Annotated in this window: 95 protein-coding genes and 2 pseudogenes (1 of these 97 cut by a window edge); 69 read left to right on the plus strand and 28 right to left on the minus strand. The window is 54.7% G+C overall.

Translation table 11 applies throughout. The features are described from left to right. Window positions 1–428, minus strand: partial view of a MarR family winged helix-turn-helix transcriptional regulator gene (locus tag BM258_RS04530; RefSeq protein ID WP_090069407.1) — the 5' portion only. 82 nt of this gene lie to the left of the window's left edge; only the first 428 of its 510 coding nucleotides appear in the window; its start codon is at window positions 426–428; the stop codon falls past the left edge of the window. Window positions 429–543: 115 nt separating this feature from the next. On the opposite strand from BM258_RS04530, the gene BM258_RS04535 reads away from it, so the two are divergent. The 18 genes and pseudogenes from BM258_RS04535 to BM258_RS04610 all read left to right on the plus strand — a co-directional run bounded on the left by BM258_RS04535 (window position 544) and on the right by BM258_RS04610 (window position 20,390). Then, on the plus strand, window positions 544–1,806 hold the full coding sequence (locus BM258_RS04535) for an efflux RND transporter periplasmic adaptor subunit (RefSeq protein WP_210186655.1): 1,263 nt from the start codon (window positions 544–546) through the stop codon (window positions 1,804–1,806). A 6-nt stretch (window positions 1,807–1,812) separates the two neighbouring features. Next, window positions 1,813–4,929: an efflux RND transporter permease subunit gene (locus BM258_RS04540; protein WP_090069410.1), complete on the plus strand. Its 3,117-nt coding sequence runs from the start codon at window positions 1,813–1,815 to the stop codon at window positions 4,927–4,929. Window positions 4,930–5,940: 1,011 nt separating this feature from the next. Continuing rightward, entirely contained in the window at window positions 5,941–6,597 is a 657-nt protein-coding gene (locus BM258_RS04545) for an RNA polymerase sigma factor (RefSeq protein ID WP_210186656.1), read from the plus strand. A gap of 123 nt (window positions 6,598–6,720) precedes the next feature. After that, window positions 6,721–7,935, plus strand: a complete 1,215-nt coding sequence (locus BM258_RS04550) for a flagellin N-terminal helical domain-containing protein (protein WP_175527916.1) — start codon at window positions 6,721–6,723, stop codon at window positions 7,933–7,935. 359 nt (window positions 7,936–8,294) lie between these two features. After that, window positions 8,295–8,726: pseudogene (locus BM258_RS25055) on the plus strand (flagellin); the annotation flags it as partial. A gap of 537 nt (window positions 8,727–9,263) precedes the next feature. Continuing rightward, window positions 9,264–9,512: a flagellin gene (locus BM258_RS25060; protein ID WP_407062702.1), complete on the plus strand. Its 249-nt coding sequence runs from the start codon at window positions 9,264–9,266 to the stop codon at window positions 9,510–9,512. A 512-nt stretch (window positions 9,513–10,024) separates the two neighbouring features. After that, window positions 10,025–10,447: pseudogene (locus BM258_RS25165) on the plus strand (flagellin); the annotation flags it as partial. A 543-nt stretch (window positions 10,448–10,990) separates the two neighbouring features. Beyond that, window positions 10,991–11,239 (plus strand): flagellin, encoded by a 249-nt coding sequence (locus BM258_RS25170; RefSeq protein WP_455423301.1) that lies wholly within the window; start codon window positions 10,991–10,993, stop codon window positions 11,237–11,239. 69 nt (window positions 11,240–11,308) lie between these two features. Further along, on the plus strand, window positions 11,309–13,066 hold the full coding sequence (fliD, locus tag BM258_RS04565; RefSeq protein ID WP_090069418.1) for a flagellar filament capping protein FliD: 1,758 nt from the start codon (window positions 11,309–11,311) through the stop codon (window positions 13,064–13,066). 1 nt (window position 13,067) lies between these two features. Then, window positions 13,068–13,520, plus strand: a complete 453-nt coding sequence (locus BM258_RS04570; RefSeq protein ID WP_090069419.1) for a flagellar export chaperone FliS — start codon at window positions 13,068–13,070, stop codon at window positions 13,518–13,520. A 53-nt stretch (window positions 13,521–13,573) separates the two neighbouring features. Next, window positions 13,574–13,819, plus strand: coding sequence for a hypothetical protein (locus BM258_RS04575; RefSeq protein ID WP_090069421.1), 246 nt, complete (start codon window positions 13,574–13,576; stop codon window positions 13,817–13,819). 412 nt (window positions 13,820–14,231) lie between these two features. Next, window positions 14,232–14,900, plus strand: coding sequence for a flagellar hook assembly protein FlgD (locus BM258_RS04580; protein WP_090069423.1), 669 nt, complete (start codon window positions 14,232–14,234; stop codon window positions 14,898–14,900). A 95-nt stretch (window positions 14,901–14,995) separates the two neighbouring features. Continuing rightward, window positions 14,996–16,246, plus strand: a complete 1,251-nt coding sequence (gene flgE, locus BM258_RS04585; RefSeq protein WP_090069425.1) for a flagellar hook protein FlgE — start codon at window positions 14,996–14,998, stop codon at window positions 16,244–16,246. 5 nt (window positions 16,247–16,251) lie between these two features. Next, window positions 16,252–16,509 carry a hypothetical protein gene (locus BM258_RS04590; protein ID WP_139229200.1) on the plus strand — a complete coding sequence of 86 codons (258 nt, stop codon included), beginning with the start codon at window positions 16,252–16,254 and terminating at the stop codon, window positions 16,507–16,509. Between the two features lie 9 nt (window positions 16,510–16,518). Next, on the plus strand, window positions 16,519–17,004 hold the full coding sequence (locus BM258_RS04595) for a hypothetical protein (protein ID WP_090069429.1): 486 nt from the start codon (window positions 16,519–16,521) through the stop codon (window positions 17,002–17,004). Between the two features lie 113 nt (window positions 17,005–17,117). After that, window positions 17,118–18,476: a flagellar hook-associated protein FlgK gene (gene flgK, locus BM258_RS04600; RefSeq protein ID WP_090069431.1), complete on the plus strand. Its 1,359-nt coding sequence runs from the start codon at window positions 17,118–17,120 to the stop codon at window positions 18,474–18,476. A gap of 8 nt (window positions 18,477–18,484) precedes the next feature. After that, window positions 18,485–19,381 (plus strand): flagellin, encoded by an 897-nt coding sequence (locus BM258_RS04605; RefSeq protein ID WP_090069433.1) that lies wholly within the window; start codon window positions 18,485–18,487, stop codon window positions 19,379–19,381. A gap of 169 nt (window positions 19,382–19,550) precedes the next feature. Further along, complete coding sequence (locus BM258_RS04610; protein ID WP_210186657.1) at window positions 19,551–20,390, plus strand: inositol monophosphatase family protein; 840 nt, start codon at window positions 19,551–19,553, stop codon at window positions 20,388–20,390. 86 nt (window positions 20,391–20,476) lie between these two features. On the opposite strand, the gene BM258_RS04615 is transcribed toward BM258_RS04610, so the two are convergent. Together BM258_RS04615 and BM258_RS04620 are read right to left on the minus strand one after the other, a co-directional pair. Then, complete coding sequence (locus BM258_RS04615) at window positions 20,477–21,721, minus strand: NAD(P)/FAD-dependent oxidoreductase (protein WP_175527917.1); 1,245 nt, start codon at window positions 21,719–21,721, stop codon at window positions 20,477–20,479. A gap of 131 nt (window positions 21,722–21,852) precedes the next feature. Next, window positions 21,853–23,370, minus strand: a complete 1,518-nt coding sequence (locus BM258_RS04620; RefSeq protein WP_090069439.1) for an aldehyde dehydrogenase (NADP(+)) — start codon at window positions 23,368–23,370, stop codon at window positions 21,853–21,855. A gap of 173 nt (window positions 23,371–23,543) precedes the next feature. Between BM258_RS04620 and BM258_RS04625 the strand changes: the two genes are divergently transcribed. Then, window positions 23,544–24,581 carry an Ldh family oxidoreductase gene (locus tag BM258_RS04625; RefSeq protein ID WP_090069441.1) on the plus strand — a complete coding sequence of 346 codons (1,038 nt, stop codon included), beginning with the start codon at window positions 23,544–23,546 and terminating at the stop codon, window positions 24,579–24,581. 93 nt (window positions 24,582–24,674) lie between these two features. On the opposite strand, the gene BM258_RS04630 is transcribed toward BM258_RS04625, so the two are convergent. Further along, window positions 24,675–25,637 carry a dihydrodipicolinate synthase family protein gene (locus BM258_RS04630; protein WP_090069443.1) on the minus strand — a complete coding sequence of 321 codons (963 nt, stop codon included), beginning with the start codon at window positions 25,635–25,637 and terminating at the stop codon, window positions 24,675–24,677. Between the two features lie 165 nt (window positions 25,638–25,802). Between BM258_RS04630 and BM258_RS04635 the strand changes: the two genes are divergently transcribed. Together BM258_RS04635 and BM258_RS04640 are read left to right on the plus strand one after the other, a co-directional pair. Continuing rightward, a complete protein-coding gene (locus tag BM258_RS04635) occupies window positions 25,803–26,930 on the plus strand; it encodes a M24 family metallopeptidase (protein WP_244544595.1) in 1,128 nt (375 codons plus the stop codon). Window positions 26,931–26,967: 37 nt separating this feature from the next. Beyond that, a complete protein-coding gene (locus BM258_RS04640; protein WP_090069447.1) occupies window positions 26,968–28,242 on the plus strand; it encodes an alpha/beta fold hydrolase in 1,275 nt (424 codons plus the stop codon). A 77-nt stretch (window positions 28,243–28,319) separates the two neighbouring features. On the opposite strand, the gene BM258_RS04645 is transcribed toward BM258_RS04640, so the two are convergent. Beyond that, on the minus strand, window positions 28,320–29,321 hold the full coding sequence (locus BM258_RS04645) for a 4-hydroxyproline epimerase (protein WP_090069449.1): 1,002 nt from the start codon (window positions 29,319–29,321) through the stop codon (window positions 28,320–28,322). A gap of 157 nt (window positions 29,322–29,478) precedes the next feature. Here BM258_RS04645 and BM258_RS04650 point away from each other — a divergent pair, with 157 nt between their 5' ends. Next, entirely contained in the window at window positions 29,479–30,195 is a 717-nt protein-coding gene (locus BM258_RS04650; RefSeq protein WP_090070357.1) for a GntR family transcriptional regulator, read from the plus strand. 39 nt (window positions 30,196–30,234) lie between these two features. Here BM258_RS04650 and BM258_RS04655 read toward each other — a convergent pair whose 3' ends face one another. The 3 genes from BM258_RS04655 to BM258_RS24605 form a co-directional block, all read right to left on the minus strand. Beyond that, the gene (locus tag BM258_RS04655) at window positions 30,235–31,479 is read right to left on the minus strand and encodes a GTP-binding protein (protein ID WP_090069451.1); all 1,245 of its coding nucleotides are present in this window, start codon (window positions 31,477–31,479) and stop codon (window positions 30,235–30,237) included. A 311-nt stretch (window positions 31,480–31,790) separates the two neighbouring features. Beyond that, window positions 31,791–32,213: a DoxX family protein gene (locus tag BM258_RS04660; protein ID WP_090069453.1), complete on the minus strand. Its 423-nt coding sequence runs from the start codon at window positions 32,211–32,213 to the stop codon at window positions 31,791–31,793. Window positions 32,214–32,509: 296 nt separating this feature from the next. Beyond that, on the minus strand, window positions 32,510–33,487 hold the full coding sequence (locus BM258_RS24605) for a TetR/AcrR family transcriptional regulator (protein WP_210186658.1): 978 nt from the start codon (window positions 33,485–33,487) through the stop codon (window positions 32,510–32,512). 607 nt (window positions 33,488–34,094) lie between these two features. On the opposite strand from BM258_RS24605, the gene BM258_RS04670 reads away from it, so the two are divergent. From BM258_RS04670 to BM258_RS04680, 3 genes are all read left to right on the plus strand, one after another. Next, window positions 34,095–35,081 (plus strand): TRAP transporter substrate-binding protein, encoded by a 987-nt coding sequence (locus BM258_RS04670; protein WP_090069455.1) that lies wholly within the window; start codon window positions 34,095–34,097, stop codon window positions 35,079–35,081. Between the two features lie 87 nt (window positions 35,082–35,168). Then, window positions 35,169–35,687, plus strand: a complete 519-nt coding sequence (locus tag BM258_RS04675) for a TRAP transporter small permease (RefSeq protein WP_090069457.1) — start codon at window positions 35,169–35,171, stop codon at window positions 35,685–35,687. A gap of 14 nt (window positions 35,688–35,701) precedes the next feature. Beyond that, on the plus strand, window positions 35,702–36,979 hold the full coding sequence (locus BM258_RS04680) for a TRAP transporter large permease (RefSeq protein ID WP_090069460.1): 1,278 nt from the start codon (window positions 35,702–35,704) through the stop codon (window positions 36,977–36,979). 79 nt (window positions 36,980–37,058) lie between these two features. Here BM258_RS04680 and BM258_RS04685 read toward each other — a convergent pair whose 3' ends face one another. The 3 genes from BM258_RS04685 to BM258_RS04695 are packed head-to-tail and all read right to left on the minus strand — an operon-like array spanning window position 37,059 to window position 40,780. Then, the gene (locus BM258_RS04685; RefSeq protein WP_090069462.1) at window positions 37,059–38,759 is read right to left on the minus strand and encodes an ABC transporter permease; all 1,701 of its coding nucleotides are present in this window, start codon (window positions 38,757–38,759) and stop codon (window positions 37,059–37,061) included. Then, the gene (locus tag BM258_RS04690) at window positions 38,759–39,691 is read right to left on the minus strand and encodes an ABC transporter substrate-binding protein (protein ID WP_090069465.1); all 933 of its coding nucleotides are present in this window, start codon (window positions 39,689–39,691) and stop codon (window positions 38,759–38,761) included. The genes BM258_RS04685 and BM258_RS04690 overlap by 1 nt, the downstream gene beginning before the upstream one ends. 27 nt (window positions 39,692–39,718) lie before the next feature. Continuing rightward, entirely contained in the window at window positions 39,719–40,780 is a 1,062-nt protein-coding gene (locus tag BM258_RS04695) for an ABC transporter ATP-binding protein (protein ID WP_090069468.1), read from the minus strand. A 281-nt stretch (window positions 40,781–41,061) separates the two neighbouring features. On the opposite strand from BM258_RS04695, the gene BM258_RS04700 reads away from it, so the two are divergent. Further along, window positions 41,062–41,847: a metallophosphoesterase gene (locus BM258_RS04700; RefSeq protein WP_090069470.1), complete on the plus strand. Its 786-nt coding sequence runs from the start codon at window positions 41,062–41,064 to the stop codon at window positions 41,845–41,847. 71 nt (window positions 41,848–41,918) lie between these two features. Here BM258_RS04700 and BM258_RS04705 read toward each other — a convergent pair whose 3' ends face one another. The 3 genes from BM258_RS04705 to BM258_RS04715 all read right to left on the minus strand — a co-directional run bounded on the left by BM258_RS04705 (window position 41,919) and on the right by BM258_RS04715 (window position 47,728). Next, window positions 41,919–43,256, minus strand: a complete 1,338-nt coding sequence (locus BM258_RS04705; protein WP_210186659.1) for an MFS transporter — start codon at window positions 43,254–43,256, stop codon at window positions 41,919–41,921. A gap of 200 nt (window positions 43,257–43,456) precedes the next feature. Then, a complete protein-coding gene (locus tag BM258_RS04710; RefSeq protein WP_090069473.1) occupies window positions 43,457–46,579 on the minus strand; it encodes a multidrug efflux RND transporter permease subunit in 3,123 nt (1,040 codons plus the stop codon). A 12-nt stretch (window positions 46,580–46,591) separates the two neighbouring features. Beyond that, entirely contained in the window at window positions 46,592–47,728 is a 1,137-nt protein-coding gene (locus BM258_RS04715; RefSeq protein WP_175527918.1) for an efflux RND transporter periplasmic adaptor subunit, read from the minus strand. 238 nt (window positions 47,729–47,966) lie between these two features. Here BM258_RS04715 and BM258_RS04720 point away from each other — a divergent pair, with 238 nt between their 5' ends. Both BM258_RS04720 and BM258_RS04725 read left to right on the plus strand, forming a co-directional pair. Further along, window positions 47,967–48,560 (plus strand): TetR family transcriptional regulator, encoded by a 594-nt coding sequence (locus tag BM258_RS04720; RefSeq protein WP_090069478.1) that lies wholly within the window; start codon window positions 47,967–47,969, stop codon window positions 48,558–48,560. Window positions 48,561–48,767: 207 nt separating this feature from the next. Then, a complete protein-coding gene (locus tag BM258_RS04725; RefSeq protein ID WP_090069481.1) occupies window positions 48,768–49,334 on the plus strand; it encodes a histidine phosphatase family protein in 567 nt (188 codons plus the stop codon). Window positions 49,335–49,451: 117 nt separating this feature from the next. Here BM258_RS04725 and BM258_RS04730 read toward each other — a convergent pair whose 3' ends face one another. From BM258_RS04730 to BM258_RS04750, 5 genes are all read right to left on the minus strand, one after another. Beyond that, window positions 49,452–50,912, minus strand: coding sequence for a mannitol dehydrogenase family protein (locus tag BM258_RS04730; RefSeq protein ID WP_090069483.1), 1,461 nt, complete (start codon window positions 50,910–50,912; stop codon window positions 49,452–49,454). 147 nt (window positions 50,913–51,059) lie between these two features. Next, the gene (locus BM258_RS04735) at window positions 51,060–52,340 is read right to left on the minus strand and encodes a TRAP transporter large permease (protein ID WP_090069486.1); all 1,281 of its coding nucleotides are present in this window, start codon (window positions 52,338–52,340) and stop codon (window positions 51,060–51,062) included. Between the two features lie 3 nt (window positions 52,341–52,343). Beyond that, a complete protein-coding gene (locus tag BM258_RS04740; RefSeq protein ID WP_090069489.1) occupies window positions 52,344–52,874 on the minus strand; it encodes a TRAP transporter small permease in 531 nt (176 codons plus the stop codon). Window positions 52,875–53,052: 178 nt separating this feature from the next. Beyond that, entirely contained in the window at window positions 53,053–54,033 is a 981-nt protein-coding gene (locus tag BM258_RS04745; protein ID WP_090070363.1) for a C4-dicarboxylate TRAP transporter substrate-binding protein, read from the minus strand. Window positions 54,034–54,062: 29 nt separating this feature from the next. Next, window positions 54,063–54,767, minus strand: coding sequence for a GntR family transcriptional regulator (locus tag BM258_RS04750; RefSeq protein WP_090069492.1), 705 nt, complete (start codon window positions 54,765–54,767; stop codon window positions 54,063–54,065). Between the two features lie 222 nt (window positions 54,768–54,989). Between BM258_RS04750 and uxuA the strand changes: the two genes are divergently transcribed. After that, the gene (gene uxuA, locus BM258_RS04755) at window positions 54,990–56,189 is read left to right on the plus strand and encodes a mannonate dehydratase (RefSeq protein WP_090069494.1); all 1,200 of its coding nucleotides are present in this window, start codon (window positions 54,990–54,992) and stop codon (window positions 56,187–56,189) included. Between the two features lie 209 nt (window positions 56,190–56,398). Next, window positions 56,399–57,577 (plus strand): 3-hydroxy-D-aspartate aldolase BhcC, encoded by a 1,179-nt coding sequence (gene bhcC, locus BM258_RS04760; protein ID WP_342029349.1) that lies wholly within the window; start codon window positions 56,399–56,401, stop codon window positions 57,575–57,577. A gap of 49 nt (window positions 57,578–57,626) precedes the next feature. Here the strand turns inward: bhcC and BM258_RS04765 are convergent, their stop codons facing one another. After that, window positions 57,627–59,540: a sigma 54-interacting transcriptional regulator gene (locus tag BM258_RS04765; RefSeq protein ID WP_175527919.1), complete on the minus strand. Its 1,914-nt coding sequence runs from the start codon at window positions 59,538–59,540 to the stop codon at window positions 57,627–57,629. A gap of 254 nt (window positions 59,541–59,794) precedes the next feature. Here BM258_RS04765 and BM258_RS04770 point away from each other — a divergent pair, with 254 nt between their 5' ends. The 8 genes from BM258_RS04770 (at window position 59,795) to BM258_RS04805 (ending at window position 69,046) form a co-directional block, all read left to right on the plus strand. Continuing rightward, a complete protein-coding gene (locus tag BM258_RS04770) occupies window positions 59,795–61,414 on the plus strand; it encodes an ABC transporter substrate-binding protein (protein WP_244544596.1) in 1,620 nt (539 codons plus the stop codon). A 75-nt stretch (window positions 61,415–61,489) separates the two neighbouring features. Further along, complete coding sequence (locus BM258_RS04775; RefSeq protein ID WP_090069501.1) at window positions 61,490–62,446, plus strand: ABC transporter permease; 957 nt, start codon at window positions 61,490–61,492, stop codon at window positions 62,444–62,446. Then, on the plus strand, window positions 62,446–63,399 hold the full coding sequence (locus BM258_RS04780; protein ID WP_090069504.1) for an ABC transporter permease: 954 nt from the start codon (window positions 62,446–62,448) through the stop codon (window positions 63,397–63,399). Before BM258_RS04775 ends, BM258_RS04780 begins: the two co-directional genes overlap by 1 nt. Window positions 63,400–63,430: 31 nt before the next feature. Further along, on the plus strand, window positions 63,431–64,450 hold the full coding sequence (locus BM258_RS04785) for an ABC transporter ATP-binding protein (RefSeq protein ID WP_090069506.1): 1,020 nt from the start codon (window positions 63,431–63,433) through the stop codon (window positions 64,448–64,450). Next, a complete protein-coding gene (locus BM258_RS04790; protein WP_090069509.1) occupies window positions 64,447–65,472 on the plus strand; it encodes an ABC transporter ATP-binding protein in 1,026 nt (341 codons plus the stop codon). Before BM258_RS04785 ends, BM258_RS04790 begins: the two co-directional genes overlap by 4 nt. 182 nt (window positions 65,473–65,654) lie before the next feature. Further along, on the plus strand, window positions 65,655–66,728 hold the full coding sequence (locus BM258_RS04795) for a sialidase family protein (RefSeq protein ID WP_175527920.1): 1,074 nt from the start codon (window positions 65,655–65,657) through the stop codon (window positions 66,726–66,728). 97 nt (window positions 66,729–66,825) lie between these two features. Further along, the gene (locus BM258_RS04800; RefSeq protein WP_175527921.1) at window positions 66,826–68,097 is read left to right on the plus strand and encodes a four-carbon acid sugar kinase family protein; all 1,272 of its coding nucleotides are present in this window, start codon (window positions 66,826–66,828) and stop codon (window positions 68,095–68,097) included. A gap of 1 nt (window position 68,098) precedes the next feature. After that, entirely contained in the window at window positions 68,099–69,046 is a 948-nt protein-coding gene (locus BM258_RS04805) for a dihydrodipicolinate synthase family protein (protein WP_175527922.1), read from the plus strand. A 32-nt stretch (window positions 69,047–69,078) separates the two neighbouring features. Here BM258_RS04805 and BM258_RS04810 read toward each other — a convergent pair whose 3' ends face one another. Continuing rightward, the gene (locus tag BM258_RS04810; RefSeq protein WP_090069519.1) at window positions 69,079–71,025 is read right to left on the minus strand and encodes a GNAT family N-acetyltransferase; all 1,947 of its coding nucleotides are present in this window, start codon (window positions 71,023–71,025) and stop codon (window positions 69,079–69,081) included. Window positions 71,026–71,498: 473 nt separating this feature from the next. Here BM258_RS04810 and BM258_RS04815 point away from each other — a divergent pair, with 473 nt between their 5' ends. The 3 genes from BM258_RS04815 to BM258_RS04825 are packed head-to-tail and all read left to right on the plus strand — an operon-like array spanning window position 71,499 to window position 74,710. After that, entirely contained in the window at window positions 71,499–71,963 is a 465-nt protein-coding gene (locus BM258_RS04815) for a MarR family winged helix-turn-helix transcriptional regulator (protein WP_175527923.1), read from the plus strand. Further along, window positions 71,960–73,129 (plus strand): HlyD family secretion protein, encoded by a 1,170-nt coding sequence (locus tag BM258_RS04820; protein WP_244544597.1) that lies wholly within the window; start codon window positions 71,960–71,962, stop codon window positions 73,127–73,129. Before BM258_RS04815 ends, BM258_RS04820 begins: the two co-directional genes overlap by 4 nt. Window positions 73,130–73,183: 54 nt before the next feature. Next, window positions 73,184–74,710: a DHA2 family efflux MFS transporter permease subunit gene (locus BM258_RS04825; protein WP_090070370.1), complete on the plus strand. Its 1,527-nt coding sequence runs from the start codon at window positions 73,184–73,186 to the stop codon at window positions 74,708–74,710. Window positions 74,711–74,730: 20 nt separating this feature from the next. Here BM258_RS04825 and BM258_RS04830 read toward each other — a convergent pair whose 3' ends face one another. Beyond that, a complete protein-coding gene (locus tag BM258_RS04830; protein ID WP_090069525.1) occupies window positions 74,731–75,618 on the minus strand; it encodes a LysR substrate-binding domain-containing protein in 888 nt (295 codons plus the stop codon). Window positions 75,619–75,847: 229 nt separating this feature from the next. Here BM258_RS04830 and BM258_RS04835 point away from each other — a divergent pair, with 229 nt between their 5' ends. The 11 genes from BM258_RS04835 to BM258_RS04885 all read left to right on the plus strand — a co-directional run bounded on the left by BM258_RS04835 (window position 75,848) and on the right by BM258_RS04885 (window position 86,372). Then, the gene (locus BM258_RS04835; protein ID WP_090069529.1) at window positions 75,848–76,840 is read left to right on the plus strand and encodes a hydroxyacid dehydrogenase; all 993 of its coding nucleotides are present in this window, start codon (window positions 75,848–75,850) and stop codon (window positions 76,838–76,840) included. 20 nt (window positions 76,841–76,860) lie between these two features. Beyond that, window positions 76,861–77,535: an RraA family protein gene (locus BM258_RS04840; protein WP_090069532.1), complete on the plus strand. Its 675-nt coding sequence runs from the start codon at window positions 76,861–76,863 to the stop codon at window positions 77,533–77,535. 30 nt (window positions 77,536–77,565) lie between these two features. After that, entirely contained in the window at window positions 77,566–78,519 is a 954-nt protein-coding gene (locus BM258_RS04845) for a Bug family tripartite tricarboxylate transporter substrate binding protein (RefSeq protein WP_090069534.1), read from the plus strand. Window positions 78,520–78,578: 59 nt separating this feature from the next. Then, a complete protein-coding gene (locus BM258_RS04850; RefSeq protein WP_090069537.1) occupies window positions 78,579–79,040 on the plus strand; it encodes a tripartite tricarboxylate transporter TctB family protein in 462 nt (153 codons plus the stop codon). Window positions 79,041–79,046: 6 nt separating this feature from the next. Next, entirely contained in the window at window positions 79,047–80,555 is a 1,509-nt protein-coding gene (locus BM258_RS04855; RefSeq protein WP_090069540.1) for a tripartite tricarboxylate transporter permease, read from the plus strand. 3 nt (window positions 80,556–80,558) lie between these two features. Next, the gene (locus BM258_RS04860; protein ID WP_090069544.1) at window positions 80,559–81,602 is read left to right on the plus strand and encodes an amidohydrolase family protein; all 1,044 of its coding nucleotides are present in this window, start codon (window positions 80,559–80,561) and stop codon (window positions 81,600–81,602) included. Continuing rightward, on the plus strand, window positions 81,599–82,546 hold the full coding sequence (locus tag BM258_RS04865) for a tripartite tricarboxylate transporter substrate binding protein (protein WP_090069546.1): 948 nt from the start codon (window positions 81,599–81,601) through the stop codon (window positions 82,544–82,546). Before BM258_RS04860 ends, BM258_RS04865 begins: the two co-directional genes overlap by 4 nt. A gap of 85 nt (window positions 82,547–82,631) precedes the next feature. After that, on the plus strand, window positions 82,632–83,606 hold the full coding sequence (gene dctP / locus BM258_RS04870) for a TRAP transporter substrate-binding protein DctP (RefSeq protein ID WP_090069548.1): 975 nt from the start codon (window positions 82,632–82,634) through the stop codon (window positions 83,604–83,606). A 2-nt stretch (window positions 83,607–83,608) separates the two neighbouring features. Beyond that, entirely contained in the window at window positions 83,609–84,127 is a 519-nt protein-coding gene (locus BM258_RS04875; protein ID WP_090069550.1) for a TRAP transporter small permease, read from the plus strand. Then, window positions 84,127–85,419 carry a TRAP transporter large permease gene (locus BM258_RS04880; protein WP_090069552.1) on the plus strand — a complete coding sequence of 431 codons (1,293 nt, stop codon included), beginning with the start codon at window positions 84,127–84,129 and terminating at the stop codon, window positions 85,417–85,419. The genes BM258_RS04875 and BM258_RS04880 overlap by 1 nt, the downstream gene beginning before the upstream one ends. Before the next feature lie 5 nt (window positions 85,420–85,424). Next, the gene (locus BM258_RS04885) at window positions 85,425–86,372 is read left to right on the plus strand and encodes an SMP-30/gluconolactonase/LRE family protein (RefSeq protein ID WP_090070372.1); all 948 of its coding nucleotides are present in this window, start codon (window positions 85,425–85,427) and stop codon (window positions 86,370–86,372) included. A 55-nt stretch (window positions 86,373–86,427) separates the two neighbouring features. Here BM258_RS04885 and BM258_RS04890 read toward each other — a convergent pair whose 3' ends face one another. From BM258_RS04890 to BM258_RS04900, 3 genes are all read right to left on the minus strand, one after another. Next, window positions 86,428–87,420 (minus strand): HlyD family secretion protein, encoded by a 993-nt coding sequence (locus tag BM258_RS04890; protein WP_090069555.1) that lies wholly within the window; start codon window positions 87,418–87,420, stop codon window positions 86,428–86,430. A gap of 66 nt (window positions 87,421–87,486) precedes the next feature. Continuing rightward, complete coding sequence (locus BM258_RS04895) at window positions 87,487–88,752, minus strand: glycosyltransferase family 2 protein (protein ID WP_090069557.1); 1,266 nt, start codon at window positions 88,750–88,752, stop codon at window positions 87,487–87,489. Next, on the minus strand, window positions 88,749–90,563 hold the full coding sequence (locus tag BM258_RS04900; protein ID WP_175527924.1) for a TackOD1 domain-containing metal-binding protein: 1,815 nt from the start codon (window positions 90,561–90,563) through the stop codon (window positions 88,749–88,751). The genes BM258_RS04895 and BM258_RS04900 overlap by 4 nt, the downstream gene beginning before the upstream one ends. Window positions 90,564–90,798: 235 nt before the next feature. Here BM258_RS04900 and BM258_RS04905 point away from each other — a divergent pair, with 235 nt between their 5' ends. Genes BM258_RS04905 through BM258_RS04920 form a run of 4 tightly spaced genes read left to right on the plus strand, consistent with a single transcriptional unit; the run spans window position 90,799 to window position 95,302 of the window. After that, window positions 90,799–93,147 carry an ATP-binding protein gene (locus BM258_RS04905; RefSeq protein ID WP_090069560.1) on the plus strand — a complete coding sequence of 783 codons (2,349 nt, stop codon included), beginning with the start codon at window positions 90,799–90,801 and terminating at the stop codon, window positions 93,145–93,147. Between the two features lie 51 nt (window positions 93,148–93,198). After that, window positions 93,199–93,618, plus strand: coding sequence for a response regulator (locus BM258_RS04910; protein ID WP_090069562.1), 420 nt, complete (start codon window positions 93,199–93,201; stop codon window positions 93,616–93,618). Next, window positions 93,615–94,049 carry an Hpt domain-containing protein gene (locus BM258_RS04915; RefSeq protein WP_090069565.1) on the plus strand — a complete coding sequence of 145 codons (435 nt, stop codon included), beginning with the start codon at window positions 93,615–93,617 and terminating at the stop codon, window positions 94,047–94,049. The genes BM258_RS04910 and BM258_RS04915 overlap by 4 nt, the downstream gene beginning before the upstream one ends. After that, entirely contained in the window at window positions 94,049–95,302 is a 1,254-nt protein-coding gene (locus BM258_RS04920; RefSeq protein ID WP_090069568.1) for a response regulator, read from the plus strand. Before BM258_RS04915 ends, BM258_RS04920 begins: the two co-directional genes overlap by 1 nt. Window positions 95,303–95,345: 43 nt before the next feature. Here BM258_RS04920 and BM258_RS04925 read toward each other — a convergent pair whose 3' ends face one another. Next, a complete protein-coding gene (locus BM258_RS04925; RefSeq protein ID WP_090069570.1) occupies window positions 95,346–96,560 on the minus strand; it encodes an ROK family transcriptional regulator in 1,215 nt (404 codons plus the stop codon). A gap of 535 nt (window positions 96,561–97,095) precedes the next feature. Here BM258_RS04925 and ptsP point away from each other — a divergent pair. The 5 genes from ptsP to BM258_RS04950 all read left to right on the plus strand — a co-directional run bounded on the left by ptsP (window position 97,096) and on the right by BM258_RS04950 (window position 104,695). Continuing rightward, the gene (gene ptsP, locus BM258_RS04930; protein ID WP_090070374.1) at window positions 97,096–99,573 is read left to right on the plus strand and encodes a phosphoenolpyruvate--protein phosphotransferase; all 2,478 of its coding nucleotides are present in this window, start codon (window positions 97,096–97,098) and stop codon (window positions 99,571–99,573) included. 121 nt (window positions 99,574–99,694) lie between these two features. Then, window positions 99,695–100,642, plus strand: a complete 948-nt coding sequence (gene pfkB / locus BM258_RS04935; RefSeq protein ID WP_090069572.1) for a 1-phosphofructokinase — start codon at window positions 99,695–99,697, stop codon at window positions 100,640–100,642. Window positions 100,643–100,667: 25 nt separating this feature from the next. Next, a complete protein-coding gene (locus BM258_RS04940; protein ID WP_090069575.1) occupies window positions 100,668–102,461 on the plus strand; it encodes a PTS fructose-like transporter subunit IIB in 1,794 nt (597 codons plus the stop codon). Between the two features lie 213 nt (window positions 102,462–102,674). Continuing rightward, window positions 102,675–103,535, plus strand: coding sequence for a shikimate 5-dehydrogenase (locus tag BM258_RS04945; RefSeq protein ID WP_090069577.1), 861 nt, complete (start codon window positions 102,675–102,677; stop codon window positions 103,533–103,535). 464 nt (window positions 103,536–103,999) lie between these two features. Continuing rightward, the gene (locus tag BM258_RS04950) at window positions 104,000–104,695 is read left to right on the plus strand and encodes a GntR family transcriptional regulator (protein ID WP_139229202.1); all 696 of its coding nucleotides are present in this window, start codon (window positions 104,000–104,002) and stop codon (window positions 104,693–104,695) included. 136 nt (window positions 104,696–104,831) lie between these two features. Here BM258_RS04950 and BM258_RS04955 read toward each other — a convergent pair whose 3' ends face one another. Beyond that, on the minus strand, window positions 104,832–105,611 hold the full coding sequence (locus tag BM258_RS04955; RefSeq protein WP_090069582.1) for a hypothetical protein: 780 nt from the start codon (window positions 105,609–105,611) through the stop codon (window positions 104,832–104,834). Window positions 105,612–105,719: 108 nt separating this feature from the next. Then, window positions 105,720–106,685, minus strand: coding sequence for a sugar kinase (locus tag BM258_RS04960; protein WP_090069584.1), 966 nt, complete (start codon window positions 106,683–106,685; stop codon window positions 105,720–105,722). 1,051 nt (window positions 106,686–107,736) lie between these two features. On the opposite strand from BM258_RS04960, the gene BM258_RS04965 reads away from it, so the two are divergent. The 8 genes from BM258_RS04965 to BM258_RS05000 all read left to right on the plus strand — a co-directional run bounded on the left by BM258_RS04965 (window position 107,737) and on the right by BM258_RS05000 (window position 115,314). Continuing rightward, window positions 107,737–108,558, plus strand: coding sequence for an IclR family transcriptional regulator (locus BM258_RS04965; protein WP_090069586.1), 822 nt, complete (start codon window positions 107,737–107,739; stop codon window positions 108,556–108,558). Further along, the gene (locus BM258_RS04970; RefSeq protein ID WP_090069589.1) at window positions 108,555–109,499 is read left to right on the plus strand and encodes a 2-dehydro-3-deoxygalactonokinase; all 945 of its coding nucleotides are present in this window, start codon (window positions 108,555–108,557) and stop codon (window positions 109,497–109,499) included. Before BM258_RS04965 ends, BM258_RS04970 begins: the two co-directional genes overlap by 4 nt. Before the next feature lie 79 nt (window positions 109,500–109,578). Next, window positions 109,579–110,598, plus strand: coding sequence for a zinc-dependent alcohol dehydrogenase (locus BM258_RS04975; RefSeq protein ID WP_090069591.1), 1,020 nt, complete (start codon window positions 109,579–109,581; stop codon window positions 110,596–110,598). Between the two features lie 16 nt (window positions 110,599–110,614). Continuing rightward, the gene (locus BM258_RS04980; protein WP_090070376.1) at window positions 110,615–111,373 is read left to right on the plus strand and encodes an SDR family NAD(P)-dependent oxidoreductase; all 759 of its coding nucleotides are present in this window, start codon (window positions 110,615–110,617) and stop codon (window positions 111,371–111,373) included. Window positions 111,374–111,389: 16 nt separating this feature from the next. Further along, on the plus strand, window positions 111,390–112,346 hold the full coding sequence (locus BM258_RS04985) for a C-terminal binding protein (protein WP_090069593.1): 957 nt from the start codon (window positions 111,390–111,392) through the stop codon (window positions 112,344–112,346). Between the two features lie 62 nt (window positions 112,347–112,408). Then, a complete protein-coding gene (locus tag BM258_RS04990; protein WP_090069595.1) occupies window positions 112,409–113,386 on the plus strand; it encodes a DctP family TRAP transporter solute-binding subunit in 978 nt (325 codons plus the stop codon). A gap of 146 nt (window positions 113,387–113,532) precedes the next feature. After that, on the plus strand, window positions 113,533–114,027 hold the full coding sequence (locus BM258_RS04995; RefSeq protein ID WP_090069597.1) for a TRAP transporter small permease: 495 nt from the start codon (window positions 113,533–113,535) through the stop codon (window positions 114,025–114,027). A gap of 3 nt (window positions 114,028–114,030) precedes the next feature. After that, complete coding sequence (locus BM258_RS05000; RefSeq protein ID WP_090069599.1) at window positions 114,031–115,314, plus strand: TRAP transporter large permease; 1,284 nt, start codon at window positions 114,031–114,033, stop codon at window positions 115,312–115,314. Window positions 115,315–115,343: the final 29 nt, after the last annotated feature.

A 115,343-nucleotide genomic window follows, 5' to 3' on the forward strand; every position in this document is an offset into this window, starting at 1 on the left:
GGGCTCTCAAACCCGTTCTGCAGCAGCGTCTCAGCGTTGGCGGCAATCTGAGGCATGATCTCGCTTAGCTTTGCACGCCCCTTGTCCGTTAATAGAACCAGCTTTTGTCTGGCATCTTTTTGTGAATAACTGCGGGTAATGAAACCTTTTGATTTCAATGACTTGAGAACTTTGGTCAGACCTCCTGAGGAAATCAGGAGAGCGTCATAAAGCTCGGTCGGTGTCATCGTCGCGCCGGGTTTCTGCGAGCGCAGGGCCGCCAAAGCATCAAATTCCATATAGGTCAGATCATGGAACTTAAGCAGCCGCTTCGTCGTTTCTTGCAATAGGGATGACAGACGCTGAATGAGAGCTGCACTCTGCATGTAAGGCGTAACTGCCTCCGGCCAGTTCTCGCACACCTGTTTGCTTCGCTCTTCCACATTCATGACAGAAACCTTATTTATCTTGCTAGAAAGATAAAATGCATCGTCAGCCGCGCTTTGGCAATGCTGAAATCTGAAATCAGACGGTCAGTTGAAAACCAATAAGAGACAAATAATCATGACAGCCTCAGAAACACGCATGCCTTTCAGACCCATGCTTCCACCAACTCTGGCCTTGCTTGTCGGCCTTCTGGTTCCCTCTCTTGTCTGGGCGCAGCCTGCACCAGGCGCTGCCATGGGCGGGTCGGACCAGGGGCCCTTGCCTGTCGGTGTCATCACGCTAGAACAGGCTGATGTCCCATACGAGGTGACTCTTCCCGGACGGGCTGTGGCCTATGAGCAGGTTTCCATTCGTCCTCGGGTGAATGGGGTTATCGCCCAAATCGCCTATCAACCAGGCCGACCGGTCAAGGTTGGCGACCTGCTGTTTCGTATCGACAATGAGACCTACGAAGCCTCTGTCCAGTCGGCTGAAGCTGAGGTGGCCAGCGCAAAGGCCTCTCTGGAAGGCGCACAAATCACGCTTGAGCGCTACAAGAAGATTGAAGGCACGGGCATCTCCTCTGCCGATGTGAAGGATGCCGAGGTTAGTCTGCATCAAGCAGAAGCCTCCGTGAAAACAGCTGAGGCAGCGCTGCGCACTGCCAAACTCAATCTTGAATGGACGGAAATCCGCAGCCCCATTTCGGGCATTCCCGAAGTTGCAGATGTCTCTGTCGGTTCAATCGTGACGTCCAACCAGACGACTGCCTTGACGACAGTCACGCGCCTCAACCCGATTTATGTTGATGTGCAGGAATCGAGTGTACGAATGCTGTCCATTCGCAATCTTGTCGAGAATGGCTTCATCAAGCGCGCCGACAAACTGAGCCTCAAGCTACAGCTGGAAACCGGCGAAACGCTGGATGGCGAAGGCACGCTCCGTTCGCCCGGTACATCCGTGTCTACCACGACCGGCACCGTGGCCCTGCGGATGGAGTTCGACAATCCCAAACGCATGGTCATCCCGGGGCAGTTTCTGCGCGTGGACGCCACTTTGGGCACCTCTGAAGCCATTCTGGTGCCTCAGGGCGCCACCCAGCGCGCCAGCGATGGCAGCCTGACGGTTTATGTGGCCCGCGAGGGCAAGGTCGCGGTCGCAACACTTGATGAGATCGGCTCCTATCAGAATAACTGGATTGTCACCGGCGGAGTGGAAACGGGAGACCAGATTATCGTCGACAATATCCGCAACCTTCGCGAAGGCATCGAGATCAAGACCATTCCCGTTGAATATGTCGATGGCGTCATCAAGGAAGTGACAGATGGTGATGCGGCCAAGGTGCCCAATAGCAATGCATCAGGCGAGGCCCAGCCTGCCGACGTGGCAGAAAAGGAGTAGGCCGACATGGGATCTTTCTTTATTGATCGCCCGGTTTTTGCCTGGGTGCTTGCCATTGTCACGATGCTGGCCGGGGCTTGGTCCATCACCAGTCTGCCGGTGGCCCAGTATCCGGATATTGCACCGACGACCATTCGTGTATCGGCAAGTTACAAGGGCGCTACCGCCGAGGCCGTGGAAAACTCCGTGACCAAGGTCATTGAAGACAGCCTCACCGATGTGGACGGCGTGCTCTACACCATTTCAAGCTCAAGTGCGGGGCGCGCTTCCCTTGAACTGGTTTTTGATGGTGCTGTTGATCCGGTGACGGCGCAGAATGATGTGCAGACCAAGATCGGCCAGATCGAAAGCCAGTTGCCAGATGCCGTTCAGGATGCCGGCATCAATCTCAGGCGGTCCAATGACTCCATTCTTTTGGTTGGCGCTCTTGTCTCAACAGACGGGAAACATTCCACCCTTGAGTTGGGCAACCTGCTTGAGGAAGTGGTGGAAGGCCCGATCCAGCGTACAGACGGGGTCGGCGGCATCAATTCTTTCGGATCTGGCTATGCCATGCGCATCTGGCTCGATCCGATGTCTCTTAATCGCTATCAGCTGACGCCAAGCGATGTGGTCAGTGCCGTTCAGGCTCAAAATACCACTGTTTCCGTCGGTTCTCTAGGCACGCAGCCAACACCGGAAGGACAGCAATTCACCGCAACCCTGACAGCGCAAAGCCAGCTGACCACCGTCGACCAGTTCAAGCAGATATTGTTGAAAACCAATGACGATGGTGGCTCTGTCTATCTGGGCGATGTGGCAAAGGTGGAAATCGGACAGGAAGATTACGGCTCCAACTCCATTTTCAAGGGGTTGAATGCTGCCGGGTTCGGCATCAATCTGGCCACGGGCGCCAATGCGGTGGATACGTCAGCTGCTGTCCGTGCCACCATGGACAAGCTGAAAGGCTCGCTCCCTGATGGTGTCGAAGTGCGCTATGCCTATGACACGTCACCCTTTGTGGAACTGTCGATCAGCAAGGTTTATCACACGCTGGGCGAAGCAGTTGTGCTGGTGGTGCTTGTCCTGTTGGTTTTCCTGCAGTCTTTCCGCGCCACTTTTGTTCCATTAATCGCAGTGCCGGTCGTGTTGCTTGGAACACTGGCTGTTCTGGCCGCAACGGGCTTCACCATCAATACGCTCACGATGTTTGCTATGGTGCTGGCCATCGGCCTGCTGGTGGATGATGCCATTGTGGTTGTCGAAAATGTGGATCGGCTCATGCATGACGAAGATGTCGGACCGCTGGAAGCGACGCGCCGCAGTATGGGGCAGATCACCAGCGCCCTGATCGGCATCGTGGTGGTGCTCTCGGCGGTGTTTCTGCCCATGGCCTTCTTCGGAGGATCGACCGGCGTGATCTATCGCCAGTTTTCCGTGACAATGATTGCCGCTATGGTGCTGTCTCTCTTCGTGGCTATCACGCTATCTCCGGCCCTTTGCGCGCGCTTCTTGCGCAAGAAGAAAGCTGGCAAGGAAATCGCTCCAGCGCGCTGGTTCAACGACGGATTTGATAAGCTGTCCCGCTTATATGGGGCTTCAGTGCGCTTCATTCTGAAGGCGCCCTTCACCATGTTGCTTGTCTTGGTGCTGGTAACAGGCGGGGCATGGCTGGTGTATGAGAGAATGAACTCCTCCTTCCTGCCGACGGAAGATCAGGGCATGTTGATGAGTCAGAGCAAGCTGCCGGAGGGCTCCACCTACAAGCAGACCAAAGAAGTCGTCTCCAAGGTGGAATCCTACCTGCTTAATGAAGAAGGTGATTCAATTGATGCAACCTTCGCAGCCCTTGGCTTCAGTTTCGGTGGGGCTGGTTCCAACCAGGCCATGATGTTCATCAAGCTCAAGGACTTTGATCAGCGCGAGGACACGTCGCTGGATGCGGCTTCTGTTGCCCTGCGTATCAATCAGCATTTTGCGGCCAATCGTCAGGCCGAGATTTTCGTGATGCAGCCTCCCGCCATCATGGGGCTGGGCAATTCGGGCGGTTTCTCGATGTATCTGGTTGCCCGCAACGGAGGGTCACACGCTGACCTGTCCGATGCCGCTGATCAACTCGTCGCTCTGGCAAAAGCGGATTCTCGCGTGCAGAATATCCGGTCTTCCGAAAATGAAGACGAGAGTGCCCTGCGGATTCTGATTGATCAGCCCAAGGCCGAGAGCTTCGGAGTGTCACTGAGCAGCATCAACGCCATGCTGTCGGTGATTTTCTCGGGCACAGATGTCAATGATTTCGATCTCAACGGCAATTTGCGCCCTGTCATTGTTCAAGGGGCGGCTGAATACCGCATGCAGCCGGAAGATATCGGCAAGTGGTATGTCAGCAACAGCTCAGGAGATATGGTGCCATTCAGTGCTTTCGTTACCACCAAATGGGAGCCGGTTGCCCCCAGCCTTGCGCGTTATGATGGATCGTCAGCGATCAAGATCGATGGCTCTGCCGGGCCAAACACCAGTTCCGGTCAGGCTATGGAGACAATGGAAGCGCTCGCAGAGCAGCTGCCAACAGGCTATGGCGTGGAATGGACCGGTTTGAGCTATCAGGAACGGCAATCTGGTGAACAAGCGCCAATGCTCTATGCCCTGTCGTTCCTGATTGTCTTTCTGGCGCTTGCGGCCCTCTATGAGAGCTGGTCAATTCCAATCTCGGTGATGCTTGTCGTTCCCATTGGCATTTTTGGTGCCTTGCTGTCCGCATGGCTGTTTGGCCAGTCCAACGATGTCTATTTCAAGGTTGGAATTCTGACCACGATCGGGCTTGCAGCCAGAAACGCGATTCTGATCGTTGAATTTGCCGAGACGCTGTATAAGCAGGGATATTCTTTGGTGGATGCGGCGGTTGAGGCTTCCTTGCAACGGCTGCGCCCCATCATGATGACGGCGCTGACCTTCATTCTTGGTGTGCTACCGTTGGCTGTGGCCACAGGGGCGGGGGCCAATGCCCAGAATGCGATTGGTATCGGCGTTATCGGTGGCATGGTCGCGTCCACCTTTATCGGCGTGCTCATGGTGCCGGTGCTCTATGTCATTGTTCGTCGTCTCTTTGGTGAGAGACACGACGAGGAAACCATAACCGAGGCGTAAAGCCGCGATGGTCTGATTTTGGCGAACCAGGATCTTGAGAAGAAAGTGAATTGGCGTGCTGACTTGTGCGCCAATTTTCTTTTCATGCGACAGGCACGAAAATCGCTAAATACCGCCAGCTTAAAAGCACTCGGTTTTCCATCTCAGAGCTCTATTTGACTGAGGGGTGACGTGGAAAGGGAGCGATCAAGCCAGATGAATTCACCCGAGGGAATGACGTGAAAATATGATTCGATAGGAGGTTCAATCGACTCATTTCGGTGAGCAGAGCTGGATTTAAACGGCCCGTTGTCAGTCAAATGAACTGCTTCTGCTGTTTTTTCTGTGCAGAAACAGGGGGCTTTCAGGGGTGGGAAAGATTCTATTTTGTGTAGGTACATATAAAAATATTTCTACAATTGTCCATCTCTGTCTAAATATAAATTCTCGTAAAAATTGAATGTTTTAACACTTTAGTAATGTATATTAACAAGTTCCTAATCGAATTAGGGAGAGGAAGATATTTAGATAATGATCTGGTATATTTAGAACGTAAACATAAAATAGTATTACAACTTTTTCTCAGAAATAGTGATATTTATTGAAAATCTTGTGTATCAAAAAAAATCTATGTAAAAATCCTATTTGTCGAAACTTATATATCATCAATATGTGTATTGAGTATTTTGAATATGTTTGTATATAAAAATTCAGAGCAATAATTTTTAAATTATTGCTGAATTAATTTTTTTAATCTATTTAAAAAAAATTTTATAAAGTTAAAATTATTATAATTATGGTAAAATATGCGATATTGTAATTTTATTTCGTGTATATACTGAAGAATAGATATTATCACTTTTTACTAGGCAAAAGATTCCGGGCAAAATGCAGATTTTTCCTAGAAAAGATCAGAAATAAGCTGAAAAAAAACTTATAGTTACACGCCTGAAAGAGTTCGGTACAACGTTTTATTAGTAGGAAGAAATTTGTGAGGTGACTTCTTAGCCTGAAACGTTGATGGACTGAACAATGAAGAACGCAACCATGCAATCTGTTTCACAATCGGACATACCTGAAACGGTTACGACAAAGTCGCAACTGCTGCAGGCGCGTGACCTGGTTGCTCTGAGTGATGACGAATTGCTTGGTTTGATCGCTTTGGGACAGGAAGAAGCCTTTCAGGCGCTCGTTGAACGCCATGTCGACCGTGGCTATGCGGTTGCCTATCGTATCCTGCAAGATGGCCCCGAGGCCGAAGATGTGCTGCAGGATGCGTTCCTTCAGGTTTGGACCCGTAGGGGTAACTGGAAAGCGGGGCGCGCTAAGTTCTCGACCTGGCTTTTCAAGGTCGTGACCAACCGCTGCATTGATCTTCTGCGCAAAAACAGAACGTCCGCCATGGACGAATTGCCCGATCTTAAAGATGACAGCTCGAACCAGTCTGCCATTCTTGAGATGCAGGAAGCAATCGATCTGCTTGAAGGGGCTGTTGCTCAGTTGCCGGATCAGCAACGTATCGCCATCGTCTTCTCCTATAACGAGAGTATGAGCAACAGCGAAATCGCGGAAATTATGGAAACAAGTGTGTCCGCCGTGGAATCTCTGCTCAAGCGCGGACGTCAAAAACTGCGTCAGATACTCAAGGCACATAGCTCCGATATTCTCTCGCTATTTACGCAACCTTAAGCACCTTTCGCTGCAATCTGATTTAATTTCGCCCGGTTTGGCTATTGCCTCCCGTTAGAGACAGTAGGCGCACAGCATTTTCATATGAGCAAGCGCCAACTGCCCGTAACGAGGAGTTTGAGCATGCCCATAATTTCCACGAATATTGCCGCCAACATTGCTGTGCGATATTTGAACCAGAATTCAACCCGGCTCAGTGACTCCATCTCCAAACTTTCAAGCGGATCGCGCATCGTCAAAGCCTCTGATGATCCGGCAGGGTTGGCGATAGCGACGGGCATGTCTTCTGATCTTGCCAATTTGGAGCAGGCGTCCGTGAATGCCTCCAACAGTCTGGCTCTGTTGCAAACGGCAGACGGCGGTGCAGCATCGATATCCGAAATTCTGGAGCGCATGAAAAGCCTTGCATCGCAGGCAGCTTCCGGAACGGTGACGGACGATGAGCGCAGCAATATTCAAACCGAATTTGCAGCCCTGATGGAAGAGATCGACAGCGTCAGTGCTGGCACCCGCTATAATGGCGTCAGCCTGCTGGACGGCTCAAGCAACTATTCCGATGACACCGTGGAGACCGCAGCGGTCTTTCATAGCGGCGTGTCTGCCGGCTATGGTGCTGCCGCATCTGCAAATGATGCGAGCGCCAGTTTCTCGATCAATGGCACGGTGGTGACGGTGACCAGTCACAGTGATGGAGCCAACACAGAGGCTTTGTCGTCGCAGGATCTGGCGGATGCGATCAATCACTCTCTGCAAGAACAGGGTGACTATACCGTATCGGCATCAGTGGATGCGAGCGGAGCCCTTATCTTCGCAAGCGAAGAAACTGGCGCCAACGCAACGCTCGATATTTCGGATGTGACGGGTGACAGCGGGCTGCTTGCATCCATGGGGCTCTCGGAAGGGGACAACGTGAAGGAGCGGGGCGCATCAATCGAGGCGGTGACCACCGGAGCGAATGTGGTGGTTGGTGTTTCTGGCAACGATACGATCAATCTCTCCATTCAGGCCCTGACGACAGAAGCACTCGGGCTGTCCGGATTGGATCTGTCTTCCAGAGAAGGTGCTACAAAGGCTTTCTCTTTGCTCGATCTAGCGATTGGGTCTGTTGCTGATGCGCGCGCCGAGATGGGGGCGACCATGTCCCGCTTTGAATTTCGCTCGCAGCAGATCGACACAAGCCTTGAAAATCTCGAAGCGGCCAAATCCGCGATTATGGATGTCGATATCGCCAAGGAAATGGCGAAGATGTCTTCCGAGACCGTGCGTGTAAAAGCGGCAGCCGCCGCTGTGGCGCAAGCCAACAGAGTGCCGCAATATCTGCTCAAGCTCCTTCAGTAGGCCTTTTGCTACCGCAGATATTCTTTTGGTGGATATAGTCGGCTTGTTGCTTTTTGCGAAGCTTCCCGCATTTTATGAAAATTAATTTACCAAGTAATTTTCCAAATTTAATCTTTCATTAACTATAATAAAACCCGATATTGAGCGAAAAAATGGCTGAAATCAGCTAATTTATGCTTAAAATCAAAGAGGGGCCGATAAAACCTTATAGTTAACAAAGGTTTAAAGGGTTAAAAAATAAAGTAAAATAAATCTCGCCCGGTTTGCCAACCCTGACCCGTTACAAATACAACGCGTGAAATAACGCACTTAACGGCACTGTAAAGTGGAGCCATTTTTTTCGAGTCAGGATATCTACCATGCCAGTAATCTCTACCAACACAGCTGCAAACACTGCAGTGCGTTTTTTGAACAGAAACTCCGATGATCAGTCCAACTCTCTGGCAAAGCTGGCCAGTGGGTCCAACATCAACAAAGCCTCTGATGATGCTGCCGGTCTGGCTATCGCGACCAAGATTTCGACCGACGTGGCTGCGCTGGAACAGGCTTCCACCAACGCTTCCCACGCTGTTTCGGTTTTGAACACCGCAGATGGTGGTGCTTCCAACATTGCTGATATCGTCGAGCGAATGAAAACGCTGGCCTCCCAGTCCGCTTCCGGTACGGTAACCGATGTAGAACGCGCCTACATTCAGGCTGAATTCTCGCAGCTGCAGGACGAAATCGACGGCATCACCGAATCCACCCGCTACAACGGTCAGGGCCTGTTGGATGGTTCCAGCGACTTCTCCGTGGATGATACGGAAACGGCAGCTGCTTATGCGAGCACGACGGCTGCTACAGATTATGCTGCAGCTGCGTCTGCGGTCGATGCAACAGCCACCTTCACCGTCAACAATACGAAAGTCACCATCACAAGCGCTAGTGATGGTACGAACACCACTGCAATGGATACCGACGCTCTCGTTGCTGCTATTAACACTGCCTTGGAAGATGGCGGGAACTACACGGTATCTGCTGCAAAGAATGGCGATGGTGAAATCGAGTTCACATCCCTTCAGACCGGTGATAACGCCAAGGTTAGTATCTCGAACATTTCCTCTACAGGCGACGGTGCCGCTCTGGTGACTGCTATGGGGCTGGTTGCTGGTGATGCATCGGGCACGACGACTGCTGTGGACACCACGGGGGCAGAAATCGTTGTCGGATCAACCTCTGCTGACACCATTAATCTTTCAATTGACTCGTTGACGACCGAGGCACTTGGAATTAGTGATCTGGACGTTTCCACCGGTGAAGGGGCTGCTGAAGCGCTCTCCGTTCTCGATATGGCAATTGACACCATCTCCGATGCCCGCGCCAAGCTTGGTGCAAAAATGAGCCGGTTCGAGTTCCGCTCTTCCCAGATCGACACCAGCGTTGAAAACCTTGATGCTGCCAAGTCTGCCATCGCCGACGTTGACATCGCCAAGGAACAGGCCTCCCTGTCTTCCTCCAGCGTGAAGGTTCAGGCTGCTGTTGCAGCCGCTTCTCAAGCCAACGACATGCCGCAGAACCTGCTTAGCTTGATCCAGTAATACAAGCTTCATAGATAGCTCGACATCTTAAAGCGGTCGGATGCGTCAAGGGCGCATCCGGCCGCTTTTTATGCAAGAGACAGGTGTTTTTGAAACACTGATGGACAGTTCGAAAGGTCTGGATTGCAAGAGGCTCCCCGGGCCTTTCCTTTACAAATGCTTACCGAATTCAGGTGGCTCACTTGTGTTGATTGCGCAGGGCAGGGAATATTAACTTACTATTAATTATAAAATTTGGTCGTTTGAAGTTTATTTTTTGAAAAGTCACCCAAAAAATCGGAGTTGTTATTAATATTTTTCTTTGTGAATGCTTGGAAAAGCGTAGATAAAACCTAACAAAGTGAAAATTCTGGATCGAACTCTTTATTCAACGTTAATTTTGAGGCGCATTGGGCAAAAATATTTAGCGCCCGATTTGCTCTGCTTGGCCCGTTGAATAGTCAAGACGCAAGGAAAAGCGTCATCCGCTTAGTAACAGTAGCGCGGCTATCGTTTAGTTCAGGAGTTCGACTATGCCCGTAATTTCTACCAATACCGCAGCAAACACTGCAGTTCGTTTTTTGAACAGAAACTCAAGTGATCAGACCAACTCGCTTGCCAAACTGGCCAGTGGGTCCAACATCAACAAGGCGTCTGATGACGCTGCCGGTCTGGCTATCTCCACTAAAATCGGTACCGACGTTGCCGCGCTGGAACAGGCTTCCACCAACGCTTCCCATGGTATTTCCGTTTTGCAGACCGCAGACGGTGGCGCATCCAACATTGCTGATATCGTCGAGCGTATGAAAACGCTGGCCTCCCAGTCTGCTTCCGGTACGGTAACCGATGTAGAACGCGCTTATGTGCAGGCTGAATTCTCGCAGCTGCAGGACGAAATCGACGGCATCACCGAATCCACCCGTTACAACGGTCAGAGCCTGTTGGATGGCTCTAGTCCATCAAACAATGATACGGAAACGGCAGCTGCTTATGCGAGCACGACGGCTGCTACAGATTATGCTGCAGCTGCGTCTGCGGTTGATGCAACAGCGACCTTCTCCGTCAACAATACGAAAGTCACCATCACAAGCGCTAGTGATGGTACGAACACCACTGCAATGGATACCGACGCTCTCGTTGCTGCTATTAACACTGCGTTGGAAGATGGCGGGAACTACACGGTATCTGCTGCAAAGAATGGCGATGGTGAAATCGAGTTCACATCCCTTCAGACCGGTGATAACGCCAAGGTTAGTATCTCGAACATTTCCTCTACAGGCGACGGTGCCGCTCTGGTGACTGCTATGGGGCTGGTTGCTGGTGATGCATCGGGCACGACGACTGCAGTGGACACCACGGGGGCAGAAATCGTCGTCGGATCAACCTCTGCTGACACCATCAATCTTTCAATTGATTCTCTCGATACTGAATCTTTGGGTATCGCTGATCTCGACGTTTCTACCGAAGAAGGGGCTGCTGAAGCGCTCTCCGTTCTCGATATGGCGATTGACAAGATCTCTGATGCGCGTGCTGAAATCGGTGCGACCATGTCTCGGTTCGAGTTCCGCTCTTCCCAGATCGACACCAGCGTTGAAAACCTGGAAGCTGCCAAGTCTGCCATCGCTGACGTAGACATCGCCAAGGAACAGGCTTCTCTGTCTTCCTCCAGCGTGAAGGTTCAGGCCGCTGTTGCAGCTGCTTCTCAGGCCAACCAGATGCCACAGAACCTGCTTAGCCTTATTCGGTAAAATTAATATTCAGGTAGGGCCGCCTGATCGGGTGGCCCTGTCCGTATAACTAATACAGGAGTTTGGCAAATGACGAGTGTTAGTTCTACCGATACAGGCGCGGCGACGACCACGACAACGAACACTACCACTACGTCTTCATCCAGCTCCAGCTCCGCTCATACTGCCAATGTGTCGTCCGACTCGGATATCGATTGGGATGCCCTAATCGAGGCGGCAGTGCTGCAAAAGCAGCTCCCAGCGGATCGTATCAGCAATAAAATCACGGAAAATGAAGCCAAAATTGAATCCTACAACACCATGCAGGACCTGCTTGGTGACATGCTGGATTCTGTCGAGACCATCACAGGCGTCTCTGAATCCCTGACAGAACAGGATGACATTTTTTCCTCGCGCGAAGCCTATCTGACAGGTATCGGTGGCGCGGATGCTGAAAATTCACTGGTGGTGACCGCTGAGGCGGGTGTCGCCATCCAGACCTACGAGCTCACCATCGATCAGCTCGCAACCTCCCAGAAAGTGGCCAGCGCTTCGCAGAGCAGCGGTTATGATGAACTCGGGTATACGGGTACGATCTCACTCTCCATGGAAGGAGCGGCCATTCCTGTCAATAAAGACGGGGACGAAGATCCGACCTTGCTGCAAGTTGAAGTCGACGACACCATGAGCCTCGTCGAGATCGCAGATGAGATCAATACCCGAACCGATTATACGGGCGTAACTGCCACGGTGGTCGCCGTCAATGAGAACGACTTTCGTCTCGTGCTGACGGGGGAGACCGGCACGGATATCGTCATGACCTCGGTTGAGGGGGATGACATCGGCCAGTCGCTCGGGCTGACCGACGGCAGCGGTGCCTATGTTGACGAGTTACAATCTTCGCAAATCGCCAAATTTAACGTCGATGGCGTCGAGATCTCCCGAAAAAGTAATACTGTTGATGATGTGATTGATGGCGTCACATTCTCTCTTTACCAAACCACCGACGTTGGCGAATCCATCGCGGTCGAGATTGGCCAGTCCCTGTCTTCCATCAAGGATGCCGTGGTTTCGCTGGCCGATAGCTACAATGCCTATCGTGAATGGGCCATCACCCAACAGGCGATCGACGCAAGCGGATCCGTCTCCGATGACGCGACCCTGTTTGGCGACAATATGCTGCGCAATATCAACACAGAGATCGCGCGCGGTTTGTCTAAGGTGATTGATAGCGAAGGCATGGCGCTGCTCGGGCTTTCCTATGATGAGAATAACTATCTGGAGCTGGATGAAAGCGAGCTGAACGACGCGCTGTTGAACGACATCGATCAGATCGAGGATGTGCTCAACTTCCAGTATGAAACCAGCAATTCCGATCTGGCCGTTCTGCGGCGTAACGCCAACATGCCCTCGGAGCTGACGCTTGACTTTACCGTTGATGAGGAAGGCGCTCTTGTCGGTGTTCTTGCAGACGGAGAGGCGGGGCTGTTCGAGGTGGATGGCACCCGTATCGTTGGTGTTGAGGGAACGGACTATGAGGGGATCACCTTTGTCTATACAGGCGATGAAAATGCCACGATCTCCTTCAGCACTTCTGCTGGCATGGCGGAACAGCTTTTCCAGTCACTGAACAAATATACAGATGAGGATGATGGTCTTTTGACTGAGAAGATCGCATCCCTCGAAGAACAAAACGAAGATTATGAAGCCGAATATGACGACTATATGAGCATCGTTGATGCTTATGAAATGCGTCTGACGGAGCTTTACTCATCTTACCAGGCAGCGATCGAAGAGGCCCAAAGTTCGCTGGACTATCTGGAAGCCATTCTCAATTCGGGAGACTAATATGAATTATGCGCAAAACCGCGCGGTGAACGCCTATAGGACTGCCAATACGGCTGTGCCGCCCGTCAAAGCTGTCGCTATGCTGCTCGATGAAGCGCTGAATGCGATCGTGTTGACAGCCTACTATATCAAGCGCAAGGAATTCGAGAGCGCTTTCGGGCGTGTTGTTCATGCCTCCAAGATTCTGAGTGGACTGCGGCAGAATGTGAATCTGGATGTGGACCCGCAAATGGGTCAGCAGTTCATCGACATGTATACCAGCAACATTTTTGCTTTACACAATGCTTATGGACGTGATGACGCGATCCAAAGATATGCTACGCTGGCTAGCGGTATTCTGGAATTCCGCAATGCATGGGCAGAACTCGCAAGAATGCAGCAACGAAGCATTGACACCGTCATGGGCGGGATTTTAGATCAAAAAGAAGAAGTGGTTGCCGCTGAAGCGGTATAACGCCTGGACGATCGAGACGACGGCTTAATTGTCCAGCCAATGATAGGACAATTATGGCCAAGTCCGAAGGTGATATGACGATTGAGCAGTTCGAGGAACTGTTGGATCAGCACGGTCCGGATTTGAGAAATTGGCCAGAAGAGCAAGTGGCGCCAGCCCTTGCTCTTTTAAGTATTTCCCAAGATGCACAAGATAGCTTGCGACTTGCAGCAAGCATTCCCAAGCTGGCGAAGGCCTCGCCAGCCCCGAAGGCTCCGGCCTCTCTTGTCAATCGCATCATGACGAAAGTCAAAAAATAACATCATGATGTGCTGCTGCTTTGAAAGCGCGGGCTCCGTCTGAGTATCTGCGCGTGGTGTGGCACCCAATTACAAAAGCTTTTTCGCAAGCAGTAGCGGTTCTCATATTTAATCATTTGTTTCATCGCGTCCTTTGGATAGGCGAAATCTAGATATACGAGGATTTATTAAAGTAAATATTATTATTATAGGAATTTATTACAATTAAATACTTGTAAATTGCGCGTATTTATTTAGGTAGGCAATTAATTCCTAGAGGAAATAAGTATAGGGCAATATTTTCCTAAATAAAAAATGAAAAAATACCGCCTGATTTAGCTTTTTGTCCCGTTTCAGAAATATGAGGGATGAAGGCATGAGGCGAAATCCGTGTCTTGATCTCGTGTTTTCTCAAAACGCGCGAGCTAAAGCCATGACTGTATCTGCACTGGCCTCTTCTACAGCAAGTACGACGACCACTACGACTTCAAGTCAGGGGCTGGGGTTGGATACATCGCAGTTCTTGCAGCTCATGGTCGAGCAGTTGCAGAACCAGAACCCGACCGATCCCACCGATACGACCGAATTTCTCAACCAGATGGTTCAGCTGTCGACCTACGATCAGCAAGTCGAGAATGCGAACCGCCTCGAAACAGTCGTCTCATCTCTGGATACAATGATCGCTGCGAATGGCCTCGGCTATATCGGGCAATCTGTTTCTGTCCTTGGCGATACCACGACGCTTCAGGATGGTTCCGCCCAGTGGAACTACGCGCTCGAAAGCGATGCCACAGATGTCAAAATCGAGATCTTCGATGAAGACGGCAATTCGGTCTACACAGCCGATGGTGAGACCGAAGCGGATGGGTCCCATGAATTTAAATGGGATGGCGTGACCGATGAAGGCAAGCAGCTGGACGATGGCAGCACCTACAGAATTGAGATCACCGCGACCGATCAAGAAGGCAATGACATTGAAACCAGCACCTCGGTAACGGGAAAGGTCACTGGTGTCGATGCTTCTTCTGGCCAGACATATCTGACAATGGGCGATGTCTTCTTCACGCTCGACCAAATCATCTCAGTTAGTTCTGATAGTTAATAAATTCAACAGGTTAGCGCAGCTTCCTGAACAATAAGTCAATCCTGCCACTCAAGCAATAAACATCGAACGTGGCGCATATGTAGGAGAGTAACATGAGTTTGATGGGTGCAACAAACGCCGCGATCACGGGCTTGGCCGCCCAGTCGCAGGCGCTTTCGAATGTTTCAAACAACTTGGCAAACTCGGATACGACCGCATACAAGGCGTCCAAAACGAGCTTTTCAAGCCTCGTTGCTGGGTCTGGTAACAACAAGAGTGGGGGTGTGCACGCCAGCAACACGACCAATAATACAGCTCAGGGTCTTGTGACCGACTCGGCCATCTCCACGCATCTTGCCATTCAGGGCAACGGTTACTTCGTGGTCTCCGAGGAGGGGGATACATCCTCTCGCTACTACACCCGTAATGGTGAATTCGCGGTCGACAATGACGGTTACCTGATGAATGGCGACTACTATCTGCTCGGTTGGGCAACCGATGCGGATGGCAATGTGGCCGGCGGCGCCAGCAGCGTCAATCTGGACAAGATCGATTTGAGTTCCATCCAGAGTTCGGCTCAGGCAACCTCCGAGGCTTCCATTCAGGCGACGCTGCCCGGGGATGCTGTGCTGAACTCGACCTTTGAATCCAGCTTCGAGGTCTATGACTCGCTGGGAACGGCAAGCACGATTACCGCAACCTATGAAAAAACGGCTCAAAACACTTGGACGATTACCTATTCTGATCCGGTTTCTGCGGACACATCCACGACAACAGGCTCTGTGACCAGCTCGCCAATTACCGTCCAGTTCAATAATGATGGCTCTCTGGCCAGCGTTTCTGGCACCGACCTCGATATCACCTGGAATACCGGTGCGGCGGCTTCCTCAATCAAGCTTGATTTGGGGACGGTCGGTGGTTCTGACGGCCTGACGCAATATTCTTCCAACGATGTCGAGAATGCGGATATCGATGTCAAATCCATCATCGTTGATGGCCGGGCTTACGGCACGGTGGATGATATCGAAATCGAGACCGACGGGTCTGTGGTGGCTACCTTCTCCAACGGCGAAACGCGCAATATCTACAAGATCCCGGTCGCCACATTCATCAACTCCGATGGACTGACTGAAGACAGTGATGGCATCTACGCGATTTCAACTTACTCGGGCAACGCGACCCTGCATACAGCAGGCACGGGCTCGGCAGGCAGCCTGAAGAGCAGCTCGCTGGAATCCAGCACCGTGGACACCAGCACCGAATTTGCCAGCATGTTGTCCGCCCAGCAGGCCTATTCCTCTGCGTCCCAGATCATTTCAACTGCCGGCGACATGTTTGACAGTCTCCTGCAAGCCGTGCGGTGATTTTCATGTCGGATGATCTGGCCCATTGCAAGGCTGAGCTCAGGCGCCTCAAGGCTGAAATCCGCCGCTATGAGAGAGAGCCGGACCGTGCGTCCGGCAAACTCCTGCTGTTGGTTGCCCGAAATGCTCTGAAGGACTTGATAAAGCATATGCGGGGCCAGCAGGCGAACATCAAGAATAAGCGCTCTCGCTCAACAAAAGCCAACCAGGTGGCAAACGCCTATTCTCAGTTGAACCAGTTTCGAAAAACGAACAAAGGCTAAGGGTGAACCATGCACGACGAACTCAATACCAAGATGGTCCATTCCGAGCGTGATATCGAACGCATCGAAAGCGCCATTGATGAAGCGATCACGGTGGCTGATGAACTGATCCGCATTGCCGGAGAAGAAAATCAGCGTCTCGAAAGCGGCCGCCCCACTTCATTGGACGATCTGCTTGTCAGAAAACACAAGCTGGCTGGCGAGTTTGATGCTTTCTTCAAGCGCTTCAAGGCTGAACGCGAGGTCTTTCTCTATGCCTCGGATGAGAAGTTCAACAGTTTGCAGGATCGTATTCAGATCCTTGCCCAGTCCTTTATGGAAAATGCCAACCAGTTGAACCGAGCGATGTCGGCCAATGAAAGGCGCATCAGTGCCATCATGCGGGCCATTCGCGACAATCAGGATGCTAGCGCCTTGCCATCCTACGGGGCTGCTGGGCAAAGCGCTTCCAGCACGCCACATGCTGCGTCCCTCAAGGGAGGGCGCAAGGTTTGAGGATTGCGCCTCTCTGGCTTCGGTTTCCGATGATGCAAGAGAGGCCTGGACACCAATATGGTTTTTGCGCCTTCCAGCGCAGGAGGAACAAAAGCCAATAGAGGGAATAGCCAATGACATCGCTGAATGTTGCCCGATATATCGCCTCCAGTTCGCTGGGCGCGACACAGGTTCAGGTATCCGTGACGGCAAACAATATTGCCAACGCAGACACCGAAGGCTATACGGTGAAATCTGCTTCAGCCAGTTCTCGCGCCTACGAGGGCGTTGGCGGGGGCGTGTCAGTTGATGGCGTTTCCTCTTCTGTCAGCAAATATCTCCTGACCGATCTGCTTGAGGCCACCTCGGGAGCGGCTTCGGCCACAAAGACCGCTGAATATCTGAGTGAGCTGCAGTCCTCACTTGGAACGTTGGAAGATCAAACTGGCGCGGGCACATCGCTTGGCTCGACGATTGCAGATTTCGAAGAAGCCTTGACCCAACTGGCCACAACACCCGAAAGCACGGCGCTGGCCAATAATGCGGTGACCGCTCTGGAAGACCTCACCAGCCAGATCAGGGATACGGCGTCCGATCTTCAGGGCATGGTGGACAAGGCAGATCAGGAGATTGCCGCAAGTGTGGATGATGTCAATGAAGTGCTTGAGACGATCGATGAACTCAATGATTTGATCCGCACTGAAAAGGCAGCAGGCAACAGCACAGCCAATCTGGAAGATCAGCTCAACTCGGCCCTGACGGATTTGTCGGGCACGTTGGACATCAAGACCTTTCCATCGGCAGATGGCACCACGAAGGTCTATACCACCACCGGACAAATACTCGTAGGGTCGACGGCGCATCTTCTCTCAACCGGCCTCGATGCCGAGGGGCAGACGACGATATCCGTCAATGGATCGGACATAACCAGCCGTCTTAATGGTGGCAACAGTAAGATTGGTGCCCTGCTGGAACTCAGGGACGAGACCCTGCCGGAGTATCAGGCTGCTCTTGATGAGATGGCGACGACCATGATCACGACCCTGAATGGGGTGGCGGGGCTGAGTGGTGATATTCTGACAGGCACCAGCGCCAGCGACATAGCGGTTGAAACCACGGTGAAGGATGATCCGACCACTCTGTTGGGAACCGGCAACGGCGCCACGACGGCGAACAATCTGCTTGATGCTCTTCAGGGAGATACGAGCTTTTCTGCTGCTGGCAAGCTCTCTGCGGGAGACCGGACATTCTCCGAATATGCGACGGAAATTCTATCCGCTGCGGTGTCTGATGCCCAGAGCGCCTCTACCTCCCTCAATGCAGCCGAGGCAGACATGACTGCCGCGACGGATGCAATTTCATCAGCGTATGGCGTGAATGTCGACGAAGAGACGGCGCGCTTGTCAGAGCTTGAGCAGCTTTACTCAATCGCTTCTACCATTTTGAGTACCTTGCAGGAGATGTTTGATGACCTGCAAGCGGCAGTTTCATAGGTGACGATATGGCAATGCGCGTAGCTACATTCCAGACAACCTCTGCCCTGATGCAAAAGACGATGACCACGCAGGCTAGATTAGCTGAAGTGCAAGCGCAGCAGGCCAATGGTCTGAAAAGCTCGGACTATGGCGGCTTGGGGTCAAGTGCGGGCAGGGTGGTTGATCTCAGCATTTCCGTCACCCGCGCCGAAGCGAATATTTCTGCGGCAAATACCGTCGTCTCGCGCAATGATATGGCCTCGTCGGTTCTTCAGGACATCACGGACATTCTGACCAATGCGCGCAGTGCGGTCTCGGCCACCCGGTCCGATGATGAACTGCAAAGCCTGCAAAATAATGCGGCCGAGTATCTCGAAGACCTCAAGACCATGCTCAATACGCAATATCAGGGGCGCTATCTTTTTTCCGGCAGCACCACCGATACTGCGCCCGTCGATTTCACCGCCTATGCGGTTGCGGATCTGACGACCGTCAATACGGACTATTACCAGGGTGATGGCTATACCCAGACGATCCGGTTGAACAATGGCCAGCAGATGGATTACGGCATCACCGCAACTGTGAGCGGCTTTGAAGAGGCCCTGCGGGCGCTTTCCTATGTGGCCGACGGCAACCTGACCGATACCAGTGAGCTGCAGGATGTGGATGCGCTACTGGTCAGTGCACAGGATAGCGTGATTGCTGCCACTTCCAAGGCCGGGAATACGTCAAGCCGTTTGGGAAGCTACATCGAGAATGAAGAGGATTTCATCGCCGAGGCAGAAAATCTGGCTGCCGGAGAGACCTCTATCGATGCTGCCGAGGCCACGGTACTGGCGACGTCATACGAAACCCAGCTGGAAGCCAGCTATTCCGCTCTGAGTAAAATTCTCAACCTGAATCTGTCTGACTATCTGCGTTGAGTCTGGCGCCTGAGTGCCCGGTGGCTGTTTTTCCTTCTTGGCTGTGGTAGCTTGCCATGGTCATCTCCCTGTCATGATTGAGCGCCTAAAAGGGCTGCAAGCCTGTTGGCGCATCCTTCTGCGAACAGGTGCGCGTAAAAAAGCCAATCAAAACAAAAGGAGTGCGCTTGTGAAACTCGACCCATCCAGACAACAGGCTTTGATCAATCTTGTCCGGCAAGCGGCAGAAAGCGAAATCATGCCGCGCTTTCGCCATCTCTCGCCCGAGTCCGTGCGGATCAAGACACGGCATGACGATCTGGTGACTGACGCCGATGTGGCCTCTGAAGCCAAGATCAGCAAGGGCGCACTTGAGATCCTCCCAGAGGCCCTGATCATTGGCGAAGAAGCGGTTGCCGCCGATCCTTCCATTCTGGACAAGATGAGCGATGCCGATTGGGCCGTCATCATCGATCCGGTGGATGGCACATGGAATTTCGCCAACGGCCTGACGCAGTTCGGCGTCATTCTCGCGGTAACCTACAAGGGCGAAACCTGCTTCGGTCTTCTCTATGATCCGGTAATGGATGACTGGATCATGGCCAGCCGCGGCGAGGGGGCATGGTTCTGCCGCCCCGATGGGAAGCCCATCCGCCTGGAAACCTCCGCGCCAAAGTCTTACGGCGAGTTGGAAGGAATGCTGCCGCTGTTCATTTTCCCTCAGAACCAGCGGGAACGTTTGGCAGCCCAGATGGCTGCCCAGTTTGGTCGCCTTGATTGCCTCAAATGCTCTTGCCACGAATATCGCATGCTGGCGCAGGGGCGGGCGGATTTCATCCTGAGCCCCAAGAAGAATCCATGGGACCATGCTGCTGGCGTCTTGATCACGCAGGAAGCGGGCGGCGATGCGGTTTGTCTGGATGGCCGCCCTTACAAGCCGACCGATCATACAGGGTCGTTCATTGTGGCGCATAACAAGCAAAGCCTCGAGGCCCTGCGCAAGGAGCTCGCCTGGCTGGATGCCGAGTAAGCGGCAGTCTTGCCCATCCCATAAGAAAGCCCCGCAGCAGCGACGCTGGCGGGGCTTTTGCTTTTGAGTGACGGGCAAAGCTCCGTCTAGAAGAAGCGGCGGGATGAGAAGCCGTCAACGCTGAGGCATGGCTCCTGACCGGTGACAAGGTCGGCCGTCATCTTGCCCGTGATCGGCCCAACGGCAAAGCCCATATGCCCATGGCCAAAGTTGAAATAGAGGCCCTCATGCTGGCGCGATTCTTCGATCAGCGGCAGGTTGTCCGGGAAGCAGGGGCGGAAGCCCATCCACGGTTCATCTTCAACCGGCTTGCCGATCGGATAGAGTTTCTTGGCCCATTTGGTGGCCTTTTTAATCTGAACCGGCGTCTTGCGTGTATCCCGTGCGGCAAATTCAATGCCGCTCGTCAGCCGGATGCCATCTTCCATCGGGGTTAGAAGAAAGCCGATATCTTCATCCACGACAGGACGGATCATGCTGGCGCCATTGTCACTGGCAAAATGCTGATGATATCCGCGTTTGACTTCAAGCGGGAATTTATAGCCGAAGGGTTTGAGCAGATCCATGCTCCATGCGCCAAGGGCGATGACTACCTTGGGGGCGGTGACCGGACCATCTTGAGAAGACACTATCCAACCGCCATTTTCCTGCTTCAGGCTGCGCGCGTCGCCAAGCAGCAAGGCTCCGCCACGCCCCTTGAACAGTTCGGCATAGGCCTGCGTCACGCCGCCGGGAGAGGAAACAGAAACGCAGCCTTTCCAGTGAATGGCTCTGTCCTGCTCGGTGAAATGGAAGGAGGGCTCAAGCGCCTCCAGCTCTTTCTTGCCTACAATGTCATATTCAACGCCAAACTCGTCGGCATAGCCGAGAGTGCGGGCAGTGGATTCAAAGCTTTTCGGGCTGTGATAGAGATTGATCCAGCCGGTTTCGCGGAACTTGTCCATGATGCCGGCGTCGCGCGCGAAATGGAAATGCTCTGTTGCCGAAACCTGACGCAAGGGCGTAACGCGCCGTGCATAGGAGGAAATGCCAAAGGGCGTGGAAAGCCTCCACATGGCAAACAACCAAGGCGCAAGGCGTGGCATCATCGTGGGGTGATAATGCATCGAAACCTGGGTGTTGCTGCCATATTTCATCAGCGGCACGATCTCACTGGGAATGACCAGCGGCACATGGCCGTCTTTCTCGATGATTCCGGCATTGCCGTAAGAGGCTTCAAGGCCCGGTTCCTGACGATCCAGAATGGCAACTTTCAGGCCGCGCTCCTGCAGATGCAGGGCAGTACTTACGCCAACAATGCCGGCACCCAGGACGATAACATCATATGACACAGCAATACTCCTAAAGCATTTCCCAAAAGAAAGCGGCCTCTTGTTGGGCCTCTCGTTCGGCTTCTTGGGAACAGACGAAAAATGATTGAAACAAAGAAGGGGCCGGGTCGTCCAAACCCAGCCCCCTTGACTTACATATCCTTGGCGTCCTGAGGCAGAACGTCAAGCGGAATGTCCTGATAGCAGACTGGCCGCAGGAAACGACGGATGGACATGGTGCCAACCGACGTCGCACCAAAGTTGGTGGAAGCCGGGAACGGTCCGCCATGCACCATGGAGTCGCAAACCTCAACCCCTGTCGGGAAGGCGTTGGCCAGAATGCGGCCCGCCTTGCGCTCAAGGATCGGCAACAACTTGCTGGCAAGCGGTTTGTCTGCGTCGTCCATCAGCATCGTGGCGGTCAGCTGCCCTTCAAAGCTCTTGGCGATGGTGAGCATTTCCTCTTCGTCCTTTGCCGTGACGATGATGCCCATCGGGCCGAAAACCTCTTCCTTCAACGTCTGATTGGAGAGCCAGTCCGCGCCGGAAACCATGAACAGGTTCGGCGTTGCATTGCGCATGTCGCACATGGAAGTGAGCAACTCGCGGACGCTGGTTTCAGAAGCAACTGCGGCAACGCCCTTACGGTAGGTGTCGGCCATGCTTGATGTCAGCATGACTTGCTCTCCCACTTCCTTAAGGCCTGCAACTGTTGCCTGACCAAAGGCTTCGGCCTGTTCTTTCAGAATGATGGCAAGGCCCGGGTTGGTGCAGAACTGCCCGGCTCCGATGGAAAGGGAACCAGCCCAGCCTTTGCCCAGCTCTTCGCCTTTGGCCTTTACGGCTTCGGGCAGCACGAACATCGGATTGACCGAGCCAAGCTCGCCAAAGAATGGAATGGGTTCAGGCCGCGCAACACAAAGATCATAAAGCGCCTTGCCGCCCCAGAAGGAACCGGTAAAGCCGACGGCCTTGATCAGTGGATGCTGCACAAGAGTGGTGCCCACATCGCGACCACCGCCCTGAACAAGGCTGAAGACGCCCGGATGGATGCCGCACTTTTTGACGGCAGCAACAATCGCATCCCCGACGATTTCACCCGTGCCCGGATGGGCGCTATGGCCTTTGACCACCACGGGGCAACCAGCCGCCAGAGCGGCAGCGGTGTCGCCACCGGCAACAGAAAAGGCCAATGGGAAGTTGGAGGCGCCAAACACGGCCACCGGCCCGATCGGACGCTGCATGAGCCGCAAATCAGGGCGCGGTGCTGGCTGACGATCTGGCAGGGCTTCCGTGAGACGACGGTCGAGATATTCACCATTGCGGATGTGATTGGCAAACATGCGCAGCTGGCCGGTCGTGCGGCCCCGCTCTCCCTCAAGACGTCCTGTCGGCAGGCCGGTTTCCAGATTGCCTGTCTCGGTAATCTCGGCAGCACGCGCCTCGATTTCATCGGCGATGCATTCAAGGAAAGCCGCGCGCTCTTCGCGGGAGGAATAGCCATAGGACCAGAAAGCCTCTTCCGCAGCCTCACATGCCTTTGCTACAAGGTCAGGTGTGCCTTTTGAAAAATCATGTGCTGGTCCGGAGACGGGCGCTGAGGAGAAAATCTCTTCGCTTTTGACCTTCTCACCCGCGATCAGATGGCTGCCGTGGGGGGTATAGCTCATGGATATATCCTTTTGCTGCAAGAAAGACTTGATGTTCTGACGACACAGATAATACAATTTGTATGCATTTGGCAACCGGAGGATTTCCCGTTAGGGTCGGGAACCACAATTTGTCGCAAATTTAGCTACAGTTTAGAGAACGAAATACGCTTTTTGAACGATAAGAGGACGATATGTCACAAAAAGAAACGGTCACCATCGAAGCGCTGGAAGCGCGTGTTTCCCAAATCTTTGAGAAGATTGGCGCGCTTCGGGATGTGGCGGATTGCCTTGCCCACGTCATCGTGGCTGGCGAACGCGACCATTGTGCGGCGCATGGGCTTTACCGTATCGAGGGATGTCTGCGCACCATCAAGGCTGGACAGGTAAAACCGGATGTCGAGCCTGCTCTGATGTCGAGCGACGGGGCGATCGTCAAGGTGGATGCAAAAATGGGCTTCTCCAATCCGGCTTTCGCTTTTGGGTTGCCGCTGCTGGTGGAAAAGGCCAGAGAATTCGGCCTTGCCGCAATGGTGATACAGGACTGCACACACTTCTCCGCGCTCTGGCATGAAACCGAGGCCATCGCCGCCCATGGGCTTGCTGGCCTTGCCATGTGCCCAAGCTATGCCACTGTAGCGCCATTTGGCGGCAACGCACCCTTGCTTGGCACCAACCCGCTGGCCTTCGGCTGGCCGCGCCCTAACAAAGATCCTTATGTTTTTGACTTTGCCACCAGCATGGCGGCGCGTGGTGAAATAGAGCTTTACAATCGGGCTGGCAAACCGCTGCCGCAAGGGTGGGGCATCGACAAGGATGGCAAGGAAACTACCGATCCGGCTGCCGTTCTGGAAGGCTCCATGTTGCCATTTGGCACCCACAAGGGCTCGGCTATTTCTACCATGATAGAATTGCTCGCAGGTGCCATGATCGGCGATCTGACCAGCCCCGAAGCATTGGAAGCGCTGGGCACCACAACGCTGGCCCCTCATCATGGCGAACTGATTCTGGCGCTCGACCCGATCAAATTCTCTGCCGGGCGCACGGACAACCCGTTTGAGCGCGCCGAAATGATGCTTGATGCCATCGCCGGACAGGGCGCGCGCCTGCCGTCTCAGCGACGCTTTGCCGCCCGCAAGCAAACGCTGGCTGAAGGAATCTCGCTGGATGAAAATCAGCTGGCGCTGCTGGCGAAGTTTGAGGAAAAGGGGCTGGACGGGGTTAGCCTCTGACCACTCTAGGCCCTGCCAAGGCGAAAAAAACGGAACCCTTTTGCAATAGCAGAAGGGCTCCGCAGGGGGACTGGGTAATAGAGAAAGTGTGTCTTACCCAAGATATGGAGCGAGTGAAGGCTGCTTGCTCCAATTTGCGTACCAGTCATCAAACAGCTTGAGCTGTGTGGCGATATAGCCCTTCTGGCTTTCGCTCAAGACATCCGTCTCATTGAAGTTGAGCGTATATTCGGCCTTGCCGCGCAGAACCATCATATATTTGAAGCTGAGAACCAGATCTGGCATCTCATCAAACTTGGACAGAACCGCCAGCGACGCTTCCAGCTCAAGGGCCAGTCGACGGGCTTCTGTGTTGCCTTTCACGGCATCTTTGCAAAGTGCGATCATCAACAGCACTTCTTTTGGCAGGATGTTACCGATACCGGTGATGGCCCCTTGTGCACCGCAATTGACATAGCCATGGAAAACGGCCGTATCCACACCAACCATCAAGAGCGCATCGTCACTATCGCTGCTGGTCATGTTTTCTGCTGCATAGGAGAGCGCGGCTACGCCACCAAATTCCTTGAAGCCGACCAGATTCGGATGGGTCTTGCGCAGCTCGAAGAAGAGATCCGCTTTGGTGGCAAAGCCATAATAAGGGCTGTTATAGATCACGCCGGGCAGATCAGGTGCCGCAGAAAGAACGGCTTCGAAATGGGCCTTCTGGGCGGCAGCAACAGAGGTGCGGGAAAGCTGGCGCGGGATGATCATCAGGCCCTTGGCGCCGACTTTCTGCGCATGAGCAGCGTGGGCGGCAGCCATTTTGGTATTCATGGCGCCCAGACCGGCAACGACGGGAAGGCCTGCTTCGACCAGAAGCTCAACGCCTTTCATGCGCTCCGCATCCGTCAGCAGAGGCCAGTCGCCCATGGAGCCGCAATAGACAACGGCGCCCATTCCGGCGTCGATCATTTCCTTGCCTTGTTTGACAAGAGCGTCATAGTCGGGGGTGCGGTCTTCTTTGCATGGCGTCATCAGAGCAGGCATGCAGCATGTGAAAATAGTGGAGTCCATGTGATTGTCCCAAGAATTATCCGAAAACCCGACCGGTCCCGCCTTTTCGGGGTGGATAGAAAGATCTATGTTTATGCAGAGACAATACCAGTTGTATTTTAATTGTCGACATGAAATGTTACAAAAGGCACGGCTTTTTTGCTTTCTGTTGATAGGACGTATGAAATGGAGCAGATCCTTATGAATGATTCCAAGAAAATTCTGTTTGAGAATCGCCTCTCGCGGCTCAGAGCGCGCATGGCGGAGATAGGGACGGATCTGGTCGCTGTGGGGCCGACTTCGAACATGGCCTGGTTGGCAGGCGTCTCTGCGCATGGGGATGAGCGGCCGGTGATGGTGCTGGTCACCCAGAAGGATGCCGCCTTCCTGATGCCGGCGCTCAATCAGGATAGCGTACGCCAGCATACGGATCTGCCTTTCTACTGCTGGACCGATGCCGATGGCGCTACAGGCACCTTGAACAAGATGCTGGCCGACTTCGGCCTTGCGAGGCAAGGTGTGTCGGTGGCTGTAGATGAAGCGATGCGCGCCGATTTTGCTCTGCTGCTGCTGGATGCGCTGCCGGATAACAAACGTCAGTTCCTTGGTGATACGCTTGGATATCTGCGCTGTCGCAAGGATGAAACGGAATATGCCCAGCTCAAGGAAAATGCCGTGCTGACCGATGCCTGTGTCACCGCAGCCTTTGACCATCTGCAGGTGGGCATGACGGAGCTGGATGTCATCAAATTCATCGATGACTATTTTGCAAGCCACGGCGCAACCACGGAATTTGCCAGCGTCTGCTTTGGCGGCAATGGGGCATTTCCTCATCACGACAGCGGCGAGACAAAGCTTCAAGAGGGCATGCCTCTGATGATCGATCTGGGGTGCCGCAAGGGGGGCTATCCAAGTGACATGACTCGTTCGGGCTATTTCGGGGCCAAACCGGAAGGCTATGAAGAGATCGCAGTCGTCGTGGAGGCGGCGGTCAAGGCCGCTCTTGCTGCGGCCAAGCCGGGCGTGAAAGCCAGCGCCATTGATGATGCCGCCCGCTCGACCATTGCCAAGGCTGGCTATGGTGAAAAGTTCCTGCACCGCACTGGTCATGGACTGGGTATCGACGTGCATGAGCATCCCTACATGTCGGCCAGTTCAGAGACAATCCTTGAAGAAGGCATGGTCTTTTCCATCGAACCGGGCATCTATCTGGCAGGCCAGTTCGGCGTGCGTCTGGAAGATATCGTCATCATGCGCAAGGATGGGCCGGAAATCCTGTCCGACAAAACGCGTGACCTGATTGCAGCCAAGTGATGGCTTGTCCTGAACTCTGCTCTTTAAGGAGAGTGCAATGACTTATATGACATTTCCCGGTGTCGCCTATCGCGATATCACGCTGCCGGTTCCCCTGGATTGGGCCAAACCGCAGGGAGAAGGTCTGACGCTGTTTGCCCGTGAGGTGGTGGACCCTGTGCGCAAGGAGGAAGATCTGCCGTTGCTCGTCTTCCTTCAAGGTGGCCCCGGTGGCAAGGGCCCGCGCCCACAAGGGGGCGGCCCGGCATGGCTTAAAACCGCACTCAAGACACACCGCGTCGTGCTGCTCGATCAGCGCGGCACGGGGCGGTCCTCACCGGTGGAAGGGCGCCATATGCAGCGCTTTGCCTCCGGCGAAGAGGGGGCTCGTTTCCTTGCCTGCTTCAGGGCAGACAGCATCATTCGCGATTGCGAGCATCTGCGCAAAGAGGTCTATGGTGGCCGCAAATGGTCGAGCCTTGGCCAGAGCTATGGCGGTTTTCTGACCCTGTGCTACCTCTCCATGGCCCCAGAGGCGCTGGAAGCCTGCTATGTAACGGGCGGATTGGCCGGGATTGAGGCCCGTGCGGAAGATGTCTATGAGCGCACCTTCCTGCGGGTGGCTGAAAAGAACCGGCATTATTATGCCCGCTATGAGGCCGATAGGGATGTGGTTGCCCGCATCGCTGATCGTCTGGCAAGTGACGACATTCGCCTGCCAGATGGAGACCGGTTGACTGTGCGCCGGTTGCAAACCCTCGGTATGGCCTTCGGCATGAAGCCGGGTTACGAGATGGTGCATTGGTTGATCGATGAAGCGCTCGATGGCGATGGCACCCTGACCGACAGCTTCCTTTCTTCCATTATGGTGGAAACAGGTTATGCCACCAACCCGCTTTTCTGTGTGCTGCAAGAGGCCATCTATGGCCAGCATGGCAACGCTTCCAACTGGGCGGCGCAACGGGAGCGGGAAAAGCATGCCGCTTTCGCAGAGAGCCATCGGCCCTTGCTTTTTACCGGCGAAATGATGTTCCCGTGGATGTTTGAGGAGATCAGGGCGCTCAAACCATTCCAGGCGGCAACAGAGGCACTGCATGCCATGCCGCTGGAAGAACAGCTCTATGACAAGGCGCGTCTGGCCGCCAACGAGGTGCCTGTTGCGGCTGCCGTCTATTTTGATGACATGTATGTGGATGCAGGCCTGTCACTGGAAACAGCCGGTCGGGTTGGCAATCTCAAGGCGTGGGTGACCAACGAATATGAGCATGACGGCTTGCGTCAGGACCCGCGTGTTTTGGCGCGTCTGATGGATATGGTCGCAGGCAACGAATAGCCGAGGCTTGTGCGAGATAAAAATAAAGCGCGGAGCAAGGCCCCGCGCCAGTTTGCCTTCAAGCTGTTTAGTCTGCTTTAAAGCACCGTAAAACCGTGGGCATAAGGGTCGCGATCATCAATGAAGATGGTGTTGAACCCGGTCTGGCGTGCCCAGCCGCCGATAGATGGAATGATGGCATCCTTGTCGCCGACCTTGGCGGCGGCTTCTACCCGTCCCTTGAACAGGCTGCCAATGATGCTCTCGTGAATGAAGGCATCGCCGACACCCAGCCGCCCCTTGGCGACCCAATGGGCCATGCGGGCAGAAGTGCCTGTACCGCAAGGGGAGCGATCAATGGCCTTCTCGCCATAAAAGACTGCGTTGCGGGCTGTGGCTTCCGGCGCCAGCGGCTTGCCGGTCCACAGAATATGGCTTAGGCCGTTGATGGCCGGATTCTCCGGATGCACAAAGTCGTATTTTTCATTGAGCGCCGCACGTAGCTTGGGTGAGAAGCCTACCAGCTCACCGGCTGAGAAGTCGGCCATATCCTTGTAGCAATCCTGAGGCTCGACTATGGCGTAGAAATTGCCGCCATAGGCCACATCCACATGCACTTCTCCAAGCCCGTCAATCTCGGCAGTCATGTCTTCAGCATAAAGGAAGGCGGGCACGTTGGTCAGCCGGACCTCTTCCACATAGCGGCCTTCCTGCCGATACTCTACGGTGACCAGCCCGGCGGGCGTATCCAGACGAAGCTTGCCCGGTTCCTTTGGGGTCACCAGACCGTTCTCGATGGCCATGGTCACAGTGCCAATGGTGCCGTGGCCACACATGGGCAGACAGCCTGAGGTTTCAATGAACAGGACGGCGATATCGCAATCATCCCGCGTTGGCGGATAGAGAATCGATCCGGACATCATGTCATGACCGCGCGGTTCAAACATCAGCCCTGTGCGAATCCAGTCAAATTCGGCCAGAAAATGTGCCCGTTTCTCTATCATGGTGCTGCCTTCCAGCTGCGGGGCGCCGCCCGCAACTAGTCGCACCGGATTGCCACATGTATGGCCATCAATGCATTGAAATGTATGGTTTTTCATCGGATACTCTGCTCAGGTGATGCGCTTTGTGCTCTGTGCGTTTCTTTTCTCGCATTGACACGTTAATATGTCGACAATTAAAATACAAACATTTGCTTCAGGACTTTCAAGATATTCGCTAGAAATATTCATCGCAACATCGTTGGGCAGCAAGGGCATGACCGAAACAAAAGAGAAAAAATCGACCAAGGGACCCTATAAGAGAGGCGCAGGCGTTGGCCATGTCTATCAGACCCTGCATCGTGAAATCATAGAATTGAAGATTGCGCCAGGCAGCCCGATTGATGAGCTGCAGCTGGCGGCGCGTTTTTCCATGTCGCGCACTCCCATCCGCGAAGCGCTGGTTCGTCTGGCTGCGGAAGGCCTAATCACAACGCTGCCCAACAGGGCGACCATCGTTTCCAATATCGATTTTCTCAATCTCTCGCAGTTCTTCGATGCACTGACCCTGATGTATCGCGTCACGACGCGACAGGCCGCCGCCAACTATGAAGAAGGCGATCTGGCCGATATCAATCACTGGAAGGATCTCTACGCCAAAGCGGTGGAAACGCGCGATGTCTTCGAGATGATCGCTACCAACCGCGAATTCCATCTGGCCATCGCAAAGGCAGGGCGCAACCGCTATTATGTCGAGCTGTTCACCCGTCTTCTTGATGAGGGACGGCGTATCCTGCGTCTCTATTACCAGTCCTACAATGATGATATCCCACATCTTTATGTCGATGAACATGAGAAGATGATCAAGGCCATCATGGGGCGCGATCTGGCGTTGGCAGACAAACTGGCAGCAGAACATGCAGATCAGATCGTACGCCAGATCCAGTCCTATATCGCAGCTGATACGCGGGTGAATGGCTCCCTTGCGCTTTAGCTTTACGCTGGAAAGACCGGGCTCTCAGAGCCCGGTTGCCTATTTGCTTTGCGCATATTCCCAGGCAGGGAAGGGGTCAGGCAGATGCTCATAGAGGGAAGGGTCGAATGGCCCTTCACCAACAGGAGCCGCCAGAGCCCTATCCAGCATCGAGCAGATGCGATCCTTGTTCATTTCACCCAGCATGCCGATAAAGACGATCTGCTGGCGCCGGTCTCCATAGTGAGGGTCAAGCACCGCCTTGAGCTGTTTGCGCGTCGCACGATCCTTGGGCCAGCGATCCTGAGGCACGGACGCCCACCAATAGCCCAGCGGACCTGTTCGGGCCATATTGCCTGCAAGGCTATATTCGCCGACAATGCGGTGGCGTGTGGCCAGCCAGAAATGCCCTTTGGCGCGGATCACGCCGGGCAGTGGCGTCTGGGTGAATTCGTGAAATTTCTCCGGAAGCAAGGGGCGGCGGGCCGTCCAGACAAAGCTGGTGATGCCGAATTCGGAATCCTCTGGCATGTGGTCAGCAAAGCCGTAAAGTTCCTTGTACCATTGAGGATGCTCATGGGCGCGTTGGAAATCAAACAGACCCGTATTGAAAATGGCGTCAGGCTCGACCGCTCCAAAGTCCGTTTCGATCAAGCGGGCTCCGGGGTTGAGACCATGAATGATGGAGCGGGCCGCGTCCAATTGTTCGCGGGTGGCGTCTGACACCTTGTTGAGAATGATGATATCGGCAAATTCGATCTGATCCACGAGCAGGTCAGCCAATGTCCGCTCATCATGGTCGGAAAGATCCGCCTTGAGCACTTCCCTGTCAGCCAGGAAATCCTTCGAGTCGAAATCCTTGAGCAGATGAACTGCGTCGATCACAGTTGCCATTGTGTCCAGACGGGCAACATCATTGAGGCTGCGCCCCTCTTCATCGCGAAATTCAAAGGTTGTCGCAACGGGCAACGGCTCGGATACGCCGGTACTTTCCACCAGCAGATAGTCAAAGCGCCCTTCTTCAGCCAATTGCCGCACCTTGACCAGAAGGTCATCGCGCAAGGTGCAGCAAATGCAGCCATTGCTCATTTCCACCAGCTTCTCTTCTGATTGGTTGAGCGTGGATTCTTCGCGTACCAGATCTGCGTCAATATTCACTTCGCTCATATCGTTGACGATGACGGCAACCCGCCGGCCATCCCGATTGTTGAGCACATGGTTGAGGAGGGTTGTTTTTCCGGCGCCAAGAAATCCTGAAAGCACGGTAACAGGCAGCCGCTTGTCGATTTTACGTCGTCTGAACATCTATTTACCATATGAAATGTTATAACATGGCAAATATCAGTCTCCAGAGTGGCCCGTCAAGCGTTCAAAAGGGGGGGGCGGAATGATGAGGCATAACTGCCTGTGGCAAATTGTCCTTTGAAACCAAAGACAAGGCCGTAGGCTACCCATAGACCAGACAGCCGGACAGACAAACAGCCGCCAGCCAGACAAACTGAGATAAAAAAACGGTGCGCCCCTGTCGGAGAACACCGTTTCAAGTGAGAGAGCCTTATTCTTGGTTTTATGCTCTACGTAAGATTTTGTTGCTTGCTTGGTTCCTGATAGCGGGCTTACTGAGCCCAGGCCAGCTTCTGGTTGACTACTGGCAGACGCAGAGCGAATGCACCGCTGCCCAGAAGGGCTATGGAGAGGTTGGTGATGGCCCAGAATAGCGGGAATTCCCAGCCGCCACCTTCGCTGGAGAAGACCCAGCCATTGCCCGAATGAACAAACAGGGCACCAATGATCGGTGGCAGGGTCAGGATGGCAACCGCACGGGTGGCGACACCGAGGATCAGGGCAGCGCCGCCAACCACTTCAGCGAAAATGGTCAGGTAGGCAAAGAGGCCAGGGAAGCCGAGGCTTTCAAAAAAGCCGACCGTACCTGGGATGGTGAAGATGAAGATCTTCATCAGGCCGTGGGCCAGAAGCAGGGCGCCAGAGATGACGCGGAGAAGAAAGGCTGCATAAGGAGCGGATTGATTGTCGATCATTATAGTGTTCCAACTGTGGTTGCGTGCAGTCTTTGCACTGATTTCACTGGTTCATTCGGTTTTATGAAAGGGCTCGTTCTTATTCTCGTTTTTTGCCCTGCATTTGCTGTACGCCCTATATGGACTTGTTTTTTAATCAATGAAATGAAGATTGTGTAGAATGACTATCCACAATTTATTCTCAATAAAGATGAGGCCTCCCCAAGCCGCAGATGGCGGACGCAAAAGAGCAGAAGCAGGCGTGTTCACCTGCACAACTGTCTTCATAGCAATGGAAATGTGGTGATGTCGGCTGCTTAAGGTTTTACATAGCGCAGGATCGTCTCAACGATCATGTCCCGCTGGGCGGGCACTTCAGCCTCGTCCCACAGGTCGATGTCAAACACGGCTCGCCAGGAATAGCGGTTGGAAACGCGCATGAAGCAGAAAGAGGAGATAAGAAAATGCAGGTGCCACGGATTGATATCCTTGCGGAAAACACCTGCTTTGGCACCACGCTCCAGAAGATCGCTGACGGTCTGGATGGCAATGGCGTTGCGCTCTACAAGGCTCTGCCGACCAGTGATATGGCGTCCCATCTCGATATTCTCGACAGACACCAGCCGGACATATTCGGGATGTTCAGCATGGTGGTCAAAGGTCACTTCCACGAGGCGGCGCATGGCCTCTTCAGGGGGGAGAGCATCCAGATGCAAGCCCTGCTCCTTGCTGCGCACCCCACCATAGGCTTCTTCCATTACGGCTGCATAGAGCTTTTCCTTGCTGCCAAAATGATAATAGATCATCGGCTTGGTGGTGCGGGTTCTGGCGGCGATCGCATCCACCCGGGCGCCGCTGAGCCCCTTTGCCGCGAATTCTTCCATGGCGGCATCAAGGATGTCCCGCCGGGTTATCTCCGCTTCTCTGCGTCGGGGAGCGGGGCGGCGCTCATCTTTGGAGGCATCCTCTTCGAGCTCCCTGACACCTGCGATCTCTTTATTGTCTCGAAGCTGCGGCGACGGTCGCTCTTCCTGAGGAGCAATTGAACCCAGGGGTGTCTCATGATCAATGACCGGAAGCTCTGAGCGCGCCGAGGCAAATTCCTGCTCAAGATCCTCCAGCATGGCGCGAGCGATCTTAACCCCTTCCGTCACATTGATGGCTCCGGTAGAACGCTCGATGACCTTGGAGCGATCTTTATATTGCGGATGCTCCCAAAGGTCTCTGGGTATCTTCTTGAGAATACCAACGCGACCATTTCGTCCGATACGCACATTCTTGGGGAGCTTTGTCATCTTCGCCTCAGGTCTTTGGAAAGTATGGAACTCCTTCCAAAGTATGGATTTTTCACTCTGTTGGTATGGATGATAGGCACTTCACGGCGCTTGTCAATATCCGTGATCTGGATCTGAACTGTTAGAAAAAGACCTTCGGTATTTGGTAAAAATACGGGTTAACCACCTAATATGTAGCGATATTCTGCAAAAACGAACTCTATCATGGGCAATATCATTCACAACAGTATGCGACGCGTTGTCGCAATAGTGGCAAATACAATACTTGTTTATTGACAAAATCTACCAGTAAGTAGTGTTGTGGGGATGTGCTGTTGTCGCGGTATGGATGATTGGGAGACCATTCATGCCTCACGCTCGTTCAGGCCGGAGCGCATTCCGGCTGTGTGAAAGACGCAAATGAACCCTTGGGAGGGGACAGAGCAAACAGCAGCATGCAGCCCGGCCACAACGGTTCGGGACGACTTGCTGGCGCTCAGGCTGACCAATCGAGCTTCGCGGCTCCATCAGATGATGCGCTCAAATAGGCTCTAGCGAGGAGAAGGAGGCGGTGAGGAATGCACCGCTTCGCCGCTCATAAAGGCGGTTACCAAAAGGGAGGCATTCAATGAACAAGGCATTTGCGAAACTCGCAATCATGGCCGTGGGGATCGGGCTAGCATTTCCGGTCATGGCAGCAGACTTCAATTTCAAATTCGCGCATTCTCAGCCAGACAGCTCCGTCCGGCATAAATCCATGCTCTTCTTCAAGGAAGCGCTGGAGAAGGAAAGCGAAGGGCGTATTTCCGTTGAGATCTTTTCGGGCAGCCAGCTGGGCAGCGAACCGGAAGTGATGGATATGGTCAAGATGGGCACCGTGCAGGGCACCCGTGGTGGCGCTTTCACCAAGGCCAACAAGAAATTCCTGATTTACACCCTGCCATTCCTTTATGACAGCACAGACGCCGTGCTCAAGGCCATGCGCAGCGATTTCGGCACCCATATCGCCGATGCAGCCAAAGCCAATGGCTATTATATTCCGGCAACCGGTGTGGCTGGCGGCTTCCGTGTGGTGACCAACAATAAGCACCCCATCAACACGCCAGCTGATGTGGAAGGCCTCAAGATCCGCACGCCGGGTATTGAAACCATCATCAAGACCTTCGAAGCCCTTGGCGCCAGCCCGACCTCCATTCCTTATGGCGAGGTCTATATGGCTCTGAAGATGGGTGTCGCAGACGGCCAGGAAAATCCTCCGAGCAATATCTCGGTGATGAAATTTTATGAAGCCCAGACCTATCTCTCCCTACTTAACTACCAGATCCATCCAGATCCCCTCTTTGTGAATCTGAAATGGTATGAAGGCCTGCCGGACGATCTCAAAACTGTTTTTGACAAGGTCTCCAAGGAAGCCATAGCATGGAGCGACGAGCATTGGCTCGCCTCCGAAGCTGACTATCTTAAATTCCTCAGCGATAAGCTGGAAGTGAATGAGATTTCGGCTGAAAACCGCGCCAAATTTGTCGAAAAGGTTCGCCCAGTCTGGGATTTCTACATCCAGAACGGCACTTTCTCCGAAGAGGAAGTCAATCAGGCCATCGAAGCTGGCAAGTGACAACCAATCTGAATAGAGCAGGCGCCGGAAGCGGGAAATCGATCCGGCACCTGCCAGAGACCACTCAAACCATCTGAAAGCTTTGACATGTCCGGTCCGGCTCCTGCCTATCAGGTGCATCCGGTGCTTCGCGCCGAAAAACTGCTGATGCACTTATTGACGTGGCTTTTGACAGCGCTCTTTGGCCTCATCTTCGTTCTGGTCGTCATTCTGGTGATCATGCGCTATGGCTTCAACACAACGATCATCGGCGGCAGCGAAGCAACCGTGATGCTGTTTATCTATACAACAGCGCTCGGTGCGGCGGTGGATATCGCCCGTGGCAAGCATATCCGCATCGACGCGCTGATCGACAGTTTGCCCTTGCGGATAAAAAGCTGGCTGGAGGGGATCAACCTGATCCTGATCGGCATTTTACACGCCATGCTGCTCTATTACAGCACGCAATGGATCTCGGTGGTGGGCAACAGCGAAGACCCTGTCCTGCATATTGCCGAAGGGCTCATCGAGGTGGCCATCCCCATTGGCTGTGCCTTTGCCATTCTCTTCTGCATCACGCGGCTGATTGCTCTGATCATGACGCCCCTTCCCAAACCCACAAACTAGCGGTGTGACAAACCATGCTCTTGCTCATTGGCAGTCTTGTCCTGTTCATGCTCATCGGTGTTCCCATCGCTTATTCGATGGGCCTGTCGGGGCTACTCTATTTTCTCGTCTATCAACCCGATCTCATCGCGGTGCTGCCCGCACGCGTCTATGCCGGCATGAACAGTTCGGTGATGTTGTCGCTGCCCCTCTTTATCGTCATGGGGCACCTGATGAACCATGGCGGCCTTACCGGTCGGCTGATTGACTTCTGCATGCTTTTCGTTGGTCGCCTCAGAGGGGGGCTCGGCTTGGTCTCTGTCCTAACGGCGATGGTCTTTGGCGGCATCTCGGGCTCGTCGGTGTCTGATGCCGCCTCCATCGGTCAGGTGATGATCCCGGCCATGAAGAAAAAAGGCTATCCGGTGCGCACCGCCACAGGCCTCATTGCTGCGTCCTCCACCATGGGCATGATTATTCCGCCCTCCATCCCAATGGTCATCTATGCCTTTGCCGCGTCGGAATCGGTCGGTCGGCTGTTTCTGGGCAGCCTGATCGCAGGCGTCATGGTGGGCGTCTTCATGCTGGGCATTGTGCTGATCATTGCCCACAAGAACCAGTTCCCCTGCGAAGAGGTGGATCTCGCCCCCGCAAAGGTTTTGCGCGGTACGATGGAAGGCCTGCCCGCCCTCCTGATGCCGCTCATCGTGGTTGGTTCTGTGGTGACGGGCATCGCAACGGCAACGGAATCGGCTGCTGTTGGGGCGCTCTATGCCTTGCTGGTCGGCCTGTTCGTCTATCGAGGCCTTACATTCAAAGATTTGCCCAAACTGTTTGGCGAGGCCATTCTCAGCTCGGCCAACGTGATGATCATCATTGCCTTTTCCGGCGTCTTCACTTGGATTCTTGCCCTTGAGCATGTCACGCAGATGATCGGCATGCTGTTTGTGCAGCTTCAGCTCGGCCCGACAACAGCGATGCTGGCTGTGGCGGTGGTCATTCTGCTGATCGGCTTCTTTGTCGATGTCAGTCCGGCCATTCTGCTGTTAACGCCGGTCTTTTTGCCGGCGCTCAAGATGCTGGGTGTGTCGCCGATCCAGTTTGGTGCAGTGTTGATTTCCGGTCTCGCCGTGGGCTTGGTGACGCCGCCGGTCGGCATGTGCCTCAATGTCTGCGCCAGCGTTTCGGGGGAGGGAATTCTGTCGGTCTTTCGTGGAGCGCTGCCCTTCCTTCTGGCAAACTTTCTTGTGGTGCTGCTGCTCTGCCTCTTCCCGGTTCTGAGCACTTGGCTCCCGTCCCTTCTGATGGGCTAGTGGGGCACTATCTGCTGGAAGAAGAGAAGAAACCCCGTAAGCACAGCTTGCGGGGTTTCTTGTGTGAAAACAGGCGGTGCTAGTTAAGCCCTGCCACCTGCCCTTTGGAGAGCCAGCGGAGCAGACCGATCAATCCTAGTGGAATGAGCGTGGTGATCATGATGGCACAAAAGGCCATGGCCATGCCCAGCCCAGCAGAGCCTTGGTCGAACTGGGTCCAGATATAGACGGCGATGGTCTGGAAACCGATGGGTGCGACCAGAAGAGATGCGACCAGCTCGCGCGAGGCCACTGCAAAGACAAGGATCATCGATGTGACCATGCTGGGCAGGATCAGCGGGAAGATGATCCGGATGAACGCCTTGAGCGGACCTGATCCGCTTACCCTTGCCGCCGATTCAAGATTGTCGCCCAGTTGGTGCAGAGAGGCGGTGGCATAGCGCACCGGTTGGGGCAGCAGGATGCAGATATAGGCCAACAGCAGAATGAAAGGCGTGTTATAGGGCGTAATTGGCAGCCAAGGCTGGTTCCACGCCAGAATGATGCCGACCGCGACGACGACGCCGGGCAGAGAATTCGGCGTGATGGACAGGGCATCCAGCACGAGACGGAAACGACCGCGTCCCTTGACCACGGAATAGGCGGTGATTGCGCCGAGCAGGCCAGCCAACAGCGCCGTGGAAACGCCAAGCGCCAGAGAGTTGCCCAAGGCGACAAGCCCCTCGCTGCCCTTGCCGAGCAGCTCATTGAAATTGTCCATGCCCATATTCTCTGCCGTCAGACCACCGGAGATGGTGCGCGACAAGGCCGTTGCCAGAATGGCCAGAATGGGCAGGCCCGTGGCCAGAAAAGTAATGAAGCCGAAATAGAGCGAAACCGGCACAGCCCAGAGGCCGAGCGCGCGTTTGTCCGAAGCCTGCGGTTTGCCACTGACGATGCGATAATCGCGCCGCGTCAGCAGCCAGCGCTGGATCATGAAGGCCACCAGAGCCATGCCCACGAGCACCAGAGACAGGGTCGCGGAACCGGGCAGGTCGATGGGCCATTCGGAAATCCGGTTCTCGATACCGGTCACCAGCACGTCAAAGCCGATCCTGCGGCCCAGCGCTGCGGGGGTGCCATATTCCTCGATGGACATGGCAAAAACCAGCAAGAGGCTAGCGGCAAGTCCGGGCATGGCGAGCGGAAAGGTAATGCGCCAGAATGAGCGCCACTGTCCCGCACCAAACACACGGCCTACATCGCTATAGCGCGCGCCGATGGTTTCGAAGGTGCGCGAGAGAACGAAATAGACCACCGAAAAGGTGTTGAGCCCCATGATGATCATGATGCCGGGCACCGAGAAAATCAGCCCGGCCAGATTGATGCCCGTCACCTGTTCCATATAGCCATGAGGCTGCAGCGTCATGATCCAGCCAAGGGCTGCGATATAGGGCGGGATCATGAAAGGGATCAGCAACAGCGCATCCCAAATGATCGCGCCGGGCACCTTGAAGAGGGCACGCAAAGCGGCAAGAGGAACAGCGAAGAGAGCGGCGAAAAAGACCGTGCCAACACCCAGAAGAAGGGTGTTTCCGGCCAGCCCGAACAGGTCTGGATCAGACAGGGTCCTGAAAAAGAGAGAGAAGGGAGCGGCCAGTGAGCCGCTCCCGATGTCTGGAAAGATTGCCTGAATGATGATGAACAGGCAGGGAACTGCAACGACGAGCAGCAGCCCGGAGGTGGCGATCCATCTTAAGAGCGCGCTTCCTTCTGCGCCTGTCGTCGTTGCCTTTGCCATCAGTTGAAGATCTTCTTGAAGCCAGCCAGAACCTCTTCGCGTGACGGCGCGCCTTCGGTGGAAAGCAGCTTCAGATCGCCGATCAGCGGACGGTCGACCTTGATGTCGGTGCGGGACGGCATCAGGTGAACCTTGGCCACTTCATTCTGGCCTTCAGGAGAAAGCACATAGTCGACGAATTTCTTCGCATCATCCTGATTTTGGGAGGATTTGAGGATCATGATCGGGCGTGGCGCAACCACGGTGCCGCTTTCAGGGAAGATGGCTTCAACGCTTTCGCCCTTGGCCGCAGCGCCCATAGTGATGTAGTCAACGCCTGCAAAAACGGCGGCCTTTGCGCCCTGCAGAACAGGGTTGAGCGCTGCCTTGTTGGCACCGGCAACGATCGCGCCATTGTCTTTGAGGCCTTCCAGCACATCAGTCATGCCATTGGCCGTAAAGGCTTCAACCAGCGTGTAGGTGCCACCAGAAGCGGCTGGATCAGGCAGGGTGACCAGATCTTTATACTCGGGCTTGGTGAGGTCGGACCAGTCGGTTGGCTTCGGGGTGCCGGATTTGGTGTTCCAGCCAATAACCAGACCGGCAACGCCCTGAGCGACAGCGGTATCGGTCTTCAGGAAGTCAGGAACCGTTTCGGCATTCGGGCTGGTGTAAGGCAGGAGCAGGCCTTTTTCGGCAAAGCTGGTTGCGGTGCCCCAGCTGGCAGAGACGACGACATCGGCAACAGGGTTGGCGCTTTCCGCTTCAAGGCGGGCCATCACCTTGCCGGTGGTTGCCTGAAACACATTGGCCTTTATGCCGGTTTTGGCGGTAAAGCCCTTGACGAGATTCTTAATCAGAGCGCCCGGACCGGCAGAATAAACGGTCACGTCTGCATGGGCAGCAGTGGATGCCATGAGGCCAAGGGTCAAAGCAAGAGTAAGACGACGCATGAAAATGCTCCAATAGTTTGGTCATGTCTACGCAGGGAACCAGCGCAGCTCTTCAGGTGAATAGGAAATATCGATTAAATCTCCGATCCTTGCGCGCTGGGCGCTGACAAGGCGGATGAGGTGGTTAGTCCCTTCGATACCCAAAGTAAGGGCATGTCCGGTGCTTCTTGTCTGGGCGCGCAGCACACGCGCCTTGAATTGTGCCGGGCCTTCGCTCCCCAGCCTCATGGCCCGCTCGGGCAGCAGCAAAGTGCTCTTGGCAGAGGCTACCGGACCATCGGGCAACCGCACCGATGTGCCTTCCACCTGCCAGCCATCGCCATTGCGATCCGCAGGCAGCAGGCAGCCCAGCCGCAGGAAGTCAGCCACGGCCACTGTGGCAGGATTGCTGACCAGCTCATCAGGGCAGGCCAGCTGTTCTATCTTGCCGCCGCGCATGACAGCCACATGGTCGGCTAGCGTCAGCGCTTCGCCATGGTCATGGGTCACATAAACCGCGCTGAGATTAAGGTCGGCAACGAGATCGCTGAGCTCTTCGACCATGCATTCGCGCAATTCGCGGTCAAGGTTGGAAAGGGGCTCGTCAAACAGCACGAGCGGCGGTTCGGCAACGATGGCCCGGGCAATAGCTACGCGCTGTTGCTGGCCGCCGGAGAGGTCGGATGGGCGCCGCTCTGCCATGGCGCCAAGCCCGACCCGGTCGAGCGCCTTTGCGACACGGTCCCTGCATTCAGCGCCGGAGCGCCGCTGCATTTCCAGCGGGAAGGCGACATTTTTGGCAACGGACATGTGAGGCCACAGGGCGTAATCCTGAAACACCATGCCAAGGCCGCGCTGCTCGGGCGGAAGGGCGATACCTTTGGCTGGCGCGGCAACCGCGCGCCCCGCTATTTCGATTATGCCCTCATCGGGCAAAAGCAGGCCTGAGACGAGACGCAACAGGGTTGTCTTGCCACAGCCAGAAGGGCCCAAAAGTCCAAGGACCTTGCCAGCTTCAAGGGAGACGTCAATCCCGTCGAGAACTTTGTTCGCTCCATAACTCATTGATATTGAATGGATGGAAAGAGCCGTCTGCGAGGAATTGGTCATAAAGGGAGCTTTGTAGAAATATGGGCGCACGGGACTAAACACGGGACTGAAAATGGTGTGGTGTGTGGGGCGGTCTATAGGAGCTGTATATGACAGTCGTGTGAAGCTTTGATGTCAGCCGTCACATTGGGCCTGCCAAACGGGGCTTTTGTCCGTTCTTGCCAAAAGCCTTTACGCTGACAGTCTCAGAAGGCATAGTCAGGCCAACGCAACGCAGTTTCTCGCCTTTGATACGGCGGCGCCACACGGATCGGTTCGAAAGGAAAGGACACCCATTGCCCATGGCCGCATCGATACTCTCCAAAGCCCAAAACATCATGACAGACCCGCTTGCCCGGCCCCGGCTGGTGCTGGATGAGCAACCAAGAGATGTTTATGCGATCGGTGATATTCACGGCCGGCTTGATCTGCTCAAGCTGCTTGAGGGCATGATCTTCGCGGAAGCCAAAAGCCGGGCAACGCCGAGCCTCATTGTCTCGGTCGGCGATTTGGTGGACCGAGGGCCCGATTCCAAAGGCGTGATCGAGCATTGCCTCTCATCTCCATTGCCGAACAATGTTGAGCGGCTGGTGCTGTGCGGCAACCATGATCTGACCTTCTGCGAATTTCTCATGCAGCCCACCCTCTCTAGCCCGTGGATCGGATGGGGCGGCGTGGCAACACTTGCTTCCTACGGCATTGATTTGGATGATTTTGTTAAAACCGGCATGCCCGAGGGCGCGCTTTCGGGTTGGTTAGCCGAGCGGATACCGGCCAAGCATCGCGCCTTTCTAGCCCAATTGCCAGCCGCGCTCACCATGCCCAATGCCCATATCGTGCATGCCGGTATGCGCCATCATGTGCCCATGCAAGAGCAGACCATGCGGGATCTGCTTTGGATACGTGAGCCGTTCCTAGTGGAAGAACCGGCGTCAGATCGCCGGATCATACATGGCCACACGCCTTTTGACGTCCCGGAAGTCGGGCTTGGCCGGATTGGCATCGACACCGGCGCCGTCTATGGCAACGCCCTTACCGCCGTGCATCTGCAAGGGGAACGCTATCGCTTCCTAAGCGTGCCTGCCTGACAGGCAGACAAGGCCAAAAGGGGCCTTGTTCTTCCAGAGAGATGAGCTGCACGAAAGCAAAGAGACGCGGACTATCGCTTCTCCGCTTCGGTTTCCTCGTCAGCACGGTCAGGGGTGCTTTCCAAAGGGTCACTTGCCAGACTTTCGCCCTCATAGTCATCTGACAATTCTTCTTCAGCGATTTCGCCATCAGCCAAAAGAATGGTCTGCGGCGTACGGGTACGCATTGGAGAAATAGGAACAAACTGTCCCTTGTCCTCGTCATCAACCGCGACACGCTGGGTCATACGCCAGATGGTGAAGAGCAGGATGCCGATATGGGCCATCGTTGTTGAGACAAACAGACCATTGGGGCCTTGTACGGACATCAGCACACCACCCAGCAAGGGCCCGATCATCGTTCCGCACCCCATCAGCAGCAGTAGGCCGCCACTGGTTTGCAGGCCCTCGGAAGGATCCGCATGGTCGTTCGCATGCGCCACCAGCACTGGATAGAAGGAATAGACAGCAGCGCCGAAAATGGCTGAATAGATGACGGCGATCGTTGTTGTGGTCGGGGCATGGGTAACAAACATGCTGTCCGAAGCGATGGCAACCAGTGCAATTACAATCACGACCAGACGACGATCAATCATGTCTGACAGAAAGCCGATGGGGATTTGGGCGGCCGCACCCGCAAGAATGGACGCACTGACGAACAGCGCCACACCTGAGACCGACAGGCCGATATTGTGACCATACACGGCAACCAGAGTACCGAAGCTGCCGTTCGAGATGCCGGTCAGCAACACAGCGATCACAGCGACGGGCGAGTTCTTCCATAGGCGGGGTACGTTGAGTTTGGCCCGTGCCAACGGCACTGGCGCCTGGGATTTGGTGAGAGCTGTTGGCAAAAGCGCAATAACATAGAAGATGCAGGCGACGGTAAACAGCTGGAAAGTTTCCGGTGACCCAATGGCGATGACCATCTGTCCTGCGGTGCTCGCAAACAGGTTGACCATGGTATAAGTGCCAAAGATCATGCCTCGGCTTTCAGGCTCCGAGCGTTCCACCAGCCAGCCTTCAACGATCATGGCTGCACCTGCAAAGGCAAAGCCGGCCAGCGCGCGCAGAATGATCCAGGCGTAAGGCAAGACCAGCAGGGACGACATCAAGACTGAAATACAGGCCATGGCAGCCATCACGCTGAAAGCGCGAATATGGCCTACTCTCGTTACAAGTTGAGGAACCAGCAGGCAACCAGACACATAGCCCACGGCCCAGCCCGTACCCAGAAGACCGAGGTTAAAGCTCGAAAAACCCTCGATGCCGCCTCGAACAGGCAAGAGCATACCGGTTAGTCCACCAGCAAAAAACAGGAAGGCAGAACCGAGCAGAAGCGAAGCGATGGAGAACAGGCTACGGGACACAGAAAAATCCTTTTTAAAAAAGCACTGGTTACTCAAACTGATAAAAGAAAACCACAGCTGATTCCTGCAATCAACATAACAATCATGAGGGTGCGATCAGACGTGGCGATATGTCCCTGATCCTCAGCATGAAAAAGGGGCATCACTCGGATAATGAGCGACGCCCCTCTTTGTTCCAAACAAATCGGCTTTATTGAGCCTTATGAAGCTGTCGCGGTATCATCCTTCTTTTTGCCTTTGAACAGGTTGGCAATGCCAACCACAAAGACGAAGAAGGCAGGCACGAACAAGAGGCCAAGGAATGTGGCCGTGATCATGCCGCCGAACACACCGGTGCCGATCGCATGCTGGGTTTCAGCACTGGCGCCACTGGAAAGCATCAGAGGCACTACACCAAGCGTGAAGGCAAGCGAGGTCATCAGGATCGGTCGCATACGCAGGCGGGCGGCCTCCGTCACGGCATCCAACAGACTGTTCCCTTCGTCGTAAAGTGCGCGGGCGAACTCGACGATCAGAATGGCGTTCTTGGCTGAGAGCCCGATGATGGTGATCAGACCGACTTTGAAGAACACGTCATTCTCAAGACCGCGCAGATACACCGACACGACGGCACCGATCACACCAAGCGGAATGACAAGCAACACCGAGAAGGGAATAGACCAGCTTTCGTAAAGAGCCGCCAGCACGAGGAAGACAACGAGCATGGACAAGGCCAGCAGCATTGGCGTCTGCGCGTTGGTATTCTTCTCCTGCAGAGACTGTCCGGTCCATTCGATGCCAAAGCCTTCAGGCAGCTGGCTGGCCAGACGTTCCATTTCCAGCATTGCCTCACCGGCAGAAACGCCTGGTGCGGCGCTGCCGCTGATACGCTCGGCAGGCAGGCCGTTGTAGCGAACAAGCTGCAACGGGCTCTGCTCCCAAACCGGCTTCACGACTTCTGAGAGTTCAACCATGGCTCCGGTGGAGCTTGGCAGGTTGAGCTTCAGCACGTCCTCGATCTGCATGCGGAATGGAGCATCAGCCTGTACGGTGACGCGGCGCAACTGGCCCTGATAACTATAGTCGTTGACATAGTTGGAGCCCATGGCCGAAGACAGTGTCGACGCGATGGAAGCAAACGGCACGCCAAGAAATTCGGCTTTCTGCCTGTCAATTTCAAGCCGGATGCTGGCCCCCTGTGGCAAGCCGTCCGGACGGACACCTGTCAGCAGATCACTTTGCGCGGCCATGCCGAGCAACTGGTTTCGTGCGTTGACCAATGCTTCGTTGCCAAGACCTGCACGATCCTGAAGACGCATGGCAAAGCCCGAAGAAGTGCCAAGCGATGGAATGGATGGCGGCAGGATACTGTAGATCTGCCCTTCCGGAGCTGCAAACATGGTGCGGTTGGCGACATTGGCCTCATCGGCCGCCGACGAGTCACGTTCTGCCCAGTCATCCAGCGTGGTAAAGGACAATGCGGTGTTGGCACCCATGCCGCTGAAGCTGAAGCCCACGACGGCGAACACATCCTTGGTCGCTTCACGTGTATGAGCATGTTTCTCATACATGGCAACGATTTCCTTGGTCCGCTCCTGGGTTGCCTCTGATGGCAAGCTGTAAAGGGTAATGAAAGACCCCTGGTCTTCCACCGGCAAGAACGAGGTTGGCAGTTTGATGAAGCTGTAACCAAGCCCGGAGACAATGGCCAGATAGAGCACTGCCATGATCGCAATCTTGCGGGCAAACAACGCCACGATGCGGACATAGACATTGGTGATGCCGTCCAGCCCGCGGTTGAACCAGCCAAAGAAACCGCCCTTTGATGCATGGTGATCCGGGTCGATCGGTTTGAGCAGGGTCGCACACAGCGCCGGCGTCATCGATAGGGCAAGGAAGGCGGAGAACAGGATCGACACAGCCATGGACATGGTGAACTGTCGATAGATCTCACCCACGGCGCCAGACGACATGCCCATTGGGATGAACACTGCCGTCAGAACCAGCGTGATGCCGATAACGGCGCTGGTAATCTGCTTCATGGCCTTTCGGGTTGCCTCCTTTGGAGGCAGCCCTTCGGTCGCCATGATACGCTCCACATTCTCCACCACAACGATGGCGTCATCCACGATGATACCGATGGCGAGCACCATGCCGAACATGGTGAGCACGTTGATCGAGAAGCCCGAAGCATACATGACGACAAGTGTACCCGCCAATGCAATGGGGGCAACGATCGCCGGAATGAGCGTGTAGCGGATCTTCTGCAGGAACAGCAACATCACCAGGAACACAAGGACCATGGCTTCGATCAGCGTATGGACCACCTTCTCGATGGAAATCGCAACGAATGGTGAGGTGTCATAGGGCACTGACCATTCCATTCCGTCCGGCATTGCGGTGGCCAGATCGGCCATGCGGTCCTGCACTGCCTGAGACACGCGCATGGCGTTTGCCCCAGGAGCCAGCTGGATGGCCATGGCCGCTGATGGCGAGCCATTGATCCGTGAGACAAAGGCATAGGTTTGTGCGCCGACTTCGACGCGCGCTACATCACCCAATGTCAACTTGGAACCATCCTGATTGGACTGCAGAACGATATTGTTGAATTCTTCCGGCGTACTAAGCTGTCCTTCCACTGTGAGCGGAACACCAATTCTCTGCCCTTCCACCGTTGGTTCTGCACCAACACGGCCCGGCGAGATCTGCACGTTCTGAGCCGCAATCGCGCTTGTCACGTCGGAAACAGACAGCGAGTAGGAGAGTAGCTTGTGTGGATCAATCCACACACGCATTGCCTTTTTGGAAACAAAGGACTGCACGCGCCCGACGCCAGCCACACGGTTTAGGGGCTGAACGAGATTTCGCTCCATATAGTCGCCCAGATCGAGGGCGGTCAGGGTGCCGTCAGGAGAGGTCAACGCAACGACCATCAGGAAGCCTGAAGAGGAGGATTCAATGGTCAGACCGGTTCGCTGCACCGCTTCGGGCAGGCGAGGCTCGATCGACTTGATCTTGTTCTGAACATCGACCTGCGCCAACTCGGGATCAGTGCCGGATTCAAAGGTTGCGGTAATGGTTGCCATGCCCGAAGAGTTGGCGGTAGATTCAAAATAAAGCAGATGCTTTACACCGGACAATTCGGGCTCGATGATGCTGACGACACTGTCGTTGACCACTTCGGGAGACGCGCCGGGATAGGTCGCACGAATGGATACGCTGGGAGGCGCAATATCCGGATAACGCGTGACCGGCAGCAATGACAGGGTCAACAGCCCGCCAAGCACGATAAATATCGCTATGACCCATGCAAAGACGGGTCTATCGATGAAAAAACTAGGCATCAGAAATTCCCGTTACTGTTTGGGCTGTTCTGCGGGGGTCGCATTCACTTGTGCGCCGTCCTGAGTAACCCGTGTCTGGCCGCGAATGATGACAGTCTCATTCGGTTCAAGACCTTCGGTGACGATGTAGCTTCTCTTGACCAGCTCGCCCAGAACCACATTCTTGAAATGCGCCTTGCCTTCGTCGTCAACCACAACGACGCGCGCATCTCCTGTCACTCCGCGAATAATGGCCTGCTGAGGAAGCAGCAAGGCATTCTCTACGATCTGACGGGGTACCAGAGCACGAACGAACATGCCGGGCAGCAGATCCTGATTGGGATTTTCCACCAGCACGCGCATGGTCACATCGCCAGTGGCTTCATCCACCGTGACGTCGGTAAAGATTGGCTGGCCTTTTTGCTCATAGGCCGTGCCGTCGACACCCAGAATTTCGATGGAGGAGGAATCCGGCGCCAGATTGGCCATCTTCTGCATCTTGAGCAGATCAAGGGCCGACCTGCGCAAGTCGACATACACCTTGTCAACCTGCTGCACCGTCGCCAGTGCCTGAGACTGGTTGGCCGAGACAAGAGCGCCTTCGCTCACCAGAGCCGCTCCGATGCGGCCATTGATAGGGGAGCGAACCGTGGTGTGATCAAGGTTGATCTGCTGGGCTTTCAAGGTGGCCTTGGCAGCTGCTACGCTCGCCTCGGCGCTTTTGGCTTCGGCCTGTGCGCTATCATAGGTCTGCTGACTGGCAGATTTTTTCTCGAACAGCTGTCTGGCACGATCCAGCTGGATATTGGCCAAATCGAGAGACGCTTCAGCGCTGGTCAATGCGGCGCGGGCATTGTCGACCTGCGCTTCATAGGTTTCCGAAGCGATCTTGAAAAGAGGTTGGTTTTCCTTGACGTCGGCCCCCTGTTCAAACAGGCGCTCTTCGAGAATGCCACCAACCTGCGGGCGAATAGCCGCCGTGCGAAAGGCCGAGACGCGCCCGGGCAATTCTTCGCTGATGGTTACCGTCTCGGGCTTGATCTGCATGGTGGTGACCATCGCAGGCGGGCGTCCCGCGCCCTGAGCCGAGCTGGAGGTTGGTGCAAAGGCGAGACCAATCGCAAGGCCCATCGCAACGGTTAGAATATGTTTTCTGGAAGAATGGGTCATATTGCCTTCCACTACTTTCAAAAAAGAGATCATCATCTTGCAAGAAATGCTCCTGCAAGACAAAAGACTGTTGGTGACACACGTAAAGTGGTCATAAGAGGTGGACAGTTTAGCACTTGTACATATGTCCAAATTGCACTGATGTCCAGTTTGATTTTATTTTTAAGGCGATTTATTTAACAAATGCCTTGATTCTCAAATGTGACAGGATCAGGCACGTGTCGCTTTGGAAAATAAAATGTCATATCTACCTAAAGAGCAAAGGCGCTCCGAGATTATCGAAGCGGCCATTGATGTTATTCAGCATCAGGGGCTGGCTGCTGCAACCGTGAGGAATGTCGCGAAAGCCACAGCTTCTTCGCCCGGCCAAATTCATCACCATTTTGACTCTGCCGATGCATTGCGTGCAGAAGCGCTGCTGTGCCTGTGGCAACGTATGAAGATCGAGTTTCTTAGTCAAATCAAAACTACGTCACCGCTCGAAACGCTGATCGCCAATCTTGGCGGCTGCGCCCAGAAAGAAGTCAAGGAAACCTTTGCTCAGCTTTACAAGGACTTGCTGGAAGCTTCGCGTATGAGTGAGACCATGCATGCTGTTCTCATGCAGATCATGAATAATAGTAAGGTTAAATATAGCGAGTTGCTCAAAGCCGCCCAGGAAGAAGGCGAGCTTCACCAAGACGCCGATATCGAAAAGCTTGCACTGTCCATCCTGGCTCTCGCTTTCGGTTTTGGCTTCATGAAAGACATCGCCTTCACGAACTACGAGGTACATGACGTCGTGCGCTTCCAGATTGATCTGGTCAACCGGGCCTGTGGTGGCAGCGCCTGATCTGACGGCCCCGAGTGGCCCTTTGGGCTGCGATAATATGCCAGCCTGAAAAGGGTTTCCCGCACCTGGCTCAGGCTGGACAAGCCTTGCAACGGGCGTTAAATCAGAGCCCGTCACCGCAAAAAAAGTGAAAAGACAATAAGGGTTGCCGTACCTCTTTCCGTCCTTATCGCCCGGCAACCAAGAGCCAACCGAAAGCGATTTCCCATGACACTCCCCTCTTTGCCCCAACGTACCTTCTGCATGATCCGCCATGGCCAGACGACGGCCAACCGGGATGCCATCGTCGCCGGTGCGACCGATGTGCCCCTGTCTGATCTTGGCCGGGAACAGGCCAGCAAGCTTTCCAGCCTCCACTGGCTGCAAGAAACCAGCCTGTTTGTTAGCCCCAAGACTAGAGCAATGGATACCTGCCAGCTGGCCTTTCCGGATCGCACTTTCGAGATCCATGAGGATCTGCGCGAGAGAGATTGGGGTGAGTTTGAGGGCAAACTGGTAAGCGACCTGCCCTCGCGCCATGCCGAGCCCAAGGGGGGCGATACATGGGATGAGCTGCTCGCGCGCGTGCTCAAGGCGATTTCGGAATGCTGTGCCAAGGCTGAAGACAGCTTGCCGGTCTTCGTGTGCCATGCTGGGGTCATCCGCGCAGCAATGGTTCTGGCAAGCATTGGCAATGATGTTCCCACGGCCCCTAATGCGAAGCCACTTTTTTTCCGCTGGACCGGTGAGGGGCATGAAATGACGGATCAGCTTGCAGGTGTTCTTCAGCTCTGACTTGTCTTCTGTTGGAGAGGTCTCTGCTCTCTGCAAAGAAAATGGCCCGTCAAAGCAACGGGCCATTATTGTATGGAGTGATGTTGATCGCCTTCAGTCAGTCATTCTGGCCAGCGGTCAGGCGAGCGCAGAAACCGCGTCTTTGACGCCTTTCTCCTTGATAGCTCTATAGGCCTCTTCCAGTGAAATCTTGAGCGCGGCGCTCAGCGCCAGCTCTGCAGGGAAGACGCCTGATTGCTGCATGAGGTTGGAAACGATGATTTCTATGCTGTCCCCTTGTGCCAGCTCTTTGAGCTTTTCGGAGAGCGGATCGCGCACATCAATCGGCTGTCCTTCCAGATCCACCCCGCTCACATAGATCATCCAGCCAGCCACCAGTAGGGCAAGCCGAGGGTAGGGCGTGCCAGCCTTGAGGTGATGGGCAATGGATTCCAGCGCGCGTTGGGGGAGCTTCTGGCTGCCATCCATGGCGATTTGCCATGTGCGGTGACGAATATTCGGATTGCAATAGCGCCCGATCAAGGCATCAGCATAGGCACCAAGGTCGACCCCTTGCGGCGCTTCCAGCGTCGGGGCCTGCTCCTTGATCATCAAGGCATGGGCCGCCGCCTTGTAGGCTTCATCGCCCATGGTATCGGCGATGGTCTCATACCCGCCCAGATAGCCAAGATAGGCAAGGAAAGAGTGGGAGCCGTTCAGCATCCGCAGTTTCATATTTTCATAAGGCAACACATTGCGGGTGAAGGTGGCTCCGGCCTGATCCCAGTCTGGACGCCCCGAGACGAAGTCATCCTCGATCACCCACTGACGGAAGGGCTCGCACAGGATACCGGCCGGATCAGTATAGCCGATGTAATCGGCCAGGATCTGATGGCTTTCTTCGGTCATGGCCGGCACGATGCGGTCGACCATGGTGGAGGGGAAGCGCGCTTCGGTTTCGATCCATGCTGCCAGATCTGCATCCACCGCGCGGGCAAAGTCCAGCACGGCGCGTTTGGTCATATGACCGTTGGAAGGTAGGTTGTCGCATGAGAGAATGGTGAAAGGCGGCTTGCCCGCCTCGCGACGCTTGGCAAGACCGGCAACCAGCGTGCCGACCACCGTCTTGGGTGCATGGGGGCTTTCCAGATCGGCCTTCACCATCGGATTGTCAAAATCCAGCCCGCCATTGGCCGTCAACGTGTAGCCTTTTTCCGTTACGGTGATGGAAACCAGTTCGATGCCGTCCTCGGAAATCGCGTCAACAATGCCTTCCGGCCCCACCTGCGCCATGTGGCGATGGTCAATCACGGAGCCAACGATGCGGGCGTCCTGCTCTTCGGCGCCATTTTCAACCACGGTGTAGAGATAGCCGCGCTCGGCCAGACCATCAAGCAGGTCTGTCGGTCCCATAAGTTCGATTTCGCGATAGGCCCAATCCGTTCCGCCTGCGCCGATCAATTGATCGGTATAGACGGCCTGATGGGCCCGGTGAAACGCGCCAAAGCCAATATGGCACATGCGTACCTTGAGGGCATCGCGATCATAAGCGGGGCGCCTTACGGTTTCTTTTGCTGCGTCGAAAATGTCGGAAGTCATATCAAAAACTCTTGCGTTGAGTGGCCCGGAGTAGAATGACACGGGTCAGCATAAGTGGAATTATACGGGCAAAGAGGCGAGAGCCGCTGGCAATGGCGCGGCGGCTCTCTGGCTTCTCTTTGCAGGAGCGGAAAAAGGCAATATCCGCTAACCAAATGCCCAGTTGGGCAAGAAGAGCACCAGCTCTGGTACAAACAGGAGTAACAGAACAAGGCACAGGATGGCCAGCATGAAAGGCAGACTTTCTTTCACATACTCCTCGATTGGCGTGTCCAGAAGGCTACAGACGGTGAACATGGCCACTCCGACCGGCGGCGTCATGGAACCGAAGGTCACGATCGTCATCATTAGGATGCCGAAATGCACAGGGTCTACCCCGGCGCTCTTGATGACCGGCACAAAGATCGGCGTGAGCAGCAACACCAGAATGGTGCTCTCGAAGAATAGCCCCGAGATCAGAAGAAAGATCAGGATAACCCCGACGATCAAATGCGGCTCACTGAGAGAATTGAGCAGGAAGCCCGCCACGCTCTGGGGCACCTGCATAAAGATGATGGCAAAACCGATCATGCCACTCATCAGGATGATCAGCATGATCATGCCGATATCGGAAAGCGCATGGCCGAAAGCGCGCTTGATGGAATCGAATGTCATCACCCGATGGGCAAAGCTGCCGATCAGAATGGCATAGACCACGGCGAAAGCACCCACTTCCGATGGGGTGAAGATTCCGCCGCGGATGGAGATGATCAGCAACACAGGGAACAGTAGAGCCCATTTGGCGTCCCATGCCGCCCGGCCCACTTCGCCAAGGGTCGGCTTCTCGGCCGCTTCAATCACATAATTGCGCCGCTTGGCGATGACGAAGGCGGCAACCATCAGGAACAGCATCATCAAAAGGCCCGGAACCACCCCGGCCAGAAACAACCGGCCAATGGAAACCTGCCCCACATAGCCATAGAGAATGAGCCCAATGGAGGGCGGGATGGTTGCCGTGATCAGAGAGGAAAGCGCGATGACTGACGCCGTGTAGCCCTTGGAATAGCGATTGGCCAGCATCTGCGGTCCAAGCACCCGCGCTTCCATGGCTGCATCTGCCACAGCCGAGCCGGAAACGCCCCCCATCAGTGTCGACAGGAAGATGGACACAAGAGCCAAGCCTCCGGACATCCAGCCGAGCGTTGCCTTGGAGAAGCGGAACAGGCGATCGGTTATGTCGCTTTCATTCATCAGGTGTCCGGCCAGCACGAAGAAGGGAACGGCCAGAAGCGGAAAGCTCTGAGACACCGTGGCAATCTTTTGCACGCCGATGGAGACCGGCATGATGTCTGAAGTGAGGAAGAAGACGAAGCCCGAGATCCCGATGGCAAAGGCCACCGGAGCGCCCAGAATCATGAGAATTGCAAAGATAAGTGCGATCAGTCCCATGGGTTAGCCCTCCACAGCATCTTGTTGGTTGGCCAGCTCGTCGGTGCTCTTGGGACGGGTGAAGACAAGCCGTTTTGTTTCTTCTCCCGAACGCCACGAAAGGACCGTGTTTGAAAGAATGGAGATGGTGAGCAGGATCGAACCAGCTGGCACCGAAATGGTGACCCACGCATAGGAGAGACCGGAATCGCCGAATACGCGTTGCCAGTTGAGCATCGTCAGCTTGTAGCCTTCATAGGCCAGCACCAGAAGAAAGGCGATGAAAAGGAAAGCCAGCGCTGTTTCAATCAGGCGGCGCGCTGCGAAGGGAAACAGGCGGACCAGAAAGTCTACGCCCAGATGCACGCGCTCGCGCATGGCCCGGGTTGCCCCAACAAAGCACAGCCAGATGAACAGCAGCTGCGCCAGATCCACCGACCAGATCAGCGGATGGCCAAAGAAGCGCATCACTGCCGCGATAAAGACCAGAAATGTGATCACGGCCAGCAGCACCGCGCCAACAAAAAATTCGATTTTTCCAAGAAACCCCGGCATGACAGCCTCGCTTTTTGTTCATTCCTTCAAGACGGGGGACGAAAGAATGATGCGGTTTATCGTTGAAGTGCGCAAGCCTTGGTGACCATCTCGCAGGTGAAAGTGTACGCTTGAGATTGGGCCGCGTTGGGCGAACTGCCGCAAGGGGGCTTGCGACAGTCCTGATGCATGCTATTGATTATTCGGCGGCCATGGCGCGCAGTTTGTCGCGCAGGTCGCCATAGCCCAGATCGTCATAGACCTTGGCGGTGGCTTCCTTGAAAGGCGTGACATCGACTTCGCGCACTTCGACGCCTTTTTCCTTCAGCTCTTTTTCGATGCCTTCGAAGGATTTGAGCGTGCCATAAGAGGCAATGTCACCTGCTTTGAGGGCTTCTTCGCGAAGAACGGTCTGAAGATCTGCAGGCAGGCTGTCGAACCACATGGCAGAAGTGACCATGCCGGTGATCAGGTTGATATGACCGGTCTTGGTGACATACTTGATGACCTCATCCAGCTTTGCGCCAACAATGGCGGGCAACTGGGCTTCGGCGGCATCAATCACGTTGGACGACAGAGCCGAATAGACTTCACCCCATGGCATCGGGGTTGGCGTTGCGCCCATGGCGGCAATGGTGCCGGTCCAGACAGGGGCGCCCGGCGTCCGCATGCGGATGCCGTTGAGGTCTGCGGGAACGTTGATTTCCTTGTTGGTCAGCAGATGGCGCTCGCCCTGCCACCAGTTGAAAGAAAGGATCTGATGACCGGAAGCGTCATGCAGTTTCTTGACCCATTCTTCAAACAGATCAGAGGTGACAACCTTGCGGATGCCTTCATAGCCAGACGCCAGGAAAGGAGCGCCAAGCACCCCCAGCTCTTTCTGGAAAACGGCGAGACGACCGCCGTCGACAATCACGGCCACCGGCGCACCGGCGCGGGCCTGTTCCAGCACGTCTTCATCAGGGCCGAGCTGGGAATTGGGGAACAGTTTGACTTCGATGCGGCCATCGGATGCGTCCAGAACACTGGCCTGGAAGGCTTCAAGGCCCTTATAGAGCGGATCGCTGGTGGCCAGAGCAGTATTGATGCTCAGGGTATAGTCGGCAGCCATGGCTGCGGAGCCGAGAAGGCTGGCAACCGCGCCAGCCAGAATGGTTTTGCTAATAGCCGAAAATGACATTTGTTCCTCCCAGTCATTGTCGATGGGGATCAACCGTCCCCGGGTTCAAATAGTTCAGGTTTTTCTTGAGCGATCTGCGGCAGATCCTTCAGGATGCGCCGCAAGTGGGACCGCATGGCGGCCTCTGCCGCTGTAGCGTCGTGGACAGCAATCGCCGCAACGATGGCATTGTGCTGTTCCAGCAATTTCGCGGTATTATGCTCAACCAACGAGAGATAGCGGACACGGTCCATCTGCGCCTTCTGGCTTTGAACAACGGCCCAAGCGCCCATTTTGTGGGCCACCTCGGCCAAGGTCTGATGGAACAATTCATCCAGCGCGATGAAGGCATCCGGATCATCCGTCTCCACGGCCCGTTTTTGATGTTCGATCTGGTTTGCCAGCTCGCGGTCTACTGCCGCGTCATGGGTTTCCGCCACGAGACGCACAATGTCTGCTTCGATTGCCTCGCGCACAAAGCGGGCATCCATGACGGCGTTGGGGGAGATCTTTTTCACAAAGCTGCCCCGGTTGGGCAGGATATCGAGCAGACCGTCATTGGCCAGCTTGATAAAGGCCTCCCTTACTGGCTGGCGCGAAACAGCAAAGGCAGTGGCCCATTCGGCCTCTGACATGCGGCTTCCCGGCGTCAGTTGGTTGCGGATGATTTGTTGGCGCAAAATCCCGTGAATCTGCGGTGCCACCGGCAAACGCAAATCAATTTCCTGTTGCTCCAACCCATCAAGCAGCGACATAAGCTATCCTCCAATTGCTAACCACCATACCGGCATACCACCATACTTGTCAACCGGCTTTGGCTGTGATAAAGATTGATATAACGCGGCAACAGAGCGCAGAGGCATTGGACCATATGCGCATTGCGGCCGGATAAATTGCACCGGAGGAACCGGTCATGCACCCTTGTCCTTGCGAATTCGGGCAGTCGGGCGCCAAGAACAACATACGGGAGACGGCAAATGCGTCAGACGTGGCGGTGGTTCGGTCCTCAGGATCGAGTTGGGATTAAGGACATGCTTCAGGCCGGTGTGGAAGGGGTCGTCAGCGCCCTGCATCACATTCCAACCGGCGATATCTGGAGCCCCGAAGAAATTGCAGCGCGCCAACAGCTCATCGCTTGCAAGAAGGATGGCACACCTTCCGGTCTGGCATGGGAAGTTGTCGAAAGCCTGCCTGTTTCTGAAGACATCAAGCAGCAGATGGGCAACTGGCGCACCCATATCGAGAATTACAAGCAAAGCATGCAGCATCTGGCCGACGCCGGCATCAAGATCATTTGCTATAATTTCATGCCGGTGCTGGATTGGACGCGAACGGATCTGACCTATCGTCTGCCGAGCGGCGCCACCTGCATGCGGTTCGATCTGATCGACTTCGCAGCCTTTGATCTGTTCATTCTGGAACGGGCCGGAGCGCACGAAGACTTCCCCGACGATGTGATCGAAGAAGCCAAAGGTCGCTTCGAGCGCCTTGATGATGCCGGGCGCGAGCTGTTGGTCGGATCAATCATTTATGGCCTACCCGGAGATGCCGAGGCACCTTCCATGGCAAATGTGCGGGCCAACCTTGCCCAGTATGACAATATCTCCCAGGAGCAACTACGCAGCCATTTTGTTGCCTTTCTGGAAGAAGTGGCTCCAGTGGCCCAAACCCTTGGCATGCGCCTTTGCTGCCACCCGGATGATCCTCCGTTCGGACTTCTGGGCCTGCCACGCATCATGTCCACTGAGGCGGACTACAAATATATGATGGATGCGGTCGATATTCCTGCCAATGGCATCACGCTTTGCTCCGGCTCACTGGGGGCGCGCCCGGATAATGATCTGCCCGGCATGATGAAACGCCTTGGTGATCGGGTTCATTTCCTGCATTTGCGCAACGTGGCTCTGGAAAGTGACGCGATCAAGGGCTCCTTTTATGAATCGGAACATCTGGGCGGACATGTGAACATGGTTGCCCTCATGCAAGCGGCGCTGGATGAAGAGGCAAGGCGCAAGGTGGAAGGCCGAGATGACTGGTCGATCCCCATGCGGCCTGACCATGGTCTCGATATTCTCGACGACCAGAAGCGCAAGGCCCAGCCGGGCTATCCTGCCATTGGCCGCTTGAAGGGGCTGGCCGAACTGCGCGGGATCATGGCAGCCCTTTTGTCTCTTTGACGGCAAAACAGACAAATTTATCAACACGATAAAATTGGAAAGCAAACTGGGTCGGCAAACTGCCGGCCCTTCTTTTTCGTCCCTGCTACAAGCAAGACCGCCGACGGCAAGGCGATATCCGTACTAGCCCTGTTGACACCGGCTTGTCACCTGAGGTCTGTTATTTATCATATTAATAAGCAAGGCAGCCAGCCAGAAGGAACAGTGTGGTGACACCCGTCGAAAATATTGAGCATCTCGAGATCGAGCATCTAGAGGTCGGATTTGATATTCCAGCCCGACCAGGCATGAAGGAAGCCGATATTCAAACCCCGTGTCTTGTTCTTGATCTTGATGCATTGGAACGGAATATTGCCAAGATGGGGGCCTATATCAAGGCCCATGGCATGCGCCACCGCTTGCATGGCAAGATGCATAAATCAGTCGATATTGCATTGCTGCAAATGGAAATGGGCGGCGCTTGTGGCGTCTGTTGCCAGAAGGTTTCCGAGGCGGAAGTCTTTGCCCGTGGCGGTATTTCCGATGTTCTCATCTCCAATCAGGTGCGCGATCCACACAAGATAGATCGCCTTGCCAGCTTGCCCAAACTGGGGGCGCGCACGATTGTGTGTGTTGATGCTCTGGAAAATATTGACGAGCTTTCCGAAGCCGCCCGCGCCCATGAAACAGAAATCGAATGTCTGGTCGAGGTCGATTGCGGGGCAGGGCGCTGCGGTGTCTCAACTCCTCAGGAAGTCCTGATCTTGGCCAAGGCCATTAACAAGGCTTATGGACTTAAATTCTCCGGTCTGCAAGCCTATCAGGGATCCATGCAGCATCTGCCTGCTTATGCCGACCGCAAGGCCAAGATCGATGCTGCCGTTCTTCTGGTCAAGGACTGTCTGGCGCTGCTGGACGAAGAAGGGCTGGGCTGTGATATTGTCGGTGGCGGCGGAACTGGCTCCTACTATTTCGAATCCACTTCCGGTGTCTACAACGAATTGCAATGCGGCTCCTATGCCTTCATGGATGCGGACTACGGGCGCATTCTTGATGAAGATGGCAAGCGCATCGATGAGGACGAATGGGAGAATGCCCTGTTCCTGCTGACATCCGTGATGAGCCATGTGAAGGCAGACCGTGCCATCGTGGACGCGGGCCTTAAGGTACAGTCTGTCGATAGCGGCCTACCGGTCGTTTATGGGCGGGATGATGTGACCTATCTGGAATGCTCTGATGAACATGGAACCATCGCCGACCCTGACGGTGTTCTAAAAATCAACGAAAAGCTGCGCCTTGTGCCGGGTCACTGCGATCCGACCTGCAATATTCATGACTATTATGTGGGCGTGCGCAAAGGGGTGGTCGAATGCCTCTGGCCGGTGTCTGCCCGCGGAAAGGCCTATTAGGCAAGACGAATCGGGCCACAAAATAGCAAATGGGCGAGCGGCCCCATGCCTAATGGGGCACGATGCCTTGTGGTTTGCTGTCCTTGCCAAGCCAGCGCTTGACGGTGTTGCGGTCTATCGAGAGACGCTGCGCCGTCTTGCTGATATTGTAATTCTCCTGCTTGAAAATCTGGTTCACCTTCGCGGCAATCATCTCGTCAAGGGTCGAGCCCTCCAACAGACTTTCGGATGCCGTGCCATCGCTCGATATCCGCCCCATATGATGGGTTTCCGAAGAGAGGAGCGGCGTGTCGAAATCATGCAGGCTTTGCAGCGTGGCAAACTTCTCGGCGCAATTCTCAAGCTCGCGTACATTGCCCGGCCAGCTATGGTGTCGCAATTCCTTTAGCAATTTGCCAGACAGCGGCGGCACCGGAATAGATTGCAAATGGCAGGCCTTTTCCAGAAAACGGGTGAAGAGCAGCTCCGGATCTCCCTTCCGGTCGCGTAGAGGGGGAATTTTAAGATCCAGCACATTGAGGCGATAGAACAAATCGGCCCGCAACCGCCCCGCCTTGATGGCTTCAAGCGGGTTCTTGTTGGTTGCGGCAATGATGCGCACCTTGATCGGGATGACCTTATTGTCGCCGATTCGCATGATTTCGCCCGTTTGCAAAGCGCGCAACAGCTTGGCCTGCAGAAAGACATCCATTTCGGTCAATTCATCAAGGAACAATGTGCCTTCATGGGCCAGCTCGAACAGGCCGATTTTGCCGGCACGGGACGCTCCGGTGAAGGCCCCCGGCGCATAACCGAACAACTCGCTTTCCAGCAGGTTGCCGGGCAAGGCGGCGCAGTTCACGGCAACAAAGGGGCCGTTTGAAAGCGCCCCCGCATTATGGATCGACTGGGCAAACAGCTCCTTGCCGGTCCCCGTTTCACCCACAATCATGATGTTGCTGGCTGTGCGGCTATAAAGCTGAGCCATCTCCACCAAACGCTTCATCTCCTGACAATGATAGATGATATGCTCGAAGGTATATTTGGCGTAAAAGCCGCTTTCGCTCAGTTTCTTGCGGATCAGGTTGCCTGCATCCTGAATTTTCTGCACCGGCTGGAAGAGAATGACCGAGGCATTGTCGGAAAGCTTCTCCGATGAGACGGGGATATGATCCAAAGCCAGCTTGTCGTCATGACAGGTTACGATCATGTTTCGGGCATGGGCTTTCTTGCGGAAGGCCTTGCTGAGTTCGGGCGTATTGAAGAAACCGGCAATATTGGATCCAAGCAGATCATCGCGCTCCTGTCCCAATATCGTGCAGCCCTGTCTGTTGATCTCGTCGATCTGGCCTTCACTATTGACAAGAACAGCGCCATCCCGCGTGCAGTCGAGCACGGCCTCGAGCTTCTTCTCAGCCAGAAAATAGCGGTTCAGATTTTTATAGACGAGCATGGCGCGCTCAAAGGCATCGACGATGGTTTCCATGCTGGATTCGATCAGATAGGCGTTGAGCCCCTTGGATTTGGCCCACTGGAAGGCAACGGCGTCGCCGATCACCACATCCGGATTCCAATGCACCAGCGTATCCATCCGCTCCTGAAAGCTCTCCTTCTCGCGCAATTCGAACGAGCGATAATTGCGCGATAGAATGGTGCAAATGGGGGAAACAAGATTGATGAGGGGGGCAAAGCCAACAATTCCCACCCGGCTCGTCTCTGTTGTTTCCTTATAGACAAAGGCAAGTGTGCGCTGCACCGAGGCCTCCACCTCGATCACCTCGACATCAAGCGAACGGCGAATGAGGCGCGCGGTGCCCCCGCGGCTGATGATGATCTTGGCTCCGTCATCAAGCGCGCGCTTGGCTGCTTTCACGCCCTGATGCAAATCGCCCAGATAGGCCTTGGCCGGGTAATTGGATGTATCGATGATGCTCTGCGCCTTGATGCGGATCTGCTCAAAAGGCGCGATAAACGCAATAACCATGACCTGATCTCCCCCTCTGGTCGCAAGCAAGTATGCGGGCGGAGGGGCGAAATTGCAACGAACTGCTGATGCGATATGCATCAACAATTAGTGCAAACCACCACAGCTACGCATCAGGCTATCTTCTTAGTTTCAGAAAAAAGAAACTTATTTTCAATCGGTTAGGCGAGTGGCACGCGAATTGCAAAAATTTCGTTAAGGCGCACCAAGAACGTCATTGCTTTTACGAAGTTGAAATGAGAGGAGACAACTACATGAAAAAGGATCTTTTCAAAGTCCTTTTGCTCGGGCTTACAGTGCTCGGGCTGACACCGCTACAAAGCGGCCAGGCATCGGCCGAAGATGGTCAGGTGCTCAATATTGCCCACCCCGTTTTACAGCAGAACTGGTCGCCCCTTCAGGGAGGAGGACACGCGGCACGCTGGCAATCTCTTAGCTGGGCTGCCCCAATGTATTTCGACAAGGACGGCAAGCTGACCCCTTACGTTCTTTCAAGTGTTGAGTCCGATGACAGCTATGTCAATTGGACCCTGCATGTCAATCCCGATGCAGTCTGGTCTGACGGCTCCAAGATCACGGCCGAAGATGTGGTCGGCACATGGAATCTGTCCGCCCGTCCGGCAACCAAGCACGCCCGCGTTAACCTGTTCCTTGGTGGCGTTGAAGGCTTCAACGACGTGGTCGTCGGCAAAGCAAAAGACATGACGGGATTGTCCGTCACCGATGACGCAACGGTGAGCGTCAAGCTCGCAAGCGCCGACCCGATCTTTGACCAGAAAATCGCAACGGCGCTGATCGCACCGGTGAAGATTTCTCAGGCTGAAGACGAGAATGGCAATGAAAAGTCCGATTGGTGGATGCCTCAGAATGGCGTCGTTGTCTCCGGTCCTTTCATGCCGGAAACCATGGACCTTGACCAGGGTGTTCTGACACTCGTACCGAACCCGAACTTTTTTGGTCCGAAACCAAAGCTTGAAAAAATCGTCCTGACCACTGTGGCTGATGCCAGCACAGCAACCCTGATGCTCAAACGCGGTACCATGGATGCTCATACCGAGCTCATCACGCCGACGATCATTCAGGACCTTGGACCTGACTTCCTTGGTGGCCCTGCGCTTGCCAAAGGCCAGCAGTTCTGGATCAATATCAAAAAGCCACCAATGGACGATATTAACGTCCGAAAAGCTCTGATCATGTCCATCAATCCTGATGAACTCGCTCTTGCAGCTTTCCCCGATGGCCCCTTCACCGCTGCATCCCAGATCCTTAACAAGGTTCCCGGTGTGGATCCGGACTTCAAGAAATATCCATATGATCCCGAAGCTGCCAAGGCTGCCCTTGCTGCCTCAAAATACAAAGATGCCAACCGCCTGCCAAAAATCATGTTTGTCGGTATTTCTACCCCGACCCATGAAGCCGCTGCCCAGTATATCGCTGAACAATGGCGCAAAACACTTGGCATTCAGGGCATTGAAATGAAACCTGCCATCGAAACCTATTCCGGCCCTGACCAGAAGAGCGTTCAGATCTTCCGTGACGATGTCGGCACGCGGGTTCCTGATGCGGTTTCCTACCTGATGGGCTCGATCTATTCGAAGTCCGGTAACGCCCGCAACAAGCTGGGTAGTTACAAAAACGACAAGATTGATGCCCTACTCGAAGAAGCATCCGTCAAGGGTGTGAAAGACCCGGACCGCATCAAACTTGCACAGGAAGCACAGCGTCTCTTCCGTGAAGACTGGACCTACATTCCTTACTACTACGACGTGATGTCGAAATGGGCCATGCCATGGGTCATGAATTTCGACAAGAACGATGACTGGCAGGTCATCGAGCCTTGGAATGTAACCATCGACGAAGCAAAACGTCCGTAAGGACGGCGAACCTGGACGGGTCGTGGTGGTCTCACTTCCCGTCCTTTTTTCCCGAATTCGCAAGGATGACTTGATATGGGACGCTACATCTTATTCCGACTTCTGAAGTGGATTCCCTCGGTTTTTATTCTTCTTCTGTTAATCTACGCTCTCGTGTTCTTCGGAGCAGGCGACCCGATCAAGCTTATCTTCCTGCAGGCTCCGGGGGATGTGGCGTATGATCCGGACAGAGTTGAAGCCATAAGGGATGCCGCTGGCCTGAACCGGCCGTTTCTGGTTCAGTTCATGGACTATCTGGGCAATATCGCGAACGGCAACTTTGGCAACTCGCTGGTTTCCGGTCGCTCGGTCAACTCGATGATCAGTGCAGCGCTTCCGGTGACCCTAAAAATCGGACTCACCGCGATTTTCCTGCTCTCCATCGTTGGCATCATTCTGGGCGTGATCGCCGCGCTCAATCAGAACAAGCTTCTTGATAACCTGATCGTGGGCTTTGCCCTCATCGTTTGGGGCATTCCGGTTTTTGTTGCCGGTCCGCTGATCATCGTCTTTCTCGTGCTGGTTATGGATATGGACGTGCCCTATGGCTGGAGTGGCCTGCTCAGTTTCAAAGTGATTGTCCCCCTTCTGGTTCTGGGGCTCAACCCCATGGCGCTGATCATTCGACAGGCGCGCGCCGGTGTGCTTGAGGTGCTCAGTGAAGACTATGTCCGCACAGCCCGCGCCAAGGGCATTCCGAATTATCAGGTCGTGGTCAAGCATATCATGCGCCCCGTGCTGACGCCTGTTGTCAGTCAGATCGGCCTTCTGGTGATTGCCACGCTCAACAACTCTATTCTCATCGAAAAGGTTTTCGGGCTGCCCGGCCTTGGGCGCCTCACCGAAACCGCAATCAAAACCTCGGACTATCCGGTCATTCTCGCGATCGTGTTGATCTTCTCGACGGTGGTCATGGCCTCCAACCTGCTGGTTGATATTTCCTATCCGCTGCTTGACCCCCGCGCGGCAGCCAAAAAGACAGGAGACGAATAATGACGGACAATACGCTTGAGCTGCAACAGGAAGAGAAGCAGTTCAGTCTGGCCAAGGATGCCTTTGACCGGCTGATAGCCAACAAGCTCGCCGTGATCGGCATGCTGCTGGTGGTGTTCCTGTTCTTCATCGCCATTTTCGGCCCCTATATCACGCCTTACGACTTCTTGTCGCAGGATTTGCAGGCCCGCAATCAGGCGCCAAGCTGGGCACACTGGTTCGGCACCGATGATCTGGGGCGCGACATCATGAGCCGCGTGATCTATGGTGCAAGAACTGCCGTTATCGTGGCCTTCTCAACCACCTTTCTCAGCCTGATTATCGGTATTTTCATGGGCTCGCTGGGTGGCTATTTTGGCGGCAAGGTGGATGCTTTCATCGTCTGGCTTATCGACATCACTATGTCGGTGCCCTCTCTGCTGCTGGTCATCGTCATCAACGTTTCGATGAAGCCACGGCTGGTCAACTGGATGGATGAGCAATTCCTGCTCACGGGTAACTCTTTCTATCGCAATACCATTCTGGTGGACTTCGTGCTGGTGTTCGGCTCTCTGGCCCTCATCAAATGGCCCAAGGCGGCCCGCATCATTCGCGGCCAGATCATGTCGGTGCGCAACAAGAACTATGTGCTCGCCGCCGAGGCCATCGGGGTGCCGACGCCCAAGATCGTCTGGAAATATGTCATTCCGAACTCAATCGGTCCGATCATCGTCTATATTAGTGCCGCTCTTGGGGAGGCGATGGTGTTTGAATCGTCCTTCTCCTTCCTGGGTGTTGGCGTGCGTCCTCCAATCCCCAGCTGGGGCAACATGATCTCGGATGGATTGCGCGTCTGGCAGCTCTATCCGCACATTCTCGCAGCGCCTGCCGCAGTGCTTGCGTTGGTCACCATCGCCTTCAGTTTCCTTGGCGACGGCCTCAACGATGCGCTCAACCCGCGGCAATGGAAATAGAGACACAACGAACAGCTAAAGGGAGGGCGCTTTGACCAAACTTTTGGAAGTGAACAATCTGCATACGCGCTTCAAGGTGCGCAATGGCTATCTTTACGCGGTAAACGGTGTTTCCTTCACGCTCGACAAGGGGGAAATGCTCGGTGTGGTTGGCGAATCCGGATGCGGCAAGAGCGTATCCATGATGAGCCTGATCAGACTGTTGCCACCAGCGGCCCAGATCACCCAGGGCGAAGTCTTGCTGGAAGGAAAGGATCTGGCCAAAGCCAGTGCCAGCGAAATCAACATGGTGCGCGGCTCCAAGGTCGGCATGATCTTTCAGGATCCGATGACCTCGCTCAATCCGTTTATGAAGATCGGTGCGCAGCTGTGCGAGGGCATCATCTATCACAAGAAGATGAGCCGGGCCGATGCCATGAAGCAGGCGGCCAAATATCTCGATCTGGTGGGTATTTCCAACAGCGAGCATCGCTTACATGAATATCCCCATCAGCTCTCGGGCGGCATGCGCCAGCGCGTGATGATCGCCATGGCGTTGCTGGGCGAGCCCGAGCTGGTGATTGCCGACGAGCCGACTACGGCCCTTGATGTGACCATTCAGGCCCAGATCGTGGAACTGGTCAAGGAACTGCGTGAAAAGCTCAACATGTCGATCATCTGGATCACCCATGACCTTAGCCTCTTGGCTGGCATGGTGGATCGCATCATGGTCATGTATGGCGGCAGTGTGGTGGAAGAAGCGCCTCTGGATGAAATCTACAAGAGCCCGCGTCACCCCTACACCATCGGTCTGCTCAAATCGATCCCGAGCATCAAGACCGAGGCAGGCAGTCGGCTCCCTTCCATTGCGGGGGCTCCGCCAAATCTGTTTGTGGAGCCGCAAAGTTGCCCCTTTGCCGCGCGCTGCGCCTATCGCAAGGAGCGTTGCACCAAGGAGATACCACCACTGGAGCCGGTCTCCGGCGCTGGCGCCAACCCGCACCATCGCATCGCCTGCTGGGTGGATGTAACCAAAGAGCCTGCTGAGCCCAAAGAGGGGGGGATGCTATGACGCGTGCAGCCAAGCAGCCACTGGTCAAGGTGAAAAACCTTGTCAAATATTTCCCCATCAAGATCGGCGCTTTCGGAAGTGAGAAAGCGGTCGTGCATGCCATCGATGACGTCAGTTTCGATATATTCAGGGGCGAGACCCTGGGGCTCGTAGGCGAGTCAGGATGCGGCAAATCGACGACTGGTTTCACGATCCTGCAGATCTATCGCTCCACGTCCGGAAGCGTCGAATTTGAAGGGGTTGATCTGGCCTCCCTGTCCAAACAGGAGCTGCGCGCCATGCGCAAGCGGGCCCAGATTGTCTTTCAGGATCCCTATTCAACGCTCAATCCGCGCATGACCATCGGTGAAGCGCTGGCTGAGCCGATGAAGGTCCATAAAATCTGCCCTGACAATGAGATTCAAGGCCGAATTGCCCAGCTTATTCGCGATGTCGGGCTCAATCCCAATGTCGCCAATCGCTATCCGCATGAATTCTCCGGCGGCCAGCGTCAGAGGATCTGCATTGCCCGTGCTCTTGCGTGCAATCCGGAATTCATCGTCTGTGACGAACCTATTTCCGCGCTTGATGTGTCCATTCAGGCCCAGATCATCAACCTCTTGATGGATATTCAGGAGAAATACAATCTCACCTATCTCTTCATCGCCCATGATCTGGCCGTTGTACGCCATATCAGCGACAGGATTGCAGTGATGTATCTCGGCAAGATCATGGAGATTGCCGAAAAGAAGGATTTGTTCAAGAGGCCATTGCATCCCTACACCAAGGCGCTGCTGTCGGCCGTGCCGGAAGCAGATCCGGATATCGAACGCCAACGCCAGCGGATCATTCTCAAGGGGGATGTTTCCAACGCCATTGATCCGCCAAGCGGCTGTCGGTTCCACCCGCGTTGTGCCTACGCAACAGATGCCTGTGCGCAATCCGTACCGGAACTGGAGGATTATGGCGATGGACATCAGGTCGCCTGCCTGCGTCTGGACGAGATTGCCATGGAAGAAAAACTGGAAACTGAAGACGCCTGACCTTGGCTCTTGAGCAATCCCGATGGCCCCATTTCGCAGGACCACACTGACAACGCGGGCGGCAGACCAACCGCTTTCGCCCGTGCGTACTACCCGTTTATGCCTATTCGCCACCTATTATGCCGAGAATCTTGCCGGGCATCGCATGTGGCGCCGATCATAAAGCAAAGCCAGGTAACGCCATGAAAATAATTGAAAGCAGAGCCATTCCGACCCCATGCCTGAGCAACCATGCATCCAATCTTCTGAAGCTGGAGAGTGGCGATCTTCTGTGCACCTGGTTCGGTGGCAGCATGGAGGGCTCATCCGATATCTCCATCTATTTGTCCCGTTTTGATCATACTGAAAAGACATGGAGCGATGCGGTCAAGATGAGCGATGATGCCAACCGCTCCGAGCAAAATCCGGCCCTTTTCCGCCATCCTTCCGGACAGATCTGGCTGCTCTATACGGCTCAACTCAAGACAGATCAGGGAACCGCCATTGTGCGCTTGCGCCGCTCGGATGATGAGGGGCAGAGCTGGGCCCCGATTGAAACATTGTTTGCGCGGGAAGGCACCTTCATTCGCCATCCGCCAGTGGTCAACCCCGATGGCAAGCTTCTGCTGCCGATCTGGTTTTCCAGCATGAAAAACGCCTTTGGAGATGACCGTTCACTGGTGCAGATTTCCGATGATGGCGGTATGAGTTGGCGCCTTGAAGGCGTGCCCAGAAGCGAGGGCTGCGTGCATATGAATATCCAGCCCAGTTGCAAGGTGGCTTTCTATCGCAGCCGCCGGGCGGACAATATCTTCCGGTCTGTTTCAGATGATGGCGGCCTGACATGGTCTGCGCCGGAACCAACGCCATTGCCCAACAACAATTCGTCCATTCAGGCTGCCGAGCTGTCCGATGGCCGGTTGCTTATCATCTACAACCATATCAGCGCTGCTGGTCGCGATTGCGAAAGTGCGGTGCCGCCCTGGGTGCAGGATAAGGAAGCCTTTCTGGCTGAATGCGACGTAACCGAAAACAGTGCCATCTGGGGCGTGCCGCGCAATCCGCTCATCATTGCCAGCTCGACCGATCTGGGAAAAAGCTGGAAAGAGGAGCTGGTCGTCGAAGAAGACGCTCACCTTCTGTCGGCTCATGACAAGAAGGGCGCCTTCCGGGGGGATTATTCCTATCCCTCGATCATCGAGACATCCGATGGGCGCCTCCATATCAGCTATTCCTACCTGCGCGACTATATCAAACACGTCACGCTGAGCATGTGAGTTTGGCTGGAAAAGGGGAATGGCAACATAGTTGAAGAAGGCCTGAAGAAGAGTTGAAGAAGACAAGAACGGGCTTGGAACATTGTGGGGGGAAAGGGTGAAACAGGATCAGAAACTGGCGATCATCGCAGATGATTTCACCGGCGCAGGGGATTCCGGGGTGCATTTCTCGCGGCTTGGCAAGCAGATCAAGTTGCTCCTTCATTTCCCGTCCCTGCATGACGAAGGACTGCTCGAAGGGAACGTCTCCATCAATTCCGAAACCCGATTTCTGGCTCCGGATGCGGCAGCGGCCACGGTGGCCCATGTGATCGGCATTTGCCGCCAGAAGGGATATGAGCGCTTTTACAAGAAGATCGATTCCACCATGCGCGGCAATCCCGGCGCCGAAATCGAGGCCGCCCTTGAGGCAACCGGTAAAGCCGCCGCGCTCATTTGCACCGCCATGCCCGAAACCGGACGCACCTGCCGCGAGGGAACCATCTTTTTGTCCGGCGTGCCTCTGCATGAGACAGATATTGGCAAAGACCCTTTCCACCCGATCTCGACCTCGAACATCGCCTGCATGCTCGGCGAACAGTCACGCCTTGTCACCGCTGGACTGACGATTGCCGATTGCGAAGCCGGAGAGGAGGCGCTGGTCTCCTCCATCAAGGCGCATATCATAGCCGGAGCCCGGCTGATCATTGCCGATGCGGTCAATGAAACCCATTTGGCAACGCTGGCCAGAGCTGCATTGCAGGCCGACTGTTTGCCCGTGGGAGCAGGGGGCTTTGCCAGAGCGCTGGCGGCTTCCGAGGCAACACCAAAAAGCAAATCCACCAGACGGCAGGGTACTATTCTGGACGGGCCTCTGCTGGCCATCGTCGGCAGCCTTGCCAAGCCATCGCTGCGACAGGCGGAGGTCGCTGAAAAGCTGGGAGACTACCAATCCATCATAGTCCCTCCCGATGCCAAGCCGCAGGACGTGGGCGGTCTCTGCTGCGCACAGCTTGAGACGAACGGAGGCAGATCTGGCGACATCCTTCTGCGCATGGATAACAGCAGCGTCGCCGCGCGGGTAAGCAAAGAAGAAGGCGCTCGCATCGCCGCTCTTGTCGGGCAGGCTGCGCTTGATATTTGCCAGAGCCAGCATTGCAAAACCGTGTTCAGCACGGGGGGAGAAACCGCCATTTCTGTTGCCTCCGCGCTCGGCATTGAGGCCATTGATCTTGCCGACGAGCTACTGCCGGGCGTCGTACTCGGGGCCTGCCGGTCCGACAAGGTGGATGTGAAATGGTTCATCTCCAAGGCCGGTGGCTTTGGCGATGATGCCGTACTGCTCGATATTCAGGCTCAAACGCGCAACCCCATCAGAAAAGCTCAATGAGATGGAAGACCTTCGCATAGCAAAGCAGGACATGCCGCATGTGGCACCAGAGACAACCGGACAGCCCGCGAGGGCCGAGGCTTACGTTGCCATTATTACCTGTTTCAACCGCGATGACACGATCAACTACTCTGCGGTGAGAAATCAGGTCCGGCGGCAGATCAGCTTCGGCAACAATATTCTCGTGGGGGACACGCAAGGGGATTTTACCTGCCTGACCCATGCGGAGAAAGTGCGCCTTTGCGCCGAAATCGTTGAAGAAGCAGACGGGCGCGTCAAGGTCTTGGCCAATATCGGGATGCCCTCCACCTACCAGTCCATTCTGGTGGGCAAGGATATCTCCGGACTCGGAGTGGATGGTGCAACCGTGCTCGCCCCCTATTTTGCCGATTGCCCGGATGAGGATGTGTTCCTGCATTACAGCAAGGTTGCCGACAGCTTGCAGATGCCGATTTATCTTTACAATGCGCCTGCCATCACCATGCGGCCTCTTTCGGCAGAGGTGGTTGGGCAACTGGCGTCCCACAGCAACATCAAGGGCATCAAGGACAATAGCACCGATGGAGCCCGAATGCGGGCCTATCTGGATATCGCAGCGGACAATGCGGATTTTGTGCATTATGTGGGCACGGATTCCCTCATCTGTGAGGCGCTTTCCCATGGGGCAGCAGGATGTATGTCTGATCTGGGGAATATCCTGCCCCGAACGCTCAATAATCTCTGTCTTACCTTTGCCAATGGCAGCAGCAAGGAGGCACTGAAATGGCAATCCCTGCTGTCTGAACTGCGCGCCGATCTGCTGGCATTGGGGCCCATGGCCCTGTGGGTCAAACAACTTCTCTATTTGATGGATAACAGCGTCGGTCTCGGGCGCCAGCCCTTTCCGCGCCCCAACAGCGCACAGGAAGAAGCCCTGTGCGCCATCGTCGAGAAATATCAGATCGTGTGATGGATGCCTTGATGCCTCTCCACTGGGGCTTCTTAAACGCGTCCCCGGCCGATGCGGCTGACCAGCACGGCCATCAAGCGCTGATAGAGATCCGCCCCCAGCACATCATCCTCAATGCCATAATCAACGGACGGGTTGTCGTTGATCTCGATGATGCACGGCCCTTTCGGTGTTTCCTTGATGTCCACTCCGTAAAAGCCGTTGCCGATTAACCGGGTGCCGCGAATGGCCGTTTCGACCACGTCAACAGGCACGGCTGAGATGGGCATCGTTTCCGAGTCGCCTGACTGGATGGTGCCGTCCTTTTCATATTCGTAGATCTTCCAGTTGCCGCTCACCATGTAATATTTGCAGGCATAGAGCGCTTCCCCGTCCAGCACCCCGATCCGCCAGTCAAAATCCGTCGGCATGAATTCCTGAATCATCAGAAGATCCGTTTTGCGGAACAGCGATTTGCTGAGATCGTTCAGCTCATCGCGGCTCGACACCTTGTGTACGCCCTTGGAGAAACAGCCATCGGGAATTTTCAGAATGCCGGGAAACTCGAACGCGTCGACGAGCGCCTTTAGACGCGGGCGGTCAAAGATCGTTGTCTTGGGCGTCAGGATCCTGTTCGACTTCAAAAGTTCCGCCAGATAGATCTTGTTCGTGCAACACAGGATCGAATGTGGATCATCGATAACGGGCATCCCCTCACGCTGCGCCCGCTTGGCAAAGCGATAGGTGTGATGGTTGAGAGCCGTTGTCTCACGAATGAATAGGGCATCAAATTCAAGCAGGCGTCCGAAATCCTTCGCGGTGATGAATTCAGCGCGTGCGTCCACGGTTTCAGCGGCAGCTGCGAATGCCTCCAACGCCTTGGCATCGCTCGGAGGGCTCTCTTCTTCCGGATTGGCAAGAATGGCCACGACGGCGGAAGGCAGCTTGCGGATTGACGGTTTGGGTAGACTGCCTTTGAGAAAGGCGCTAAGGGCCGACAGGAAGCGCGGCTTTTCATCTTCGCCCAGCTTGTGAATGGCAACCGCTTCGATTTCCTTGATCCTGAATTTCGCGTCTTCTTGCAAGGTGATGCGAATGGCAGGGCAGCGGAACAGGTCGAAAGCCGTTTTGCCAATGTCGCGAAAGCGCCGTTCGGAGGTGCGGCCGAAATAGATGTCTATGGAAGCGGGGAAGCTCTTGTCCTGCATGCTGCCAAGCATTTGATCCAGGCGCAGGAGGGCCTGTCGATGGATGCGCTTCCAGTTGATGTCGAGCAGTGCATCGGCTTCTGGCAGGCAGCGTTCCTTGCGGGCTTCGGCCAGCAGACTGCAATAATAGCCAAGGGATAATGGTTCATAGGAGCGCGACAGGTTGATGATGCGTCGCCCCGGAACCCCATGTTCGAGCGCCAGATATTGGCGCACAGTCATGACCAGCGAGCCGCTAGGCGGTGTTTCCAGATCCTTGAGCTGATCCACCAGAATGATCGGCAGGCGGGTGCGGTTGGCCGGTTTGGAGCCATGGGGCAGATGCTCAAGCACGCGCAAAAGGCGAAGCCCGTCTGCGCCATCCTCATAATAGCCCGGCAAGGCCTCTTCCGGCACGAAGCCATAGCGCTGGTAAAGACTGATCGCCTTGCTGTTATCGGCGCGAACCTCCAGCGACAGTCGGTCGCATTCCAGCTCTTTGGCAATAGCCTCGGCACCCCCCAGAAGCTGGGAGCCAATGCCAAGCCCGCGAGCCTCCGGCTCCACGGCAATCGAATAGAGACGCGCGACAGATGTGCCCTGTCGGGTGAGGATCAAGGCATAGCCGAACAGCCTGTCCTGCTCGCCAATTGCCACAAGAAGGCGGGCTGTGTCTGTCTTCATGAAAGAAGAAAAGGAACGGCGACTGATCTGGTCGCTATCAAAACAGCGGTCTTCTAGCGTCACAAGAGCGGAAAGGTCGTCCATATTGGCCGGACGAATGAGGACTTGGGAAAGAGGATGCGATGGCATGGGATGCACTCACGATCACGGTTGAGACAGGCTCCCATTTCCGCAAGAGTCCCAGATAGAGAGCGATGGTCCTATATACTGTTGCTTGAGGTTTGAATATCGAAAAATGCAAGTTTTAGGACGAAAATGTAAGAGGATATGTGCGAGGATATATTGGTCATTTCTGTCGAAATTGTTTCTGCCAATTACGAATGGCAAAACGGATGTGTATGTCGCTACGGTGACGTAATCGGCGCTGTCTGACTATGTTCGCGCCGCAAGAGTAACCCTACTGTTTTTCTTTAAAACACAAGGGTTTTGGTTACGGGTTTATAACCGCTTTAAGAATTTCGATTGGCCTGAGTCGTACCTTAATTCCGGCTACACGGGTGCTATGCAGAAATTGCAAGCTCTTCTGCATTGACTCAAGGGAAATCCACAACATATATGCGCTTATTATAAGTACACATATGATTTGGTCTCTTGAGGTTTGCATGGATATGAAGGAAGCCGAACAGCATGTGGGCTACCTTCTGTTCGAAGTGTCCCGCCTGTTTCGTCGCCGCTATGAAGAGCGGTCCAAGTCCTGTGGGCTGACGTTACAGCAGGCCCGTGTCATCGGGCATCTGTCACATCATCCTGACGGTTTGTCGCAGGCAACACTGGCGCAGGCCATCGATAGCGATCCGATGACCATCAGCGGCATATTGGACCGGCTGGAGAAACGCGCACTGGTTAAACGCGTTCAGGATCCTGCCGATAGCCGTGCCAAGCTGGTAACCATTACGCCGGAAGGCCGCGAGCTTTTCATCCATGCGCGTAGCATCAGCCGCGAACTCTTTGACCAGATACTCGGTAACCTGGAGGATGGGCACAGGGAAATCCTGATGGAAAGCCTGAAAAGCATCCGTAACCAGCTAATTGATATGTCTCCCGAAAACAAGGAATCACAGAAATGAGTGCTCGCACCACAACGGTTGCAGACAATGTGACCGAATTGGAAATTGAAGGCGATGCGTCCACTCCCGAGAGTGAAGACCGCATTCCCGCTTCTGCACCGATGCCTCAATCTGAAGACGATACTGTAGCCACGAGCAAAAGAAGGCCCGGTCGGCTTCTCCTCATGGTGTCCGTGCCATTGCTCATCGTGCTGGGCGGCCTTTGGGTCTGGTTGACCGGAGGACGGTTTGAAGAAACCGATAATGCCTATGCGCATCAGACAAAGGTTGCCATCTCGGCGGATATTTCGGGCCGGATCGCCTCTGTTGGTGTGAAGGACAACCAGCATGTTTCTGTTGGCGACGTCTTGTTCACGCTCGACCCTGAGCCTTTCCAGATCGCCGTGGATGAGGAAAAGGCTGCGCTCGCCAAGGCACGTCTGGATGTAGAGCAGCTGAAAGTGAGCTTCCACACCGCAGAGGCCTCTCTGGCGTCGGCCCGGGATACCCTTGCCGTTCAACAGGAACTCTATGATCGCCGCGCCATTCTGGCTGAAAAGGGCATTGCTTCGAGCTCCACACTGGATGAACTCAAGCTTTCCCTTCTGGCAGCAAAGAATGCCGTTACCACAGCGGAAAAGCAGGTGGATAGCGCTAGGGCTGCGCTGGGCGGAAATCCCTCCATCCAAACAGACGAGCATCCAACGGTTCGCACCGAGCTTGCCAAGCTGGAACTGGCCGAGCGCAATCTGAGGAAGACCACTATCAAGGCTCCAAGCTCTGGCGTTATTGCGCAAGTGGATGACATGAATGTTGGCCAATTTGTTACCGCAGGCAGTGCAATGGCCAGTCTGTTTGAAGCAGATGACACTTGGGTGGAAGCCAATTTCAAGGAAACCCAACTGGAAGGCATCCAGGTAGGCATGCCGGTGGAAATAACCTTTGATGCTTATCCGAGTACCCATTTCGATGGCAAGGTTAGCAGCATCAGCGCTGGAACAGGGGCAGAATTCGCCCTGATCCCCGCCCAGAATGCAACCGGCAACTGGGTGAAGGTCGTTCAACGTGTACCGGTGCGCATCGAACTGGAACAGGCGCCCGAAACGTCGAACTTGCGCTCGGGCATGAGTGCAGTGGTTAGCGTCGACAAAGGCCAGTCCACTCTGGATAAACTCAAGGGCATTTAAGGACATCATGCATCGGGCATCCGCATGGGTGCCCGGTCTGCAGGGGAAACAGGCATGTCTCACTCCGTATCCGATTCACAACCTGCTGTGGTGGTCGCCAATAGAGCGCTGCTGACTTTCGGGCTGATGCTGGCCACGATCATGCAGGTGCTCGATACGACGATCGCAAACGTAGCCCTGCCGCATATGTCTGCATCGCTTGGTGCCGCTCAGCATGAGATCAACTGGGTTCTGACTTCTTATATCGTGGCGGCAGCCATCGCCACCCCCATTACGGGCTGGCTCAGCGACAGGATCGGGCAAAAGCCATTGTTCCTCTTTGCCGTGACGGGCTTTACGGTGGCCTCGGCCCTGTGTGGCATCGCCACCAGCCTTGGCGAGATGGTTGCCTTCCGCATCCTTCAGGGGCTGTGTGGCGCCATGATTGCGCCGCTGGCGCAGACCGTGATCATGAATATCAACCCCAAGGAACGTCTGGCGCAAGCCATGGCGATCTACGGCATGGGGATCATGGTGGCCCCGATCATCGGGCCAACCCTTGGTGGTTGGCTGACCGAGAGTGTCAACTGGCGCTGGGTGTTTCTGGTGAATGTGCCTGTTGGTATCCTCTGTATCGTCATGTTGCTTATCTATATGCCGAACTCTGATGTTCGGAAGCGGAATTTCGACTTTTTCGGCTTCGCCATGCTTGCGCTCGGTGTCGGCTCGCTGCAGTTGATGCTCGATCGTGGCTCCGACAACAACTGGTTTGAAAGCATTGAAACCTGGATCGAACTCGGGCTCGTGGTCTCCGGTCTTTGGGTCTATGTGGTCCACTCGGTGACCGCAAAAAACCCCTTTGTTGATCTGCGGATCTTCAAGGACGCGAACTTTGCCCTGGCCTCTGTTGTCATGTTTCTGATCGGGCTGTCCCTGTTTTCCGGTCTGGCGCTTCTGCCGCCGCTGCTGCAGAATTTCCTCGGTTATTCCGTGCTTTCCTCCGGCGAGCTCATGGCGCCACGAGGGGTCGCCTCCATGGTTGCCATGATGATTGTCGGGCGCGTGAGCCATAGGGTTGATTTACGCCTGATGATGGTTTTCGGAGCCTTGGTGATGACGGTTTCGCTATGGATGATGACCGGCTTTAACCTGCAGATGGGGTCCTGGCCGATCATTTTGACCGGTGCCCTGCAGGGCTTCGGTATGGGCTTCATCTTTGTTCCGCTCTCCACGATGGCCTTCATGACCCTTTCGCCAAAGCTACGCGGGGACGGAACTGCCATGTATGCTCTGGTGCGCAATATGGGGCAGGGGATAGGCGTGTCTGTGGTTTCGGCTGTGCTCACCCACATGATGCAGGTGAACCATGCCGAATTGGCCAGCCGTATCACAATCACGTCTGACGCGGTGCACCAACATGCTCCAGGCCTTCTTTCCGGGGTGCTAACATCCATATACCAGGTCAATGCGCTGGTAACCCAGCAATCGGCGATGCTGAGCTATATCGATGACTTCTGGCTGATGGCGGTTCTGAGTCTGGTTTCCATTCCGCTTCTGGTTCTGCTACGCAAACCCAAGAAGCAACCCGTCAAGGAATCCTGAGGAGGAGCTGGTGCGGATCGTCAATCGCGCTGGACACCATATTCGCCACAAAGCTCGGCGAGCAAAGCGTGCAATCGCTCGATCACCTCTCCACGAGGGGCATTGATTCGCTCGACGATGCCGATGCGGCGCGTGATATGCGGATTGCCAAAGGGCAGTTTTATAACCCTGTCTGCATCAGGGGACTGAACCGCAGAATGTGGCACCACCGAGATGCCCAGCCCTTGCCGTACGCAGGTGACAATCGCGCCGATCGTATCGATTTCTGCCACATCCAGTGTAACGACTCCCAATCTGGAAATTTCGGTATCGATCAGATTCGACAAGGGAACATTGGTGGCAAATCTGACAAAGGGATAGCTGCCCAGCAGATGAATCGGATCTCGTTCCGTGACTGTTTCGGGTGCGATTATCCAAAGGGGCTCGTGCAAAAAGGGACTCCACCTTAGTTGGGGGGGCAAACTGACATGCTCCGCAACGACTGCGGCATCGAGACGCCCAGAAGCGACATCCGAGATCATTGCAGAGGAAAATCCGACCCTCAAATTGATTTTCAAGGCCGGATATTTGTCATGCATTGCAACTACAGCTTGAGGTAGCAAGTTGAGGGCACTGGTCCGGACCGTGCCAAGCCGGATGGTCCCCGACATCTTCCTGCCTCTCAGTCCGGCAATCGTATTTTCTTCAAGGTGCAAAATTTCTTTTGCTAATTCAAGAACTTGCCTTCCTTCTGTGGTCAGGCTTGGCGGGCGGGATGCGCGCTCGAATATCTTCACATTGAGCTCGGATTCCAGTGCCTGGATCTGCTGGCTGACAGCTGAAGGTGTAAGCCCCACTATTTCGGCTGCCTTGCTGAAAGTACGGTAAGTTGTAATTGCGACTAAAGTTTTAAGCTGCCGGGTGTCCATTACTTCATCCAGTTTTTCTTAATCTAACAACCAGAATTTTTCGCTTCCATAAAGATATTTATTCTTACAACATTTTTAACCGGAGGGAACTGCTCTTTTGTTTGAAGTCAAAGGGCAGGGCCAAAAAGGGAGGGACTCCGTGCAAGCTGTTTGGAGGCAGCGCGCGGTATCCAGCAAAAATTAAGATTATGTCGCTTTCCGCCAGGCGGGAAGACGGGAGGAATGTATCATGTCAAAGACGATCCTCGTCACGGGGCCGGATCTGGCTCCGGCTGCGCAGGAGCTTGTGCAAACGCATGGCTTCGAGACGGTTCACACACCGGCTTATGCAGCCAGCGAGGTTATTGCCGATTTTCTCGTAAAGACAGACGCCGTTGCCGTCGTGTCCCGCATGGGGCGGATCGATGCCAACGTGATTGCGAGTGCTCCGTCTCTGAAAGTGATTTCCAAGCATGGAGTTGGCGTCGACAACATCGATCTGGCAGCTGCAGCACAAAAGGGTATTCCGGTGCTCAAGGCGACCGGAGCCAACGCAATATCCGTTGCCGAGCATGCCATCACGCTGATGCTGACCACAGTCAAGCGCATTCTGCCGCTGGACTCTGGCCTACGTGCCGGCAAGTGGGAAAAACCGGGTTTCAAGGGTGTTGAACTGGCTGGCTCGACCCTTGCTCTGATGGGCTTGGGCGCGATTGCTCAGGAAACCGGCAAAATCGCCAAGGGCCTTGGGCTCAAACTTGTCGGCTACGACCCCTTCGCCAGTCAGGACTGTTTTGATGAGTTGGGCGTCGAACGCGTCGACAGCCTGACGGCCCTGCTTGCACAGGCAGACATTCTCAGCCTGCACTGTCCTCTCAACGATCAGACACGCCAGATGATCAACGAGGAGAGCATCCGCTTGATGCCGGAGGGAAGTTACATCGTTAACACCGCCCGTGGTGGTCTGATCGACGAAGACGCGCTTCTGGCGGCGGTCCAGTCAGGTCACTTGGCAGGTGCCGGTCTGGACACCTTCGCCACGGAACCTCCGGCTGCAGATCATCCCTTCTGGCAAGAACCTCGAATTGTTTCAACGCCCCATATCGGCGGCGTGACCCATCAGGCCAATGCCCGTGTGGGCTGCGAGGCGGTGCGGGGCATTTTCCAGATTTTGGACGGTGAAGCCGTCGCCAAGGACCGTTATGCCAACTGGGCTTTGTTGGTTGAAGCCGGGCATCGTTAAACAAAGTTGGAGTTAGAACCATGGATATCGGATTTCGGATTTGCAAACGTGAGCGCGTTGCGCCGAAGGAGCTCATAGAGGCTTACAAACAGGTGCCGGTGGCCAATGTCTCGGACAGCATGTTCCGCATGACAGCCGCAGGCTCCAAGCTGCGTCCCATGCATGCCAGCGGCAGCATGGCTGGCTCGGCACTGACCGTCAAGGCGCGCCCCGGCGACAATCTCATGTTCCAGAAAGCAATCGACCTGGCCGAGCCGGGCGACATCATCGTGGTCGATGCTGGCGGCGATGTCACCAATGCCCTGATGGGCGAGCTGATGCTGGCCTGGGCGATCCAGCGCGGTGTGGCAGGCTTTGTCATCAACGGCGCAATCCGCGATGTGGACGCCTTTGTTGAAACCAACCTGCCTACTTTTGCCGCAGGCATATCTCACCGTGGACCATACAAGGATGGACCGGGCGAGATTAACGTTCCCATCAGCATCAACGGCATGGTGATCCAGCCTGGCGATATCGTTATCGGCGATTCCGATGGCGTATTGGCTGTTCCTCTGGACGCCGCTGAAGAGATTCTCAAAAAGGCGCAAGCAAAGCACAGCGCAGAAACCCGCCAACTTCAGAATATCTCTGAAGGCAAGAATGATCGCAGCTGGGTGGATGCTGCCTTGAAGGCGCGGGGCTGCACTTTACCATAAGACAATCGCAAAGCATGAGGGAGGAGAAACATGCAGAAGATCTTTAAAACAATCGCATTGGCGAGCGCGTTCCTGACAATGGCAGGAACAGCTTTTGCTCAATATCCGGAAAAGCCGATCAAGGTAATCGTGGGCTATTCCGCAGGTGGTGGCACCGACGTCATGGCTCGCACGGTCGCCCCATTTCTTGAAAAATATCTTGGCGACGGAGCAAGTATCGTCGTCAAGAATATGCCGGGCGCCAGCGGGCAGATTGGTGTGACCGAAGTCGCAAATGCCGACAAGGATGGTTACACGCTGGGCACCTACAACCTGCCGGGCATGATGGCACGCACATTGGATCGCAAGGCCGATTACGATGCCTCCAGCTTCTCCTATCTGGCCAACGTCGTAAATGACCCCAATGTGATCGTTACCTCCAAGAGTAGCGGTCTGGATACGGTCGAAAAACTGCTAGCAGAAGCGAAGGCCAACCCGGGAGCCATCACTGTAGGCATGTCCAGCCTTGGTGGCGATGACCACTTCCTGCTGCGCAAACTTCAGCAGATGACGGAAACGGAATTCACCATTGTGCCGTTCCGCGGCTCGGCTCCTGCCCGTACCGCCCTTATGGGTGGACATGTGGCCATGGGCATTCTCAACATTTCCGAAGTGTCTGCCTTCAAGGACGAAATCAATGTTCTTGGCGTTGCTCTGGAAGATCGCTCTGAGTTCGCACCAAATGTGCCGACCTTCAAGGAGCAGGGCGTTGACCTGATCAACGGCTCCATGCGTGGCTTTGTTGCGCCTGCCGACCTTCCCGATGATGTGCGCGACACCTTGCTTGCCGCATTTGAAAAACTGAAAACCGACAAGGAATTTGCCGCCGCCATGAAAGCAACGGCAAACCCGGTTCAGGTCGTCACCGGCGATGCGTTTGAGAAGCTGAATGCCGATTTGCTCGACTTTGCCAAATCCGTTTGGGAAGAGAGCCCTTGGCGCTGATCTGAGTGGTGCGGGGCTCCCCCCGCACCCTTCCCGTTGTCCCCATTGGAGCCTCTCAAATGCATAACAAACCAACCCATCGGTTTCTACGTGCAGAATCGATCACCGCCTTTTACATTATCGTGGTCGCGGCTGCCTTTCTGATTCCGACAACTGACCTGGCCCCGCTGTCTGCGCTTCTGCCAGCCGCTATGCTCGTTGGCCTTATTCTGCTGGCACTCGTGATGCTGATTACCGATCAACGCAAAGCAGCCGCCGGAGAAGAAGCCGAAGCGGTAGTGAAATCTCCAAAACGTGTCTTTGGCGCGTTCGGGCTCATTATCCTTTACGCCATCTGCGTCGACCTGATCGGCTTTTATATCAGCACTGCTCTGTCGCTGCCGCTGGTCGCCTTTATTTTCGGTTATCGCAGTCCTGTTGGTCTTGCCATTGCCACAGCCATCGTTCTTTTAGCCATCTATCTGATCTTTGGTGTCTCAATGTCTCAGGAATTCCCAACCGGTCTTCTGTGGGCGAAGTGAGGTATCATGTATTCTGATCTTATCCAGTCCCTGCCAAACGTTATCGCCTGGGCCAATATCGCCGCACTGGTTATCGGCGTTCTTGCCGGTATCGTCGTCGGCGCTATGCCGGGCCTCAGCGCCACCATGGCAATCTCCGTTCTTGTCCCCTTCACATTCGGTCTTGAGCCGCTGGTCGCGCTCGGTCTGATGGCAGGCATCTATAACGGCGCCATGTATGGCGGAGCCATCCCCGCAGTTTTGCTGCGCATCCCCGGAACGCCGGCAGCCGTCGCCACGACCTTTGATGGCTACCCCATGGCACAACAGGGAAAGGGCGGCTACGCCCTGCAGGTTGCTGTCGTCTCGTCCGCTTTTGGCGGCATGGCCAGTGCCATCGCCCTGATGCTGCTCGCTCCGCCTCTTTCGCGCGTCACCCTGCTTTTCGGCCCTGCTGAAGTCTTCTGGGTTGCGGTCTTTGGCCTCTGCAGCATCATCTTCCTGCTTGGGGGCAATGTGACCAAGGGGCTCATCAGCGCCTGCTTCGGCGTGTTCGTTTCCGTTGTCGGCTCCGACCCGATATTTGGCAACGACCGCTACACCTTCGGCCAGCTTGAACTGCTGGACGGCATTCACATCGTTATTCTGCTGGTTGGCCTCTATGCCCTGCCGCCGGTTATCGATCTGCTTGAAAGCCCGCTGAAGACCGAGAATTCCGCCGGAGATCGCCTTGGCACAGAGCCAATCTGGCGGACATTCCCGCAAATGCTCCGCTTCTGGAAAACATGGATCCGATCAGCCCTGATCGGCATCTGGATCGGTATCCTGCCCGGAGCCGGTGGCTCCATGGCAGCCTTCATGTCCTATAACGAAGCACGCCGCTCCAGCAAGACACCGGAAACCTGGGGGAATGGGGAACCCGAAGGCGTGGCTGCCTCGGAAACGGCCAACAATGCCGATACCGCCGCAGCGCTCATTCCAGCCCTGACGCTTGGTATTCCGGGCACGGCTGTTGCTGCCATCATGCTTGGTGGCCTCCTGATCCATGGTCTGCAACCCGGTCCGATGCTCTTCCGCAACAATCCGGACATCGTGTTCGGCTTCATGTGGCAGTTCCTGTTCGGGGCTATCCTGTTGGTTTTCCTAGGAGGGTCTCTGGCGACCAACAGCTTTGCCAAGTTGCTCAAGCTGCCGCGTCCGCTATTGGGCTCGGTGATCATTATTCTGATGCTTATCGGTGTCTATTCGATCCACGGGCGCATGTTTGATGTCTATCTGATGCTCGGATTTGGTGCGATTGGCTATGTCATGGACAAGCTGAGATTCCCGCTTCCGCCGGTTGTTCTCGGTCTAATCCTTGGTGGCTTTGCTGAAGAAAATCTGCGCCTTGCCTTACGCATTGGTCGTGGGAACTGGATGGTGCTGTTCCAGAATGTCACCAGCCTCATTCTGGTTGCCCTGACCGTTGCCGTGGTTGTCGGCCCCATGGTGAAGCATCGCCTCATCGACAAGAAAAAGGCCGAAAGCAAAGGATAGGTGATGAAAGCAGCAAGTCCACATTTCAAGGTTCGCGATGCGTGGCTAAAGCTTGTCCACGAAGAGGTGATCGATGCTGAGCAACCGATTTTCGATTGCCATCATCACCTCTGGGACAGGCCCGAAGGCCTCTATGGCGCCAACGAACTGGCCGCAGATGTTGGGGATGGGCACGATGTACGTGCCAGCCTCTACGTCCAGTGCCGGACAGGCTACGCAGCGCACGGACCTGAAGAAATGCGTCCTGTTGGAGAGGTGGAGACGATCCTTGACTGGAGCAAGGATCAGCCTCATTTGCCGGTGGGGCTTGTTGCCTTTGCAGATCTGCAACTGGGCGCAGCAGTGCGCCCGGTGCTCAAAGCGCTTAAGGCTGCCGGTAAAGGGCGGGTTCTTGGTGTTCGCAATACGACTGCATGGCATGCAGACCCGGCAGTCCGCTCCAATCCAAAACCTTCCCCCGATGGCCTTTTGCGCACAGAGGCATTCCTTTCTGGTGCCCGCGAAGTGGCCAAAGAAGGCTTGTGCCTTGACATCTGGGCCTATCAAAGCCAGTTGGCCGAAGTGGCTCATCTAGCGCGGGCCTTGCCCGAATTGACCATCATTTTAGACCATTGCGGCGGTCCGCTTGGCGTGGGGCCTTACCGAATTGATGATAAGAAGAGCTTTGAGGCATGGCGCTCGGCTCTGGCAGAGGTTGCCGCGTTGCCCAACACCCGCATCAAGATCGGAGGCTTCGGGCTAACTGTCATCGGATATCGCTATGCCGATGAAGAGCTCCCTCCGCAGTCTGAAAGGCTGGCGGCTGATTGGCGTCCGCATGTTGAGGCCTGCCTGGCGCTGTTTGGCTCAGAGCGCGCCATGTTCGAAAGCAATTTTCCAGTCGACAAGGGGCAATTTGGCTATCGTACGCTCTGGAACGCTTTCAAGCGGCTTTCTGAAAATCTCGACAGCACAGCGAGGGACGATTTGTTCTGGCGCACCGCTGCCCGATGCTATGGCATCGACGAACGCATTTTCACGACACATACTGGGAGGAACTTGTCATGAAAAAAACCTTTATCGCCGCGCTCGTCGCAGCATCCACCTTGACCGTGCCCGCGTTGGCTGAATATCCGGACAAGCCGATCCGCATCGTCGTTGGCTATTCCGCAGGAGGGGGCACCGATGTGATGGCACGCGCCGTTGCACAATTTTTTGAAAAGGCCCTTGGCAATGGTGCGTCGGTCGTGGTGAAAAACATGCCCGGCGCTGGTGGTCAGATCGGCTTTACCGAGGTTGCCAGTGCCGACCCCGATGGTTACACGCTGGGAACCTTCAACCTGCCCGCAGCCCTCGCGCTCACCTATGATCGCAAAGCCGATTATGATGCTTCCAGCTTCACCTATCTGGCCAATTTCGTCAAAGACCCCAATACGGTGGTTGTCAGCAAGGAGTCCGGATTCGAGACTCTGGAGCAGCTGGTCGAAGCGGCCAAAGCCCAACCTGGCTCCGTTACCATGGGGCTTTCCGCGCTGGGGGGTAACGATCATTTCTCGGCGAACATGATCGCGGATGCCACGGGCGTTGAATTCACCCTTGTGCCCTTCAAGGGCGCATCCATGGCCCGCACGGCATTGATGGGTCAGCATGTGGCCGCTGGCACCATGACCCTCAGCCAGACGGTGTCTTTCCAGGATGAATTGCGCGTTCTGGCCGTACTCTCGGACGAGCGCTCGACCTTCCGACCCGATGTGCCGACGGCCAAGGAACTTGGCTATGACGTTCAGATGTCATCCTTGCGGGGCATTGTTGCACCCGCTGGTCTTCCTGCCGAAATCGAAGAAAAGCTGCGCAAGGCCCTGATCGATGTAAACGCCATGGAGGATTTCCAGTCCATGATGGCCAAGCAGGGCAACCCGATTTCTTTTATCGCGGGAGAGGAGTTTGAAGCAACGGCCAAGCAGCAGGATGGCGTTGCTCGGAGCATTTGGGAAAAAACCCCTTGGAAATAAAAAGCTTTTGGCGCACTGGTCATCCGGTGCGCCTTTCGCCATTGTCGGAGGAGGAGAACTTCGGCGTCACTAGGAGGAGAAAAACATGCTAAAGAAAACAATCAGTGCAGCCGCGATATTGCTGGCCACAACCAGCCTTGGCCAAGCGCGCGAACTGACCGGATATACCTATTCAGCCGTATCAACAACCGCAGCCGTCAAGGGCATGACCCGTATCAGCGAACGGATCGCGGAAGAAACCGGCGGCGATCTGACAATCAAGGTGCATCTGGGCAAGACCCTGCAGATTGCGTCCTCTGACATCACGCAAGCCGTGGGCGACGGCATTGTGGATTTTGCTGCGGACTATTTCTTCTCGGGCAACGTGCCCATTGCGCGCGTGCTCAACCTGCCAATGCTGATCGAAAATGACGAGGAATGGAACAAGGCCTACGCGGCGATGGAACCCATTCTTCAGGAATCCTTTGCGCAGCAGGGCGTCAAGCTGCTCGGAGGCTATCGCTACCCACAGCAAATCATTTTCGCAACATTCGAGATCAACAGTCTGGCCGACCTGAGTGGCCACAAAATCCGCGTAACATCGCCTGAGCAGGGCAAGTTCATCGAAGAATTCGACGGTGCTGCGATCACGTTATCCGGCAGCGAGGTGCCGACATCTCTGGAGCGTGGTGTTATTGAAGGTGTGCTCACGGCCAGCGCTGGCGGCGCCAAGAAATGGCACGAATTCCTGCCATACAACTATCGCTTCCCGGTGAATTACGGCAACTCCATGATCATCGCCAACAGTGATATCTTTGCTGATCTTGAGGAAGACCAGCAGAAGGCACTGGCGGCAATCGTCATGGAAGAAGGCAAGAAGATCACCGCTGAATTCCTGGAGGACGAGGAAAAGCAGAAAGCCTCCCAACAGGAAGCTGGCATGACCATTGTGGCTGCCAAGGATAGCGACGCTGCGATGGCGCGCGAAAAGTTGGCTCCCTTCTGGGCCGAATGGGCAGAACAGAATGGCCCTGACTATGTAGAGGCTCTGAAGCTCGTTCGCGAAGCAATCGGTAAATAGCCATGGCAGGAAACAATTCCACAGGGCCGGCCTCGGCTGGCCCTGTTTTCGACTTCATCGCCAGCCTGACAAAATGGGCAACTGGACTCGTCCTGTGCGCTCTGGTTCTGCTTGTTTTTAGTGAAACCGTTTTGCGCGGATTGGCCAATTATTCTTTGGGCTTCGTGGAAGAGGTGACCGGCTACTTTGTCGTGACGCTCACCTTTCTGGGGGCCGCTCTGGCTTTGCGGGCCGAGGCGCTGTTTCAGGTGCATTTCCTGTTTGATGCAGTCCCCGACCATGTGCAGGCCTGGCTGAAACGCCTGTTCGTTGTCGCCTCCCTGATCGTTTGCGTCATTCTGGCGCTCAAGACCCATGACCTGGTTCTCAGTTCTTTTGGCCGTGGCAAGTTTGCGCCGACTGTTTTGCGTACGCCGCTCTGGATCCCTCAGATGATCATGCCGATCGGTTTTTCGCTGATCGGGATCTTCCTGCTTGAGAAACTGCTCCTGAGCGGACGCAAGAAAGAGGAGCAGAGCTGATGGAAGCCATTCTCGCATTCGGTTTGTTGATCGGTCTCATTCTCGGTGGCATGTGGGTACAGTTTGCCGTTGCCGGTGCCGGTCTTTTCTATATTTGGCTCCTAAAGGGTTTCTGGGGCTGGAAGGCCCTCGGCATCGTCAGTTGGGGAGCCGCAAACAGTTTCACCCTTGCGGCGATTCCCCTCTTTGTCCTTATGGCGGAAATTTTGCTTTGCTCTGGGCTCAGCACACGCCTGTATAATGGGGTAGCCCCTTTCATGCGGCGTTTGCCCGGTGGGCTGTTGCATACCAATATCGCGGGAAGCGGTATCTTTGCGGCCATCTCGGGTGGCAGTGCACCAACGGCTGCTGCCATGTCTACGGTTGCTCTGCCCGAGCTGTCGGCAAGAGGCTATGACAAGCGACTGGTTGCCGGTTCGCTGGCCGCAGGCGGAACACTGGGGATTCTGATCCCGCCGTCGATCACGATGATCATCTATTCGACCTTTACCGACACGTCGATTGCGCGCCTGTTTGCTGCGGGGCTGGTACCCGGCATTGTGCTTGCGGTGCTCTATATGAGCTTCATCATCGCGCGCGTTCTGATCAATCCCAAGCTCGCCCCCAAGGTAACCGAAAAAGCGTCTACGGCTGAGATTTTCCGCTCACTTCTTGATATTTTCCCATTCCTGCTGCTCATCTTCATCGTGCTTGGCAGTATTTATGGCGGACTGGCCACGCCAACAGAAGCCGGGGCCGTCGGGGTCATCGGGGCGACATTGATTGCGGCAATCTATGGCAAACTCAGCCGTGCTTTGCTGGCCACAGCAATCAAGCGCACGGTGACGATGAGCGGAAACATCCTGTTCATTGTCTTCTGCTCCATGATTTTTGCCTATGCCACGGCGCTGTCCGGCATTGGCGAGAATCTCGTAGCCGTTCTGGAAGATGCCAACGTATCCCGCTTCGCCTTCTTGTTGATCATCATGGTTCTGTTTGCGGTTCTTGGCTGCTTTATGGAAGGCCTTGGCATGATCGCAATCATCGTGCCGGTCATCTATCCCGCGCTTCAGGCTCTGGGCATCGATCCGATCTGGTTTGGTGTGTTCGTGGTTATACTCGTTGAGCTTGGCCAGATAACGCCGCCTCTGGGGGTTATTCTGTTTGTGGTGGCCAGTTCGTCCAAGAATGTAAAGGTTGAAGATGTGATCCTTGGAACGATCCCCTTCTTCAGCATCATTCTGGCGTTTCTCATCGTGCTGATCGCCTTCCCGCAGATCGTGCTCTATCTTCCTTCTCTGACATTGGGATGAGTGAAATGAAGTCTATTTTCCCCGAACCGGTGGTCGTTGAGGCCGAGATTTTTACAGAACTCCCCGCAGATCTCCGTCGCCCCGGCGTTCCCTCCTACTGGGCGTCCCGCAACAAGCGGGGCGCCACGGTGGATAGCTTTATCGAAGGCCCGTCATTTGATCGCGATGGTAATCTCTGGTTCGTCGATATTCCGTTCGGGAGGATTTTCCGAGCCGATCCTTCAGGGGTGGTCACACAGATGGCTGAATTTGACGGCCAACCCAACGGCTTGAAGATCCACAAGGATGGCCGGATTTTTATCGCCGACTATCAGAATGGCATCCTCAATCTTGATCCCGCAACGGGCGCAGTGACGTCTGCTTTGAAAGATTGTGATACCGAGGGCTTCAAAGGGTGCAATGATTTGCATTTTGGCCGTGATGGCGCCCTCTATTTCACAGATCAGGGACAGACCGGCCTGCAAGATCCGACGGGCAAGGTCTATCGCTGGATGCCTGATACCGACTTCCTGACCTGCCTTATTGACAAAGTCCCCAGCCCCAACGGTTTGGTGCTCGATCAGAATGAGCACACGCTTTATCTGGCGGTAACCCGCGCCAATGCCGTCTGGCGATTGCCACTTTCTCCTAGCGGCCGCGTCAATAAGGCAGGACTTTTCCTTCAGTTTTCTGGTGGGCGTGCCGGGCCTGACGGTTTGGCTTTGACAGCGCAGAATGGTGTCGTTGTCTGTCAAACGGGGCTCGGCCTTGTCTGGGTGCATGATGCGCTCGGGCGCCCGATTGCCGTGGTGCGCTCACCACGCGGTCTGGGCACCACCAATTGCGCCTTCGGGGGAGAAGGAAACCGGACGCTCTATATGACGGAATCCGATTCCGGAACTATCCTCAAGGCCGACTTCCCTGCAGAACTGGGCATCTCCGGCGAACCTATGTTCGCTCATGCCGCGCTCTGAATTAGTCTCAAACACCTGCGCAAGGCACCTTTCGGGGGCCTTGCTTTGCTATGCTTTACCAATATGGGCGCGAAATGCGGACCTTCTCATAAACAGGAAAAATTGGCTGATCCTGCAGCTTTATCCTTGCCAGCTGGTTGCGCTGCATAGGCTTGAAACTGTTCTGGAATTCTTTCGGCAATGCATCGGACAACGGCAAGATGGAATCAATCACTCCGGCCACATTCGTGCGCCCGTTTGATACATCCACTGCCATGCCCGGCTCAATGGAAAACAGATAACGGCGCGGCAAATACATCAGAATATAGGCCTCACCAGCATAGATCGATAGCATCGGGTCCCCCGTGCGATAGACGGCGCCGGGGGAGGGCACTTCCGTGCCGATTGTGCCCGATACGGACGCCGTGATCTTGCCATCGGAATAATGGGCCTTTAGCTTTTCGAGCGCCACGGCCGCATCCTCACGGGCCGCTTCCAACGACCCGATCTGCCCGGAGAGCATATCCAGATCCACGGTGAGTTGGACCAGATGGGAGCTTGCGTCAAAGCTGGATTTGAGAATTTCCTCGTATCGGGATGTCGTCAGATTTCCTTTGCGTTGCAGGTCATCGACCACGCCGAGCAGCTTTGTGGTCTGGGCTTCCCTTTGCTTGGCAAGCGGCAACAGACGATTGGCGATCTGCATGCGCAACTTGAACTCCGCCGCCCGCTGCGTCAGGTCGGCCTGCTGGGTGGAAAGATCCGCAAGGCGCTCGAGCTGCTCGGAGGATTCGATATGCATCAGCACATCACCCTTGTTGACCGTCTGGCCTTCCTCAACGAATATCTCTTCTACCCGCGAGGTGTAGCTGGCTGCCAGAATTGCCTTGTCCCGCAACACAAGACCATCGCCCCGCAGCATGATCAGGTCGCCCCACATGTAATTTGCCAGGCTGGTTGCCATGACGATTAGAATAGACAGATAGATATAGCGGCCATAGGAGGTTGAATGGCTTCTTTTCTGATTGGCCAGATTGTCTGACCGGGGGCGCTTTCTAAGGCTGCGCATGGGGGACGCCTCCCTTCTTGGAATTTTGGCCCTTGTGCTGGGGTGTCATACAAAGATGCGGGGTCATCATTCCCTCACCTTGTGCACCTTGTCGGGCACATAATTGTCTTGATAGGAGCTACGAAAGACCCACTCTTGGCCATAGGCCAGAAGCCGGACAAAGCGCAGGAAGTTGTTAAAAAACAGACTGTATCCCAACAGATAGGGAACCAGCGGCAAAGCCTGAGCCTTGGGGGTGGCCCAAGCCGCCAACAGGAACAAAACAAAGTCGAACAGCATCAGGCCGCACTGCGCGCCCAGTAGAATGGGGATCGATAGATCGCCATAGGTGGCAAACATCCAGAAGAAATAGAAGGGCAGTGCGAGGGCTGCGACCACGTTGAGCAGCAGAAATTCCATTTCGTGGAACAATTCCAGTGGTTTGAAGCTACGCGAGAAGGGGTTCATCAATGCCCCGTGCTTGCGATAGCGAAGGCGAATGGCGTCGCGCTCCCAGCGGAAGCGCTGCTTGACGAGGGCTCGTGCCGAATTGGGCGGGTCCGTGTAGCAAATGGCCTCATGGGCAAATCCGATGGCCCATTCAGCCTTGCGCAAGCGCAGGGTCACATCCAGATCTTCCCCGCCTCCGGCATCCAACCCGCCCACTGACTCGATGGCGCTTTTGCGAAAGGCGCTGAAGGCACCAGACGCGCAAGAAACCAGCCCAACCATGTCCTGAGCGCGTTTACCCAATGAAATGCTGACCAGATATTCAATCGCCTGAAAGCTCGTCCACAAACTGCGCTCCTGATGGCGAATAAGAATATTTCCCGCTACGGCGCCTATAGCGGGGGAAGAGAAGGGGGATACAATTTCCTTGAGAGCGTGGCGATCAAAGGAGCAATCACAATCAACATTGACCACGACATCGCCAGAGCTGAGCTGCTCAGCCAGATTGACCGCCGCTGCCTTGCCAGCACGCAAGTCGGTGCTATGCACCTTCTGCACCAGCCCTTCCCGCTGCAAAGTGCGTAAAACCCTTACCATGCCATCGGTTGATCCGTCGCTGACAACAACGATTTCATCGGGTTTTCTGCTCTGCTCCCAAAGGCTGCGGACGCAGCGTTCAATCGCTTTCTCTTCATTGTGCCCCGCGATGATAACGGAGAGGCGTCCCTTCCATGTAAGGGGGCCACTGGAGCGGGTGCGGCCGCGAATGAAGAGAGCTGCCACCAGAAAGGCGACCCCGTAGCGGGGTATTTCAAACAGCAGGACAAACCAGTAGAGCGTGATCATCCCCGCCGGTGACTGTGCCACAAGGAAATCAAAGCCCTCAACCAGATGACCGATCATGTAAACAGGTCTCCCGGACCGAACACCGTGATCTGGATACCCGGGTCAAGCCGTAAGGGCTGTCTTGCCTGTTCGATGATGCCGCCAAGCGCGGATTGGATCTCCTCGGGAGCCGTCTTTTTCAGAATGGCAAAGTCTGAACTGTGCCCCTTGACGATCCTGTGCCCCTCGGGGCCGAGAACGGAGGAGAAAATGCCGCGCAGCGTTTCAATAAACAGCTCTCTGGTTTGTATGAACTGACGTGGTCCTGCGTCCCGCTCCAGCTCTTGCGCCTTTTGATAACGTATTTCCAGAAAGGCAAAGGACTCGCCAAACTCATTGAAGCGCTTCGCCTGTTCGTTGAGCGAGACGATAATATCGAGCGGTAGATCGGAAAAGCTCAGAATATTCTGTGTTAAGCCCATATAGCTCGGACCGATGCGCAAATAGTCACGCGCCTTTTCCTGCAGATCATAGTGATATACATCCCGTGTCTCAACGGCGTCTCCGCTGAAGCGGCTGTGACAGTCAAGGCACACAAAGCCGACATCGGGCTCTGAGGTTGTGTGCCCACAGCTTTGGCAGCTCACTACAATACCTGGCTTGTCATAGTCGCTGCCGAAATGCAGAAGGCGCTGTCGGCATTTGGGGCAGATCAGTTCGTCCCCTTGAATAAAGTCGGCTTCAGGCGCTTGGTGAGCGCACTTGAAGTGATGGATATAGGCGCTCTCTGTTAGATTGGAGGAATGACAGGACGGGCATTCCTCTCGGATATTGAAATGGGCGCTGCCACAGTTATTGCAGACATGAAAGCGATCAAAGAAACGGACATGCAAAAACCCGCTCTGCTGCAGTTTGCTGGCTTCATGGAAAATGGTCTCGCTGTCCAGCGGAATGTTGAATGCAACACCGCTGCGAGATTGGCTTGCATAGTGAGGCTGGAGTGATCGGTCAGCGATAAAGAGACGGGTCAATAATTTGTCAGACAGAATATCGCTGTTCAGGATCGCGCGGTGGACCAGAGCTCGCCGCGTATGGAAGCCATCGATTATGCGCGTCAAGCTACCATCCGCCTGTGCAGACAACGAGGCGGCGTTGATGTCGGCCATGGCGCCAAGCGTACCGGTCGTGTCAATCAAGGGAAGCAGATGCAGCCCCCGCATCTGCCACAAGAACAGCAGGGCACGGCTCTCAATGGTCTGGCTTATGATGATCGCGTCAAAGGGTGTGTTATCAGCGAGAAGCTTGAGGGTTCGTTGCCTGTCTTCATCCTGAGCGAAATCGTCCGGCCACCGTAGGCAGCGAAAGCCTTCGGTGAAGGGTACACCAGACTGAGGGGGAGCTGAAGGAGATGCTGCTTTTGGGAAAGGGGCTGTTTCTTGATGCTTCGGTGGCTGGCTTTGCCTCTCAGCCAACACATCATCAATGATCGACAGGATTTCCTGTATATTGAGAGGTTTGGGCACAATGGCGTCAAACCGTTCGCACTTTTTCTCATGAGCCATCAACCCTTCTATGTCGGCTGTCACAGCAACAAAATGTGGTCGCGGGTGGTCTGGCGTAGCCTCGTCATAGTGAGCGAGCACTTCGATACCGGTCATTCCGGGCATGTGGAAGTCCAGCAAGACAAGATCGAATGGATCGGCCAAAAGAGAAGACAGGGCATCCTTGCCATTGTCTGCAATCTCGATGGCGTGGCCCCGCTGCTGCAGGACAAGCTTCAGCAAGTCCTGGGTAATGGAGCTGTCTTCAGCGACAAGAATTTTCAGAGACGCTGCAACCTCTGAAGAGCCGGCTTGTTCTGAGGCAGCATCAACATGGGTGCGGATCATGACTTTACCAAATATGGGTTTGAATGTGTATTTATTACTAATATAGGTTAAATAAAATAGTTTTAAAAATTCATTACTTAAATACAAATTGATGTTTACTGAATTTTGGACGGTCATTTAAAGTCTAGATGTGTTTGTATTGTCTATACTAAATTATTAGCTTGGGATTAATTGTCTGTTATGTACACAAAGATATAAGTATAGTTACTATTGGCCAGAATTGACGAGCAAACCGATGAAATTTTTCAGGTCTGAAAATTCAAAGAAAACACGCAGTATATCTGCGTCCTTTCTGGTCATTGCCGTTGGTCTGGTGCTCGCGACCTCTGTGACCGTCGGCTTCTGGCAGATATGGCAAAATGAGAAATCCAACATCAAATATGAAGACGAACGCCTGACTTTCGCGGTGCAGCGCGTGGTCAAGGATCTCAGGGCCGTTGTCGAGGATGCATCGCGCAACGTGGCCATGCTGGGAGGAACGCCCCCCATCCAGGGCATCCTGAGCTCGCGAAAAAGCGGCGCAATCCCTGAAATAGCCATGGTGCAGGAAACCATCTGGAAGGACCGGCTCGCCCAGATTTTCCTGTCGCTGGCGGAAAGCGACCAAAACCTTATGCAGGTGCGCCTCATTGGCAATGACGGCAAGGAAATGATCCGCGTCAACAGCTCCGCCGGTCGTGCCACGCGGGTCAAGCAAAAGGATCTGCAGGACAAGAGCGATCGACCCTACGTGCTTGAAACGCTCAGTTCCAATAGGGACAAGATCAATTATTTCGGCATCGATTACAACCGGGAACGTGGCGTGATCGAAGAGCCGCGCATTCTGGTCATGCGCGTGGCCACCAGAGTCTGGGGCAAGGACGATGAGCCCCTTGGCATGATCATTGTCAACATCAACATGAGCAAGGTGATCGCGAATTTGGCCTTTGTGATAAGGGAGCCGCAGCAGTTTATCCTGTTCAACGAACAAGGCTCCTACCTGAGCAAGCCCCCCCAAATCGAGGCAGCATCTGTTCGTGCGCGCAGCGGGCAGACCAGACTGGTTGACAAGCCGCGCTCGCTTCAGACGGACTTTCCGCGTCTGGCTGGCAATATGGTGGCAGACTGGGTTGGGGGGCCATCCCAAACTCTGGGGCTTGTCACTGAAGATTATGTCGCCCGGGTGAGCCGGATCCGCTTTGACTGGTCCGACAGCGAGCACTATCTACTCGCGGCGGTGATGACGCCCATGGCACAGTTGCTGGCGCAGAACCGCGAAATGAAGCAGCAGATCATCCTCTTTACTGCGCTTTTGGCTCTGATCGGTGCGCTGATTGCGTTTGTCCTGACGCATCAATTTGTCAAACCAATCCGCCAATTGTCCAATGCCGCTCGCCAGCTGTCCCTTGGGGCCCCAGTGGATAGTCTCAAGCTGGATGGCGAGCATCGCAATGATGAAATCGGTGTTCTGCTACGCTCTGTCCACCATATGGCATCCAATCTTGAAGAAAAGCAGAAACGCATAGGCGCCATATTGGCAACTGCCAAAAACCCCATCCTCATGATCAATCGGCGCGGGATCATTCGCGAAGTGAATGAAGCGACGATTGACCTGTTCGGCTTTTCCCGGCATGAACTGATCGGCAAGAATGTGTCCATGCTCATGAATGAGCATGACAAGGTACATCACGATTCCTATTTGCGTCATCACGGCACGGGGACGCCCTCCAAGATTTTTGAAGGTGGCCGCGAAGTCAGCGCTATCCGCAAAGATGGAAGCCCGGTGCAAGTGCATCTGGCTGTCAGCCGTTTGCTGATAAAGGGAGAAGTCTTCTTTACCGGCATCATGACCGATCTCACCGAGCTCAAGAAGGTTGATAAGCTCAAGAGTGAATTCGTCTCCACCGTGAGTCATGAATTGCGCACGCCGCTCACCTCCATCAAGGGAGCTTTGGGCCTGTTGCGCAGCACGTCAACAGATGCTTTGCCCGAGCATGCAGGCAAGATGCTCGATATCGCCTATAGCAATTGCGACCGACTGTCTTTGCTCATCAATGATATTCTCGATATGGAGAAAATCGAGGCAGGCAAGCTTTCCTATGAGTTTCAATCGTTTGATACGGTCACCTTTCTTGAAGATGTGGTGGAAACCAACCGCGCTTACGGAAAACAGCATGGCGTGTCCTTCGAACTGGACTGTCCGGACGAGCCGATCCTGATCTTTGCCGATCACTGTCGTCTTGAGCAGGTGATAACCAACCTGCTTTCCAACGCCGCCAAATATGCTTCTGAAGGAGAGAAGGTAATCGTTTCAGCTGAGCCGGACAGAGAGAGCGGGCGCCTGCGTATCGCCGTTACGGATTTTGGTAGCGGCATACCTGAGGATTTCCGGGACAAGGTCTTTGATAAATTCGCCCAAGCTGATGCATCCGACACCCGCGCCAAAGGCGGCACCGGCCTCGGGCTCGCCATTTCCCGGGAAATCATCATGGCCCACAGCGGTGTTCTGGATTTTGAAACGGAAGCTGGAGTCGGAACGACCTTTTACATAATTCTCGATATTCTACCTGAAGAAAAGGCAAGCACAGAACCGGAAGCTGCATAAACCGATGGAACCGCACCATCCGACTGAAGAGTGAGTGGATAGGAGTTGATCATGACAAAGCCTCTGCAACGGATTACCTATGTTGAAGATGATCACGATATTCGCGCCATCGCCGAATTGGCCCTTGGCACGTTGGCTGGCTATACGCTTGATCTATGTGCAAATGGCAAGGAAGCGATGGAGACGATCCCCTCTTTTCAGCCAGATCTTGTCCTGCTTGATGTGATGATGCCTATTATGGATGGCGTGGAAACGCTCAACCGGCTCAAGAGTACGCCTGAGCTGGCGGACATTCCAGTTATCTTTATGACGGCCAAAGCGCAGCGCCATGAAGTGCAGGCCTACAAGGACCGCGGCGCCCTCGACGTCATTACAAAGCCTTTTGATCCGACAGAACTCCCCGCGCATGTCCAGAAAATCTGGAACCGCCAAATGAGCCAGAATGATCCGGCAGGGAGAACCGTGCCATGATTGATCAACTCAGAAAGCTCATCGCAAGACACTGCGAAACATTGCAACGTGAAGTGAGGGGAATCGAACAGAATGTCGCCGCGATCCTTGAAGCGGACGAACCTTCGTCCGACTTGGTGCAGCAAACCATTGCGAAGGCGCATAAGCTCAAGGGGGGCTCTGGCACAATCGGGTTTCAAGACATCAGCGAAACCGCAGCCGGTCTTGAGCGCGCCTTGAAAATGGTGGCCCAACTGAGTGGCCCTTTGCCGGTTGAGGTGAAGGATGAGATTGCAAGGCTGTTCGCGATGCTTGCTGACCTCATTCGAACCGTTCAGCCGGAACAATCCGATCTTTTCAATGTCCAGTTGCCTACGGATGTGCAAACCCCAGTTCAAGTCGAAGAGGCCCCAGTCCCCCGTGGCCCTGACCAGATGAGGAGCGTGTCATAATGCAAAGCCTGACGACTCAATCTTCCAATGATCATATGAATGCAATGTCCCCGCGGGAGCGCCCCAAGGTCTTGATTGTTGATGACGATCGCGATTTGTTGGACATGATCGGTCTATTCGTCGAAATCGAGGGGTATGAAACAGAGCTGGTTGCGGATGGAGAGGCCGCTCTGGAAGCGATCAAGAAGGATCCACCGGATCTGATGGTTCTCGATCTTGTCATGCCGGGTTTGGGTGGGTTTGAAGTGCTCGCACGGCTTCGGGTGCTTGATCCGGATTTGCATCTGCCTGTGATCATGGTCACTGCTCAGGAAGAGCGCGCGCTGCATGTGCAGGCTTTGCAAAGTGGCGTTGTCGACTATATCCAGAAGCCGGTTGATTTTGCCGTTTTGAGCGCGCGTATCCGAGCCGCTCTGTTGGAACGCCGTATTCAAAACAAGCTGGTGGAAGCCAATGCACGGCTGGAGGCTATTGTCGCTACGCGCACGCGGCAGCTGGAAGTAAAGAACGAGTATCTGACTGCTGTTCTGGATAATGCCAAAGACGGGATCATCGGCTGTGATGAAAACGGTTTGCCGGCGATCTTCAACAGGAAAGCCAGCGAGATGCTCGGCATCGAAAATTCCCTCAGCATGTTGATGCCTTATCTGACAACCAATGAAATGTTTCAGTCCGATGGGTCAACCCCACTGGGGCCGGAGTCAAACCCGCTGCGTGAGGCCTTCGAGAATGAAACACTTGAGGAATCCGATATCATTCTGGAACGCTACGGCTCTAATCCGCGTATGGTCAATGCGACGGGCAGTGCCGTGCATGACAAATCGGGTCTGAAAATCGGGGCAGTCATTTCCCTGCGCGATGTAACCGAGCATAAAAAGCTGGAAAAGCAGGTCACTCAAATCCGCCAGCGCTATGAGAAAATGCTCGATAGTGTGCCAATGCCACTGCATATAACCGACAAGAATGGCATGATCCTTGAAGCCAACGATCTTTGGCTGGAAGCGTTCGGCTATGATCGCAAGCAGGTGCGAGGGTCCTATCTTGGTGATTATCTGACGACGCAGTTCAAGCATCTGGCCTCTGAGCCGGTGCGTGCCGCCATGATCAATATGGGCCATACCCAGGATGTCAAATGTCAGATCAGACACGCGGACGGGCGGGAAATCGACGCCTCTCTCGTCAGTCAGGCGGTCTATGACGAAAAAGGAGATCTCAATCAGATCGTGGAATATATCACGAAGATTGATCCCTAGCTGAATCTGGGGCTGCGTCTGGGTTCGATGGAAAAAGCCCTGACTAGGATTGGTTGAAGAGCATGTTCTGGTCCAGCAGATAGCGAATGAAGAGCGGTAGGCTGGCGCCCCCCAGCGCCCTTGCCGGGCTCCCCAATGTGCCCTCAAGTACCACCGGCAAGGCAATGCCCTTCCAGCCCTGTTCGGTAATCGCGTCGCGGATCTTTTCAACCAGACTTTCGCGCACGGCGGCTGGCATGGTGCCATCCAGAATGGCCACCTCAAAATCGATGATGGCTGTCGCCGACGCGATGGCAAGGGCGATATAGTGAGCGGCCTTGTCCAGCCATTCCTCGAGCACATCCCCCAGATCCGACCAATCGTAGGAATTTTGTTGCAGGAGTGAGGGGTCTATGCCCTTCTCCTTGAGCATCTCTTCAAGAAAGAACAGCGATGCGAAGTCGATCAGCTGCTTCTTTTCGCCGTCAGGGCCGGGCATGGGCATCGAGGCCAGAGCGCCTGCATTCTGGGTGCGTCCGGCATAGATGGAATTGTTAAGGGCAACGCCGCCGCCCACAAAGGTGCCCACGAAGATATAGAGGGAATCGCTAAAAGCCATGCCACGCCCGAAGGCAACCTCTGCACAGCAGGCCGCAGTGCAATCATTCTGTGTAAAGGCATTGAGACCCGTTGCCTCTTCCAGCTCATAAGCCACATCGAACTGTTTCCAGACGTCCATGGTGCCGGGGGAAACGCCCACCTTGTCTTCCCAGTCCCATAGATGGAAGGGCAGGGCTATGCCGATACCGGCAATCTTGTCTTGCTGACCCGCATCGATCTTCTGGCTCATTTCGCGAATGCCCTGTGTGGCAAAGGCCATCACCAGATCGGGCATGGGATAAGAATAGGTGATGCGGTTTGTTGCCCGCGTCTGTCCGGCAAAATCGATCAGGATAAGGTCGGCGCTGCGGCGGCCTATTTTCAGGCCGAAAGAAAAAACACCGTCAGGATTGAGCCGCATGGGGATAGAGGGCTGGCCGACGCGCCCGCGAATGGGTTCGCCGCGCAACAGCAGCCCGTCTTTCTCCAATTCTCCGATAATGACGGAAACCGCCTGTGCAGACAGGCCGGAACGGCGTGTGATTTCTGATTTGGCCAATGCACCATGACGTTGGATCAACGACAGGACAAGCCGCTCGTTATAGGCGCGGACTTTCTTCTGATTGAACCCAAAAGAGCCATCGCTGCCAGATCCTGAGCGTGTCCCTTTTTTGGCCATTCTTCCGCGTCCTTCGCTTGAGTTTGATCTCTTTTCGCTGACAAAAGAAGACCGGCGCACCATGCGCATGCATATGGATCAAGTCATCTGATTAAGCTCGACCCTATAGCGCGTGGACCTGTGATAGCCATGAACCAGATCAAAAAATAACTTTGATGGAATTAATCAGCTTGAAGAGACAAAAATCAACAGATTTGTGACGTCTTCCAGTGTTCAGTTCCGCTCAAAATGCCATTTTCACAACAGTTATGTGAAAAAATGCTGCAATTTCGGTCATTTAATTAATACATCAAATAGAAGTAATAATTACAAATATTGCCGTATTATGACGGCGAAAAGCGCATAAGAGCCATTTTGCATCCGCAGATTTACCGAAATTCGACCATTTGATTGATGTGAGTCAAATATTTTCCTTTAATAATTCACTTAAATAGATTTATTATCTCGCAGAACGTTGGCCATGCGTGGCCGGACCCTGACAATAGGCAAAAGCAATTGCGGTCTTATGGCGTTCAGGTTGGAGTATTCGGAGGAAATGATGCAGTTCAAGGAATCGGCTATCCGTGTCGGAGGGCAGGCGCTCGACAAGAGTGACGCTATCGCGAAAGTAGGCGAACTGTTGGTCAAATCCGGCAATATCGAACCGGGTTACATAAAGAGCATGCTCGCCCGCGAAGAAGTCGCCAATACCTATCTTGGTAATGGTATTGCAATCCCTCATGGCATCCCCAAAGATCGCGAATTGATCAAGGAAACAGGCGTTGCCGTGCTGCAGCTGCCTGACGGTGTGATCTGGAATAATGATGAGCGGGTGCATCTGGTGGTCGGCATTGCTGCCAAATCAGACGAACATCTGACCATCCTTTCCAATCTGACCGATGTGCTGGACGATGCTGACGAAGCCAAGCGATTGGCTACCACGAAAGATGCGGGCGATATTGCGCGCCGCCTGTCCGGTGGACAGGACACCGCAGTTGATGCGCAGGACGAAGACGCCCCCGAAGAACACGAGCTGGGCTTTGAGTATGTAGTCACGAGCCCCCACGGGCTGCATGCTCGCCCGGCGACTGCCCTTGTTGATCTATCCAAGACCTTCCAGTCCAGTATTCTGGTGCGCAACGGCAACAAGGTCGGCGACGCCAAAAGCCTGATTGGTCTGCTCAAGCTGGGTATCGACAATGGTGCGACGATCCGCATCAGTGCGGACGGGCCGGACGCGGAAAAAGCCCTCGAAGCCATTTTCAATGCCTTTGCAGAAGGGCTGGAAGATGAAGACGAAGCCGCCGCTGAAGCTGCCGCGGATCACTCTGGTTCAACAGAGGTTTCCACCTATGAAGGCGCGGCCATTGCCGGCATTTCTGCTTCTCCGGGTATCGCTCTGGGGCCGATCTGCCAGTTGAAACGTGGACGCATCGTGGTCTCTGAAAAAGCCGAAGGGTCTAGCGACGAAGAAAGCGCACGTCTCGATCAGGCGCTCGCTACGGCCAAGGCCGAATTGACGGTACTGCATGACGATATGCTGGCCAAACAGGGAGCCGCAAAAGCCGCCATCTTTAAGGCACAAGGCGAATTTCTGGAAGATCCTGAACTGCTGGGCAAAGCCCGCGAAGGAATTGCAGCTGGCGCTAGCGCCGGATGGGCATGGAAACAGAGCTTTGAAGACCATGCTGAAGCGCTCGCTGCCATGCAGGATGAAATTCTCGCAGCACGCGCTCTGGATCTGCGCGATGTCGGACGGCGGTTGCTCAAATTGCTGGCCGACAAGGTGGAAGATGACCCCGATCTGCCAGATAGCCCGATCATCCTTGTGGCTGATGATCTGACACCATCTGACACTGCCGGGCTTGATCCCGAGCAGGTGCTGGGACTTTGCACCGCCTCTGGTGGTCCAACCTCGCACACGGCCATAATCGCCCGCAGTCTGGACATTCCCGCTGTGGTTGGCGCTGGAGAGACATGTCTTGCGCTTAAGGATGGGGCTGCCGTCATTCTGGATGGCACATCGGGTGTTCTGGTTTCCGAGCCGACAGACAAAGACACCGACCAGGCCAAGGCCGCTCAGGAAGTTTACGCGCGTCAGGCAATCGCTGAGCAGAATGCCTGCTATCAGCCAGCCATCATGAGCGATGGCCACCGCATCGAGGTGGTCGCCAATATTGGCAATGTAGAAGAAGCGAATGCCGCCGTGGTGGCTGGTGGGGAAGGTGTCGGGTTGCTTCGAACAGAATTCCAGTTCTTGCAGCGCGACACCGAGCCCAGCGAAGATGAGCAATATGAAGCCATCGCCGCCATGATAAAGGCCATGAACGGCCTGCCGATGATCATCCGCACGCTGGATATCGGTGGCGACAAGGATGTTCCTTATCTTGCTACGCCGGAAGAGATGAACCCGTTCCTCGGTGTGCGCGGCATCCGCCTGTGCCTGCTGCGTGACGATATCTTCCGTACGCAACTTCGGGCCATTTTCCGGGCATCCGCCCATGGACCGATCCGCATCATGTATCCGATGATTTCATCCATGGATGAATTGCGGGTTGCCAAGACCATCACCGAAGAAGTGCGTCAGGAAGTGGGCGCTGATCCGGTAGAAATCGGCATGATGATCGAGATTCCGTCTGCCGTGATGATGGCCGAAGACTTCGCCCGTGAGGTGGATTTCTTCTCCATCGGCACCAACGATCTAACGCAATATGCGCTTGCTATGGACCGGATGCATCCGCAATTGGCCAAAATGGCTGATGGGCTGAACCCGGCGGTTCTGCGCCTGATCCGCAAGACGGTGGAAGCCGCAGATGCTGCAGGTATCTGGGTTGGTGCCTGTGGCGGCATCGCTGGCGATCCTCTTGGAGCGCAGATCCTGTCAGGTCTCGGCGTGCATGAGCTCAGCGTCAGCATTCCGGCCATCGCATCGGTCAAGGCCAAGATACGCCGCCTTTCCATGGCTGAGGCCAAGGCATTTGCCCAGAGGGCGCTGGCTTGCACAGAGGCATCAGAGGTTCGCGCGCTGAAATAGCCCGACCCGTTGCAAAGAGAATATCCCGCCAGTGTCAGTCACCGGCGGGTCCTTATCCCGAACCGAACAGACTAGCATTGTCAGCCGATATTCGGCCGACATCCGTCAGGGGAAAGACGTCATGAGTGCAGGGGCAAAAATCGCTACGGTGACCCTCAATCCGGCGATTGACCAAACCATCCAGATCCCGAACTTCGCCATGGGCGAGGTGAACCGAGTGGCCAGCGAGCAGTCCGATGCTGGCGGCAAAGGGGTCAACGTGGCCAGCTTTCTTGCCCAGTTCGGGCACAAGATTGCGGTTACCGGATTTCTGGGCAAGGACAACGCCCATCCCTTCGAGCAGCTGTTTGGTCGCTTGAATATTGATGACCGCTTTGTTCGGCTGGCAGGGGCGACCCGCGTCAACATCAAGATTGTTGATCCGGACAAACAGGAAATCACCGATATCAACGCCCCCGGCCTCACGAATTGCGCTGAAGGTCTTGCGGCTTTGGAAGACGCGATTGATCAGTTGGCGGCCAATGGCACGGAGCAGTTTGTACTCGCAGGCAGTCTGCCGGCCGGTTTGCCCCAGACCATCTATCGCGATCTGATCAGCCACCTCAAAGGGCTTGGCAAGGAAGTCATTCTGGACGCGAGCGGACCTTCTTTTGCTGCCGCTCTGGATGCCGGACCGGACATCATCAAGCCCAATGTGGACGAACTGTCCGAGCTGGTTGGCCGCAACCTGAAGAGCCACGAAGAGATCATCACTGCCGCGCGCGCTGTAACCGGTGGCCGGGTGGGGTTGATTGTTGTCTCCATGGGCGCTGACGGGGCCCTGTTTATCACTGAAGAAGACGTGCTGCACGCCATGCCCAAAGGGGCCGTGGTCAAAAGCACGGTTGGCGCAGGCGACGCCATGGTCGCCGGCATTTTACACAGCCGGTCGGAAGGGCTGCCGCTTGCGGATCTTGCCCGTCTGGCAACCGGCTTTTCTCTGGGGGCTCTGGGAGAGATCGGGCCTCATTTGCCCGCGCAGGAAGTAATCAAGGCCTTCGCTGCCGATGTGGTCATAGAGAAATTGTGAGGTCCGAGAGGAGAAAGGAAGAGCAATGGCAACAATTGTAGCTGTGTCCGCCAGTGCGGAAAGCCGGGCACATACCCTGATGGCGGCCGAAGCCTTGCGCAAGGTTGCCAGTGATCAAGGACATGACGTTCTGGTGGAATGTCGCGCTCCTGATGAAATTACCTCGCCTCTGAAGGAAGAGGAAATCGCCAAGGCGGATCTGGTGATCCTGGCGATTGACGAAGAAATCGATCAGACCCCCTTCACGGGTCTGACCATTTACAAGACAACCACGAGCCTGGCCATTCGGGATACAGCTGGAGTATTGGCCAAGGCTTTCAAAGCTGCGGGGCTACCCGAGCAAACAAGTTGTGACCAGCATAAGGAGGAAGCCGTGTCCACATCTGATGAGTCCAAGAAGCGCATTGTCGCTGTCACGTCCTGCCCAACGGGCATCGCTCACACCTTCATGGCCGCCGATGCCCTGAAGAAAAAGGCGACCGCCGCAGGTCACGAAATCAAGGTTGAAACCCAAGGCTCTGTCGGGGCCAAGGATCAGCTGACCCCTGAAGATATTGCTGCAGCCGATGTGGTGATCATCTCCGCTGATACCCATGTGGATGAAAGCCGCTTTGCTGGCAAGCCGATCTATCGCTCATCCGTTGGCGCTGCCGTGAAAGACGCCGCTGGCGTGATCGCCTCTGCATTCAGCGAAGCCGAAACAGCCGCTCCGGCAGCCGGTGCAGGCGCTCAGGGTGGCGAGAAAATGCAGTCACTTGAAGAGGCCAAGGCTGCCCTTAAGGCCAGCCGGTCCGGCCCATACAAGCATCTGCTGACAGGCGTATCCTATATGTTGCCGGTGGTTGTGGCCGGTGGTCTGTTGATCGCCCTGTCCTTCGTCTTCGGCATTGAGGCCTTCAAGGAAGAAGGCACATTGGCTGCGGCCCTGATGACCATTGGTGGCGGCGCTGCTTTCAAACTGATGGTTCCGGTTCTTGCCGGTTTCATGGCCTATTCCATTGCCGACCGCCCCGGCCTTACGCCAGGCCTCATCGGTGGCCTTTTGGCCGTCAATCTTGGCGCCGGTTTCCTTGGCGGCATTCTGGCCGGTTTCCTTGCCGGTTATGTAGCCCTGTGGCTACGTGACAATATCAAGCTGCCCCAGTCCCTTGAGGGTTTGATGCCGGTGCTTGTGTTGCCGTTGCTGTCGACTGCGATTGTCGGTCTCTTGATGGTCTATGTGATCGGTGAACCGGTTCGCTACATCAACGAAAGCCTGACGGCCATGCTACAGAGCATGAACCAGACCAACGCCGTTATCCTTGGTCTCGTGCTGGGTGCCATGATGGCCTTTGACATGGGTGGTCCTGTCAACAAGGCGGCTTATGCCTTCTCCGTTGGCCTTCTGACCAGCGATACCTTCGGCCCGATGGCTGCGGTTATGGCTGCTGGCATGACGCCTCCGCTTGGTCTGTCCATCGCAACCTTCATCGCCAAAAACCGCTTCACGAAAGAAGAGCATGAGGCCGGTAAGGCAGCCTTCGTTCTGGGCCTGTCCTTCATCACCGAAGGCGCGATCCCTTACGCAGCCAAAGACCCTCTGCGTGTGATCCCGTCCATCATGGTTGGGTCCGCTCTGACCGGTGCGCTGTCCATGTATTTCGGTTGCGGTTTGCGCGCGCCTCATGGAGGTGCCTTCGTGCTGGCCATTCCGAATGCAGTTAGCAACCTGCCTATGTATATCCTGTCCATCCTCATCGGCACCGCCGTTACCACAGCGCTTCTGGTTATCCTCAAGCGCCCGGTGAATGAGGTGCCTCAGACAGTGGCTGCCGAATAAGAAAAGAGATGCCGGATCCTCACAAAAGTCCCCCTCTACTGATCCGGCATCAATAGTATCAGACTGGCACGCCCGTATCTCGGGCGTGCTTTTTGTTTGTCCCGCGTGGTTCCTGAAAAATGGCAAGCTTGTCTCATCCCCACAGGGCGCCTTATAGTCAGTCTGCCGGGACATGGTTCCCTCTCGCACCGGATATTGAGAAAGGCATTTTTGATGACATCGACGCAAAAACCCCTAATTGGTCCCAAAACCCGCCTGTGCATGTCGCTGTCTGCCCGACCCAGCCCGTTCGGCACGCGCTTTCATAACAAGATGTATGAAGAACTAGGACTTGATTTCGTCTACAAAGCCTTCTCGACAACAGACCTGCCAGCTGCCATCGGTGGCGTGCGTGCGCTCGGCATCCGGGGCTGCGCCATCTCCATGCCCTTCAAGGAAGACGTGATCCCTCTGCTTGATGCATTGGAGGATTCCGCCAGTGCTATTGATAGCGTCAATACCATCGTCAATGATGATGGGCACTTGACCGGCTACAACACCGATTATATCGCCATCTATGATCTTCTCGCCGCAGCAAAGATTGATCCGTCAACGCCGTTTCTTCTGCGCGGGTCAGGTGGAATGGCAAAGGCGGTGGCAGCAGCCCTTAAGAATAGTGGCCATGAGAAAGGCACCATCGTTGCGCGCAACGAAAAGACCGGCCCTGCGCTTGCCGATCTTTATGGCTTTGACTGGGCTCCGACGACAGACGGCCTGACAGCGCCGCTCATCATCAATGTGACCCCCATGGGCATGCAGGGGCCAGAAGCTGAAATGCTGGCCTTTGACGAAGAGATCATCAAGGCATCCGACTATGTATTTGACGTGGTGGCTATGCCCGCTGAAACACCCCTGATGCAGACCGCAGAAAAGCATGGCAAGACATGCATATCCGGTGCAGAGGTCATCGTGTTGCAGGCCGTTGAACAGTTCGAACTTTATACCGGCATCCGCCCGGAACGTGCCCTGATTGAAAAAGCCTCGGCATTTTCCCATGCGGTTGCCAGAGAAGAGCGACTTCAAAGCCTCAAATAGGTCGCTTTGCTCCATTGTCATGCACCAGAGAGCTGGGCTAGCTTCTTAGCCAGCAGTAACACGGCTTGGCTTGGCGTAGCTTTCGGTGAAAGTGATACAATTATATGATGCTAATGTGAGCACATCCATGCGCATTTTTCGCATCACTGCGAAGGGGTGCTGAAAAATCCGCGATGGCACCCGGAAACGCAAGTGGTGAGAAATTTAGCAGTTTATGCTATTTGAAACTGGCAGAAACAAGCCATATAAGAGTGGCCTTTGCGATCATGCGCATGAATGGAAGTAAAGGGCAGGGGCATGATTGGTTGCGTCATGCCCTTCTCAAGACCCGAGGCTAAGGAGATGAGAGAAATCCTGGCAGAACTATTTGAGATCTTGTCGGTAAAACCATAGCTTGCATCTGGCTGGTGTGTGGTATACTTGATACCAACGATAGAATCGGAATTCTCAATTTAGAAAAACTCTTGAAACTGAGTGGAACACAATTGGAAGAAATCGAAAGGCCGCCGTCCCTATCCGATATTGCGACGGAAAAACTAAGAGCCGCTATCAGTGAGGGCGAGTTCGCTCTCGGTGAAGCCTTGTCGGAGCAAAAGCTTGCTGATCGGTTGAATATCAGCAAAACACCTATCCGCCATGCCTTGGCTCAGATGAAAGTGGAAGGTCTGGTCGATGTGATCCCTCAAAAGGGCACTTTTGTTTTCACCTTGAGTGGAACCGATCTGGAGCGCTTTTCCGAATATCGCTACATTTTGGAAACAGCTGCCTTGCGTTTGGCTTTTGAACGCAACCGTGATGGCCTCGTTGCCGAATTGGCCAGCATCTGGGAGAAGATGGAAGAAGCCAAGAGAATAGACAAGCGCTCTCACTATCTCGATCTTGATGTGCAGTTCCACAGAGCCATGTTCGAGCTTTGTGACAATCAGTATCTCTCGGATAGCTATCGCCTGATTGAAGCCAAGGTTTCAGCAATCCGCACCTATCTGGGGCGAGACCGCATCCAGACCACCAAAAGTTTTGAAGAACACGGCGAAATGATCGAAGTTCTGCGCGAAGGCAAGATCGAAGCAGCTATCAGCATTCTTGATTTCCATATCGGACGCTATCACCGCACTTTCAGTCGAGATGTTTCCGATATCACTCAATCAAAGGCTGTTTGAGCGCTTGGTGTTTTGTCGAGATTTCCAGATAAAGAAAAGGCCGTTCCCAACCCTTGAGAACGGCCTTTCTTTTTGATCGCGTTGGTCAATATGTCATGCATATCACCCAACGCTATGGTGGGCCATCAAGGCGCGCTTATGCAGCGTCGTAACCGGTTTTGAAGGCCAGCTCGACCTTGCCATCATAATAGATCTTGATGTCGGCATTTTCTTCAAGCGGTTTGCAAGGAATGATACCGCCGGTAGAAATCCACTGACCGGCTTTTGGACGGAAGCCGTATTTCACGGCAACAACGATGAAATCACGGGCAACTTCATCGGCAGGGCCAACCAGATCAGACGTGGTTCCCTCTGCGATGACGGTACCGTTTTGTTCGGTTTTCATGACTTCGCCATTCCATTTGGTGTCAGCTGTATAAGCATGTTCAGGGCCAAGCACCAAGCAGCCGGAGCCACAACGGTCGGAGACGATAGCCGGAACACCAAAGTCGCCGCCATTGGTGAGGGCTCCCGATGGCATTTCGGAGCTGACGCACCAGACATCAAACAGATCGGCAAGAGGAGCCGCAGCCACTGCATCCATGCCTTTTTCAAGATAGCTTTCTGCTTTGGCTGAAATGCGCAGGGCAATTTCACCTTCGGACGTGATGCTCAGGGTCTTGAAGCCCGGTACCAGTTTATCAGCCGCTACGATTTCCTTTTCATGCATGGGCGCAAAGAAAATTTCGTCGATGCCAAGGGCCTTCTGGGCCGGAGGGGTAGAGCCACCCACTTTCCAGGCTGCGCCATAGCCAGCGTCTTTTTCAACGACAGATTTAACACGGGCATAAGCTTCCGGCAGGGAAGCTGGCATCATTTCGGCCGTAAGAGTTACGGTTTCAAGCGGAGTGATTACAGTGCGAACGTAAGCGGACATGGTTTTATCCTGTTGTGAGATAGAATATGAGCCGCATATCCTGCTTTGGATTCTGCGGTGTTCAGCGTACGGACTGGTCCGGCGCAGGGCCGAACCAGAAGGATTGTGTCAGTATTCGCCTTCTTGAACCGGGCTCCAGACAGCTTTGTCGATAGCGCCACCCGGATGCATGATGACCTTGGCTGCAATGGCGTGGGCCATGCGGGCTGCTTCATCAACGCTTTTGTCTTGAATGCGCATGCCGATATAGCCGGCAGCAAAGGAATCGCCTGCTCCCGTGGTGTCGACCGGCTTCAGTTTGGCCGGAGGGGCAACTTCCATGCGGCCTTCGTCATTGACGATGATGCAGCTGTTGTCGCCGCCCTTGATGATGGCTTCGCCAGCACCCCAGCCGCGCCATGCGTCGGCAATCTTGTCGGCGTCGCTTTCTTCCCAGAGAGCGGCGTGGTCTTCGCAGCCCACCAGAGCATAGTCGGTAACGCCAGCAGCCTTGCTGAAGACTGCGCGGCATTTATCTCTGTCTGGCCACAGGGCAGGGCGGAAGTTGGGGTCAAACGCTACCTTCACTTTGCCTTTGAGAGAAGCCAGAGCTGCGAGCAGATTGTCGCGCTGGGTGTCGTCCAGAATAGCCAGCGTGATGCCAGAGAAATAGACCATATTGAAGTCGCCAAGCAGCTCGGCAATCTTCTCGACAGACCAGCCGCCAAACATCAGCTTGGCAGCGGCATCATTGCGCCAGTAATGGAAGAAACGCTCGCCGGTTTCATCATTCTCGATCATATAGAGACCGGGATTCTTGCCCTCTACGAGGGTGATATGATCCACCTTGATGCCTTCGCTGGCAAATTTCTCACGCATGCTCTGGCTTTGCATGTCCGAACCAAGGCCGGTAATATAAGAGACCTCTGCCTTGGGAGAAAACTGCCGCACCAGATAGGTTGCTGTATTGAAGGTGTCGCCGGCGAAAGCCTGACGGAAGACCTTCATGCCTTCTGCAAAACCCTCGACGCCCTTTGCCGGCGACAGTTCGATCATGCACTCGCCAATGGAGGCAATCTTAAGCTGCTCTGTCATGCGTTTACTCCTTGCTCTGCTCGCCTGGCCTCAGGGAAGCCAGAAAGCATATTTGATTGGTGCCTGTTTGTTTCTTGTGACATGCGCCCTGAGGGCGAATAGGGATGCGTAAATGAGGGAGCAAGCTCTCTCGGTGTGGCGGTGTGTCCGCTCTCGCAGAGCGATGTTTTGAGAGCTACGCCATCCTGTTGATTGGATCCGGGATAGACGGGCATAAAGTTAGTGGAAAATAACTTAATGCCGTATTGAATTGGACCAACAGTCTGCTCTGGTAGGCCGAGGCGCCTGCCTGTCCTTTTGGCTGCGTTGAAATCTCGCGCACTGTTGGCAAATAATTGGGTAAAATGAGACGCTGTAGGGGCGTGAGAGGCAAGAAAAATATGCGCCAATTTGTCGCGATATTCTTCAGACACATTGCGGCCGACGCATGTATTCAAGGGTGTGATTGGCCGCGTAAACATTCATTCGCCTCAATGTTTTCTGCTTTTATTGTAATGGCTTATCTGGGCCTGGCTGCGAGTCTCATGATGGGTAGACTAAGGGGCTGACCGTGCGTGCGGAATGCGAAGATTTCGTGGTCGACATGAGCCGTCGGTCGAAGACAAAATGCGTGCGCGCATCGCTCTGAGAGCCTCCCTCGGTGCATCGTTATGATTAGATTGAGATCTCGAAAAGTACAATATTGTTGAGGATGCGACATTTGGTCATTCGGTCTGATGCGTATCCGATCTCATCATCTCTTGCAAGACCGCGTCACCAATCACCAAGCGTCAACCCGCCTTTGTTCAAAGCCGGCTCTGCCCCTCGTCATTGGCCAAAAGTGTAGGTGTTTTTTTGTCCTTCAAGGGCTTTTGGTCGGCAAATCTCAATCGCCAGAGACCGGTGTTGGAGTCATTTTCCACCGAAAACATGCCTCTTTTGACTAGGTTTTTGCCCAAAAATACGGGAAAACATCTAGCATTTTTACAAACTGGTGTACCAGATACTGAATGTTAGATTTAATATTTGACGAAACAAAAATCTCTTCATAGGATCGGCCCAGGAGGAAAATATGGCTCATTTGGGAGGACCAGCCGATTATGGCGAGTTCGGAAAACGGACTCTTATGGCTGGGACGCAAACATTGCTGAGAGGACTGTCCATTCTGGAGCTGGTTGGCGACGGAGTGACGAGCGTCAAAGGTCTGTCAGACAGATTGCAGGTTCCGCGTAGCACGATTACGCGCATGATCCACAATCTGGTGACCGAGGGCTACCTCTACCACATTCCCGAAAAAGGCTATTTTCTTGGTGCGCGCCTGGTCGATCTTGGTGATCGTGCTCGTGAGCAGCGCCCGCTGGCGGGTATCGCCCGTCCGTTTCTGGAAGCCTTGTCCGCACAGGTGCTTGATACCATTCACCTTGCCGTGCCAACCAATGATGGTGCGATCATCTACCTGGACAAGATCAACGGCAGCCGCGGTTTCCAGATGCGGTCACGTGTCGGGCTGACCATGCCCATGGCATTTACCGGCCTTGGCAAGGCCATCCTGATGACAATGGACGAGGAGGAGTGGAAGGAATTCTACGACTTCACGTCAAGCCAGACACATCTGAAGGAGGGATGGCCCGAGCTGAAAGGCTATTCTGAGTTCTTTTCCGATCTATCGCTCTCCAGGGAGCGGGGCTATACGTTTGATGATGAAGAGAACGAAATCGGCATTCGCTGCGTAGCAGCGCCCGTCTTTGCCGATGGCAACAGGGCTGTTGCTTCCATTTCCATTTCCAGCACGCTCAATTTCATGCCTCGGGAGCGGATCAATCTGCTCGGGCCGGTGATTGTGAGATGTGCTCAGAAGATTTCTCGGGAACTCGGTTGGAGTAATGAAAAATGAGTCTCTTGATCGCACTTGATTGGGGCACGTCCAGTTTGCGTGCCTATTTGATGGAAGACGGCAAAGTTCTGGACCAGCGGCACAGCCCGTATGGCATTCAGCATCTTCCAGAGCCTGGTGGTGTAAAGGGATATGAGGTCGCGTTTGAGAGCATTTGTGGCGATTGGCGCAAGCAATATCCGGATGTTTCGGTGGTGACCGGTGGTATGGTTGGATCTGCTCAGGGTTGGTCCGAGGCGCCTTATGTGCGGTGCCCTGCCGATCTGAGCGATCTGGCCAAGAAGGCCGGTCAGGCGACCTTGCCCGATGGTGGCACGCTTCATATCGTTCCGGGCGTTCTGCTTGATGATCCGGATCTTGCTCCGGACGTGATCCGCGGCGAAGAAATCCAGATCGCCGGCGCGCTGATTGATCATGATGACTGGTGGCAGGCTTCCCGCATTCTGTTGCCAGGCACCCACTCCAAATGGGTTACGATGAATGGCGGCAAGCTGGAAAGCTTCTCTACCTATATGACGGGTGAAATTTTCGCCGTCCTGTGTGATCACTCCATTCTGGGGCGCCTTATGCCGGAAGAGAAGGCATCCAAGGAAGAAGCCGACAAGGCGTTCGATCTTGGCCTGTCTGTCGCCAAGCATGGCGGGGCAGGGGATCTGACGCATCAGCTTTTTGCCACGCGCACTATGGGCCTGACCGAACGCATGCCCAAGGAAGCGCTCAGCAACTATATGTCCGGTCTGTTGATCGGTAATGAATTGACCTCGGCCACCCGTGAATTGCAGGACGATGCCTCTTTGCCACTGATCATGATCGGTGATGGTGCCCTGTGTGATCTCTACAAACGGGCTCTGGCCAGCTTCGGCCTTGAATGCACCGCGCAGTTCGACAACACGGCGCATATCGGGCTTTGGAATTTCGCAGAAACAAGTGGCCTGATTTAAAGCGGACGACTGGTATCAGCGGTTTAACAAACTGATCTGCTATAGCAGATCTGACATGTAAATATTGAAGGGCAAGAAGATGAAAGCACTTGTATATGCCGGCCCCAATAAAGTTGAGGTCAGGGACGTTCCTGAACCACAGGCGCGTGAAGGCGCTGTAAAAGTGAAGATGCTCTACTGCGGTCTTTGCGGCAGTGACATCGGCATTTATTCCGGCAAGCATCCAAGAGCGAAAGCGCCGCTTATTCTCGGGCATGAGTTTGTCGGCATCGTCGAAACTGCGCCTGGAGGCAGCAAATTTGCTGTTGGCGATCATGTAACGGCTTATCCGCTGATCTCTTGCGGCGAATGCTACCCTTGCAAAAACGGCACGCCTCATGTTTGTCAGACCCTGCATCTGCTGGGCATCGACACCGATGGCGCCATGGCTGACCATTGCTGGGTTGACGAAGACGTTCTGGTCAAGGTGCCAGAAGGGATCTCCGATAAGCTCGCAGCCCTGGCTGAGCCTCTGGCTGTTGTTGTGCGCACGCTGCATCAAGCCAACTTCAAGACCCTTGATCGCTGCGTTGTCATGGGCGCTGGCCCGATCGGTATTCTCACCGCCATCCTGCTGAAGCATTCCGGTGCAGCCCAGATCATCATCTCCGATATTGATGAAGGCCGCTTGGCTCTCTGCAAGGAATTCGGCTTCGATGCAGTCAACGTTCGCGATACCAACTTGATCGACCATGTCAACAAGGCAACCGACAATGTTGGTGTGGATATCGTCTTTGAATGTTCCGGTGTTGAAAGCGCCGCACTTGAAGTGACCAAGCTGACGCGCGTTGGTGGCACCATCTGCATGACCGGCGTTCACAAGGCTCCGCATGCCGTTGATCTCATGGATCTGAACTTCAAGGAACAGACCATGGTTGGCAGCCGCGTTTACACCATGCGCGAATTCGCTGACTCCGTTCCACTTCTGGCCAACATGGCCGAGGATCTGGAAAAAGTCATCTCACAGGTCATTCCGCTGAGCGAAAGCGACAAGATTTTCGACATGGTCGCAGATCCTTCTCTGCGCACCGTCAAGATCCTTGTTGACTGCCAAGCCTGAGCCTGAGGAAAGCAATATGTACAAGCTGGATCTATCCGGAAAAAAAGCCATTGTAACCGGTGGCACCCGTGGCCTCGGGCTCGGCATGGCCGAAGGCCTGCTGGAAGCGGGCGCCGAAGTCCTGATTGTTGGGTCAAGTGAAAAGGCTGCCGAAGTGGCAGCCACCCTCAACAAGGACGGCGCCAAATGCCATGGCCTCGCCATCGACCTTGCCGATGCGGCCTCCCGCGCGGAAGGCTTTGACAAGGCCGTCAGCATGCTGGGCGGAGAGCTGGACATTCTGGTTAACTGCGCCGGCGTTCAGAGCCGTCATGCTTCCGAGGAATTCCCTCTGGAAGACTGGCAGTGGGTTCTCGAGGTCAACCTCAACGCCGTGTTCGACTTCTGCCAGCGCGCAGCCAATGTCATGCTGTCAAAAGGCAAGGGCAAGATCATCAATATTGCCTCTCTGCTTTCCTTCTTTGGTGGCTTCACGGTTCCTGCCTATGCCGCATCCAAAGGTGGCGTGATGCAGTTGACCAAAGCCCTGTCCAACGAATGGGCAAGCAAGGGCATCAATGTCAACGCATTGGCTCCGGGTTATATGGCCACGGACATGAATACCGCTCTTCTGGCCGATGAAGGCCGAAACGCAGAAATCACCGCACGTATTCCGGCTAAACGCTGGGGCAATGGAGAGGACATGAAAGGTCCCCTCGTGTTCCTGGCCTCCCCCGCATCGGACTACGTGCACGGTGTCACATTACCGGTAGACGGCGGCTATCTGGGCCGCTAACCGAAGGAGTTCTCAAATGAAAATCGTCATTACCGATCTTGATCATGCTGATCAGAATATGGAGCGGGATGTTTTTGCCAAGGCCGGTATGGAATTCGACCTGCTGGAATGCAAAACCGAAGATGACCTGATCAACCAGATCAAGGGCTATAACATCGCTCTGAACCAGTATGCACCATTCACCAAACGCGTTTTTGACGCCCTGCCCGATCTCAAGCAGATCATCCGTTACGGTGTTGGCGTGAACAATGTGGATCTGGCTGCAGCGAAGGAAGCTGGCGTGCAGGTTTGTAACGTGCCTGACTATGGCATGCATGAGGTCTCCGACCATGCAATCGCTCTGAGCCTTTCGGTCATCCGCAAAGTGCCGAAGATGGACAAGGCTGTGCATGCAGGCGTCTGGGACTTCACGGTTGCCTCTCCGATCCGCCGTTTCTCCGAAACCACCGTTGGTGTTGTTGGTCTTGGCCGTATTGGTCGCCTCTATGCCAAGAAGATGCATGACCTTGGCTTCAACATCGTTGGATATGACAAATTCTACACGCCAAACGCAGCCGATGGTTCAGATTTCATCAAGGCTGGAACCCTTGATGATGTGATTACACAGGCAGACATTTTTGCTCTCTTCTGCCCGGTCACCGATGAAAACTATCATATGATCGATGAAGCAGCCATCAGCCGCATGAAAGATGGCGTCTATATGGTCAACACCGCACGCGGTGGTCTGATCGATGAAGACGCTCTGGCTGTAGCGCTTAAATCCGGCAAGGTTGCCGGTGCTGCCCTCGACACCACAGAAATCGAACCGTTGCCTGAAGATAGCCCTCTGCGCGCATTGGAAAACTGTCAGTTGACCCCGCACATGGCTTGGTATTCGGAAGATGCTGCCCTGGAATTGAAACGTAAAGTTGCAGAAGAAGCTGTTCGTTTCGCCAAAGGGGAAAGTATTAATTGGGGTTTGGTCCAACTTTGAACCGGACGTCAATTTGTATAATTTCGCGATAAACTTCGAGACATTTACCACAGGAGGAAGAAATGTCCATTAAAACACTTACGCTTGCAGCAGTATTGGCTGTCGGCACAATCGTTTCACCAGCTGTTGCTGAAACCCTTCGTTTCTCCAACGTAACATCCGTATCGGGTAAAGACGCTGGCGTTGAGTTCAAACGCATCGTTGAAGAAAAAACCAACGGGTCTCTGGAAGTGAAACACTTCCCGGACAACCAGCTGGGCAACGACCGCGTCATCACCGAAAGCACCATCTTTGGTGATATCGATATCGGTGTAAGCTCCACGTCTCCGCTGGCTACCCTGTTCCCGGATCTGTATGCATTCGACGCTCCGTTCCTTTTCCTGAGCCCTGAAGATGCATATGCAAAGCTGGACGGTGAAACCGGTCAGGCCATCCTGAAAACCCTTGAGAAAAAAGGCCTCAAAGGTCTTGCTTTCTGGGAAAACGGCTTCCGTAACTTCACCAACAGCAAACAGGCTGTTGCTGAACCTTCCGATCTGGACGGCATGAAAATCCGCACCATGGAAAATGACGTGCATCTGGCTGCATGGCGCGCTCTTGGTGCCAACCCGACCCCGATGGCTTTCTCCGAACTGTTCACCGCTCTGCAGCAGGGCACTGTTGACGGTCAGGAAAACCCACTGGGTATCATCGACGGCAACCGCTTCCAGGAAGTTCAGAGCAACGTGTCTCTGACCCAGCATGTTTATACCCCGTACATCGTTTTCATGAACTTGGATAAATTCAACTCTCTGAGCAAAGAAGAGCAGGACGCCATCACGTCTGCTGCGAAAGAGACCACCACGTTCCAGCGTAACCGCTCCCAGGAACTGGAAAAAGAAATCCTCGTCAGAATCAAGAACGACGGTGTGACTGTTACCGAGCTGACCCCTGATCAGAAAGCAATGTGGCAGAAAAAGATTATTGATGCCAACATCTATGATCTCGTCAAATCCAAAATGGATCATCCTGAATACATGGATGCTTTGCTGAAGAAATAAGCCTCATCAGCCGCTAATTGCGAGGACTGGCCATGCCAGTCCTCGTCCATATGTTGCCATCAATGCCGGTCCCGAAGCGGGAAAGACCTTCCATGCAACATGTGTTTTGCGGCCACTGAATTCGGTACTCGAAAGGGACCAAGTAGATGACCATTCTACGCTTTTTGGACAAGTATTTCGAAATTTCAATCAGCGTCTTTCTCCTGCTCTTCATGACCGCCCTTATCGCGGTGCAGGTTTTCATGCGGTATGTGATGGGGGAATCTCTGTCCTGGTCCGAAGAACTGGCGCGATATGTCTTTATCTGGTTGATCTATTTGATGATCAGCTACAGCGCGCGTGAAATGAAGCATATCAAGATCGACGCAGCGCTGGGACTCTTCCCCCAATCCTGGCAGCGGTGGGTTGTCATTCTGGGTGACCTTCTGTTTCTGGCTTTCGCCCTGTTCATCGTCAAGACCACCTACGAACTGGTGCTCAAGCAGATGATGCTTGACCAGCGTTCAACCGCTCTGGCGATCCCCTTGTGGATGATCTATGCCGCGCCCGGCGTCGGATTCTTCCTGACAGCCATTCGGCAGGTCCAGACCATTATCTGGCGCCTTCGCAATCCTGATAAATCCAACATCGAGGAGTTCTAAGGCATGGTTGCTACAGTTCTCTTTACAAGCCTAGTCCTGTTCCTCATCCTCAATGTCCCTGTCGGCATTGCCATCGGTCTGGCCTCGGCCGCAGCTGCGCTTGCTGCAGAAGCTCTTTCGCCCAACTATATTTCCCAGCAGTTGATTGCCGGTACGGATAGCTTTCCGATCATGGCGATCCCGCTGTTTATTCTAGCCGGTGACCTGATGGGCGCAGGTGGTGTTTCCCGCCGCATCCTTGACGTTGCCAACGTGTTCTTCGGTCGTGTGACCGGTGGTCTTGCCATCGTCACTGTCGCTGTCTGCATGTTCTTTGCAGCCGTTTCCGGTTCGGGCCCGGCCACTGTGGCCGCTGTTGGCTCCATGGTCATTCCGACCATGCTGGAAAAAGGCTATTCAAAATCCTTCACTCTGGCTCTCGTCGCAACTGCCGGATCGATCGGGGTTATCATCCCTCCCTCCATCCCGATGGTTATCTTCGGCGTTGCGACGGGGACGTCCATTTCCAACATGTTCATGGCTGGTATCGTTCCGGGCTTTCTGATCGGCTTTGCGCTGATGGGCTGGAGCTACATCTATGCCAAGAAAGCCGGAATTGCAGGCATTGAGGGCAATTTTGATTGTCGTGTCGCTGCAAAACTGATGTGGGAAGCCAAATGGGCTCTCTTGAACCCGGTCATCATTCTTGGCGGCATCTATGCGGGCATCTTCACCCCGACGGAAGCGGCTGCAGTTGCTGCGGTTTATGCCTTGCTCTGCGGTCTGGTCTTCTATCGTGAAATCAGCTTCTCGCAGTTGCTCAAGACCGTTGCGCGCTCCTGTTCCACAACGGGTACGACGATGGTTATTCTGGGCTGTGCAACCGCCTTTGCCAAGATCCTGACCATCGAGCAGATCCCGGTTCAGGTGGCAGACCTGATGACGACGATTTCGGACAACCCGATCATCATTCTCATGATCATCAACGTGCTTCTGCTGTTCGTTGGCTGTGTCATGGATACCACGCCAGCCATTCTGGTGCTGTCTCCGATCCTGTTCCCTGTGGCAACCTCCATGGGTGTTGATCCGATCCACTTCGGCATCATCATGGTGGTCAACCTGGCAATCGGGTTCATCACTCCACCTTTGGGTATCAACCTGTTCGTGGCGGCAAGGGTCGGCAACGCCCAGCTCGGCACCGTGGTACGAGGTATCATACCTTTCGTTGCGATCATGATCGTTCTCCTCTTGATCATATCCTACATACCACCCGTCTCGATTGGCATCTTCAGCCTACTGGGTCGATAACCATCCGGACCTCGCTCTCTCCTGGAGCG

It is taken from the genome of Cohaesibacter marisflavi (genome assembly GCF_900115225.1).
Lineage (GTDB): Bacteria > Pseudomonadota > Alphaproteobacteria > Rhizobiales > Cohaesibacteraceae > Cohaesibacter > Cohaesibacter marisflavi.

Coding starts and splice junctions, on each gene's coding strand:
- BM258_RS04535 (WP_210186655.1), top strand. CDS start 544: ATGACAGCCTCAGAAACACGCATGCCTTTCAGACCCATGCTTCCACCA.
- BM258_RS04540 (WP_090069410.1), top strand. CDS start 1,813: ATGGGATCTTTCTTTATTGATCGCCCGGTTTTTGCCTGGGTGCTTGCC.
- BM258_RS04545 (WP_210186656.1), top strand. CDS start 5,941: ATGAAGAACGCAACCATGCAATCTGTTTCACAATCGGACATACCTGAA.
- BM258_RS04550 (WP_175527916.1), top strand. CDS start 6,721: ATGCCCATAATTTCCACGAATATTGCCGCCAACATTGCTGTGCGATAT.
- BM258_RS25060 (WP_407062702.1), top strand. CDS start 9,264: ATGGCAATTGACACCATCTCCGATGCCCGCGCCAAGCTTGGTGCAAAA.
- BM258_RS25170 (WP_455423301.1), top strand. CDS start 10,991: ATGGCGATTGACAAGATCTCTGATGCGCGTGCTGAAATCGGTGCGACC.
- fliD (WP_090069418.1), top strand. CDS start 11,309: ATGACGAGTGTTAGTTCTACCGATACAGGCGCGGCGACGACCACGACA.
- BM258_RS04570 (WP_090069419.1), top strand. CDS start 13,068: ATGAATTATGCGCAAAACCGCGCGGTGAACGCCTATAGGACTGCCAAT.
- BM258_RS04575 (WP_090069421.1), top strand. CDS start 13,574: ATGGCCAAGTCCGAAGGTGATATGACGATTGAGCAGTTCGAGGAACTG.
- BM258_RS04580 (WP_090069423.1), top strand. CDS start 14,232: ATGACTGTATCTGCACTGGCCTCTTCTACAGCAAGTACGACGACCACT.
- flgE (WP_090069425.1), top strand. CDS start 14,996: ATGAGTTTGATGGGTGCAACAAACGCCGCGATCACGGGCTTGGCCGCC.
- BM258_RS04590 (WP_139229200.1), top strand. CDS start 16,252: ATGTCGGATGATCTGGCCCATTGCAAGGCTGAGCTCAGGCGCCTCAAG.
- BM258_RS04595 (WP_090069429.1), top strand. CDS start 16,519: ATGCACGACGAACTCAATACCAAGATGGTCCATTCCGAGCGTGATATC.
- flgK (WP_090069431.1), top strand. CDS start 17,118: ATGACATCGCTGAATGTTGCCCGATATATCGCCTCCAGTTCGCTGGGC.
- BM258_RS04605 (WP_090069433.1), top strand. CDS start 18,485: ATGGCAATGCGCGTAGCTACATTCCAGACAACCTCTGCCCTGATGCAA.
- BM258_RS04620 (WP_090069439.1), bottom strand. CDS start 23,370: ATGAGCTATACCCCCCACGGCAGCCATCTGATCGCGGGTGAGAAGGTC.
- BM258_RS04625 (WP_090069441.1), top strand. CDS start 23,544: ATGTCACAAAAAGAAACGGTCACCATCGAAGCGCTGGAAGCGCGTGTT.
- BM258_RS04630 (WP_090069443.1), bottom strand. CDS start 25,637: ATGGACTCCACTATTTTCACATGCTGCATGCCTGCTCTGATGACGCCA.
- BM258_RS04635 (WP_244544595.1), top strand. CDS start 25,803: ATGGAGCAGATCCTTATGAATGATTCCAAGAAAATTCTGTTTGAGAAT.
- BM258_RS04640 (WP_090069447.1), top strand. CDS start 26,968: ATGACTTATATGACATTTCCCGGTGTCGCCTATCGCGATATCACGCTG.
- BM258_RS04645 (WP_090069449.1), bottom strand. CDS start 29,321: ATGAAAAACCATACATTTCAATGCATTGATGGCCATACATGTGGCAAT.
- BM258_RS04650 (WP_090070357.1), top strand. CDS start 29,479: ATGACCGAAACAAAAGAGAAAAAATCGACCAAGGGACCCTATAAGAGA.
- BM258_RS04655 (WP_090069451.1), bottom strand. CDS start 31,479: ATGTTCAGACGACGTAAAATCGACAAGCGGCTGCCTGTTACCGTGCTT.
- BM258_RS04660 (WP_090069453.1), bottom strand. CDS start 32,213: ATGATCGACAATCAATCCGCTCCTTATGCAGCCTTTCTTCTCCGCGTC.
- BM258_RS24605 (WP_210186658.1), bottom strand. CDS start 33,487: ATGACAAAGCTCCCCAAGAATGTGCGTATCGGACGAAATGGTCGCGTT.
- BM258_RS04670 (WP_090069455.1), top strand. CDS start 34,095: ATGAACAAGGCATTTGCGAAACTCGCAATCATGGCCGTGGGGATCGGG.
- BM258_RS04675 (WP_090069457.1), top strand. CDS start 35,169: ATGTCCGGTCCGGCTCCTGCCTATCAGGTGCATCCGGTGCTTCGCGCC.
- BM258_RS04680 (WP_090069460.1), top strand. CDS start 35,702: ATGCTCTTGCTCATTGGCAGTCTTGTCCTGTTCATGCTCATCGGTGTT.
- BM258_RS04685 (WP_090069462.1), bottom strand. CDS start 38,759: ATGGCAAAGGCAACGACGACAGGCGCAGAAGGAAGCGCGCTCTTAAGA.
- BM258_RS04690 (WP_090069465.1), bottom strand. CDS start 39,691: ATGCGTCGTCTTACTCTTGCTTTGACCCTTGGCCTCATGGCATCCACT.
- BM258_RS04695 (WP_090069468.1), bottom strand. CDS start 40,780: ATGACCAATTCCTCGCAGACGGCTCTTTCCATCCATTCAATATCAATG.
- BM258_RS04700 (WP_090069470.1), top strand. CDS start 41,062: ATGGCCGCATCGATACTCTCCAAAGCCCAAAACATCATGACAGACCCG.
- BM258_RS04710 (WP_090069473.1), bottom strand. CDS start 46,579: ATGCCTAGTTTTTTCATCGATAGACCCGTCTTTGCATGGGTCATAGCG.
- BM258_RS04715 (WP_175527918.1), bottom strand. CDS start 47,728: ATGACCCATTCTTCCAGAAAACATATTCTAACCGTTGCGATGGGCCTT.
- BM258_RS04720 (WP_090069478.1), top strand. CDS start 47,967: ATGTCATATCTACCTAAAGAGCAAAGGCGCTCCGAGATTATCGAAGCG.
- BM258_RS04725 (WP_090069481.1), top strand. CDS start 48,768: ATGACACTCCCCTCTTTGCCCCAACGTACCTTCTGCATGATCCGCCAT.
- BM258_RS04730 (WP_090069483.1), bottom strand. CDS start 50,912: ATGACTTCCGACATTTTCGACGCAGCAAAAGAAACCGTAAGGCGCCCC.
- BM258_RS04735 (WP_090069486.1), bottom strand. CDS start 52,340: ATGGGACTGATCGCACTTATCTTTGCAATTCTCATGATTCTGGGCGCT.
- BM258_RS04740 (WP_090069489.1), bottom strand. CDS start 52,874: ATGCCGGGGTTTCTTGGAAAAATCGAATTTTTTGTTGGCGCGGTGCTG.
- BM258_RS04745 (WP_090070363.1), bottom strand. CDS start 54,033: ATGTCATTTTCGGCTATTAGCAAAACCATTCTGGCTGGCGCGGTTGCC.
- BM258_RS04750 (WP_090069492.1), bottom strand. CDS start 54,767: ATGTCGCTGCTTGATGGGTTGGAGCAACAGGAAATTGATTTGCGTTTG.
- uxuA (WP_090069494.1), top strand. CDS start 54,990: ATGCGTCAGACGTGGCGGTGGTTCGGTCCTCAGGATCGAGTTGGGATT.
- BM258_RS04765 (WP_175527919.1), bottom strand. CDS start 59,540: ATGGTTATTGCGTTTATCGCGCCTTTTGAGCAGATCCGCATCAAGGCG.
- BM258_RS04770 (WP_244544596.1), top strand. CDS start 59,795: ATGAAAAAGGATCTTTTCAAAGTCCTTTTGCTCGGGCTTACAGTGCTC.
- BM258_RS04775 (WP_090069501.1), top strand. CDS start 61,490: ATGGGACGCTACATCTTATTCCGACTTCTGAAGTGGATTCCCTCGGTT.
- BM258_RS04780 (WP_090069504.1), top strand. CDS start 62,446: ATGACGGACAATACGCTTGAGCTGCAACAGGAAGAGAAGCAGTTCAGT.
- BM258_RS04790 (WP_090069509.1), top strand. CDS start 64,447: ATGACGCGTGCAGCCAAGCAGCCACTGGTCAAGGTGAAAAACCTTGTC.
- BM258_RS04795 (WP_175527920.1), top strand. CDS start 65,655: ATGAAAATAATTGAAAGCAGAGCCATTCCGACCCCATGCCTGAGCAAC.
- BM258_RS04805 (WP_175527922.1), top strand. CDS start 68,099: ATGGAAGACCTTCGCATAGCAAAGCAGGACATGCCGCATGTGGCACCA.
- BM258_RS04810 (WP_090069519.1), bottom strand. CDS start 71,025: ATGCCATCGCATCCTCTTTCCCAAGTCCTCATTCGTCCGGCCAATATG.
- BM258_RS04815 (WP_175527923.1), top strand. CDS start 71,499: ATGGATATGAAGGAAGCCGAACAGCATGTGGGCTACCTTCTGTTCGAA.
- BM258_RS04820 (WP_244544597.1), top strand. CDS start 71,960: ATGAGTGCTCGCACCACAACGGTTGCAGACAATGTGACCGAATTGGAA.
- BM258_RS04825 (WP_090070370.1), top strand. CDS start 73,184: ATGTCTCACTCCGTATCCGATTCACAACCTGCTGTGGTGGTCGCCAAT.
- BM258_RS04830 (WP_090069525.1), bottom strand. CDS start 75,618: ATGGACACCCGGCAGCTTAAAACTTTAGTCGCAATTACAACTTACCGT.
- BM258_RS04835 (WP_090069529.1), top strand. CDS start 75,848: ATGTCAAAGACGATCCTCGTCACGGGGCCGGATCTGGCTCCGGCTGCG.
- BM258_RS04840 (WP_090069532.1), top strand. CDS start 76,861: ATGGATATCGGATTTCGGATTTGCAAACGTGAGCGCGTTGCGCCGAAG.
- BM258_RS04845 (WP_090069534.1), top strand. CDS start 77,566: ATGCAGAAGATCTTTAAAACAATCGCATTGGCGAGCGCGTTCCTGACA.
- BM258_RS04850 (WP_090069537.1), top strand. CDS start 78,579: ATGCATAACAAACCAACCCATCGGTTTCTACGTGCAGAATCGATCACC.
- BM258_RS04855 (WP_090069540.1), top strand. CDS start 79,047: ATGTATTCTGATCTTATCCAGTCCCTGCCAAACGTTATCGCCTGGGCC.
- BM258_RS04860 (WP_090069544.1), top strand. CDS start 80,559: ATGAAAGCAGCAAGTCCACATTTCAAGGTTCGCGATGCGTGGCTAAAG.
- BM258_RS04865 (WP_090069546.1), top strand. CDS start 81,599: ATGAAAAAAACCTTTATCGCCGCGCTCGTCGCAGCATCCACCTTGACC.
- dctP (WP_090069548.1), top strand. CDS start 82,632: ATGCTAAAGAAAACAATCAGTGCAGCCGCGATATTGCTGGCCACAACC.
- BM258_RS04875 (WP_090069550.1), top strand. CDS start 83,609: ATGGCAGGAAACAATTCCACAGGGCCGGCCTCGGCTGGCCCTGTTTTC.
- BM258_RS04880 (WP_090069552.1), top strand. CDS start 84,127: ATGGAAGCCATTCTCGCATTCGGTTTGTTGATCGGTCTCATTCTCGGT.
- BM258_RS04885 (WP_090070372.1), top strand. CDS start 85,425: ATGAAGTCTATTTTCCCCGAACCGGTGGTCGTTGAGGCCGAGATTTTT.
- BM258_RS04890 (WP_090069555.1), bottom strand. CDS start 87,420: ATGCGCAGCCTTAGAAAGCGCCCCCGGTCAGACAATCTGGCCAATCAG.
- BM258_RS04895 (WP_090069557.1), bottom strand. CDS start 88,752: ATGATCGGTCATCTGGTTGAGGGCTTTGATTTCCTTGTGGCACAGTCA.
- BM258_RS04900 (WP_175527924.1), bottom strand. CDS start 90,563: ATGATCCGCACCCATGTTGATGCTGCCTCAGAACAAGCCGGCTCTTCA.
- BM258_RS04905 (WP_090069560.1), top strand. CDS start 90,799: ATGAAATTTTTCAGGTCTGAAAATTCAAAGAAAACACGCAGTATATCT.
- BM258_RS04910 (WP_090069562.1), top strand. CDS start 93,199: ATGACAAAGCCTCTGCAACGGATTACCTATGTTGAAGATGATCACGAT.
- BM258_RS04915 (WP_090069565.1), top strand. CDS start 93,615: ATGATTGATCAACTCAGAAAGCTCATCGCAAGACACTGCGAAACATTG.
- BM258_RS04920 (WP_090069568.1), top strand. CDS start 94,049: ATGCAAAGCCTGACGACTCAATCTTCCAATGATCATATGAATGCAATG.
- BM258_RS04925 (WP_090069570.1), bottom strand. CDS start 96,560: ATGGCCAAAAAAGGGACACGCTCAGGATCTGGCAGCGATGGCTCTTTT.
- ptsP (WP_090070374.1), top strand. CDS start 97,096: ATGATGCAGTTCAAGGAATCGGCTATCCGTGTCGGAGGGCAGGCGCTC.
- pfkB (WP_090069572.1), top strand. CDS start 99,695: ATGAGTGCAGGGGCAAAAATCGCTACGGTGACCCTCAATCCGGCGATT.
- BM258_RS04940 (WP_090069575.1), top strand. CDS start 100,668: ATGGCAACAATTGTAGCTGTGTCCGCCAGTGCGGAAAGCCGGGCACAT.
- BM258_RS04945 (WP_090069577.1), top strand. CDS start 102,675: ATGACATCGACGCAAAAACCCCTAATTGGTCCCAAAACCCGCCTGTGC.
- BM258_RS04955 (WP_090069582.1), bottom strand. CDS start 105,611: ATGTCCGCTTACGTTCGCACTGTAATCACTCCGCTTGAAACCGTAACT.
- BM258_RS04960 (WP_090069584.1), bottom strand. CDS start 106,685: ATGACAGAGCAGCTTAAGATTGCCTCCATTGGCGAGTGCATGATCGAA.
- BM258_RS04965 (WP_090069586.1), top strand. CDS start 107,737: ATGGCTCATTTGGGAGGACCAGCCGATTATGGCGAGTTCGGAAAACGG.
- BM258_RS04970 (WP_090069589.1), top strand. CDS start 108,555: ATGAGTCTCTTGATCGCACTTGATTGGGGCACGTCCAGTTTGCGTGCC.
- BM258_RS04975 (WP_090069591.1), top strand. CDS start 109,579: ATGAAAGCACTTGTATATGCCGGCCCCAATAAAGTTGAGGTCAGGGAC.
- BM258_RS04980 (WP_090070376.1), top strand. CDS start 110,615: ATGTACAAGCTGGATCTATCCGGAAAAAAAGCCATTGTAACCGGTGGC.
- BM258_RS04985 (WP_090069593.1), top strand. CDS start 111,390: ATGAAAATCGTCATTACCGATCTTGATCATGCTGATCAGAATATGGAG.
- BM258_RS04990 (WP_090069595.1), top strand. CDS start 112,409: ATGTCCATTAAAACACTTACGCTTGCAGCAGTATTGGCTGTCGGCACA.
- BM258_RS04995 (WP_090069597.1), top strand. CDS start 113,533: ATGACCATTCTACGCTTTTTGGACAAGTATTTCGAAATTTCAATCAGC.
- BM258_RS05000 (WP_090069599.1), top strand. CDS start 114,031: ATGGTTGCTACAGTTCTCTTTACAAGCCTAGTCCTGTTCCTCATCCTC.